Source organism: Marinomonas rhodophyticola (assembly GCF_026113935.1).
GTDB lineage: Bacteria > Pseudomonadota > Gammaproteobacteria > Pseudomonadales > Marinomonadaceae > Marinomonas > Marinomonas rhodophyticola.
Window position 1 is genome coordinate 1 of record NZ_JAPEUL010000004.1, and the last position, 115,343, is coordinate 115,343.

At 43.0% G+C, this 115,343-nt stretch carries 115 protein-coding genes, 16 pseudogenes and 2 riboswitches (1 of these 133 running past the window's edge); of the genes and pseudogenes, 86 read left to right on the forward strand and 45 right to left on the reverse strand.

Annotated features, from left to right (window positions below; translation table 11 throughout):
- Window positions 1-170: 170 nt before the first annotated feature.
- The 4 genes and pseudogenes from ONZ52_RS00545 to ONZ52_RS00560 form a co-directional block, all read right to left on the reverse strand.
- Window positions 171-1,340 (reverse strand): IS4 family transposase, encoded by a 1,170-nt coding sequence (locus tag ONZ52_RS00545; protein ID WP_265216702.1) that lies wholly within the window; start codon window positions 1,338-1,340, stop codon window positions 171-173.
- 166 nt (window positions 1,341-1,506) lie between these two features.
- Window positions 1,507-2,676, reverse strand: a complete 1,170-nt coding sequence (locus ONZ52_RS00550) for an IS4 family transposase (RefSeq protein WP_261599300.1) — start codon at window positions 2,674-2,676, stop codon at window positions 1,507-1,509.
- 349 nt (window positions 2,677-3,025) lie between these two features.
- Window positions 3,026-3,460, reverse strand: a pseudogene (locus ONZ52_RS00555) (LysR substrate-binding domain-containing protein); the annotation flags it as partial.
- On the reverse strand, window positions 3,436-3,960 hold the full coding sequence (locus tag ONZ52_RS00560; RefSeq protein WP_265216703.1) for a LysR family transcriptional regulator: 525 nt from the start codon (window positions 3,958-3,960) through the stop codon (window positions 3,436-3,438). The gene ONZ52_RS00560 and the pseudogene ONZ52_RS00555, both read right to left, overlap by 25 nt.
- 104 nt (window positions 3,961-4,064) lie before the next feature.
- On the opposite strand from ONZ52_RS00560, the gene ONZ52_RS00565 reads away from it, so the two are divergent.
- A complete protein-coding gene (locus ONZ52_RS00565) occupies window positions 4,065-4,973 on the forward strand; it encodes a DMT family transporter (RefSeq protein WP_265216704.1) in 909 nt (302 codons plus the stop codon).
- Here the strand turns inward: ONZ52_RS00565 and ONZ52_RS00570 are convergent.
- On the reverse strand, window positions 4,953-5,570 hold the full coding sequence (locus tag ONZ52_RS00570; RefSeq protein WP_265216705.1) for a TetR/AcrR family transcriptional regulator: 618 nt from the start codon (window positions 5,568-5,570) through the stop codon (window positions 4,953-4,955). The two genes, ONZ52_RS00565 and ONZ52_RS00570, sit on opposite strands and share 21 nt — an antisense overlap.
- A 117-nt stretch (window positions 5,571-5,687) precedes the next feature.
- Here ONZ52_RS00570 and ONZ52_RS00575 point away from each other — a divergent pair.
- A pseudogene (locus tag ONZ52_RS00575) lies at window positions 5,688-7,708 on the forward strand (oxidoreductase).
- Between the two features lie 77 nt (window positions 7,709-7,785).
- Here ONZ52_RS00575 and ONZ52_RS25150 read toward each other — a convergent pair.
- Window positions 7,786-7,938, reverse strand: a complete 153-nt coding sequence (locus ONZ52_RS25150; RefSeq protein ID WP_265216707.1) for a hypothetical protein — start codon at window positions 7,936-7,938, stop codon at window positions 7,786-7,788.
- A 388-nt stretch (window positions 7,939-8,326) separates the two neighbouring features.
- On the opposite strand from ONZ52_RS25150, the gene ONZ52_RS00585 reads away from it, so the two are divergent.
- From ONZ52_RS00585 to ONZ52_RS00595, 3 genes are read left to right on the forward strand one after another with little or no spacing between them, the layout of a single operon-like run.
- A complete protein-coding gene (locus ONZ52_RS00585; protein WP_265216708.1) occupies window positions 8,327-8,734 on the forward strand; it encodes a PLDc N-terminal domain-containing protein in 408 nt (135 codons plus the stop codon).
- Window positions 8,731-9,780: a phospholipase D-like domain-containing protein gene (locus ONZ52_RS00590; protein WP_265216709.1), complete on the forward strand. Its 1,050-nt coding sequence runs from the start codon at window positions 8,731-8,733 to the stop codon at window positions 9,778-9,780. The genes ONZ52_RS00585 and ONZ52_RS00590 overlap by 4 nt, the downstream gene beginning before the upstream one ends.
- 47 nt (window positions 9,781-9,827) lie before the next feature.
- The gene (locus ONZ52_RS00595) at window positions 9,828-10,604 is read left to right on the forward strand and encodes an endonuclease/exonuclease/phosphatase family protein (protein ID WP_265216710.1); all 777 of its coding nucleotides are present in this window, start codon (window positions 9,828-9,830) and stop codon (window positions 10,602-10,604) included.
- A gap of 32 nt (window positions 10,605-10,636) precedes the next feature.
- On the opposite strand, the gene ONZ52_RS00600 is transcribed toward ONZ52_RS00595, so the two are convergent.
- The 3 genes from ONZ52_RS00600 to ONZ52_RS00610 are packed head-to-tail and all read right to left on the reverse strand — an operon-like array spanning window position 10,637 to window position 12,543.
- Window positions 10,637-11,029 (reverse strand): DUF2254 domain-containing protein, encoded by a 393-nt coding sequence (locus ONZ52_RS00600; protein WP_265217753.1) that lies wholly within the window; start codon window positions 11,027-11,029, stop codon window positions 10,637-10,639.
- Window positions 11,030-11,058: 29 nt separating this feature from the next.
- Window positions 11,059-11,988, reverse strand: coding sequence for a DUF2254 domain-containing protein (locus tag ONZ52_RS00605; protein ID WP_265216711.1), 930 nt, complete (start codon window positions 11,986-11,988; stop codon window positions 11,059-11,061).
- Between the two features lie 36 nt (window positions 11,989-12,024).
- The gene (locus tag ONZ52_RS00610; RefSeq protein ID WP_265216712.1) at window positions 12,025-12,543 is read right to left on the reverse strand and encodes a hypothetical protein; all 519 of its coding nucleotides are present in this window, start codon (window positions 12,541-12,543) and stop codon (window positions 12,025-12,027) included.
- Window positions 12,544-12,871: 328 nt separating this feature from the next.
- Between ONZ52_RS00610 and iscR the strand changes: the two genes are divergently transcribed.
- The 23 genes and pseudogenes from iscR to ONZ52_RS00720 all read left to right on the forward strand — a co-directional run bounded on the left by iscR (window position 12,872) and on the right by ONZ52_RS00720 (window position 33,045).
- Window positions 12,872-13,360, forward strand: coding sequence for a Fe-S cluster assembly transcriptional regulator IscR (gene iscR, locus ONZ52_RS00615; RefSeq protein WP_265216713.1), 489 nt, complete (start codon window positions 12,872-12,874; stop codon window positions 13,358-13,360).
- Window positions 13,361-13,434: 74 nt separating this feature from the next.
- Window positions 13,435-14,872, forward strand: a pseudogene (gene sufB / locus ONZ52_RS00620) (Fe-S cluster assembly protein SufB).
- A gap of 94 nt (window positions 14,873-14,966) precedes the next feature.
- A pseudogene (locus ONZ52_RS25155) lies at window positions 14,967-15,077 on the forward strand (ATP-binding cassette domain-containing protein); the annotation flags it as partial.
- Window positions 15,078-15,145: 68 nt separating this feature from the next.
- Entirely contained in the window at window positions 15,146-15,670 is a 525-nt protein-coding gene (sufC, locus tag ONZ52_RS00625; protein WP_428981143.1) for a Fe-S cluster assembly ATPase SufC, read from the forward strand.
- 82 nt (window positions 15,671-15,752) lie between these two features.
- Window positions 15,753-16,934 carry a Fe-S cluster assembly protein SufD gene (gene sufD / locus ONZ52_RS00630; protein ID WP_265216714.1) on the forward strand — a complete coding sequence of 394 codons (1,182 nt, stop codon included), beginning with the start codon at window positions 15,753-15,755 and terminating at the stop codon, window positions 16,932-16,934.
- A gap of 11 nt (window positions 16,935-16,945) precedes the next feature.
- Window positions 16,946-18,163, forward strand: a complete 1,218-nt coding sequence (locus ONZ52_RS00635; protein WP_265216716.1) for an aminotransferase class V-fold PLP-dependent enzyme — start codon at window positions 16,946-16,948, stop codon at window positions 18,161-18,163.
- 9 nt (window positions 18,164-18,172) lie between these two features.
- Entirely contained in the window at window positions 18,173-18,523 is a 351-nt protein-coding gene (locus ONZ52_RS00640) for a HesB/IscA family protein (protein ID WP_265216717.1), read from the forward strand.
- 4 nt (window positions 18,524-18,527) lie between these two features.
- Window positions 18,528-19,058 (forward strand): putative Fe-S cluster assembly protein SufT, encoded by a 531-nt coding sequence (gene sufT, locus ONZ52_RS00645; RefSeq protein WP_265216718.1) that lies wholly within the window; start codon window positions 18,528-18,530, stop codon window positions 19,056-19,058.
- 117 nt (window positions 19,059-19,175) lie between these two features.
- Window positions 19,176-19,601 (forward strand): SufE family protein, encoded by a 426-nt coding sequence (locus ONZ52_RS00650; RefSeq protein ID WP_265216719.1) that lies wholly within the window; start codon window positions 19,176-19,178, stop codon window positions 19,599-19,601.
- A 60-nt stretch (window positions 19,602-19,661) separates the two neighbouring features.
- Window positions 19,662-20,816 carry an IscS subfamily cysteine desulfurase gene (locus ONZ52_RS00655; RefSeq protein ID WP_265216720.1) on the forward strand — a complete coding sequence of 385 codons (1,155 nt, stop codon included), beginning with the start codon at window positions 19,662-19,664 and terminating at the stop codon, window positions 20,814-20,816.
- Between the two features lie 156 nt (window positions 20,817-20,972).
- A complete protein-coding gene (ndk, locus tag ONZ52_RS00660) occupies window positions 20,973-21,380 on the forward strand; it encodes a nucleoside-diphosphate kinase (protein ID WP_111638332.1) in 408 nt (135 codons plus the stop codon).
- Between the two features lie 145 nt (window positions 21,381-21,525).
- Window positions 21,526-22,641 carry a dual-specificity RNA methyltransferase RlmN gene (gene rlmN, locus ONZ52_RS00665; protein WP_265216722.1) on the forward strand — a complete coding sequence of 372 codons (1,116 nt, stop codon included), beginning with the start codon at window positions 21,526-21,528 and terminating at the stop codon, window positions 22,639-22,641.
- A 144-nt stretch (window positions 22,642-22,785) separates the two neighbouring features.
- The gene (locus ONZ52_RS00670) at window positions 22,786-23,223 is read left to right on the forward strand and encodes a tetratricopeptide repeat protein (protein WP_265216723.1); all 438 of its coding nucleotides are present in this window, start codon (window positions 22,786-22,788) and stop codon (window positions 23,221-23,223) included.
- A 179-nt stretch (window positions 23,224-23,402) separates the two neighbouring features.
- The gene (locus ONZ52_RS00675; protein WP_265216724.1) at window positions 23,403-23,978 is read left to right on the forward strand and encodes a helix-turn-helix domain-containing protein; all 576 of its coding nucleotides are present in this window, start codon (window positions 23,403-23,405) and stop codon (window positions 23,976-23,978) included.
- A gap of 7 nt (window positions 23,979-23,985) precedes the next feature.
- Window positions 23,986-24,429: a RodZ domain-containing protein gene (locus ONZ52_RS00680; RefSeq protein ID WP_265216725.1), complete on the forward strand. Its 444-nt coding sequence runs from the start codon at window positions 23,986-23,988 to the stop codon at window positions 24,427-24,429.
- An 8-nt stretch (window positions 24,430-24,437) separates the two neighbouring features.
- Window positions 24,438-25,551, forward strand: a pseudogene (ispG, locus tag ONZ52_RS00685) (flavodoxin-dependent (E)-4-hydroxy-3-methylbut-2-enyl-diphosphate synthase).
- Window positions 25,552-25,560: 9 nt separating this feature from the next.
- Window positions 25,561-26,839: pseudogene (gene hisS, locus ONZ52_RS00690) on the forward strand (histidine--tRNA ligase).
- A gap of 66 nt (window positions 26,840-26,905) precedes the next feature.
- Window positions 26,906-27,547 carry a YfgM family protein gene (locus tag ONZ52_RS00695; protein ID WP_265216726.1) on the forward strand — a complete coding sequence of 214 codons (642 nt, stop codon included), beginning with the start codon at window positions 26,906-26,908 and terminating at the stop codon, window positions 27,545-27,547.
- Window positions 27,548-27,550: 3 nt separating this feature from the next.
- Window positions 27,551-28,684 (forward strand): outer membrane protein assembly factor BamB, encoded by a 1,134-nt coding sequence (gene bamB, locus ONZ52_RS00700; protein ID WP_265216727.1) that lies wholly within the window; start codon window positions 27,551-27,553, stop codon window positions 28,682-28,684.
- An 89-nt stretch (window positions 28,685-28,773) separates the two neighbouring features.
- The gene (der, locus tag ONZ52_RS00705) at window positions 28,774-30,111 is read left to right on the forward strand and encodes a ribosome biogenesis GTPase Der (RefSeq protein WP_265216728.1); all 1,338 of its coding nucleotides are present in this window, start codon (window positions 28,774-28,776) and stop codon (window positions 30,109-30,111) included.
- 208 nt (window positions 30,112-30,319) lie between these two features.
- Entirely contained in the window at window positions 30,320-31,225 is a 906-nt protein-coding gene (gene rimK, locus ONZ52_RS00710) for a 30S ribosomal protein S6--L-glutamate ligase (RefSeq protein WP_111606423.1), read from the forward strand.
- Entirely contained in the window at window positions 31,225-32,274 is a 1,050-nt protein-coding gene (locus ONZ52_RS00715) for a succinylglutamate desuccinylase/aspartoacylase family protein (RefSeq protein ID WP_265216729.1), read from the forward strand. The genes rimK and ONZ52_RS00715 overlap by 1 nt, the downstream gene beginning before the upstream one ends.
- Before the next feature lie 168 nt (window positions 32,275-32,442).
- A complete protein-coding gene (locus ONZ52_RS00720) occupies window positions 32,443-33,045 on the forward strand; it encodes a hypothetical protein (protein WP_265216730.1) in 603 nt (200 codons plus the stop codon).
- Between the two features lie 104 nt (window positions 33,046-33,149).
- Here the strand turns inward: ONZ52_RS00720 and ONZ52_RS00725 are convergent, their stop codons facing one another.
- Together ONZ52_RS00725 and ONZ52_RS00730 are read right to left on the reverse strand one after the other, a co-directional pair.
- Window positions 33,150-35,387: a YgiQ family radical SAM protein gene (locus ONZ52_RS00725; protein ID WP_265216731.1), complete on the reverse strand. Its 2,238-nt coding sequence runs from the start codon at window positions 35,385-35,387 to the stop codon at window positions 33,150-33,152.
- A gap of 149 nt (window positions 35,388-35,536) precedes the next feature.
- Entirely contained in the window at window positions 35,537-36,175 is a 639-nt protein-coding gene (locus tag ONZ52_RS00730) for a class I SAM-dependent methyltransferase (RefSeq protein WP_265216732.1), read from the reverse strand.
- 170 nt (window positions 36,176-36,345) lie between these two features.
- On the opposite strand from ONZ52_RS00730, the pseudogene ONZ52_RS00735 reads away from it, so the two are divergent.
- The 4 genes and pseudogenes from ONZ52_RS00735 to ONZ52_RS00750 form a co-directional block, all read left to right on the forward strand.
- Window positions 36,346-36,390, forward strand: a pseudogene (locus ONZ52_RS00735) (hypothetical protein); the annotation flags it as partial.
- A 28-nt stretch (window positions 36,391-36,418) separates the two neighbouring features.
- Window positions 36,419-36,541, forward strand: coding sequence for a hypothetical protein (locus ONZ52_RS00740; protein ID WP_265217781.1), 123 nt, complete (start codon window positions 36,419-36,421; stop codon window positions 36,539-36,541).
- Window positions 36,542-36,623: 82 nt separating this feature from the next.
- The gene (locus ONZ52_RS00745) at window positions 36,624-36,983 is read left to right on the forward strand and encodes a DUF1304 domain-containing protein (protein WP_265216733.1); all 360 of its coding nucleotides are present in this window, start codon (window positions 36,624-36,626) and stop codon (window positions 36,981-36,983) included.
- Window positions 36,984-37,049: 66 nt separating this feature from the next.
- Window positions 37,050-38,291 carry a leucine-rich repeat-containing protein kinase family protein gene (locus tag ONZ52_RS00750; RefSeq protein WP_265216734.1) on the forward strand — a complete coding sequence of 414 codons (1,242 nt, stop codon included), beginning with the start codon at window positions 37,050-37,052 and terminating at the stop codon, window positions 38,289-38,291.
- Between the two features lie 87 nt (window positions 38,292-38,378).
- Here ONZ52_RS00750 and ONZ52_RS00755 read toward each other — a convergent pair whose 3' ends face one another.
- Window positions 38,379-38,864, reverse strand: coding sequence for a 6,7-dimethyl-8-ribityllumazine synthase (locus ONZ52_RS00755; RefSeq protein ID WP_265217754.1), 486 nt, complete (start codon window positions 38,862-38,864; stop codon window positions 38,379-38,381).
- A gap of 124 nt (window positions 38,865-38,988) precedes the next feature.
- Window positions 38,989-39,164: riboswitch (FMN riboswitch) on the reverse strand.
- Window positions 39,165-39,430: 266 nt separating this feature from the next.
- Here ONZ52_RS00755 and ONZ52_RS00760 point away from each other — a divergent pair.
- The 8 genes and pseudogenes from ONZ52_RS00760 (at window position 39,431) to ONZ52_RS00785 (ending at window position 48,035) form a co-directional block, all read left to right on the forward strand.
- Entirely contained in the window at window positions 39,431-39,796 is a 366-nt protein-coding gene (locus tag ONZ52_RS00760) for an MliC family protein (protein WP_265216735.1), read from the forward strand.
- A 117-nt stretch (window positions 39,797-39,913) separates the two neighbouring features.
- Window positions 39,914-40,688, forward strand: a pseudogene (gene cobJ, locus ONZ52_RS00765) (precorrin-3B C(17)-methyltransferase).
- Window positions 40,689-40,734: 46 nt separating this feature from the next.
- Window positions 40,735-41,507 (forward strand): annotated as a pseudogene (cobM, locus tag ONZ52_RS00770) (precorrin-4 C(11)-methyltransferase).
- A gap of 39 nt (window positions 41,508-41,546) precedes the next feature.
- Window positions 41,547-42,634: pseudogene (gene cobW / locus ONZ52_RS00775) on the forward strand (cobalamin biosynthesis protein CobW).
- A gap of 237 nt (window positions 42,635-42,871) precedes the next feature.
- Window positions 42,872-43,294 (forward strand): hypothetical protein, encoded by a 423-nt coding sequence (locus tag ONZ52_RS24990; RefSeq protein ID WP_346433219.1) that lies wholly within the window; start codon window positions 42,872-42,874, stop codon window positions 43,292-43,294.
- Window positions 43,261-44,316 carry a cobaltochelatase subunit CobN gene (locus ONZ52_RS24995; protein ID WP_346433220.1) on the forward strand — a complete coding sequence of 352 codons (1,056 nt, stop codon included), beginning with the start codon at window positions 43,261-43,263 and terminating at the stop codon, window positions 44,314-44,316. The genes ONZ52_RS24990 and ONZ52_RS24995 overlap by 34 nt, the downstream gene beginning before the upstream one ends.
- A 55-nt stretch (window positions 44,317-44,371) precedes the next feature.
- Window positions 44,372-46,709: pseudogene (gene cobN, locus ONZ52_RS25000) on the forward strand (cobaltochelatase subunit CobN).
- An 83-nt stretch (window positions 46,710-46,792) separates the two neighbouring features.
- Window positions 46,793-48,035: pseudogene (locus tag ONZ52_RS00785) on the forward strand (sirohydrochlorin chelatase).
- 104 nt (window positions 48,036-48,139) lie between these two features.
- On the opposite strand, the gene ONZ52_RS00790 reads toward ONZ52_RS00785, so the two are convergent.
- The 3 genes from ONZ52_RS00790 to nspC all read right to left on the reverse strand — a co-directional run bounded on the left by ONZ52_RS00790 (window position 48,140) and on the right by nspC (window position 51,825).
- Window positions 48,140-49,288: a hypothetical protein gene (locus ONZ52_RS00790; protein ID WP_265216736.1), complete on the reverse strand. Its 1,149-nt coding sequence runs from the start codon at window positions 49,286-49,288 to the stop codon at window positions 48,140-48,142.
- Window positions 49,289-49,452: 164 nt separating this feature from the next.
- Window positions 49,453-50,673 carry a saccharopine dehydrogenase family protein gene (locus ONZ52_RS00795; protein ID WP_265217755.1) on the reverse strand — a complete coding sequence of 407 codons (1,221 nt, stop codon included), beginning with the start codon at window positions 50,671-50,673 and terminating at the stop codon, window positions 49,453-49,455.
- Window positions 50,674-50,727: 54 nt separating this feature from the next.
- Complete coding sequence (gene nspC, locus ONZ52_RS00800; RefSeq protein WP_265216737.1) at window positions 50,728-51,825, reverse strand: carboxynorspermidine decarboxylase; 1,098 nt, start codon at window positions 51,823-51,825, stop codon at window positions 50,728-50,730.
- 351 nt (window positions 51,826-52,176) lie between these two features.
- On the opposite strand from nspC, the pseudogene ONZ52_RS00805 reads away from it, so the two are divergent.
- Both ONZ52_RS00805 and ONZ52_RS00810 read left to right on the forward strand, forming a co-directional pair.
- A pseudogene (locus tag ONZ52_RS00805) lies at window positions 52,177-52,320 on the forward strand (NnrU family protein); the annotation flags it as partial.
- The gene (locus ONZ52_RS00810; protein ID WP_265216738.1) at window positions 52,269-52,742 is read left to right on the forward strand and encodes an NnrU family protein; all 474 of its coding nucleotides are present in this window, start codon (window positions 52,269-52,271) and stop codon (window positions 52,740-52,742) included. The pseudogene ONZ52_RS00805 and the gene ONZ52_RS00810, both read left to right, overlap by 52 nt.
- Window positions 52,743-52,825: 83 nt before the next feature.
- Here the strand turns inward: ONZ52_RS00810 and ONZ52_RS00815 are convergent, their stop codons facing one another.
- Window positions 52,826-54,736 (reverse strand): methyl-accepting chemotaxis protein, encoded by a 1,911-nt coding sequence (locus ONZ52_RS00815; protein WP_265216739.1) that lies wholly within the window; start codon window positions 54,734-54,736, stop codon window positions 52,826-52,828.
- Between the two features lie 192 nt (window positions 54,737-54,928).
- Here ONZ52_RS00815 and yegD point away from each other — a divergent pair, with 192 nt between their 5' ends.
- A complete protein-coding gene (gene yegD / locus ONZ52_RS00820) occupies window positions 54,929-56,293 on the forward strand; it encodes a molecular chaperone (protein WP_265216740.1) in 1,365 nt (454 codons plus the stop codon).
- Between the two features lie 42 nt (window positions 56,294-56,335).
- On the opposite strand, the gene ONZ52_RS00825 is transcribed toward yegD, so the two are convergent.
- The 3 genes from ONZ52_RS00825 to ONZ52_RS00835 all read right to left on the reverse strand — a co-directional run bounded on the left by ONZ52_RS00825 (window position 56,336) and on the right by ONZ52_RS00835 (window position 60,190).
- Entirely contained in the window at window positions 56,336-57,091 is a 756-nt protein-coding gene (locus ONZ52_RS00825; RefSeq protein WP_265216741.1) for a methyl-accepting chemotaxis protein, read from the reverse strand.
- A 4-nt stretch (window positions 57,092-57,095) separates the two neighbouring features.
- Complete coding sequence (locus tag ONZ52_RS00830; RefSeq protein WP_265216742.1) at window positions 57,096-58,388, reverse strand: Cache 3/Cache 2 fusion domain-containing protein; 1,293 nt, start codon at window positions 58,386-58,388, stop codon at window positions 57,096-57,098.
- A 251-nt stretch (window positions 58,389-58,639) separates the two neighbouring features.
- On the reverse strand, window positions 58,640-60,190 hold the full coding sequence (locus tag ONZ52_RS00835; protein WP_265216743.1) for an OFA family MFS transporter: 1,551 nt from the start codon (window positions 60,188-60,190) through the stop codon (window positions 58,640-58,642).
- A 425-nt stretch (window positions 60,191-60,615) separates the two neighbouring features.
- Between ONZ52_RS00835 and ONZ52_RS00840 the strand changes: the two genes are divergently transcribed.
- Window positions 60,616-61,683, forward strand: a complete 1,068-nt coding sequence (locus ONZ52_RS00840; RefSeq protein ID WP_265216745.1) for an FUSC family protein — start codon at window positions 60,616-60,618, stop codon at window positions 61,681-61,683.
- Window positions 61,684-61,832: 149 nt separating this feature from the next.
- Window positions 61,833-62,050, forward strand: a riboswitch (cobalamin riboswitch).
- 66 nt (window positions 62,051-62,116) lie between these two features.
- The gene (locus ONZ52_RS00845; protein WP_111606399.1) at window positions 62,117-62,788 is read left to right on the forward strand and encodes an energy-coupling factor ABC transporter permease; all 672 of its coding nucleotides are present in this window, start codon (window positions 62,117-62,119) and stop codon (window positions 62,786-62,788) included.
- 66 nt (window positions 62,789-62,854) lie between these two features.
- On the opposite strand, the pseudogene ONZ52_RS00850 reads toward ONZ52_RS00845, so the two are convergent.
- Window positions 62,855-63,743 (reverse strand): annotated as a pseudogene (locus ONZ52_RS00850) (LysR family transcriptional regulator).
- 147 nt (window positions 63,744-63,890) lie between these two features.
- Between ONZ52_RS00850 and ONZ52_RS00855 the strand changes: the two are divergent.
- A pseudogene (locus ONZ52_RS00855) lies at window positions 63,891-65,095 on the forward strand (MFS transporter).
- 22 nt (window positions 65,096-65,117) lie between these two features.
- Here ONZ52_RS00855 and ONZ52_RS00860 read toward each other — a convergent pair.
- On the reverse strand, window positions 65,118-65,660 hold the full coding sequence (locus tag ONZ52_RS00860) for a DUF3237 domain-containing protein (RefSeq protein ID WP_111606396.1): 543 nt from the start codon (window positions 65,658-65,660) through the stop codon (window positions 65,118-65,120).
- Window positions 65,661-65,872: 212 nt separating this feature from the next.
- The gene (locus ONZ52_RS00865; RefSeq protein WP_265216747.1) at window positions 65,873-66,274 is read right to left on the reverse strand and encodes an NUDIX domain-containing protein; all 402 of its coding nucleotides are present in this window, start codon (window positions 66,272-66,274) and stop codon (window positions 65,873-65,875) included.
- Between the two features lie 111 nt (window positions 66,275-66,385).
- Here ONZ52_RS00865 and ONZ52_RS00870 point away from each other — a divergent pair, with 111 nt between their 5' ends.
- From ONZ52_RS00870 to ONZ52_RS00880, 3 genes are read left to right on the forward strand one after another with little or no spacing between them, the layout of a single operon-like run.
- On the forward strand, window positions 66,386-66,778 hold the full coding sequence (locus ONZ52_RS00870) for a tetratricopeptide repeat protein (RefSeq protein ID WP_321160226.1): 393 nt from the start codon (window positions 66,386-66,388) through the stop codon (window positions 66,776-66,778).
- A 43-nt stretch (window positions 66,779-66,821) separates the two neighbouring features.
- Window positions 66,822-67,100 (forward strand): 3'-5' exonuclease family protein, encoded by a 279-nt coding sequence (locus tag ONZ52_RS00875; protein ID WP_265216748.1) that lies wholly within the window; start codon window positions 66,822-66,824, stop codon window positions 67,098-67,100.
- Window positions 67,025-67,399 (forward strand): 3'-5' exonuclease, encoded by a 375-nt coding sequence (locus tag ONZ52_RS00880; protein WP_265217756.1) that lies wholly within the window; start codon window positions 67,025-67,027, stop codon window positions 67,397-67,399. Before ONZ52_RS00875 ends, ONZ52_RS00880 begins: the two co-directional genes overlap by 76 nt.
- A gap of 172 nt (window positions 67,400-67,571) precedes the next feature.
- Here the strand turns inward: ONZ52_RS00880 and ONZ52_RS00885 are convergent, their stop codons facing one another.
- The 4 genes from ONZ52_RS00885 to ONZ52_RS00900 all read right to left on the reverse strand — a co-directional run bounded on the left by ONZ52_RS00885 (window position 67,572) and on the right by ONZ52_RS00900 (window position 69,461).
- Window positions 67,572-68,069 carry a fasciclin domain-containing protein gene (locus ONZ52_RS00885; protein WP_265216749.1) on the reverse strand — a complete coding sequence of 166 codons (498 nt, stop codon included), beginning with the start codon at window positions 68,067-68,069 and terminating at the stop codon, window positions 67,572-67,574.
- A 174-nt stretch (window positions 68,070-68,243) separates the two neighbouring features.
- On the reverse strand, window positions 68,244-68,675 hold the full coding sequence (locus ONZ52_RS00890; protein ID WP_111606391.1) for an acetyltransferase: 432 nt from the start codon (window positions 68,673-68,675) through the stop codon (window positions 68,244-68,246).
- A 185-nt stretch (window positions 68,676-68,860) separates the two neighbouring features.
- Window positions 68,861-69,229, reverse strand: coding sequence for a type II toxin-antitoxin system RelE/ParE family toxin (locus tag ONZ52_RS00895; RefSeq protein WP_265216750.1), 369 nt, complete (start codon window positions 69,227-69,229; stop codon window positions 68,861-68,863).
- Complete coding sequence (locus tag ONZ52_RS00900) at window positions 69,186-69,461, reverse strand: type II toxin-antitoxin system Phd/YefM family antitoxin (RefSeq protein WP_111606389.1); 276 nt, start codon at window positions 69,459-69,461, stop codon at window positions 69,186-69,188. Before ONZ52_RS00900 ends, ONZ52_RS00895 begins: the two co-directional genes overlap by 44 nt.
- Before the next feature lie 203 nt (window positions 69,462-69,664).
- Here ONZ52_RS00900 and ONZ52_RS00905 point away from each other — a divergent pair, with 203 nt between their 5' ends.
- From ONZ52_RS00905 to ONZ52_RS00920, 4 genes are all read left to right on the forward strand, one after another.
- On the forward strand, window positions 69,665-69,886 hold the full coding sequence (locus ONZ52_RS00905) for a TA system antitoxin ParD family protein (RefSeq protein WP_111606388.1): 222 nt from the start codon (window positions 69,665-69,667) through the stop codon (window positions 69,884-69,886).
- A complete protein-coding gene (locus ONZ52_RS00910) occupies window positions 69,879-70,169 on the forward strand; it encodes a type II toxin-antitoxin system RelE/ParE family toxin (RefSeq protein WP_265216751.1) in 291 nt (96 codons plus the stop codon). Before ONZ52_RS00905 ends, ONZ52_RS00910 begins: the two co-directional genes overlap by 8 nt.
- 280 nt (window positions 70,170-70,449) lie before the next feature.
- A complete protein-coding gene (locus ONZ52_RS00915; protein ID WP_265216752.1) occupies window positions 70,450-70,680 on the forward strand; it encodes an addiction module protein in 231 nt (76 codons plus the stop codon).
- Between the two features lie 9 nt (window positions 70,681-70,689).
- Window positions 70,690-71,001, forward strand: a complete 312-nt coding sequence (locus ONZ52_RS00920) for a hypothetical protein (RefSeq protein ID WP_110573988.1) — start codon at window positions 70,690-70,692, stop codon at window positions 70,999-71,001.
- A 203-nt stretch (window positions 71,002-71,204) separates the two neighbouring features.
- On the opposite strand, the gene ONZ52_RS00925 is transcribed toward ONZ52_RS00920, so the two are convergent.
- From ONZ52_RS00925 to ppsA, 6 genes are all read right to left on the reverse strand, one after another.
- A complete protein-coding gene (locus ONZ52_RS00925; protein WP_265216754.1) occupies window positions 71,205-71,627 on the reverse strand; it encodes a DUF4145 domain-containing protein in 423 nt (140 codons plus the stop codon).
- A gap of 120 nt (window positions 71,628-71,747) precedes the next feature.
- Window positions 71,748-72,524 carry a hypothetical protein gene (locus ONZ52_RS00930; RefSeq protein WP_265216755.1) on the reverse strand — a complete coding sequence of 259 codons (777 nt, stop codon included), beginning with the start codon at window positions 72,522-72,524 and terminating at the stop codon, window positions 71,748-71,750.
- Window positions 72,525-72,608: 84 nt separating this feature from the next.
- Complete coding sequence (locus ONZ52_RS00935) at window positions 72,609-73,691, reverse strand: ATP-dependent nuclease (RefSeq protein WP_265216756.1); 1,083 nt, start codon at window positions 73,689-73,691, stop codon at window positions 72,609-72,611.
- Window positions 73,624-74,256: an ATP-binding protein gene (locus ONZ52_RS00940; RefSeq protein WP_265216757.1), complete on the reverse strand. Its 633-nt coding sequence runs from the start codon at window positions 74,254-74,256 to the stop codon at window positions 73,624-73,626. The genes ONZ52_RS00935 and ONZ52_RS00940 overlap by 68 nt, the downstream gene beginning before the upstream one ends.
- A 1,299-nt stretch (window positions 74,257-75,555) precedes the next feature.
- Window positions 75,556-76,725, reverse strand: a complete 1,170-nt coding sequence (locus ONZ52_RS00945) for an IS4 family transposase (RefSeq protein WP_261599300.1) — start codon at window positions 76,723-76,725, stop codon at window positions 75,556-75,558.
- A 650-nt stretch (window positions 76,726-77,375) separates the two neighbouring features.
- The gene (gene ppsA, locus ONZ52_RS00950; RefSeq protein ID WP_265216758.1) at window positions 77,376-79,772 is read right to left on the reverse strand and encodes a phosphoenolpyruvate synthase; all 2,397 of its coding nucleotides are present in this window, start codon (window positions 79,770-79,772) and stop codon (window positions 77,376-77,378) included.
- 241 nt (window positions 79,773-80,013) lie between these two features.
- Between ppsA and ppsR the strand changes: the two genes are divergently transcribed.
- From ppsR to ONZ52_RS01045, 19 genes and pseudogenes are all read left to right on the forward strand, one after another.
- Complete coding sequence (gene ppsR, locus ONZ52_RS00955) at window positions 80,014-80,817, forward strand: posphoenolpyruvate synthetase regulatory kinase/phosphorylase PpsR (protein ID WP_111606367.1); 804 nt, start codon at window positions 80,014-80,016, stop codon at window positions 80,815-80,817.
- Between the two features lie 410 nt (window positions 80,818-81,227).
- Window positions 81,228-83,802 (forward strand): annotated as a pseudogene (rnr, locus tag ONZ52_RS00960) (ribonuclease R).
- Window positions 83,803-83,848: 46 nt separating this feature from the next.
- The gene (rlmB, locus tag ONZ52_RS00970) at window positions 83,849-84,616 is read left to right on the forward strand and encodes a 23S rRNA (guanosine(2251)-2'-O)-methyltransferase RlmB (protein ID WP_111606365.1); all 768 of its coding nucleotides are present in this window, start codon (window positions 83,849-83,851) and stop codon (window positions 84,614-84,616) included.
- A gap of 12 nt (window positions 84,617-84,628) precedes the next feature.
- A complete protein-coding gene (gene cobT, locus ONZ52_RS00975) occupies window positions 84,629-85,693 on the forward strand; it encodes a nicotinate-nucleotide--dimethylbenzimidazole phosphoribosyltransferase (protein WP_265216761.1) in 1,065 nt (354 codons plus the stop codon).
- 50 nt (window positions 85,694-85,743) lie between these two features.
- Window positions 85,744-85,923, forward strand: coding sequence for a hypothetical protein (locus ONZ52_RS00980; RefSeq protein WP_265216762.1), 180 nt, complete (start codon window positions 85,744-85,746; stop codon window positions 85,921-85,923).
- Window positions 85,924-86,529: an adenosylcobinamide-GDP ribazoletransferase gene (locus ONZ52_RS00985; protein ID WP_265216763.1), complete on the forward strand. Its 606-nt coding sequence runs from the start codon at window positions 85,924-85,926 to the stop codon at window positions 86,527-86,529.
- Window positions 86,526-87,119 carry a histidine phosphatase family protein gene (locus ONZ52_RS00990; RefSeq protein WP_265216764.1) on the forward strand — a complete coding sequence of 198 codons (594 nt, stop codon included), beginning with the start codon at window positions 86,526-86,528 and terminating at the stop codon, window positions 87,117-87,119. Before ONZ52_RS00985 ends, ONZ52_RS00990 begins: the two co-directional genes overlap by 4 nt.
- Window positions 87,091-87,804, forward strand: coding sequence for a trimeric intracellular cation channel family protein (locus ONZ52_RS00995; RefSeq protein WP_265216765.1), 714 nt, complete (start codon window positions 87,091-87,093; stop codon window positions 87,802-87,804). Before ONZ52_RS00990 ends, ONZ52_RS00995 begins: the two co-directional genes overlap by 29 nt.
- Window positions 87,805-87,838: 34 nt before the next feature.
- Entirely contained in the window at window positions 87,839-88,468 is a 630-nt protein-coding gene (gene cobO / locus ONZ52_RS01000; protein ID WP_265216766.1) for a cob(I)yrinic acid a,c-diamide adenosyltransferase, read from the forward strand.
- A gap of 265 nt (window positions 88,469-88,733) precedes the next feature.
- The gene (locus ONZ52_RS01005) at window positions 88,734-89,177 is read left to right on the forward strand and encodes a DUF2753 family protein (protein WP_111606359.1); all 444 of its coding nucleotides are present in this window, start codon (window positions 88,734-88,736) and stop codon (window positions 89,175-89,177) included.
- Window positions 89,178-89,199: 22 nt separating this feature from the next.
- Window positions 89,200-89,418 carry a hypothetical protein gene (locus ONZ52_RS01010; RefSeq protein WP_265216767.1) on the forward strand — a complete coding sequence of 73 codons (219 nt, stop codon included), beginning with the start codon at window positions 89,200-89,202 and terminating at the stop codon, window positions 89,416-89,418.
- A 107-nt stretch (window positions 89,419-89,525) separates the two neighbouring features.
- Window positions 89,526-89,837, forward strand: a complete 312-nt coding sequence (locus tag ONZ52_RS01015) for a S24/S26 family peptidase (RefSeq protein ID WP_265216768.1) — start codon at window positions 89,526-89,528, stop codon at window positions 89,835-89,837.
- Window positions 89,838-89,942: 105 nt separating this feature from the next.
- Window positions 89,943-90,146: a hypothetical protein gene (locus tag ONZ52_RS25160; protein WP_428981144.1), complete on the forward strand. Its 204-nt coding sequence runs from the start codon at window positions 89,943-89,945 to the stop codon at window positions 90,144-90,146.
- Window positions 90,097-90,564 (forward strand): YitT family protein, encoded by a 468-nt coding sequence (locus ONZ52_RS01020; RefSeq protein ID WP_428981145.1) that lies wholly within the window; start codon window positions 90,097-90,099, stop codon window positions 90,562-90,564. The genes ONZ52_RS25160 and ONZ52_RS01020 overlap by 50 nt, the downstream gene beginning before the upstream one ends.
- A gap of 136 nt (window positions 90,565-90,700) precedes the next feature.
- Complete coding sequence (locus ONZ52_RS01025) at window positions 90,701-91,231, forward strand: GNAT family N-acetyltransferase (protein ID WP_265216769.1); 531 nt, start codon at window positions 90,701-90,703, stop codon at window positions 91,229-91,231.
- Between the two features lie 26 nt (window positions 91,232-91,257).
- A complete protein-coding gene (locus ONZ52_RS01030) occupies window positions 91,258-91,947 on the forward strand; it encodes a pseudouridine synthase (protein ID WP_265216770.1) in 690 nt (229 codons plus the stop codon).
- A 27-nt stretch (window positions 91,948-91,974) separates the two neighbouring features.
- Window positions 91,975-92,121, forward strand: coding sequence for a hypothetical protein (locus tag ONZ52_RS01035; protein ID WP_265216771.1), 147 nt, complete (start codon window positions 91,975-91,977; stop codon window positions 92,119-92,121).
- Window positions 92,105-92,341, forward strand: a complete 237-nt coding sequence (locus ONZ52_RS01040; RefSeq protein ID WP_265216773.1) for a DUF2750 domain-containing protein — start codon at window positions 92,105-92,107, stop codon at window positions 92,339-92,341. Before ONZ52_RS01035 ends, ONZ52_RS01040 begins: the two co-directional genes overlap by 17 nt.
- 147 nt (window positions 92,342-92,488) lie before the next feature.
- A complete protein-coding gene (locus tag ONZ52_RS01045; protein WP_265216774.1) occupies window positions 92,489-93,118 on the forward strand; it encodes a TetR/AcrR family transcriptional regulator in 630 nt (209 codons plus the stop codon).
- On the opposite strand, the gene ONZ52_RS01050 is transcribed toward ONZ52_RS01045, so the two are convergent.
- Genes ONZ52_RS01050 through ONZ52_RS01060 form a run of 3 tightly spaced genes read right to left on the reverse strand, consistent with a single transcriptional unit; the run spans window position 93,115 to window position 96,584 of the window.
- Window positions 93,115-95,136 carry a hybrid sensor histidine kinase/response regulator gene (locus tag ONZ52_RS01050; protein ID WP_265216775.1) on the reverse strand — a complete coding sequence of 674 codons (2,022 nt, stop codon included), beginning with the start codon at window positions 95,134-95,136 and terminating at the stop codon, window positions 93,115-93,117. The genes ONZ52_RS01045 and ONZ52_RS01050 overlap by 4 nt on opposite strands.
- The gene (locus ONZ52_RS01055) at window positions 95,102-96,355 is read right to left on the reverse strand and encodes an SLC5/6 family protein (RefSeq protein WP_265216776.1); all 1,254 of its coding nucleotides are present in this window, start codon (window positions 96,353-96,355) and stop codon (window positions 95,102-95,104) included. The genes ONZ52_RS01050 and ONZ52_RS01055 overlap by 35 nt, the downstream gene beginning before the upstream one ends.
- Window positions 96,309-96,584 (reverse strand): hypothetical protein, encoded by a 276-nt coding sequence (locus ONZ52_RS01060; RefSeq protein ID WP_265216777.1) that lies wholly within the window; start codon window positions 96,582-96,584, stop codon window positions 96,309-96,311. The genes ONZ52_RS01055 and ONZ52_RS01060 overlap by 47 nt, the downstream gene beginning before the upstream one ends.
- A 217-nt stretch (window positions 96,585-96,801) precedes the next feature.
- On the opposite strand from ONZ52_RS01060, the gene ONZ52_RS01065 reads away from it, so the two are divergent.
- From ONZ52_RS01065 to ONZ52_RS01085, 5 genes are all read left to right on the forward strand, one after another.
- Window positions 96,802-97,164 (forward strand): DOPA 4,5-dioxygenase family protein, encoded by a 363-nt coding sequence (locus ONZ52_RS01065; protein ID WP_265216778.1) that lies wholly within the window; start codon window positions 96,802-96,804, stop codon window positions 97,162-97,164.
- Window positions 97,165-97,205: 41 nt separating this feature from the next.
- Window positions 97,206-97,634 (forward strand): GNAT family N-acetyltransferase, encoded by a 429-nt coding sequence (locus ONZ52_RS01070; protein ID WP_265216779.1) that lies wholly within the window; start codon window positions 97,206-97,208, stop codon window positions 97,632-97,634.
- 260 nt (window positions 97,635-97,894) lie between these two features.
- Window positions 97,895-98,377 carry an FKBP-type peptidyl-prolyl cis-trans isomerase gene (locus ONZ52_RS01075; RefSeq protein WP_111606349.1) on the forward strand — a complete coding sequence of 161 codons (483 nt, stop codon included), beginning with the start codon at window positions 97,895-97,897 and terminating at the stop codon, window positions 98,375-98,377.
- A 177-nt stretch (window positions 98,378-98,554) separates the two neighbouring features.
- The gene (locus tag ONZ52_RS01080; protein WP_265216781.1) at window positions 98,555-99,397 is read left to right on the forward strand and encodes a DUF6279 family lipoprotein; all 843 of its coding nucleotides are present in this window, start codon (window positions 98,555-98,557) and stop codon (window positions 99,395-99,397) included.
- 21 nt (window positions 99,398-99,418) lie between these two features.
- On the forward strand, window positions 99,419-100,042 hold the full coding sequence (locus ONZ52_RS01085) for a uracil-DNA glycosylase family protein (protein ID WP_265216782.1): 624 nt from the start codon (window positions 99,419-99,421) through the stop codon (window positions 100,040-100,042).
- Here ONZ52_RS01085 and ONZ52_RS01090 read toward each other — a convergent pair.
- Entirely contained in the window at window positions 100,023-100,475 is a 453-nt protein-coding gene (locus tag ONZ52_RS01090; protein ID WP_265216783.1) for a GNAT family N-acetyltransferase, read from the reverse strand. The genes ONZ52_RS01085 and ONZ52_RS01090 overlap by 20 nt on opposite strands.
- A gap of 42 nt (window positions 100,476-100,517) precedes the next feature.
- On the reverse strand, window positions 100,518-100,889 hold the full coding sequence (locus ONZ52_RS01095; protein WP_265216784.1) for a glutathione S-transferase N-terminal domain-containing protein: 372 nt from the start codon (window positions 100,887-100,889) through the stop codon (window positions 100,518-100,520).
- A gap of 175 nt (window positions 100,890-101,064) precedes the next feature.
- Between ONZ52_RS01095 and ONZ52_RS01100 the strand changes: the two genes are divergently transcribed.
- Together ONZ52_RS01100 and ONZ52_RS01105 are read left to right on the forward strand one after the other, a co-directional pair.
- The gene (locus ONZ52_RS01100; RefSeq protein ID WP_265216785.1) at window positions 101,065-101,316 is read left to right on the forward strand and encodes a TIGR03643 family protein; all 252 of its coding nucleotides are present in this window, start codon (window positions 101,065-101,067) and stop codon (window positions 101,314-101,316) included.
- A gap of 121 nt (window positions 101,317-101,437) precedes the next feature.
- Window positions 101,438-101,956, forward strand: coding sequence for an Mpo1 family 2-hydroxy fatty acid dioxygenase (locus ONZ52_RS01105; protein WP_265216787.1), 519 nt, complete (start codon window positions 101,438-101,440; stop codon window positions 101,954-101,956).
- Window positions 101,957-102,110: 154 nt separating this feature from the next.
- Here ONZ52_RS01105 and ONZ52_RS01110 read toward each other — a convergent pair whose 3' ends face one another.
- A complete protein-coding gene (locus tag ONZ52_RS01110; protein ID WP_265216788.1) occupies window positions 102,111-102,314 on the reverse strand; it encodes an RSP_7527 family protein in 204 nt (67 codons plus the stop codon).
- A 257-nt stretch (window positions 102,315-102,571) separates the two neighbouring features.
- Window positions 102,572-102,982 (reverse strand): Lrp/AsnC family transcriptional regulator, encoded by a 411-nt coding sequence (locus tag ONZ52_RS01115; RefSeq protein WP_265216789.1) that lies wholly within the window; start codon window positions 102,980-102,982, stop codon window positions 102,572-102,574.
- Between the two features lie 119 nt (window positions 102,983-103,101).
- Here ONZ52_RS01115 and ONZ52_RS01120 point away from each other — a divergent pair, with 119 nt between their 5' ends.
- Entirely contained in the window at window positions 103,102-104,337 is a 1,236-nt protein-coding gene (locus tag ONZ52_RS01120) for an aminotransferase class V-fold PLP-dependent enzyme (RefSeq protein WP_265216790.1), read from the forward strand.
- Between the two features lie 91 nt (window positions 104,338-104,428).
- On the opposite strand, the gene bluB is transcribed toward ONZ52_RS01120, so the two are convergent.
- Both bluB and ONZ52_RS01130 read right to left on the reverse strand, forming a co-directional pair.
- Entirely contained in the window at window positions 104,429-105,085 is a 657-nt protein-coding gene (bluB, locus tag ONZ52_RS01125; protein WP_265216791.1) for a 5,6-dimethylbenzimidazole synthase, read from the reverse strand.
- Between the two features lie 176 nt (window positions 105,086-105,261).
- Window positions 105,262-106,716, reverse strand: coding sequence for a carotenoid oxygenase family protein (locus ONZ52_RS01130; RefSeq protein ID WP_265216792.1), 1,455 nt, complete (start codon window positions 106,714-106,716; stop codon window positions 105,262-105,264).
- A 265-nt stretch (window positions 106,717-106,981) separates the two neighbouring features.
- Between ONZ52_RS01130 and ONZ52_RS01135 the strand changes: the two genes are divergently transcribed.
- The 3 genes from ONZ52_RS01135 (at window position 106,982) to ONZ52_RS01145 (ending at window position 108,742) form a co-directional block, all read left to right on the forward strand.
- On the forward strand, window positions 106,982-107,623 hold the full coding sequence (locus ONZ52_RS01135) for a TetR/AcrR family transcriptional regulator (RefSeq protein ID WP_265216793.1): 642 nt from the start codon (window positions 106,982-106,984) through the stop codon (window positions 107,621-107,623).
- Window positions 107,624-107,835: 212 nt separating this feature from the next.
- Entirely contained in the window at window positions 107,836-108,342 is a 507-nt protein-coding gene (locus tag ONZ52_RS01140) for a hypothetical protein (protein ID WP_265216794.1), read from the forward strand.
- Between the two features lie 154 nt (window positions 108,343-108,496).
- Entirely contained in the window at window positions 108,497-108,742 is a 246-nt protein-coding gene (locus ONZ52_RS01145) for a cyclase family protein (protein ID WP_265216795.1), read from the forward strand.
- A 142-nt stretch (window positions 108,743-108,884) separates the two neighbouring features.
- Here the strand turns inward: ONZ52_RS01145 and ONZ52_RS01150 are convergent, their stop codons facing one another.
- From ONZ52_RS01150 to ONZ52_RS01165, 4 genes are read right to left on the reverse strand one after another with little or no spacing between them, the layout of a single operon-like run.
- The gene (locus ONZ52_RS01150) at window positions 108,885-109,523 is read right to left on the reverse strand and encodes a GntR family transcriptional regulator (protein WP_265216797.1); all 639 of its coding nucleotides are present in this window, start codon (window positions 109,521-109,523) and stop codon (window positions 108,885-108,887) included.
- A 35-nt stretch (window positions 109,524-109,558) separates the two neighbouring features.
- Window positions 109,559-111,067 (reverse strand): tripartite tricarboxylate transporter permease, encoded by a 1,509-nt coding sequence (locus ONZ52_RS01155; protein WP_265216798.1) that lies wholly within the window; start codon window positions 111,065-111,067, stop codon window positions 109,559-109,561.
- 5 nt (window positions 111,068-111,072) lie between these two features.
- On the reverse strand, window positions 111,073-111,567 hold the full coding sequence (locus ONZ52_RS01160) for a tripartite tricarboxylate transporter TctB family protein (RefSeq protein ID WP_265216799.1): 495 nt from the start codon (window positions 111,565-111,567) through the stop codon (window positions 111,073-111,075).
- A gap of 30 nt (window positions 111,568-111,597) precedes the next feature.
- A complete protein-coding gene (locus ONZ52_RS01165; protein ID WP_265216800.1) occupies window positions 111,598-112,581 on the reverse strand; it encodes a tripartite tricarboxylate transporter substrate binding protein in 984 nt (327 codons plus the stop codon).
- A gap of 410 nt (window positions 112,582-112,991) precedes the next feature.
- Between ONZ52_RS01165 and ONZ52_RS01170 the strand changes: the two genes are divergently transcribed.
- The 3 genes from ONZ52_RS01170 to ONZ52_RS01180 form a co-directional block, all read left to right on the forward strand.
- Window positions 112,992-113,672: an RraA family protein gene (locus ONZ52_RS01170; RefSeq protein ID WP_265216802.1), complete on the forward strand. Its 681-nt coding sequence runs from the start codon at window positions 112,992-112,994 to the stop codon at window positions 113,670-113,672.
- A gap of 27 nt (window positions 113,673-113,699) precedes the next feature.
- Entirely contained in the window at window positions 113,700-114,722 is a 1,023-nt protein-coding gene (locus ONZ52_RS01175; RefSeq protein ID WP_265216803.1) for a hydroxyacid dehydrogenase, read from the forward strand.
- Window positions 114,723-115,074: 352 nt separating this feature from the next.
- On the forward strand, window positions 115,075-115,343 hold the beginning of the coding sequence (locus ONZ52_RS01180) for an alpha-hydroxy acid oxidase (protein ID WP_265216804.1). The gene runs 874 nt beyond the window's last position; 269 of the gene's 1,143 nt are visible here — the first part of the coding sequence; its start codon is at window positions 115,075-115,077; its stop codon lies off the right edge, out of view.

Here is a 115,343-nt window from a genome sequence, read left to right on the forward strand (position 1 = left end):
GAAGGCCCTGATAGCTAACGCTGTCAGGGCTTTTTTTCGTCTCAAAGAAAGGGGCCGAGGTGCATCACCATCACCTTGGTATTCGCTTCGCTTTTGACGACCTAAAGGCCGACAGGTTATTCGATTTTTGTAGGTCGTGGCTTTAGCCTTAAGGATCCCCACATTTATTTCTAGCACTTGGTTTCCAATAGAAGAAGGTCTAACGCCTCAAATAACATTTTTTCTGTTATTTCATAACGGGAGGTTTTCAGGATCCTTTTGGCTAAATAGCAATAAGACAATACTCGCCTCGTTGTTATCGTATTTGATTGGAAATGACGATGATAACCTTGCATCTCTGCCGCTTTCCCAATGACGTAAAGGCACCATTGAGCAAGTAAGGCAATTAACAGGAGGGTTTGTAATCGCTCAATAGATTGGCTTCGGCTACGTTTTAGTCCTAGCCCATAATATTCGTTCTTCGTGTCTCGGAATGCTTCTCCGATAGTCATTCTGCGCTTATAAATATTGACTAGAGCAAGAGGAGGAAACTCGCCTTTTGGCAAGTTACTGACTAGAAACCAAGGCTCTCTGTTTGCTTTAGAGCACTTCTTATAATTGTTACAGTTTGGTCTTTTAACGGGTTTGCTTTTTTTCTTTGTAGGGCGTGGACTTTTATACAAAACACCACGACAAGGCCATTGTTGTTGTTTTGATAGACGCAAGCCGGACAACTCCATTGGTTTTGTGGTGGCTTGATGATGATAACCGTCAACGAGAGTCCATTGTGGTCGTTTATCCGTTTGGCATTTTACCGTTCCACGTGTACGTGCAAGCCAATACCAATCTAATTGCTCTATTGCTTTGAACCACGGAACCTTAAATCCTGCGTCCGTGCAGATAATAGGGGTACAGTCAGAGGGAAGTATTTGCTTTAAATTATTTAAGAAGTCGACATGTCTTTTATGATTATTCATAGCTCCTTCAGGGTGTACTTCTTCATATAAAGTGAAAGCTCTTCCCTGAAAGGCCACTGAGGCGCGCAGTAAAACAAAGCTAAAATCATAAACACTTGACCAATCAACAATGATGGGCAAGAACTCTTGTGCAGAAAAGTGAGAGGCAAGGGTCTTATAAAATTGATTTCGGCATTGGTGTAATTGGATGTTTCCTAACAGTCGATCAACTCGTTTAATGCAATATTTTTCAATGACGTTAGCGTCTTCTCCTAGTTTTCTACCAATTGCCGTTAGGCTTAATCTGGCGCCTTCTTTAACGGAGGATACTGCATCTGATAAAGCTGTATAGGTTCGCTTATCAATGGAGATTGAATTGTCAGGAAGTAAACTCGATAATAACAATGTGATGCCCCTTGTCTGGCTTATTTTTTGGCGAAAATAGTTTAACCAACAAGTGGGCATCACTCTATATTTGTGGGGATCCTTAAGGCTTTAGCCCGACAAGACATGATGTGTTGTCGCGAGCTTTTTTGACGGCCTGAAGACTTAAGGATCCCCACATTTATTTCTAGCACTTGGTTTCCAATAGAAGAAGGTCTAACGCCTCAAATAACATTTTTTCTGTTATTTCATAACGAGAGGTTTTCAGGATCCTTTTGGCTAAATAGCAATAAGACAATACTCGCCTCGTTGTTATCGTATTTGATTGGAAATGACGATGATAACCTTGCATCTCTGCCGCTTTCCCAATGACGTAAAGGCACCATTGAGCAAGTAAGGCAATTAACAGAAGGGTTTGTAATCGCTCAATAGATTGGCTTCGGCTACGTTTTAGTCCTAGCCCATAATATTCGTTCTTCGTGTCTCGGAATGCTTCTTCGATAGTCATTCTGCGCTTATAAATATTGACTAGAGCAAGAGGAGGAAACTCGCCTTTTGGCAAGTTACTGACTAGAAACCAAGGCTCTCTGTTTGCTTTAGAGCACTTCTTATAATTGTTACAGTTTGGTCTTTTAACGGGTTTGCTTTTTTTCTTTGTAGGGCGTGGACTTTTATACAAAACACCACGACAAGGCCATTGTTGTTGTTTTGATAGACGCAAGCCGGACAACTCCATTGGTTTTGTGGTGGCTTGATGATGATAACCGTCAACGAGAGTCCATTGTGGTCGTTTATCCGTTTGGCATTTTACCGTTCCACGTGTACGTGCAAGCCAATACCAATCTAATTGCTCTATTGCTTTGAACCACGGAACCTTAAATCCTGCGTCCGTGCAGATAATAGGGGTACAGTCAGAGGGAAGTATTTGCTTTAAATTATTTAAGAAGTCGACATGTCTTTTATGATTATTCATAGCTCCTTCAGGGTGTACTTCTTCATATAAAGTGAAAGCTCTTCCCTGAAAGGCCACTGAGGCGCGCAGTAAAACAAAGCTAAAATCATAAACACTTGACCAATCAACAATGATGGGCAAGAACTCTTGTGAAGAAAAGTGAGAGGCAAGGGTCTTATAAAATTGATTTCGGCATTGGTGTAATTGGATGTTTCCTAACAGTCGATCAACTCGTTTAATGCAATATTTTTCAATGACGTTAGCGTCTTCTCCTAGTTTTCTACCAATTGCCGTTAGGCTTAATCTGGCGCCTTCTTTAACGGAGGATACTGCATCTGATAAAGCTGTATAGGTTCGCTTATCAATGGAGATTGAATTGTCAGGAAGTAAACTTGATAATAACAATGTGATGCCCCTTGTCTGGCTTATTTTTTGGCGAAAATAGTTTAACCAACAAGTGGGCATCACTCTATATTTGTGGGGATCCTTAAGCCTGAAGACCGACCTACAGGGTTTTAACTATATATCACCCTAGTATTCGCTTCGCTTGCGCCTGTTTCGCAGGCTCTACGCGTCAGCGCGAATCCAACACCAAGGCGATTGTTGTGCATTTTTTCAAAAATTTGATTTATATAGTTTTTGTCGAATAAATGCCGACCTGCAGATACTGCGTGATGTGCCGCTATACGCTTTTATCAGCATATTCTATCTCCACTGATTAGCTAATCGCTGAATCTGATGTTTGTGAAAGAGGCTAAAATCGAGGTAAAGAGTTGGCCTCTTCTTTCAGCCATTGCTTTAGGTGTCTGATTGCGTCTTCATTTTTACGACTTTCTTTGTACGCTAAATGAAAGTTGTCACCTGTTTTGAACGCTTGGCAAGGTAATCGTGTGAGTGGTGTTTCTTCGTATTTCTCATTCATCATATAGTCATTAACGAGTGCAATGCCAAGTGAGTGTTTTGCGGCTTCATATGCGAGCATGAGGTGACTAAAGCGGTGAAATTGTATTGTACTTGGTAGAGGCTGCTTTAAATTTGCAAACCATCGTCTCCAATCCTCTGTATGACGATCATAGATGCTATATGAGGTGATAAGTGGAAATTGTGCCAGTAAGCTTGGCGTTGCTTTTAGTTTGTCACTTAATTCTTGAGTTGAGGTGATATTTAGTTTGTTTTTAATGGTTTCAAAATATTGGTGACTACATACTGGAAAAAGCTCCTCTTGATATAAAGATTCAAATAAGAACCCTCTTTTTCTTTTTCAACGGTGATAAAAAAGTCTGCCGTTCTGTCTGATAAATCTGGAGAGTGGTGGCTCATTTCTATACTCAGCTCTAAGCTTGGGTGTAGACGTTTAAGTTCTGGTAGTCTGGGGATTAGCCAGTAGACGGCAAACGAGCTGTACACGGCCAGTCTTATATGTGTTTTCTGTACACCCTTCAGACGATTTGTGGCTTCGTTTATTTGCAGTAATGAGCTGCTGATGGCATCTAAATACTGCTTACCTTCTTTGGTGAGTTCTAGGTTTCTACCTTGGCGATGAAAAAGGCTTTCTCCTAGATAGTTTTCAAGAATTCTTATCTGATGGGATACGGCGCTCTGGCTCACATTTAGCTCGTTGGCTGCTAATGAGAAGCTGTTAAGTCGAGCCACTGTCTCAAACACAGGTAGGGATTTTAAAGGCGTCATATTTATTATCCAAATAACTAATACTGGGTTTGAATATATCACTTTATCTAATGATGTAAACTTACTAAGCTACTGTGAATTTGAATACTTTGTAGGAGAGTTGTGTGTCGGGTCGTACCGTTAGTAGTGCTATTTTTGTATTAGTATTAGGCAGTTTTTTTGCTACCCTGTGTGACACTTTTATCAAAATGGCAGGCTCTGATGTGGCTATTTTTCAGTTCACTTTTCTGCGTGCTGTTTTTATGTGCCTCATTCTTTGTCCTATTGTGGCGTTTAGGTTTCGTCACTACGCAAAATCGACCGCTTTTTTAGGGCTAAAGCTTCATTTTATTCGCGGTAATATGTGGGTGTTGGCGGCTGTTTTATTGGTCCTTTCTTTGGCGGAACTATCATTGGCAACGGCTAATGCGGTGTTTTATACCGCCCCGATTTTTATTATGCTTTTGGGGGCTTTTTTCTATAAAGAGCGATTAACAGTGGATGTTGTGTTCGCCGCGGTTCTTGGCTTTATTGGTATTTTAGTGATACTGAGGCCGACAGAGGTTAGCTCTGGTATGGTGAGTGCCATTCTGTTTGCGATTGTGCTTGCTACAAATAGCTTGTTAATTAAGCGTCTACCGCAGCAACAAGATATGCTATATGGCTTATTCGTGACCCAGCTCTTTGCGTTGCCATTGGCTGGAGGATTGGCTTTTTGGGAGGGGGCTGCGTTTCAGTTGGATGTATTAATGTATTCGGCTTTGTCGTCGATATGCTCAATTTTATATAGCGTATCGTGTCTAGTCGGGTATCGATATGTTGCATCAAGTCAGGTAACCAGTGCTGAGTATTCCGGATTGATTTTTGCTTTCCTGATTGGTTGGTGGTTTTTTGGTGAAGCGCCAGATTTAGGTTTGTTTGTTGGTTCTTTTTTCGTTATAGCGCCTTTGCTTTATTTGAGTCATAAGGACATTAGACGCTTACGGAAGGAGCAGTTGTTGTCTAATACCCGATCAAATTTGGGAGCCGGTTGAAGCATTTGAGCAAAGATTTTTAATCATTTGCTCAATCATTTCCGAAAGATCTGCTTGGTCTAGGTAGATACCATCTATAAAAAGCCTAGCCAGCCCATGAAGACTTGCCCATGTGGTTTGTCCAATTCTTAATGCGGTATTGTTTTTTGGCAATACGTTTTCTGCTTGCAATGTTTCGACCCAGTCAATCCATGCTTTAAAGGTCTGTTTAGAGGCTTTTTTTAGTGAATCGCTTGGTGTGCCAGCTTTCCATAATGTCCTACCGTACATGAGATCGTAGGTTTCACTGTGTCGAAGGGCATACTCAACGTAAGCACATACGTAATTCCTAAAGCTTTCTTCAGCACTAATTTTTTGCGCTTTTAAGGTATTCAATATGCCTTCTTGTTCATGAAAACCTTTTTCAGCTAGAGCACAGAGTAAGGCGTTTTTATCTTTGAAATGATGATATGGCGCCGTTCTTGAGACTCCAACGGTGTCTGCTAATTTGCGCATACTGAGACTTTCTACGCCCTGTTCTTTGATAATGAAAGAGGCGGATTCAAGCAGTGATTTAGTGAGATCACCATGGTGATACTGAGTTTTTAGTGTTGGCATGAGCTGATTAAATACTTGTATCTTGACAATGTCAAAATGAATATCTATCTTGACAGTGTCAAAATTGTACGCGGGCAGCTGCAATATTTAAAAATAATAAACAAAGTGAGTCACATTATGAGCCAATCACCATACCCACACCTTTTTCAACCATTAGATCTTGGTTTTACTCAGTTAAAAAACCGCGTCATTATGGGATCTATGCATTTAGGGTTAGAAGAAGTCAAAGGCGGTTTTGCTCGTATGGCGGCATTTTATGCAGAACGTGCTAGAGGTGGCGTCGCTTTGATTGTGACAGGTGGAATTGGCCCGAATGTGGAAGGTGGTGTGTATGCTGGGGCCGCGTTGATGGTCAGCGATGAGGATGTTGCCAACCATAGCCAAGTAACCAAGGCGGTTCATGTTGAAGGCGGTAAGATATGCATGCAAATTTTACATACTGGGCGATATGCCTACAATCCTAAATTAGTAGCGCCTTCTGCATTACAGGCTCCAATTAATCCCTTTAGTCCTCATGAGTTAACCGATGAAGAGGTTTCTCAACAAATTGAAGATTTTGTGCGCGCCGCGGTGTTGGCGCAAAAGGCGGGTTATGATGGCGTTGAAGTCATGGGGTCGGAAGGGTATTTAATTAACCAGTTTGTTGTTTCTCGCACCAATCATCGTGATGATGATTGGGGTGGAGATTATGGAAATCGTATTCGCCTACCGTTAGAAATTGTGCGTCGAATTCGGGAGGCGGTAGGTGATCATTTTATTATTATTTATCGTCTGTCAATGTTGGATTTGGTTGAACAGGGAAGTACGTTGGAAGAAGTGGTTACACTGGGTTTAGGAATTGAAAAAGCAGGAGCCAGTATTATTAATACAGGTATTGGTTGGCATGAGGCAAGAGTACCGACTATTGCGACAAAAGTACCTAGAGCGGCCTTTACTTGGGTAACCGCAAAGCTTAGAGAGTCATTGAATGTCCCTTTAATTACGTCAAACCGTATCAATATGCCCGATGTTGCAGAGGCGGTCTTGGCTCGTGGTGATGCGGATCTTATCTCAATGGCAAGGCCATTTTTGGCCGATCCTGAGTTTGTGGTGAAAGCTGAGCAGGGTCGAGCAGATGAAATCAATACCTGTATTGGCTGCAACCAAGCCTGTTTGGATCATGTTTTCGATCATAAAATGACATCTTGTTTGGTAAATCCAAGGGCCTGTCATGAGACTGAATTACTCATTACTCCGTCAGAAACAACAAAACACATTGGTGTGATTGGTGCAGGACCTGCAGGTTTGGCGTTTGCGACGACCGCTGCGAGACGAGGTCATAAAGTTACTTTGTTTGATGCTGCTAGTGAAATTGGCGGGCAATTTAATATAGCTAAGCGTATTCCTGGTAAAGAAGAGTTTTATGAAACCTTACGTTACTTTACGCGTCAGTTGGAATTGACAGGAGTGACCTTGCAGCTTGATACCGAGGTTGACGAATTACTGTTGCAACAATACGACTTTGATGAATTGGTATTTGCCACAGGGATTGTACCAAGAGATTTGGATATTGAGGGGATCAATCATCCTAAAGTATTGAGCTATTTGGATGTTATGAACGGTCATACGGTCGGTAAGCGTGTGGCTGTAATTGGTGCAGGCGGTATCGGTTTTGATATCAGTGAATATTTGATTCATGACCCAAATCATTCCCCACAAAGTATTGACGGTTTTATGAAACAGTGGGGCGTTGATATGACGTTTCGTGCCAGGGGGGTGTCGAGGGCATGAAAGCCGATTTTGCACCAGCAGCAAGAGATATTTTTCTATTGCAGCGAAAAGCCTCAAAAGTGGGGGCGAACTTAGGTAAAACGACAGGTTGGATTCATCGAACGGAGTTGTTAAAAAAAGGTGTGACCATGATCGCTGATTGTGAGTATCAAAAGGTGGATGATCAAGGGCTGCACATACTAGTATCTGGTAAGCCGCAATGTTTAGACGTTGATCATGTGGTTATTTGTGCAGGTCAATTGCCAAATAAGGCGTTGGGTGAAAGCTTAGATCGGCCAGTGCATTTTATTGGTGGTGCTGCGGTCGCCTCAGAGTTAGATGCCAAACGCGCAATTAAACAAGGGACTTTGTTGGCTTGTTCATTATGATGCCGTAAACTCATTGCTTGAGTGGTTGGCTTAAAAAATCGGGCTATACCACTCTAGTCATTTTTTGCGTTCAGAAGTTAGACTAACACTTGCCGAGTAGTGGCAATGTGCTCATGAATTTGATCTTCAATACCTGAATCAATCATGGCTTTTGGACGGCAATCGTATGGGTAGGCCATTTTCGGTGTGGTACCAAATAATCGACAGATTAATGGGCGTTCATCATACACTTCTCAACCACTTGGTCCCAAGTGAACACAATTAAGCTCTTTTAAAACGGCGTTACGCTCAGCGTCTGATTTAACTGGTAGGCGCAACATTTCCTCTGAAGAGGCTGTGACAGCACCGCAACAATTGTGACAGCTTGGTTTGCATTCAAACGTCGGGATGCGTTCATGCAGTCTTCCAATGATGTCTCTGTCGTAAGTTATGTATTGTTGCCTTTCGTGTCGAGTTGTTTAGCATTATTGCTGATGTTTATAATCAAGTATTTTATAAAAATTATGTAAATCGCTTTATCCAGTTGAGTATTGTTGTAACTTATCACTATAAAATACGTGATTGAAGTAGAGGTTGTTGGTGAATGGATTTAGCAGCGTATTGTTTGAGTTGAGATTTATGCCGATATTTGAAGTATTGCTTGAATGGGTTAGCTTTCACTGGGTAACTATTATCGTCGTGTTGCATATTGGTTTGTCTGCTGTGACATCCTTGCATGTGCTGCTGTTCAAAGAAAACGAACGTACTTCTCTTGCTTGGATAGGTTTGGTGATATTTTCGCCTGTCTTAGGCAGTTTGTTCTACTGGTTGTTTGGCATAAACCGCATTAGGCGTATAGCAAAGAGAGAGCACCCTCAAACGCTCAAACAAGACTTCCGCTATAAAGAGGATTGTATTGATTTTCATTGCCTACCTGAAAACTGGCATTCCTCTGTTATCGCGGGGTACGCTATTCATCCAGTGAATTATGTTGATGATAATAGTATTGAGCCCTTGTTAACGGCGATAATGCTTATCCTGCGATGATAAAATCGATTCAAGCTGCAAAACATCACATAGTTTTATCAAGTTATATTTTTGATTACGACTCACTTGGACGTCAATTCGTTAACGCACTAGCGCAAGCGCAGCAGCGTGGTGTGTTAGTGCATGTTTTGTTAGATGGTATTGGAGTTGGTTACAGCTGGCGTAAATCAGATAGGGCATTAAAGAAACGAGGTGTGAGAACGGCACAATTTTTACCTGCGATTTCGTTTACAAGCATTCGTTTTATTAACCTAAGAAACCACAGGAAAATACTCTGTGTTGATGGTGAAGAAGCTTATATTGGTGGCATGAATATCAGTAAAAGTAATCTGGTTAAGTCTGCAAAACACCCGATTGATGATGTTCATTTTAAGGTGGTGGGCTCTGTTATTGATCAAATTAGCCAAGTTTTTATAGAGGACTGGTTCTTTGCTACAAGAGAGTTGATTCAATTTCCTTCCTATAGCCCAAGCACTCTGAAGGTAAAAAATGATAAATCTGTTGTCGCTAGAGTTATTCAAGATGGCCCGGATGAGCATCATAATAGGATACGTTGGACACTAATTAACGCACTCGTTTGTGCGCAGAAAAGCGTTAAAATCATCACTCCCTATTTTATTCCTGATCAAACATTAATGACATCGCTTCATGCCGCAGCTTTGCGTGGCGTGTCTGTTGAAATTATTGTGCCTGAGCACAGTAATATTCTATTTGTAGATTGGGTTATGGAAGCCAATTATCCAAGAATTATAGAGCATGGTATAAAAATATATAAAAATAAGCGGCCGTTTGATCACAGCAAAATAGTGCTTATTGATGATGTCTGGTCATTCATAGGTTCTACTAACTGGGATGCCAGAAGTTTAGAGTTCAACTTCGAAATCAATTTAGAATGTTTTGATACGGATCTGAATGCGCAGCTGACGGAATTATTTGAGTCCAAGAAATTCAACGCTGAAGGTGTGGTAGAAGAGGATGTTCGAGGTTTATCCATCTATAAGAAAATCCGTAATAACCTATTTCGTTTGTTTTCTCCGTATTTGTAATCCGAATTCTTGTTCGTTGTTGTTATCATTTTTAAAGGCTATTTTTTATGATGAAAAGTCGTTATAGCACTGTTGAGTCGTTAAAAATAATGGGAAGCGCTTCGAAACAGGTGATAGGGCCAGATATTAAGGTATTGTTGTGGAATGTGTTTAAATGCAAACGAAAGGGTTGGCAGAATGATTTTACTTCTCTCATTGACGATAAAGATTTAATCCTGTTGCAAGAAGCCATTCTAAACTCGCCCTTTGACGGAATGTTTAACCATTCTTCGCAACATCAGTGGATTATGGCGAGCAGCTTTAAAAACGTAAAGTCTAACATTGAAACGGGAGTTAAAACCGGATCAAGCGTTATGGCAAATAAGCATTTTTTTTCAGCATCTACTCATAGTGAGCCTATTACTAAAACTAAAAAAATGGTGTTAGCAACCGAGTATCCGTTAGCAAGTACAACAGAACCTACCCTTGAGCAGTCGCTGCTCGTTATCAATACTCACATGATTAACTTTGTTTCTTTCGAAAAATTCAGCGCGCATCTTGATCAAGCTTTTCAGGCTCTAGAGCATCATAGTGGCCCGATATTATTGGCCGGTGACTTTAATACTTGGAACAAAAAAAGAATGCAGTATTTTGATGAGCTAGCTATGTCATGCTCGTTAAAAGAAGTTGATATCACTCGTCAGCCAAGGCTAGGTCATTTATTTCGTCATCTTGATCACATTTATTGCCGCGGATTAGGCGTTGTTGACGTGCATGTTCACACAGATATCCATTCGTCTGATCATTACCCAATCAGTTTGTCACTTCGTCTCGCAGATGATTAGCTTTTTATATAGGCTAATCATTGTCGATTTTTTTACGCATTATCTAATAGTTTGCTCAAGGCTTGTAGGCGGATGGAGACTTCCTTTCTGTCCAAGTCTATTAGTTGCTGTTGCTCTAATCCATGTTCGATCATGAGCTTTTGATGACGGACAAAGGACCAATGAGTTGCATAATTTGCTTGTTCAGCAATACGAATCAAACCTTCTAATTGACGCAAACGCACTGCTAGGCAAGATTGTGAATATTGGCGAATTTGGTCAAAGGCGATATTGGCTAGGGTTTCAAATGATGTCGTTTTGTAGGTTACTCGTTCTACTCCTTCCTCATCATAGGTGATGCCTTCAGGGAAGTTTTTTTGAGTCAAATCACAAATCGTTGCGGTGAGTTTATCTATGCAGGCGATGGCTGAATAGGGGTCATTTATGCCGGGTGATAGGGTCTCTCAAGGCGATTTCAACCAGTTGGTGCACTGCAAACTCTGGGTCTTGTATTGGGGTGCGTTTTGGGTATCAACGTAAAGCACTCGTGCAGTGTTTGTTTATCCTCTTCTGAAAAGTTTTCGATGTCACTTTTCATCACAATCATGCGGTTGACGACAAAATCGCCTGGATTGACTGTGATATTCAGATGGCCATCTAGTTTGCACATTAAATCGGTTAAATCTGAGTAATTAATTGCTTGAATATAACCACATGAATGGCTTTTGAAATTGAACTGCTTGTTGTTTTCTGTTTGCGTTGACTCTTGAGTTTGGCTTTTGTTCCTTGAGGAGCAGGTGTCTTCTTCCTCTTTTTGCTGTTTAAAGATTTGGTTAATGCTGTCTTGCAGCTCTTTATAAACATTGTCTATGACACTGTCAGATTGCAGATTGAGAGAAACGTGGTGAATAAAATAGATAAGCAAAAGAATGCCGAACATCGTCATTAATATTGCGCCAGCAATAGTAAGCCCTGGAAGAAAAGCACCACCGGCAAAATCATCAGTTGTTCTAACCAGAATCAAGCAGTAAACAAATAAAGATATAAAAATACCAAGTACGACTTGGGTGCTAGAGTCTTCCATAAAATTGCGAATTAATCTCGGTCCAAACTGCGACGAGGCGTTGGTAAGGGCAACTATGGTAATGGAAAACGTGATACTTACTACCGTCATCACACTGCTCGCGACGGTAGTAAGAAGGTCTCGAGTGATGCTTGCATCGGCGTGGTATAAGAAATTTAGCCAATTTAACGAGTTTAGCCCAGCGTATAGATCAATCAGCAGCAGTGATATACAGCTTAAAATGGTGAGCGATAAAATCAGGCATGGTGTAAACCAGAAACTGGTTTTAGCGGTATCGTACACTTTTAATATTTTAGTGTTTTTAATCATTGGTAATGGCAAAAGGATACGTCCTTGTGTGTTGTTGGAAATTTGCGGCTACTGGCTTTTTTCGTTCGGTTCTCCCGTTTTGAGTAACTTCAATAAATCTTCTCTTTTTATACTGCCTTTTAGTGCGAGATCTAATTGATATTGGTATTCGTTATTCCAGTCCGTTGTTCTAGGACTGAGTGCAGATAGGTCGCTCATGGCGGATTTCATGACTTTTAGGTAAGCCTGAATATTTTGTTCTTGATTGATTAAGATATTTTTTAGAGCCGTCGCGCTACTGTGTCTTAGGTAAAGCTTTAGTGTTTCATTTTGTTCTTCAATGGTTTGTATCTTGATATCTTGTTGAGACTGTATTTTCTGTATGTTGAGTAATTGTTCTTCATGAGTGCTCAGTTTGTTGAGGGTTTCAACATCTTCTTGGGATTGAAGTAGAAAGTAGGTCACGCCAGAAGAAGCGCAAACACTCAATAGGAAACAGGATAAAAAAGCGACTATAGGTATTTTGCTTTTTTTGGGAGTCGGCTCTTCTACCTCCACTTTTTTATCGACAATAGGTTTTTGTGGCATAATTGGCCCTCCTTACTTCACTCATATGATGATTTAATAGTGTGCTTTTTTGCATAAAAAGAACACGTTTTTATCTTTGCTTTTATCGGTTTTATGTCAGTTTTGCCTTATTACCACCACGGCGTGCTCTATTATTGCTCTGGATTATGTTTAGGGTAGTCTTTAGAGACACATTCAGCGGTTTAGTTTTTGCCTCAGTACACGTAAAATATGCGCCCATGACAATGGGTGTGTAATAACCTACTAAAATAGTCAGGTAAATACTTGATCAAAACAGTAGGTTTTGTGTACTATTTACTTTTACAGAATAATCTAAAGTGGATAGTTTATGCGCCTGACAACAAAAGGTCGTTATGCGGTAACCGCCATGCTTGATTTAGCATTGCATTCGGATAAAGGACCTGTGTCGTTATCGGATATTTCGAATAGACAAGGAATATCATTGTCTTATCTTGAGCAATTGTTTTCTAAGCTCCGTAAGAAAGCTTTGGTAAACAGTGTCCGAGGACCTGGTGGCGGTTATCGTCTTAGCCGATCTAACCATGATATTTTTGTTGCTCAAATAGTCGATGCGGTTAATGAGTCGGTAGATGCAACGGGCTGCAAAGGCCGAAGTGATTGTCAAAGCGGTAATACTTGTCTCACCCATCATTTATGGTGTGATTTAAGTGATCAAATACACGATTTTTTAAATCAAATTAGCTTAGAGCAGCTTGTGCGTCGCAATGATGTACGTCAAGTTGCTGAGCGACAAGATCTTGAGAGCCGACAACGCTGTCTTCAAAATGACAAAATTAGCGCGGCCATTGTTGATTAAATAGAAAATAAATTAATAGAGCTTAATGCGCTGATTCACGGCGTATTAGTGGCTATAATTGAGTGAGTTTTTATATGACTGAGCAGATAGATAAGGCGCTGGCACGGGAGTACGAAGCAGGTTTTGTGTCTGATGTAGAATCAGAGACATTTGAGCCAGGTTTGGATGAAAGTGTCATCCGACGTATTTCTGAAATGAAAGGTGAGCCTGAATGGATGCTCGAATGGCGCCTGAGCGCATTTCGTGAATGGTTGGAAATGGAAGAGCCTGAATGGGCTTTAGTCGATTACCCAAAAATAGATTTTCAGTCTATTTCTTACTATTCGGCTCCAAAAAGTATGAAAGACAAGCCTAAGTCTTTGGACGAGGTGGATCCGGAACTACTGCGTACTTATGAAAAACTTGGTATTCCTTTGATAGAGCAGCAAATGTTGGCCGGTATCGCGGTTGATGCGGTATTTGACTCTGTCTCTGTTGTAACGACATTCCGTGAGAAACTAGAGGAAGCGGGTGTGATATTTTGCCCAATTTCTGAAGCGCTGCACAAATATCCAGATCTTGTTAAAAAGTACATCGGTAGTGTTGTTCCTAAGAAAGACAATTATTATGCGGCGTTGAACTGTGCTGTGTTTACGGATGGTTCTTTTGTTTATATTCCTAAAGGCACTCGCTGTCCTATGGAATTGTCTACTTACTTCCGTATCAATGAGCAAAATACGGGGCAATTCGAGCGCACACTGATTATCGCGGATGAAGGTAGCCACGTGAGTTATCTAGAAGGTTGTACTGCGCCGCAGCGTGATGAAAATCAGCTGCATGCAGCGGTAGTAGAGCCTCGTTGCCATGGATAACGCTGAGATTAAATACTCAACGGTGCAAAACTGGTATCCAGGTGACGAGAACGGCAAAGGCGGTATTTACAACTTTGTCACCAAGCGCGGTATTTGTCATACCAACGCTAAGATTTCTTGGACGCAAGTCGAGACAGGTTCTTCGGTCACTTGGAAGTACCCAAGCTGCATTTTGAAAGGCGATAATAGTGTAGGCGAGTTCTACTCAGTTGCTTTGACGCGTGGTCGTCAGCAAGCAGACACTGGGACCAAGATGATCCATATCGGTAAGAATACAAAATCCACCATTATCTCTAAAGGTATTTCGGCAGGCAGAAGTAACAACAGCTACCGTGGGCTTGTTCGTATGAACCCAGGTGCCGAAGGCGCACGTAACTTTACCCAGTGTGACTCTTTGTTGATTGGTGATCAGTGTGGCGCACACACTTTCCCTTACGTGGAAAGTCGTAACCCATCAGCCATTATTGAGCATGAAGCGACAACCTCTAAGGTCAGTGATGAACAGATGTTCTTGTGTCGTCAGCGTGGCCTCGATCCTGAAAAAGCCGTTTCCATGATTGTGAATGGCTTCTGTAAGGAAGTATTCAAAGAATTACCAATGGAATTTGCCGTTGAAGCGGGCAAGTTACTAGAAATAAGCCTTGAAGGCTCAGTAGGTTAAGGAATTATTAAAGATGTCGAACACGAAAAGTTTGTTGACGATAAAAGATTTGCACGCCAGCGTTGAAGAAAAACAAATCATCAAAGGGTTGGATTTAGACATCAAACCGGGTGAAGTGCACGCAATCATGGGACCAAACGGTGCTGGTAAAAGTACTCTTGGCTATGTTTTGTCTGGTCGTGATGGTTACAGTGTAGACAGTGGTAGCGTGACGCTTGATGGCGAAGATTTACTGGAAATGGAGACGGAAGACCGGGCCGCGCGGGTTTGTTCTTGGCGTTCCAATATCCAGTCGAAATTCCTGGTGTCAGCAACTTAGAATTTTTAAAAGCGTCGGTGGATGCGCAGCGTCAAGCCCGTGGTGAAGACGCCATTACTTCTGCGGATTTCTTGAAAGAAGCGAAAGCGGCGTGTAAGCAAGTTAACTTGCCAGTGGCTTTCTTGAAGCGTGGTGTTAACGAAGGTTTCTCCGGTGGCGAGAAAAAACGTAATGAGCTAATGCAGATGTTATTGCTGAAACCAAAGCTTTGCATTCTAGATGAAACAGATTCTGGTTTGGATATTGACGCTCTGCAGATAGTGGCAGAGGGTGTGAATAGCCAACGTTCCGCAGATCGCAGTTTTATCGTTGTAACCCATTATCAACGTCTTTTAGATTACATTAAGCCTGATTTTGTGCATGTATTGTCTGACGGCAAAATCGTTAAGAGTGGTGATGCTTCCCTTGCGCTTGAGTTAGAAGCTCAAGGTTATGCTTGGTTGCAGAAAGAGCCAGTTGAAGACGAACTTGAGGGGTAACGCATGAGTGAATGGTTAGAAAGCGCCATTGCTCGAGCGCAAGGTATCAATGACTGGCTTGCGCCAAAGCGAGCTTCACGCAGTGGAACTTTTAGCAAATACTAAGTGGCCAACGCGTAAAACGGAAGCGTGGCGTTATACGCCTTTGCGCCCTGTAGAGCGTACGCAAGCAAAAGTCATTACCGATAAAGTCGAGTTGTTGCCGGTTGCCATTGCGGATTTATCCGCAATTGAATTGGTCTTTGTTAATGGGCAGTTTGACCAAACGCAATTGACGAAAACCTTGCCTGAAGGTTTATCTATTTCATTGGGTGGTGACTTAGATGCGGCGCAACAAGCAGAAGCACTACATATATTTTCGACTATTAAACCAGAGCGCCACATTTTCGGTTTGGTTAACGACGCAATAGCACAAGATGTCGTGGTGGTCACGGTGGCGGAAGGGGTCGAGGTTACTCAGCCGATTCGTATTAGCTCTTTGTTGAGTCAAGGCGCCGAATCCCACACTCGTGTGCAAATCACTTTGGCAGCTGGCTCGCGATTAACCGTGATTGAAGATGTCCAAGCGCAAGGCGATAGTTTTAATACCGCGTTTGTTGAATATAAGGTCGCAGCGAATGCTAGCCTAGAGCATTATCGCTTTGCTCTACAGACAGGCAGTAATGTTTCCATTGGTGGTAGCCATTTTAACTTGTATGACCACGCTAAAATGCACAGTACTCTTGTGGGTTTTGGTAGTGAGTTGTCTCGTTTAGACACCGACATTATTCATGCGGGTGAGTTTGCCGATGCCAAGCTTAATGCCATGTATTTGTTAGATGGAAAAGAGCTGTTTGATCTGCATGCGACGGTTGAGCACGCTATGCCCAATGGCAAAACTGAAGAGAATGTGCGTTGTATCGTAGCCGATCGTTCTCGCGCTATTTTTAATGGTCGTATTCATATTCACCGTGATGCACAGAAAACCTTGGCAGAGCTAAATAACCGCAACTTGCTGTTATCCGATAAAGCCGAGATTAACACTAAGCCAGAGTTAGAAATATACGCTGACGACGTGAAATGTGCTCATGGGGCAACGGTAGCTCAGATTGATAAGCAAGCTTTGTATTATCTGCAGACTCGTGGTGTAAGCCGCTCGAAAGCGCAAGTGATGCTCAACTTTGGTTTTATTAATGAGTTGATTGATTTAATGCCAAATGCGGCGTTAGCGGAGTGGATTCGTCCTATTATCCGTGAACGATTTGCGCAAATGGAAGTGAAATAAGCGAGAAAACGATGAGTTTTGATGTAGCCGCTATCCGTAAGCAGTTTCCGATTTTAAAGCGAGAGATTGATGGGAAACCTTTGATATACCTCGATAATGCAGCGACGACGCAAAAGCCGCAATGTGTGATTGATGCTTTGGTGGATTACTATTCGACCTGTAATTCTAATGTGCATCGTGGTGCCCATCGTCTTGCTGATGAAGCGACACGTCGCTTTGAGGATGCGCGCGACATCGTAAAAAACTTCATTAACGCGCCAAAACGCGAAGAAGTGATTTGGACGACGGGTACTACCGAGGCGATTAATATTGTCGCCAATGGTTTAGGTTCTTTGTTGTCATCGGGTGATGAGGTTATTGCAACAGGAATGGATCACCATGCCAATCTAGTGACGTGGCAACAAGCCTGTAAAGCTTCTGGTGCGATTTTAAGAACCGTTCCGGTAACGGATTCTGGTGAATTAGATCAAGGGGCTTATGATGCCATGCTAAATGAGCATACTAAGTTTGTTGCTTTTCCGCATGTTTCCAATGCCTTGGGTACCGTGAACCCAATTAAAGAAATGACGGCGAAAGCAAAAAAAGTCGGAGCTTGGGTACTGGTAGATGGTGCTCAAGGTGCCGCTCATGGTCATGTTGATGTGCAAGACATAGGTTGTGATTTTTATGCCTTTTCTGGGCATAAGATTTATGGACCAATGGGTGTCGGTGTGCTCTGGGGTAAAGAGTCAGTTCTCGCTGAGTGGCCTGTTTGGCGCACTGGTGGCGAGATGATTTCTACCGTGACTTTGCAAGACGCAACTTGGAACGTTTTGCCTTATCGTTTTGAGGCAGGTACGCCTAATGTGGGTGATGCGATTGCGATGGCGGAAGCGATTCGTTGGTTTAGTGCATTAGATCAAGAGGCTGTTGCGGCTCATGAAAAAGCCTTGTTGGACCATGCAACTGAGCTTGCTGAGCAGTTTGAAGGTTTGACAATAATTGGGACCGCCAAAGAAAAAATTGGCGTGTTGAGCTTTGTGATGGATCAGGGACACCCTGCTGACATCGGGTTTTTGTTGGATCGGCAAGGCATTGCTGTGCGTACGGGTGATCATTGTGCGCAGCCACTGATGGCGCGCTTTAATGTGCCAGGTACAGCACGCGCATCGTTTGCGATTTATAATACATTAGAAGAAGTTGACGCTTTGTTTGTGGCACTGAAAAAAGTGCAAACAATGCTGGCTTAGGAGGTTTCAATGACAGTAACAACGTTTGATCCTGTCTCTAGCGTGTCTTTAACCGCTTCTGCACAGAAATATTTTGCCTCTAAATTGGTTAAGCAGCCTGGCAAGTTGATTCGATTGAGCACGAAAGAGAGTGGTTGTACGGGTTTTTCTTATGTGCTGGATATTGTTGATACCGCCTCAGGTGACGATACCGTATTAGAGTTTGGTAACGTGATACTTGCAGTGGATTCGCACTCTGTTGCCATGTTGAAGGGCACAGAGATCGACTTAGTGCGCGAGGGCGTTAACGAAGTTGTAAAGTTTAAAAACCCTAACGTTGTAGCAGAGTGTGGCTGTGGCGAAAGCTTTAGTGTGAGTTAACTTCATGCAAAAAATGGTAGTAACAAATCGTGCTTGTCCAGCACGACGAGTACCGAGTGGTGAGCCAGTTAGTATTCCAGAAGGTCAGTTTATTACGATCAACCAGAGTTTAGGTGGCAACTATACAGTCACTTGGCAAGGTAATATGCTGCGCATAGACGGTACCGACGCGGAGGCCATTGGTCAGCAACCTGAGGTCTTGGATTTTGAAGATCTTGGTACTGGGCAGATCAGTGAAGATCAAGTCTGGCAGGCGTTAGATACCATTTACGATCCTGAGATTCCGATCAGCCTAGTATCGTTAGGCTTGGTTTATAAGGTGACGCTAGATCAAGAAGCAAAATCTGTTTTGATTGATATGACATTAACGGCACCAGGTTGCGGAATGGGGCCTGTGTTGGTGGGGGATGTTAAGTATCGAGTGGCGAAAGTGCCAAATGTTGATTCAGTGAAAGTGGATTTGGTGTTTGATCCACCTTGGTCACGAGAAATGATGAGTGAAGAGGCGCAATTGGAAGCGGGTCTTTTCTTCTAATGTCTTTTTGGGGATAGTTTCGGTCATTTGCTAAAATCGAATACAATAAGAAACGGCCTTGGCATATAGCCAAAGCCGTTTTTGTTTTAATAGGCTTGATGAAAAAAGAGGGTAGTCATGGCTTTACCTAGTACGGAAGATATCGTTGACGATCTGTCGTTCTTTGACGATTGGGAAGATAAATATAAGTACATAATAGATTTGGGGAAGTCATTGCCTGAGTTTGATGAAGTGTGGCGTACGCCGGAACGTCTAGTGAAAGGGTGCCAGAGCAGTGTTTGGATTCAGCCGGGTAGTGAGCAGGATTCGATAAAAGGTGAAGTGCTTACTTTTGCGGTAGACAGTGATGCCATTATCGTTCGTGGTTTGTTGGGGTTAGTGCTTGCGGCATTGGATCACAAAACACCACAAGAAATTTTAGATTTCGACATTACAGCGTATTTTGAAGAGTTGGATCTTGAAAGACATTTGAGTCCGACTCGTGGTAACGGTTTGCGTTCCATTGTCGGTCGCATAAAAGGTATCGCTCAGGCCGCGGCTTAACTCTGGGCTGTTGAGCTATCGGCTTATGTGTACCTGTTTAATTTATATTGGAGAGCTTTAATGAATACCCTGGTTTACCTAGATAACTCTGCAACCACACCCGTGGATCCAAGAGTCGCTGAAAAAATGATGGCGTGTTTAACGCAGGATGGGAATTTTGGCAACCCTGCATCTCGCTCACATCTTTTTGGTTGGCGAGCAGAAGAGGCTGTTGAAGAGGCTCGGTTACAGGTGGCCAGTTTAATTAAAGCGGATTCCCGTGAGATTGTTTGGACGTCGGGTGCGACGGAGGCCAATAATTTAGCCTTGAAAGGGGTCGCTCATGCTTATCGTCAAAAAGGTCGCCATATCATTACTTCCATGATTGAGCATAAGGCGGTTTTGGATCCTTGTAAGCAACTTGAAAAAGATGGTTTTGAAGTGACGTATTTGCAGCCAGACGTGCATGGTGTGATTTCACCAAGCCAGGTGGAAGAAGCGTTGCGTGAAGATACTGTTTTGGTGTCTTTGATGCATGGTAATAATGAGCTTGGTGTGCTGACGGATATTGCATCTATTGGTCGTTTAACTCGATCTCGTGGCGTGTTTCTTCATGTTGATGCGGCACAGACGACAGGGAAAGTTGAGATAGATGTTAATGCAATGAATGTAGATTTAATGTCACTTACCGCTCATAAAACCTATGGTCCAAAAGGGATTGGTGCTTTGTTTGTAAGGCGCTCGCCTAAAGTAAAACTGGAGGCGCAAATTCACGGTGGTGGTCATGAGCGTGGTATGCGTTCTGGCACTTTAGCAACCCATCAAATTGTTGGTATGGGCGAAGCATTTCGTTTAGCGGGCGAAGAAATGGAGCAGGATTGTGCTCGTATTAAAGCCCTGCGCGAACGTTTGTGGTCTTCATTGACAGAGTTATCTGGTGTGTATCTTAACGGTGATTCAGATAACCGCGTTGCCGGTGTATTAAATGTTGGCTTTTCTGGAGTGGATGGGGAGGTTTTATTAATGTCCTTGAGCGATATTGCAGTCTCTTCAGGTTCCGCCTGTACTTCAGCCAGCCTAGAGCCTTCTTATGTATTGCGCACGATTGGCTTGGCTGATGATCTAGCGCACAGCTCCTTGCGTCTTTCTGTAGGGCGCTTTACGACCGAGGAAGAAGTGGATTTTGCCGCTGAAACCATTAAAAACGCAGTGACTCGTCTTCGTTCAGTCGCTTAGGTGTGAAAAATGGTACTTTTATTCTTATTTGAATAAATAATGTTCGTTTGATCATACAATTTTAATGAATTGATGCGTATAATACGCGCGCTGAACTTTTAAGTCTAGGGCCATGCAAAAGGCATCGTCCCTTTAAATTTAATTTGGAGTTATATCATGGCGTTAGAACGCACTCTATCTATCATCAAGCCTGATGCTGTTGCGAAAAACGTAATTGGCGAAATTTACACTCGTTTTGAGCGTGCTGGTTTCAAAATCGTTGAAGCTAAAATGATTCAACTAGACGATGAATTGGCTGGTGGTTTCTACGCTGAACACAAAGAGCGTCCTTTCTACAAAGATTTGGTTGCTTTCATGACTTCTGGTCCTGTTGTTGTGTCTGTTCTTGAGGGTGAAGGCGCTGTTCTTCGTCACCGTGAACTGATGGGTGCAACTAACCCTAAAGATGCAGCTGCAGGTACTTTGCGCGCAGATTACGCAACGTCTATCGATGCAAACGCTGTTCACGGTTCTGATTCTGTTGAGTCTGCAGCTCGTGAAATTGCTTACTTCTTCGGTAAGTAATTGACAGCTAGGACTTTTATGTCCGATCTGTTTTAAAAAAGCGGGCGCTAGCCCGCTTTTTTACAGAGGCTTCTGAAAAGATTTTTCTTTTCAGAGGCTTTTTTCGTTTACACTTAATGCTACTTATAGCAAGCGATATTGAATTATGACTGACATCAAAAAAGTAAACCTTTTAGGTTTATCCCCCGACAAGCTGATTGAGTTTTTTGAATCTATTGGTGAGAAGAAATTTCGTGCTACTCAAGTGATCAAATGGATTCATCAAAAGGGGGCTGAAAGCTTTGAAGAAATGACAGATGTCAGTAAGGCGTTACGAGCAAAACTAGAGCAGATCTGTGAAATTCGTGGACCCGAAGTGGTGTCGCAGACTATTTCTACTGACGGTACGCGTAAGTGGATTATTCGTACTGAAGGGGGCAAGAATGACTGTGTTGAAACGGTTTTGATTCCAGATGGTGACCGAGCCACGCTGTGCGTGTCTTCGCAGGTAGGTTGTTCTCTGGATTGCAGTTTTTGTTCAACGGGTAAGCAAGGTTTTAACCGAAATTTAACGCCTGCTGAAATCATTGGTCAGGTTTGGATTGCGATTAAATCCTTTGGACCTATGGATCCAAACGGCCCTCGTCGCGTTACCAATGTGGTCATGATGGGAATGGGCGAACCTTTAATGAACTTTGAGCCGGTTGTTGATGCGATGATTTTAATGATGCACGACCATGCTTATGGTTTGTCTAAGCGTCGCGTCACCTTGAGTACTTCTGGTGTCGTCCCTAAAATTTATGAGTTGGTGAAACGTACAGACGTATCTTTGGCGATTTCATTGCATGCGCCAAACGATGCTTTGCGCAACGAGCTTGTACCCATTAATAAAAAATACCCAATTGCTGAACTGTTAGAGGCGTGCCAGTTTTATTTGGCCAACCTGCCAGACAAGCGTCATATCACAATTGAATATACTTTAATGTCTGGTGTGAATGATAACGAAGAGCAGGCTTATGAGTTAGCTGAGCTTCTTAAAGATTTGGAGTGTAAGGTTAACTTAATTCCATTTAACCCATTCCCTCACTCTGGTTATGAAAAGCCATCGAATAATCGTACGCGCCGTTTCCAGAAAATTTTGGCGGATGCGGGTTACACTGTGACCGTTCGAACCACTCGGGGAGATGATATCGATGCGGCTTGTGGCCAGTTGGTTGGAGATTTCCACGATAAAACACGCCGTAGTCAGAAATACATTGAGTTGCGAGAAGTGAAAAGTTAATTATTTTCTTTAGTGAATGACAAGGATGTCAGTATGCGGTTGTGTTGGTTGCCACTTTTTTTGTGTTGTTTATTGAGCGCCTCTTGTGCTTACAAACCTGTTTCCACGCCATCATCCTCAACGTCTGATTCTGAGAGGTTGTTGATGGTTCAAGCGCATCTTTTGCTGGGGCAGTGGGTCTTGGCGAAAAAGCAACTTGACCAGGTTCGTATGTCCGAGCGTGGCAATGATTATTGGCGACTATTGAGTTTGTATTGGCTCAGCGTTGACCCTAATGATAAAGCGCTTTCAATACATCATCAGGCGCTGCAAAAATACCCAGACGATGATTTTATCTGGAATAACTACGGTGTGCTGCTGGGCTTAAAGAAGCGCTGGGGAGAGGCCTGTAATGCGTTTGAAAAAGCCGATACCAGTCGCTTGTTAAAACGTCAATCTGTGCAAATAAATCTATCTAGATGTGCAATACGTCAGAATCAAGTAAACTTGGCAGGAAACTATCTCAAACAGGCAAAAGAAATTGCAGATTTACCTCTGATTGGTTTGATGACCGAGCCTCAATCTTGTTTTAATACAGGGTAGTAATGACAAAGCTCGCTTAATTTTTAATAATATCCAGGCTGATAAAGAAATTGCCCGAGGATCGGTGCATTTTGATGAATACAACTGTCTGTCGCGGCATCTAACTGCACGCGAGACTGACCCTACACTGTATTCATCAGCGAGTAATTTTACATGCCTGCATGGCTCAAGGTATTGACATGACAACTGAATCTCAAACGAACGCTTCTGTAAGCAAAACGCACACTATTAACATTGGCAATAGATTAAAGTCAAAAAGACTAGAGCTAGAGTTTGATGAAAGATATGTTGCGACCGCGCTAAAAATTCCGATTGATCAAGTGCGAGCACTTGAGGCGAATGATTTTAAATATTTCCGTTCTGTGACCTTTGCTCGAGGATTTCTAAAGAGCTACTGTCGTTTGTTAGGCATAGAGCATACAGAGATGTTGCATGCATTTGACAGTAGCAGGGACGTTGCTGAGTCAACCATTAAGCCTGTCGACAAGGTGAATAAGCAAACGCATCTAGGTGACCCTATTGTTGTGTTTATTTCCGTCGTTATTGTTGCTGTTCTCGTATTTTTAGTTTTTTGGTGGCCGTCTCAATCGGCTACAGTAGCCTTAGAGGAACAGCAAATAGAAGCCAGTGAAAGTGCTTCTATGGTTGAGCCGAATATGGAGGCATTACAAACCCCCGATGAGCCGACTGTGTCTCCAGAGGCGTCAACAGATTTACCTACTTCGACAAGCGAGAACGAAGCAGAGGCTCGGTGATAGTGATGTGAGCAGTAGTACAAGTGATCTAGGTGTCAGTGACATTAAGGAGCAAGCTGTTGAATCGCCATCAGTACCTACTAGTTCCGTTGTGACTGGCTTGTCAGCTGAGACTATGGCCATTTTAGAAGAGGCGGGCGTACGACCAGAGGATGTTATAAGAGCAACAGCTGAAGTACCTTCAACGCCGGCCCCTACTGTGCCGTCTTATACCGATGAGGTTGAAGTCGCATTTAGTGCGGATTGTTGGACAGAAGTGCGTGATGCCACAGGTAAAATTCTATTTTCTGGCGTGAAGACAGCGGGCAGTAATTTGTCTTTAACAGGCAAAGCGCCTTATCGCATTGTATTTGGTTACGCGAGAGGCGTGTCATCTTTGAAATTTAAAGGCGAAGTGTTCGATTTTTCTTCTTCTATTCGTAACGATTTGGCTCGATTTGAGCTCAAGTAGAGACTCTTATGCATTTTGAATCCCCTATAAAACGTCGCCATTCACGTCAAATTATGGTTGGGAATGTGCCAGTTGGTGGTGGCGCACCCATCAGTGTTCAAAGTATGACGAACACTGAAACTTGCGATGTTGATGCAACAGTCGCTCAAATTCGTGCCATCGCTGAGGCGGGTGCGGATATTGTGCGTGTATCTATTCCATCAATGGATGCGGCTGAAGCGTTTAAAAAAATACGTGAAGCGGTGTCAATTCCATTGGTTGCTGATATCCATTTTGACTATAAAATCGCTTTGAAAGTGGCCGAATATGGTGTTGATTGCCTGCGGATCAATCCTGGTAACATTGGCAATAAAGACCGTGTTCGTGCGGTTGTGGATTGCGCTCGCGATAAAAATATTCCCATTCGTATTGGTGTTAATGCGGGGTCTTTGGAAAAAGACCTGCAAAAAAAATACGGAGAGCCGACACCCGATGCCTTGGTTGAGTCTGCGTTCCGTCAGATTCAATATTTTGATGAGTTAGATTTTCATGAATATAAGTTGAGCTTAAAGGCATCTGATATTTTTATGACGGTAGAAGCCTACCGGAAAATTGCCAGTCAAATAGATAACCCGTTGCATTTAGGGATAACAGAGGCTGGTGGTTTGCGTTCTGGCACAGTGAAATCCTCTATTGGGCTTGGTTTACTTTTGATGGACGGTATTGGTGATACTTTGCGTGTCTCTTTAGCTGCAGATCCCGTTCAAGAAATTAAAGTGGGTTGGGATATGTTGCGCAGTTTGAAACTGCGAAATCGTGGCATTAATTTCATTGCTTGTCCAAGCTGCTCTCGTCAGAATTTCGATGTCATTAAGACAATGAATGAGACTCGAAGAGCGACTTGAAGATATTGTTATTCCTATGGATGTGGCTGTTATTGGGTGTGTAGTTAATGGCCCAGGTGAAGCCAAAGAGGCTGATATTGGCCTCGCTGGTGGGTCGCCAAATAACTTGATTTACCAAGATGGCAAGCCTAATAGCAAAACTAAGAATGAAACGCTTGTTGATGACTTAGAAAAAATGATTCGTAAAAAGGCGCTTCTCAAAGAACGAGAATTAGCCAATATCATTGTAAAAAATTAAGGATCCATTGTGGCTCGTAAAATTCAAGCGATTAGGGGAATGAATGACATTTTGCCTGATCAATCCTCTGTTTGGCTATATTTAGAAAAAACAGTGGCCGATGTTGTTAAGTCGTATGGGTACCAGCAAATTCGTTTTCCTATCGTAGAAAACACGGATTTGTTTAAGCGCGGTGTCGGTGAAACAACTGACATTGTGGAAAAAGAAATGTACACATTCAATGATCGCAATGGCGAGTCATTGACCTTGCGCCCTGAAGGTACTGCAAGTTGTGTTCGCGCTGCGGATCAGGCTGGATTATTGTTTAATCAAACTCAACGCCTTTGGTATACGGGGCCTATGTTTCGTTATGAGCGTCCGCAAAAGGGGCGTTATCGTCAGTTTCACCAGATCGGTGTCGAATCTTTTGGTATGGGGTCGGCTGATATTGACGCTGAGTTGATTATTTTGTCTGCTCGCTTGTGGAAAAAATTGCGGTTGTTGGAGCATGTTGAGCTGCAATTGAATACCATAGGATTGGCGTCTGAGCGTGAAACGTATAAAGCCGCTTTGGTTGAATACTTGACGGCCTTTAAAGAGCAATTGGATGAAGACAGCCAGCGCCGCTTAGCGACGAACCCATTACGGATATTAGACTCTAAAGATGAATCGACCCAAGCGATACTAAAAGAAGCGCCAAGCTTAGAAGATTTTATTGGTGAAGAATCGCAGGCTCATTTTGATCTTTTACAGGCCATCTTGAAAGCTAATGGAATACCGTATGTTATTAACCGCCGCTTAGTGCGCGGTTTAGATTATTACGGTAAAACTGTTTTTGAGTGGGTAACGACGCATCTAGGTTCTCAGGCGACCGTTTGTGCAGGTGGTCGTTATGACGGTTTGGTCGAGCAACTAGGAGGTAAGTCGACACCTGCTGTAGGATTTGCAATGGGCATCGAGCGTTTAGTTTTATTGCTTGAAACGTTAGATTTGATTCCTCAATCAGCTAAATTTTCTGCTGATATTTTTATTGTTAGTATTGGTGACGATGCCGAAGTCGCTTCTTTTATTTTGGCTGAGACATTGCGCGAAATGGTCCCCCAATTTGGTTATATTGCGTCATTGTGGTGGTGGTAACTTTAAGAACCAAATGAAAAAGGCAGATAAATCAGAGGCACGCTTTACAATTATTTTAGGTCAAGACGAAATAGATCAAGGTATTTGCCAAGTAAAAGACATGTCAACGGGAGAGCAACAATCTTACCCACTCGATGATGTTATTAATTACCTAAATACTAAATTTAATTGAATTTTTGGATTTAATGGTGTGCTGCCATTTAAGTAATTTGGCAGTGCCTTATATGAGGAAAAGAAAGTGTCTGAATTAAAGACTGAAGAAGAACAAATCGAAGCGTTTAAATCTTGGTGGAAGAAGAATGGTGTTATTCTGCTTGTCGCAGTAGCGCTTGCTGTTGGTGGCTATTTCGGCTGGCAAGCTTGGAAAACGAGTCAAGCGAATTACACGAGTGAAGCGTCCGCTCTTTATCAAAATTTGATTCAAGCATCAGCGGATTTGAGTGACGAAGAGAACCAAAAAACAGTTACCTTTATCGCCAAGCAGTTAGTTGATGATTATGGCGACACAGGTTACGCGATGTTCGGTCAATTGTTTTTAGCGCGAGTCGATGCTGAGAATGGTCAATACGATGCCGCTATCAATGCATTAGACACGGCTATCGCAAAGACTAAGGATGTGTCTTTTATCGCTATTGCGAATTTACGAGTTGCGCGTTTATTGCTTCAAAAAGAAGATTATGCGGGTGCGATGGCTCGTGCTGAGCAAGTAACCGCTGAAGAGTTTGCTGCGCAACAGCAAGAATTAATTGGTGATATTTTAATATCGCAAGGCAAGCGTGATGATGCGCGTGTTGCTTACATGAAAGCAAACGAAGCATTAGGCGTGGGTGTGAATCATCCTCTGCTTGATATTAAACTAAAAGATTTGGTAAAAGGCTAAATTATGAACAAGTCTCTTTTTCTTGTTGTATTATTTTCTGCTCTAGTCATCCAAGGGTGCTCTAACTCTCGTCCTGCTTTACCAGACTTGCCTGCTTTAGATGCGAAAGTGAACTTAAAAACGTCATGGCGAACTGGAGTGGATGGAAACTTTGGTGAATCGAGCGAGCGTTTTAACCTTGTTGCGGAAGATGATGCTCTGTTTTTTGTGACAGAAAAAGGCACTGTTTACGAGCTAGGGCAAGAAAAAGGTAAAAAGAGAAACACCGTATCGACAGAGTTTCAACCCAGCTCTGGCGTCACGCGTCATGGTGATACACTGTTTTTTGGTACATATGATGCCAAGCTGATTGCTGTTTCTTTGACGAATAAATCTGTCTTATGGGAGAAAACGTTAAGTTCAGAAGTGTTGTCAGAAGCGGCTTATGCTGCTGGTAAATTAGCAATACAGACAGCGGATGGCTGGTTGAATGTGCTGGATGCAGAGTCTGGTGATATTTTATGGCGGGCCAAAGAAGATTTGCCATCGTTAACAGTACGTGGTACAAGCGCACCCATTATTGCGGATGGCAAAGTGGTTGCCGGTTTCGCAAGTGGTAAGTTAAAAGCGTTTTCTTTGCAAAGTGGTAATCTACTGTGGTCTTATGAAGTAGGGAAGCCTGAGGGCCGTTATGAAATAGAAAGGCTGAGTGACATTGATGGTCGTTTGGTGGTAAGCAATGGCGTTGTTTACGCTGTCGCTTATAATGGAACACTTGTTGCGCTTTCTCTTGATAGCGGACGACCATTATGGCAACGCAGTATTGCGAGTTCAGTTGGCGTGGCGGTGAGAGGAGAGCTACTTATTGCTGTTGATATGACGAGTAAAGTCATTGCTCTGAATGCAAAAAATGGTACAGAAGTATGGGAGAATACAGATCTTGTTGAGCGAGATTTGATTTCACCTGAGTTCTTCCGAGATTATGTTGCTGTTATGGACCGAGCTGGTTATGTTCATTTACTTGACTTAAACACAGGTGAAATAGCAGTGCACAAGGTTGCTGACAACAAGGTGCCACCAGGCAGTCGTATGGTCGCAAATGATAAGCAGCTGTTTATTCTTACGCCGAACTCTAATGTGACGGCATTGAGCTACTGAAATTAATTTTGATTTTGTTAGCGATTTTTTAAAGAGGCTGCCATCCTTTTTTAGGGTGGTGGCCGCTTTGTATTTTTATAGGTAAAAAAATGATTCCAGTTATTGCATTGGTAGGTAGACCCAATGTTGGCAAGTCAACGCTCTTCAATCAATTGACGAGATCCCGTGATGCTTTAGTTGCCGATTACCCTGGCCTGACCCGTGATCGTAAATACGGTGATGGTAAGCTTGGCGAACATGAGTTTATCGTTATTGATACTGGTGGTATCAGTGGTGATGAGCAAGGTATTGATGAAAGAATGGCACGACAGTCTTTGTTGGCAATCGAAGAGGCCGACACTGTTTTGTTTATTGTGGATGGCCGCCATGGTTTAAACCCTGCTGACGAGATGATCGCTAATCATTTGCGTCGCTCGAATAAGCCTGTTTCTCTTGTGGTTAATAAGACAGATGGCATTAACGAAGATATCGCATTAGCGGACTTCTATTCATTGGGGTTTGGTGAGTTGCACCCGATTGCGGCTTCCCATGGTAAAGGTGTTCATGTCTTAATTGATAAAGTCATGTTGCCTTATGCTGAGCGTGTTGAAGAAGCGAAAAACCAGATTAGTTTAGAGTCTCGTGGTATTCGTATTGGCGTAGTGGGGCGTCCAAATGTGGGCAAGTCTACGTTGGTTAACCGCATGTTAGGTGAAGACCGTGTGGTCGTCTATGATATGCCTGGTACGACTCGCGATAGTGTGTATATACCTTATGTTCGTCATGATAAAGAATACACTCTTATTGATACAGCAGGTATTCGTCGTCGTAAACACGTGAAAGAAGCGGTTGAAAAGTTCTCTATTGTGAAGACGTTGCAAGCCATTCAAGACGCTAACGTGGTTATTGTTGTGATCGACTCTCACGAAGACTTGGTTGAGCAAGATCTTCATATGATCGGTTATGTGTTGGATGCTGGTCGCGGTGTGATTATTGCTATTAATAAGTGGGATGGTCTTAAAAAAGAGGATCGCGAACACATTAAGAGTGAAGTAGAGCGTCGTTTAGGTTTTGTTCCTTATGCGAAGGTTCATTATATTTCAGCCTTGCATGGTACGGGCGTTGGTGATTTATACGATACCATCGAGAGTACGTATGAATCTTGCTATGCCAAATGGACAACCAACCGTTTGACACGGATTTTGGAAGATTCTGTTGCAGAGCATCAGCCTCCAATGGTGAACAGTCGTCGTATTAAGTTACGCTATGCCCACCAAGGCGGCTCTAATCCGCCACGCATTGTGGTGCACGGAAATCAGACAGACTCTTTACCTGGTAGTTATAAGCGCTACTTGGAAAATAAGTTTAGAACGGTGCTCAATATCACCGGTACACCGATTATTTTTGAGTTCAAGTCATCTGAAAACCCGTTTTCACCGAAAAAATAATCGCTATTTTCTGTTGAATGCTCAATGAATCTCTAAGTGTTTTTGTGATGCAAAGATGCTTGGAGATTTTTTGATGGAAAAAGCAGAAATCTCTTTCTAAATTTATTCTGATTCACTATTCTCGCGCCAATGGTCTTTCTCTATTTATAGACACTTTTTATAAGCATAGTTTGCTTGTGTGCTTTATTTTTCTGTTCAAAGGACATCTATGAAAATCGCAATACTTTCTCGTAATCCTCGGCTTTATTCTACTCGTCGATTGGTTGAAGCCGGTGAGCAGCTCGGTCATGAGGTAGATGTTATTGATACCATGCATTGCTATATGGACATCACCAGTAGCAATCCGTCTGTGCGTTACAATGGTCAACCTTTACCAAAATACGATGCCGTTATTCCAAGAATTGGCGCGTCAGTAACTTTTTATGGTACAGCAGTGGTTAGACAGTTTGAGATGATGGGGACTTACAGTATTAATGAGTCCGTGGCGATCAGTCGTTCACGTGATAAGTTAAGATCTTTGCAGCTTATGTCTCGTAAGGGCTTGGGCTTGCCTAAAACAGGTTTTGCTCACCATCCTGATAAAATAGGCGACTTGTTGAAAAACGTCGGTGGTGCGCCTGTTGTCATTAAGTTATTAGAAGGTACACAGGGGATCGGCGTGGTGTTGGCGGAATCTAATAAAACCGCAGAATCGATCATTGAGGCTTTTATGGGACTAAAAGCCAATATTTTGGTGCAAGAGTACATCAAAGAAGCGGGTGGTGCTGACATTCGCTGTCTAGTTGTTGGTGGTAAAGTTATTGCTGCTATGAAACGACAAGGCGCTGAAGGTGAATTTCGCTCTAACCTTCATCGTGGTGGAACGGCATCGTTAATTAGATTGTCTCCAGAAGAGAGGCGAACGGCAGTAGAAGCCGCAAAGGTGATGGGTTTGAATATGTGTGGTGTTGACATTTTACGCTCTAATCATGGTCCTTTGATTATGGAAGTTAATTCGTCGCCAGGTTTAGAAGGTATTGAGGCAGCAACAGGAAAAGACGTTGCTTCGATGATTATTCAGCACATTGAAAAGACAGCTTTTTTGAGTAATACCAAAACAAAAGGGAAGGGCTAATGGCGAAAACAGTTTTAACAATTGGTGGTGTGGATATTCCATTAGGCGGCACTGCAAGAATAAAGCTGCCAATGGTGAAATTGTATACAGATACAAATATGTCGATGCCCGTTTTTGTTAAACGTGGAAAGAGATCTGGTCCAACATTATTTATTAGTGCGGCCATTCACGGCGACGAACTTAATGGCATTGAGATTATTAGCCGTATTATTCAAAGTAAGTATTTAGAAAATTTGAAAGGGACTCTGATAGCTGTGCCCATTGTGAATGGGTATGGTGTTCTAAGTCAGAGTCGCTATTTACCCGACCGTCGTGATTTGAATCGTTCTTTTCCTGGCTCTCAGCGTGGCTCTTTGGCCGGTCGTGTCGCTGATCGCTTTTTAAATGAAATTGTTTCCAAAGCAGATTACGGTATTGATCTTCATACTGGGAGTTTACACCGTACGAATTTGCCGCAAATTCGAGCCAACCTTGATGACCCCGAAACACTAGAAATTGCGAAAGCATTTGGTGTGCCTGTGCTGATGAATTCCAACCTTCGTGATGGTTCATTAAGAGAATGCGCAAATGATGTGGGCGCGAAAGTCATTCTTTATGAAGCAGGAGAGGCTTTACGTTTTGATGAACTGTCTATAAGAGCCGGTGTGAAAGGCATTGTGGGTGTGATGAGGCATTTAGGTATGCTGCCTAAGTCGCGTAGTAAAAAATCGCTATCAGAACCTAGAATTGCTCGAAGCAGCAGCTGGATTCGCGCCACGGACAGCGGTTTTACCACGCACATCAAAGAATTGGGTGACCTTGTTGAAGAGGGGGATGTGCTGGCTGAAATTAAAGACCCCTATGGTGATATTCTGGACAAGGTGTTGTGCAAAAATGGCGGGATCATTATTGGTAAGCAGAATATTCCATTAGTTCAAGAAGGGGATGCCATGTATCACATAGCACACTTTTTGGCGCCTGATGAAGTGGCAGGTTATGTAGAAAGTATGCAAGATGAGTTAATGGATAGTGAGGCGTCATTAAGTCTTATTGATTATAAATCTTCTTAATTATCTCTTGCGATATTATTCATCATATTAGTGCGCATGTTATGACATATTAATTATAAAATGTCATAACATGCGCATGAAATAAGAAATGATAGTGTCATCTTCTTGTAATGCATCGTTTTTCACTTTTTTTCATTAAAATCTCGCTATTACAAGTCGAGGTTTTATATGTTTATCTTTCGTAGTCTTGCGTATCTTTTTGCCGTGGCTGGAGTGGCTCAATTAATCTCTTTAGAGGGTTATGAATTTCAAACAGCCGCTCAGTACAGTGAGAGTTCGTTGACTGAGCATATGCAAGACTTTATGTCATTTTTCAGCTGTATGTTGTTTTTGTATGCAGCACGTTTAGACGCGAAATTAAACATAGCAGCAACCTTACTTGGTGCTTTGCTGGCCATGATGTTTGTGCGTGAATCTGATTCTTTATTGGACATGTATGTGTTTGATGGCGCTTGGCAAAGTATTGTTGGTTTGATTTTTGTTTGCGTGCTTGTTTTTCTATGGGGACGCTTTTCTTCCATATATGCTTCATTAAAAGAATATTCTCAGCAACCCAGCTTTGGCACTTTTTTGGCGGGTTTTGTCACCATCGTAGTCTTTTCTCGTTTACTTGGGCGAGGGTCATATTGGCAAGCTATTATGGGAGATTCCTATATGCGCCTTGTGAAGAATATTGTTGAAGAGGGCGTTGAAACCTTGGGTTATACCTTAATTTTTATCGCTGCGATTGAGTTAGTCATTACTTGCCGTCGCAGAGCGTTGATTAAATAGAACATAGCCAATATGTCATTCAATAAAAAATGCGTCATGTTGAAGAAACATGACGCATTTTTTGTGTTTGACGTTTTATATTGAAAATGACGTCTGGTACAGGCTTACTGTTGACGAGATTTTACTTTTGTCTTGCGACGTTTTGCTGGCACTGTTGTCATCGTGTTGCTGTTTTTACGACGAGCCTTTTCTGCCGCAATATTTTTTTCCATCGTTGGTCTGTTTGACGTGTGAGAGGCGCCTGTCGCTTGACCTGGTTTTGCTTTCTGAGGACGACGATGAATCTGTTTGTCCTTCTCTTCCGCTGGTACTAATTTGTTGTCACCATGACCAATAAGGTCGGTGCGGCCCATTTTAATGAGCGTATCGCGAAGATTTTGCCAGTTGCTAGGATCGTGATAGCGCAAGAAGCCTTTTTGTACAGTGCGTTGCTTGGCGTCTTTAGGGGTATAAACGTCTTCACTCTTATATGTCACCGGCTTTAATGGGTTTTTGCCAGAATGGTACATCGCCGTTGCTAATGACATGGGCGATGGGTAAAACGTTTGTACTTGATCTGGTTTGAAATCATTGGTTTTTAACCAGACGGCAAGGTTGAGCATATCTTCGTCTGAACTGCCTGGATGGGCAGCGATAAAGTAAGGGATTAAATGCTGCTTCTTGCCTGCTTCTTTGGAATATTTATCAAACATGCGCTTGAAGCGGTCGTATGTTCCCATTCCCGGCTTCATCATTTTTGATAAGGTGCCTTGCTCTGAGTGCTCTGGGGCAATTTTTAGTAAGCCGCCCACATGGTGAGTGACAAGCTCACGAACGTACTCAGGATCTTCTACAGCAAGGTCATAACGTAAGCCTGAAGCGATAGACACAGTATGAATGCCTTCAACTGCACGAGTTTTACGATACAGTTGCGTCGTTGGACTATGGTCGGTATTCAAGTTGGAGCAAATGGTCGGGTAAACACAAGACAGTTTACGGCACGACGCTTGTACTTCATCGTCGTTACAGTTTAGTGTGTACATGTTGGAGGTTGGTCCACCAAGGTCAGAAATGTGGCCTGTGAAGCCTGGCACCTTATCCTTGATGTCTTCAATTTCCTTCAAGATGGACTCGTGTGAGCGAGATTGAATGACTCGTCCTTCATGTTCGGTAATCGAACAAAAAGTACAGCCACCAAAACAGCCACGCATGATATTGATCGATGTCTTAATCATATCATAAGCCGGAATGCGGGCTTTTTTGTATTTCGGATGCGGCACACGCGCATAAGGCAAATCAAACACGCCGTCCATTTCAGGTGTTTCTAATGGAATCGGTGGTGGATTAACCCAAATTTCTTTTTTGCCATGTTTTTGAATCAACGCCCGAGCATTATGTGGGTTTGACTCAAGATGCAAGATACGAGAGGTGTGCGCGTACAAAACGGGATCTTTGGATACTTTTTCAAAAGACGGTAAACGAATATACGTTTTTTCAGGATCGAGCTTTTCACCGCGACGCAGCGGTGCAGGAATCACACGGATTGGCATGACATCGGACTCGTCTTCATCCTTAGTCTGACATTTCCCTTCTGGAATGTATTCGTAAGGGCTGTAGATCTGATCGACTTTGCCTGGCCAATCAACACGCGTGGAGTCAATTTCAGTGTAGCCGCCAGGAGGCGCATTACGAACAATAGTTGTGCCGCGAATGTCTGTGAGTTCGTCAAGCGTTTTACCCATGGCCATTTGATGGGTAACTTCAATCATAGCCCGTTCAGCGTTGCCGTAAAGCAAAATATCCGCAGTAGAGTCGATTAATACTGAGCGGCGCACTTCATCGCTCCAGTAATCGTATTGAGCAATGCGTCGCAGGCTGGCCTCAATGCCACCAATCATCACAGGGACATCATGAAAGGCTTCTTTACAGCGCTGAGAGTAGACAATAACCGCGCGGTCAGGACGTTTTCCACTAACGCCGTACGGCGTATAAGCATCGTCGTTGCGTACTTTTAAGTCGGCGGTGTAGCGGTTGATCAAGGAGTCCATGTTGCCAGCGGTAACGCCAAAATACAGATTAGGGCGACCAAGGCGCATAAAGTCTTGCGTATTGCGCCAATCAGGCTGATCAATAATGCCGACACGATAACCTTGCGCTTCTAATAAGCGGCCCAATACCGCCATGCCAAAACTTGGGTGATCCACGTAAGCATCACCGGAGACAATAATCACATCGCAGCTGTCCCAACCAAGGGCATCCATTTCCTCTCTGGTGGTCGGAAGAAAGGGGGAAACACCGTAACACTCGGCCCAATACAATGGGTAAGAAAAGAGATGCTTGGCGGTTTTATGTCGTTTGATCATTATCTACTCTTGGTATCGGGCGTAATGGCGATGACTATCGTGCTGCAATTACAAGGATACATGGATTATCGGTGAAAAATTGTGCTGTATTATCCCAGAAAAAACCTAGGGTAGACAGCCTAATCTAGGTCTATTAGGGCTTATATTATTTAAGGTTGAATACGCCACACGCTTTCCTCAAATATATTGTGTCCTTCCTCTTTATACTGCGGATTTGTCAGAGCTAAGTTTTCAGAGGCGATTTTTTGAATTTGATTTCCCCAGAGGGACACAACACTATCATCATTGACAGAAAATGGTGGTCCTTGTTTGTCGCCATCATAGTGTAATGAGACTAACAATAAGCTGGCAGTGGAGGATAAGCGTTGAAGAGTATGTGAGACATACTCAGTGCGTTTGGAATCTGGCATAGCGATCATCGCGGCACGATCGTAGCAGGCATTAAATTCGGTTTCGTTGAATAAAAAGTAATCGCCTTCAACAATACGCAATGGCAAGCCGTTGACAGTATGAATTTTTAATTCGCCTTGTTGATAGGTTTCATAGGATAAGTCATTATCACCTAGAAATTGAATTACTGCTAAGGAAGACAGTTCAACGCCCGTAACCCAATAGCCTTGTTCCGCCAACCAGATCATATCATTGGACTTGCCACATAAAGGCACAAGAACGCTACTGCCTTTTGGTAATATGGGCCAAAACTCAATTAGTTTAGGATTAACACCTTCTTGGTGAAAGCCGATACGTCCCGTTTTCCATCGATCTAACCAAAATTCATTTGTAATCACGGTAACCTCGTTAAATTAGGCTTGTTTATGTTCGGTGTGTATTGTATTTGTCTTATTTTCGCTGAACAATTGATAATGCCAAAAGCCATTATAGACGGCAAAATGGTTTTTTACGGACTATTTAGTGTATTTTACCTATATATTATTGCCGTTTTTCGCATGGAGTTTTTATGTCTTTAGACCAGGCGCCAGATCATATCAAGTTGGCTGTTGATCTTATTGCATTATTGGAAAGTCACGATATTGAACTCCAGAGTCGCCGTAGGTGCGCTGACCATTGCGCTGCAAGATTTCCAGCAAAAACTTGCACAAACAGATGAAAAATCCAACGTGCTTGGTGAAGTAGACCAGGATAGAGCAAAATAGTTTCTCTGTTTCTTGACGGCAATGAGATAGGAGACTGGGGAAAGCCATGCTTAATGGGATAAAAATAAGAAGGAGAGAGGGTATGGAGTTAATCGCAACGTTAGCCACGGTTTTTGTCGCATTTTTGCATTTCTACATCATGTATATTGAGATGTTTCTTTGGGATACGCCTAAAGGCATGAAGATTTTTGGATTGAAGCCAGACTTTGCCAAAGCAAGTAAGGTGATGGCAGCGAATCAGGGACTTTACAATGGCTTTCTTGCTGTGGGCCTGCTGTGGAGCTTGTGGCTTGGTGACGGGGGATCGCACGTAACGATTTTCTTTTTACTCTGTGTGGTTGTCGCTGGCGTGTATGGTGCCATTACCTCAAGCAAGAAGATTTTGTTTGTACAAGGTTTACCAGGTTTGATGGCATTAATTGCTGTGTTATTAACGGGCTAAAAGCCACCATACAATGTACATAATTGGTTATAATGTGTGTAAATTTTCATTATAAAGAGTTTTATTTTGCACACACTCGATCAACTTAACCGTGGAGAGCTGAAAGGCGTTGTCCGCTTGCAGCTATCCGATAATTTAACGACTTTCCCTGAGGCTATTTTCGATCTTGCTGATAGTTTAGAAATTTTAGATTTGTCGAATAATAAGCTAAGTGAGTTACCCGCAGACCTGTCGCGTCTCAAAAAACTTCGTATACTTTTTTGCTCGAATAATCGTTTCACTCACTTGCCAAAGGTTCTAGGGCAATGTGAAAACTTGGAAATGATTGGCTTTAAAAGCAACCAAATTATGACCGTGTCTTCTGATTCATTGCCTATACTGACTCGTTGGTTAATTCTTACCGATAACAAAATCGATTCTCTTCCGGAGGATTTTGGAAAGTTAGTTCGTCTACAGAAGCTGGCTTTAGCAGGGAATCGTTTAACAGCATTGCCTGATTCCATTGCTCATTGTCGTAAATTAGAGTTGATTCGTTTGTCGGCAAATAAGCTGGCGGCTTTTCCTGATGTTTTATTAACGCTACCTCGTTTGGCTTGGTTAGCATTTTCTGGTAATCCATTTTGTGCTGCACGTGATCCCCATAATGAATTTAAGACAGTGCAATTTCGAGACTTAGAATTACATCAGGTTTTAGGGCAGGGCGCATCTGGGGTTATTTCCCTCGCGACATGGCGAGAAAACCCCTTTCATTTTTCAGACTCTGTGGCAGTAAAAGTATTTAAAGGCGAGGTGACCAGTGACGGTTTTCCGCAGGATGAACTGGATGCATGCTTAGCGGTAGGGAATCATCCTAATCTTGTTCAGCCTTTGGCAAAAGTAACAGAGGAAGACTGTGCTGCGCTGGTGATGGAATTGATTCCAGCTCATTACACGAATCTAGGCCAGCCACCCAGTCTTGCTTCTTGTACACGGGATACTTTTGCCTTAGATCAGCGGTTTTCGATTGATAAAATCGCTCGTATTGTGGAGCAAGTGGATCAATTGGTAGCACATTTTTGCGAGAAAAAAGTCAGCCATGGTGACCTTTATGCCCACAATGCTCTGATCAACGAAGAGGGCCACGTGTTGTTTGGTGACTTTGGTGCGGCATCAAAATATGCCAACTTGTCGTTACAACAGCAACAAGGAATAGAGCGAATAGAGCGACGGGCGTTAGGTTTTTTTATTGATGATTTGTTGGGGTTATGTATTGAGGCTGATAAGAATAGTGATCTTTATATATCGCTGAAATCTCATGCTTTTTCTTAGTAGGGTTTACAGTTAAAACAAAAAAACGCCTCGTATCTCATGAGATACGAGGCGTTTAACGATTCTGTTGATCGTAAGAGTAAACGCTTATCGCATTTGTTTGGCTTTCTCAGTCAAGCGAATAGTCTGATCGCAAGCGTTCGCCAGCTCAATCCCCTTCTTAATAAAGTGACGGCTGAAGTAGTTTTTGTGTTCGTCGTGCTCATGGAAGTTATGTGGCGTCAGTACTGCGGTAAGAACCGGTACTTCCGTTTCCAATTGAACTTGCATCAAGGCGTTGCAAATAGTTGAGGCAACAAAATCATGGCGATAAATGCCGCCATCCACAACCAATGCTGTGCCTGCAATCGCGGAATATTGTCCGCTTTTTGCGAGCAGTTTTGCTTGTAGTGGGATTTCGTAGCCACCAGGCACGGGAATAATGTCAATTAACGACGCATCGTAACCACGAGAAACAAGTTCTTTAGTGAAGCCTTCCACGCAATTGAGCACGATTTCAGTGTGCCAAGAAGCATGAAGAATAGCGATACGTTTTGTTGCTGGAGTGAATTCAATATTCGTTGAGTCTCTGATTCATTTTATAATCCTAAATATTTAAGGTGAATCAGGGCGAACGGGCAGGCAAATACACCATGTTTAAATGGCATACCTTTGTTGGGCACCGCAAAAAATACGGTACTCTAATAGGTTTTGTCTGACGCGCTCTCTATCATCCGGACTATGACCGTCGGCTCTGGAATTACACCAGATCTGCTGACCCTAAAAGAAAAACTTCTTAAAGGCGCTCGCGGGCTTAGATTGTTGTTTAAACTTTTTAGTTTAAACAAAGTCTTTACCGCCGGTGGGGAATTTCACCCCGCCCCGAGAACGAAGTCGGATACATCCGACCAAGGAAATATACTCGTTTTTGTCACTTGCTGTCAAAGTCTCAAGTCGGCTCAATTGTGGTGATTTTGTGACAACGCTTTTGTTCATCAATAAATAAAAGAGCGGATTGGTGGAAGTAACCACCTCCATCAATGTGGCGGGTCTTATTTTCTGGCTAGAGATCGAATGGAGTGTTAAAATTTAAGCTACTTAGCCATCACTCAGACAAATAAGTGGACTGGAACAAGTGGTTCTAGAATGGAGTCTCGACAATGCGTATAAAAAAAATAGCCTTACAAAATACCTTAGTGATTTTTTCTTTTTTGGGTTTGGTAGCCTGCAGTTCCGTTAAGACGACTAATGTCTCTGACGATGACATGTATGAAGCTGAAAATACCATACAAACTAATTCTGCTGTTTATAACTGCAATGGAAAACCATTAGCCATTCTTTTTCACGCTGATCAAGCTCAACTGTCTTGGCAGAAAAAAGAGTATCAGTTAACCCAAGCCGTGAGTGCCTCCGGCGCTTCTTACTTGGGTGAGGGGGTATCTTTTTGGATTCATAGTGATGAAGCGCAACTTGAACTTCGCAGCATGAAAAAGTTCCAGTGTCAGCTTGTGCGCATTGAGTCTTAATTTTTTCCTGAAAAGCGTTCATTTGAAATAGTGGTGTTTTCATCCCGTCAGATTTGCAATCCGTGTACAATAGTCTTATTCGCGCCTTGTGGCGCATGATTAGATTGTAGAGAGTGCATGAGCAAGTTATTTGTAATGGGCATGGTACCGTGATTTAGGTCTGGTGGCTCCCAATGCCACGAAAGCGTTAGCGGTCTGCAGTGATTGGGTTGCATATGGTTATTATCTGGACTTGTTGGGTGAGCTTAGCGCCGGAAAAACCTTCCATGACTTGCCTCTAGGCGAAGAAATTGGTCGTGCCCGTTTGGCTTTAGATTTGGCTGCGCAAGGCAAAAATACCGCGCTGATTTCCAGTGGTGATATTGGCATTTATGCCATGGCGACTTTGGTATTTGAGTTGCTGGATATGCAATTACAAGGCAAAGAAAATCACCCTGAGTGGCTAAATGTCGATATTGAAGTTATCCCTGGTATTTCCGCCATGCAAGCCGGCGCTAGCCGAGTTGGTGCCATGCTGGGTCACGATTTCTGTACTATTTCACTGTCCGATTTATTAACACCATGGGAAACCATTGATAAGCGTCTTCATGCCTGTGGTGCTGGTGACTTTGTGGTTTCCTTTTATAATCCCGTGTCAAAAAAACGCGATTGGCAATTAAACCACGCTCGTGATGTTTTATTGCAATACCGTCCAGCCAGCACCCCTGTTATGATTGGCCGTCAATTAACCCGTCCGGAAGAAGAAATCACCTTTACGACGCTTGGTGAATTAGATGCCAAAAACGTGGATATGTTTACCATGGTTAGCGTCGGTAATTCTGACACCAAACACATTGTGAATGGTGAAAAACATTGGATTTACACCCCGCGTGGCTATTCTAAAAAGCTTTAGTTTTTATGGTGTTTGCTCTGTATAAAAAAGTGATAAGGGAAAATAAATGAAGGTTTACTTTATTGGTGCAGGTCCTGGCGATCCAGAGTTGATGACAGTGAAAGCCGTCAAAACCATGGAACGCTGCCCGATAGTTCTTTATGCAGGCTCTTTGATTCCCCCACAAGTGATTGACAGTGTGCGTGGTTCTGCGGAAGCGATATACGATACCGCCGAGATGAATCTGGATGAAACCACCGCCGTTATCGAAAAGGCGGCACAAGAAGGCAAGGACGTTGCTCGTCTGCAATCTGGTGATCCGGCGTTATACGGTGCAATTGGTGAACAAATTCGCCGTTTAGAAGTCTTAGGTATTGATTACGAAGTGATTCCAGGTGTCAGTGCTGTTGCCGCCTCGGCCGCGTTATTACGCAAAGAGTTGACCTTATCAGGCGTGTCACAAACAGTGATCATGACACGCTATGAAGGCAAAACGCCTTTTCCAGAAAGAGAGCGTTTGCCAGCGTTGGCGCAAAGTGGCGCGACGTTAGCGATTCATCTTGGTATTACGCGTATTCATAAAATTGTTGAAGAGCTGATTCCACACTATGGTGAGGACTGTCCTGTTGCGGTGTGTTATCGCACCAGCTGGCCAGATCAAGATTATGTGGTGGGCATTTTAGCGGACATTGTCGCCAAAGTAAGAGAGAAAAATTCACTCGTACCAGTTTGATACTGGTCGGGAAGGTGTTAGACACAGAAGATTTTGCGGATTCCTATTTGTACGATAAAGGACAAGCGCACATTTTTCGTAAGATACATAAGCCTAAAAATACCTAACTTAAATATATTATCCCTAAAAGTAAGAAAGGATGAATCATGCAATTGAATAAAATTCCTACCACAATTGTGACTGGCTTTTTGGGCAGTGGTAAAACCACTTTATTATCCAATGTGCTAAAGCAAGCCGCAGGCAAACGTATAGCGGTGATCGTCAATGAATTTGGCGAATTAGATATTGATTCGGATCTATTGCGAGCATGTCCATTAGATTGTCCTGAAGGGGAAGAGGGCGAACAGACGTCACAGCGCAGTGACGACGGCTTTTATGAACTGGCTAACGGTTGTATTTGTTGCACGGTAGAAGAAGAGTTCTTGCCTGTTATGCAGCAGCTTGTGGCACGCCGTGGTGATATTGACCACATCTTGATTGAAACCAGTGGGCTGGCTCTACCAAAACCGTTAGTACAGGCATTTAATTGGCTGGGGATAAAGAGTATTGCACTGTGGATGCAGTGATTACTGTGGTGGATGGCGCTGCAGTTGCAGCAGGTCGTTTTGCCCATGATGAAGACAAGGTGCAAGCACAACGTTTAGCGGATGAAAGTTTGGATCATGATCCAAGCTTGCAAGAATTATTAGATGATCAGCTAAGTGCCGCCGATCTGGTTGTGGTCAGTAAAAACGACTTGCTCAATGACGAAGAGCGCGCCCGTGTTCAAGCCATTATTGCCCATGAAGTGCCAAGCACGGTCAAAACCGTTTATATCGAAAATGGTGAGGCGGCATTGGATGTTTTGTTAGGCATTGATGCAGCAACAGAAAGCCGAATCGATGAGGTACATAACCATCATGATCATCATCACGCTCATGGTGCGCATCATGACCATGCTCACGATCATTTCGATTCTTTTGTCGTGACATTAGGTGAAGTGCAGTCTGATCTTTTGCAAGACACCCTGACTCAACTGGTTGAAGAACATAATATCTTTCGTGTGAAAGGCTTTGCTGCAGTACACGGTAAGCCAATGCGTCAAGTATTTCAGGTCGTGGGAACACGTTTGGATCGTTATTTTGACCGCTTATGGCAACCAGAAGAAGTGCGTAAAACCCAGTTAGTGTTCATCGGTAAAGGTATTCATAAAGAGCAGATAGAAGGCGTTTTGCATGATGCCCTGAGTGCTTGATCACGGCTACTGCACTTGCCAATACTTTGTTAAAAATAGACTCGAATTGCTCATTTATAACTATAAACTCCGCTTTCTCGTCTATTTTTGCCTCGTCTTGGCTTCGCTCGTAACGCCGTGAATAAATATCGAATAACTGAATAACTAGATTGATTTAGTGAAAAACAATTGGAGAAAGAGTGCACTTATTAGCAGCCAAACCGGGTGGCTTTGTTGACGACGAAGGGATTGTCGATCTTGGGCAAACTCCTGCAGAGACTCGTCATTCTGGCCGCAGCGGATAGTGTGCTTGGTGCGCTGGGCAGTGCGCTTGATCAGATCATTGCTTTTTATGGCACCGATGATGGATGGGACATCACGCGATTACCGAGTGTTCGTCTCGCCAATTGGATGCAGCTGATTAAGCCTGCCGCTTTCGACTTGTATGAACATAAAGTGCTTGATCACGCTAAGGTTGTCGTCGTTTCTCTACTTGGCGGGGAGCACTATTGGACGTATGGTTTTCAGCGTTTGCAGGAGTGGGCACAAGCCAAAGCGGGGCGAACTTTAATTTTTGTTCCGGTGATGAGGCCCATGATCCTTCTCTCACCTATGCTTCTAATGCCAGTCCAGAAGACTGTCACCGAGTGTGGCGCTACTTGCGTGAAAGTGGGCAAATAAACGCTCAGCAGTTGTTCTATTTTCTCGCAGAGCGTTACTTTGGAAAGCCTTTTTCTTGGCAAGAGCCAGCCCCTTTGCCCAGTGCGCTAATCTATCATGCAGGTTATTCGACGGGGTTTGCTCAGTGGCAGAGCCACTATTCAGAGTCATTAGCAGAAGCTCGTCCTGTCGCTATTCTGGCGTTTTATCGTTCTCATTTACAGAGCGGTAACACTGCTATGTTTGATGGTCTGATTGAGATTTTAGAGCAAGAAGGGCTGGTACCATTGGTCGTGGCGGTGAGTTCACTAAAAGATGATGTGTCGGTGGGCCTGATCGAATCATTAGTGGAGCGCACCCAAGCCAAGGTGATTTTAAATACCACGGGCTTCGCGGCGAATCGAGTAGGGAGTCCTGATTTAGCCTCTGAGCCGACAGATTTTCAGTCGGCTTTTGCGTCGCCGATTCCCGTGTTGCAGTTAATCCTTTCTGGCAGCACTGAAGAGGATTGGCAAGCACAGACCCAAGGTTTACGCAGTCGTGATGTGGCCATGCAAATTGTCTTACCAGAAATGGATGGACGTATTATTACTCGCGCGTTGAGTTTTAAGGCTTCGAGTCATTATAACGACATTGCTCAAGTCGATTTAGTTCGCTACGAGTTGCATGAAGAACGTGCGCGTTTTGTGGCTCAGCTGGCTAAACGTTTTGCCATTTTAGCCAGTAAACCCAACCATCAAAAACGCATCGCTTTTGTGTTAGCCAATTACCCAACTAAAGATGGCCGTATCGGTAATGGCGTAGGCTTGGACACACCTGCGTCCTCGGTAAATTTATTAAAAGCTTTAGAAGCTGCTGGTTATCCTATCGACAATATTCCTGAGCATGGCAATGCCTTGATCGAAGAATTACTCGGTGCGGTTACCAACAACCCCAGCACCTTGCATGAACGTGGTTGCTGGCAAAGCCTCGCCTTGGAAGAGTATTTAGAATATTTTTATCAGCTGCCGCTGGAATGCCAAAACGCTGTTTGGGGGCGCTGAAATTACCTCAGAAGAGGATCACAAATGCCGCGAGCAAAACGGTCAACGTCGTATGATGTTGGCAGGGATTCGCTTAGGGGAAACCTTTGTGGGGATTCAGCCCGCTCGCGGTTTTAACTTAGATCTCGCCGCGAATTATCATGATCCAGACTTGATTCCGCCGCACAGCTATTTGGCGTTTTATTTTTGGTTGCGCCATGTGTATCAGGTGGATGCTTTTGTTCATGTGGGCAAACATGGCAATCTTGAATGGTTGCCTGGCAAAGGTACCGCTTTATCGGCGTCTTGCTGGCCAGATATTGCTCTTGGCCCGATGCCACATTTTTATCCTTTTATTGTCAACGATCCTGGGAAGGTGCGCAGGCTAAGCGCCGCACGCAAGCGGTGATTATTGATCATCTTATGCCACCCATGACTCGCGCTGAAACCTATGGCGACATGGCTGAGCTAGAAAATCTTGTGGATGAATACTACCAAGCCATGGGCATGGATGTGCGCCGCGAAACCTGGCTGCGTGGGCAAATTCTTGAAAAAGTTCAATCCACACATTTGCTTGAAGAGTTGACAGGAGTGCAGGCGGATAACGCAGAATCTGTGCTGGAAGGCCTAGACACCTATTTGTGTGAGATAAAAGAAGCACAAATTCGTCACGGTTTGCATCGACTAGGAGAGCTGCCAGAGGACGATAAACTCGCTGATACGCTGGTGGCTTTATTGCGTCTGCCACGTGGTAGCGAAATTACCAGTCAAGGTATTTTACATGCGTTAGTCAAAGATCTGTCGTTAGAGCAAGATGACTTTGATCCTATGAAAAGTGAGCGAATGCCTTGGTTAGGGGATAAACCCGAACGTTTGTTGTCGGTCAGCGAACTGGCTTGGCGTACCCATGCGGATACTAAAGAGCGTTTAGAGTTATTAGCCAAATCGTTGGTGTTGAGCCATGTTATTGGTGACGATTCTACAGACGAGTTAGCTGTAACATTGCCTCAAACAGCGACTTTATTGGCGCACAGTAAAAAATGTTTATTCGTTGCCTTACAACAAAGTGCTCACGATGAAATTCAAGCTTTGCTGATTGGTTTGGCGGGCGGTTTTATTCCTCCTGGCCCAAGTGGTGCACCGACTCGTGGACGACTGGATACTTTGCCAACAGGGCGCAACTTTTTTTCCGTCGATAATCGTGCTATTCCGTCTCCCGCTGCTTGGGCGATAGGTCAGCAATCGGCAGATGCTCTGATCCAGCGTCATTTACAAGAGCATGGTGATTATCCGGAAAACCTTGGTTTGTCTGTATGGGGAACGGCGACTATGCGAACGGGCGGTGATGATATTGCCCAAGCGTTTGCTTTGATGGGTGTGCGTCCGATTTGGGCGCCAGGGTCAAATCGTGTGACGGATTTTGAGATCCTTTCTTGCATGCAATTAGGTCGGCCACGGGTGGACGTGACCTTGCGTGTTTCTGGTTTTTCCGCGATGCGTTTGCCAATGTTATGCGGCTCTATGATGCAGCCGTGCAAGCCATTGCGGCCTATCAAGAACCCGGTACAGGCAATGTGATTCGCGCCAATGTGGAGGCGCGTAAAAGTAAATTACTTGCTCAAGGCATGAATGAAGCTGTGGCGAATCGCCAAGCGACTTATCGTGTATTCGGTAGTAAACCTGGGGCTTATGGCGCGGGGTTGCAAGGTCTTATTGATGAGCGTTGTTGGGACACCAAAGCGGACCTTGCCGAAGCCTATGTGAACTGGGGCGGTTATGCTTATGGCTCTTATAACGATAACGCTGATTATGATGGTGTTAAGAATAATGGAGAAGGCGTTGAAGCAAAAGCGGCGTTTATTGAGCGCTTGTCACAACTGGATGCAGTGGTGCAAAACCAAGACAATCGTGAGCATGATATTCTCGATTCAGATGATTATTATCAGTTCCAAGGCGGCATGACGAATGCGGTCACTGAGTTTAGTGGTCAAGCACCGAGCGTTTATCATAGTGACCATTCCAATCCGAGTTCGCCAAAAATTCGCACTTTAAAAGAAGAGCTGAATCGTGTGGTGCGTTCGCGAGTATTGAATCCTAAATGGATCGAAGCCATGCAGACCCATGGTTACAAAGGGGCGTTTGAAATGACCGCCACGGTGGATTATTTATTTGCTTACGATGCGACCACCGATCTGGTAGCGGATTATCAATACGAGCAGGTGACGGATAGATTGTTGCTTGACCCAGACAATCAGGCCTTTATGCGCGATAATAATCCTCATGCACTCGAAGAAATGGGTGAACGCTTATTAGAAGCCATACAGCGTGGCATGTGGCAAAATGCCGATGCGCATCGAGAAAAAATTCAATCCTTGTTGCTTGATTTAGATCAGCAACAAGAACAACGTCAGTGATCTTGGGCAGAAGATCGCTTGTAACCTGGCTGGTAGTGTCTACACTCACTATCAGCTAAGACGATTCAAAGTAGAGAGAAATAATGAGCAATAAAGAACAGGCCAAAAAGGGCATTATGATTTGTGGTCACGGCAGTCGCGATAAAGACGCAGAGCGCGAATTTGGTCTTGTGGCGAAAGGGCTTAAAGAGCGTTTCCCTGACTTGCCTGTCGAGTATGGATTTTTAGAATTTTCAGCACCGAATATTCACATGGGCTTAGACAGTCTCGTTAGCCAAGGTGTGGAAGAGATTTATGCCGTCCACTGGTATGTTATTCGCCGCAACGCATGCGAAAAATGATATACCCTCCGTCTTGACTACCTATGAAGAAAAACATCCGGGTCTTCATATCACTTATGGTCGTGAATTGGGGTTGCAAGATGACATGATCGAAGCGTTTCAAGCGCGTATCTATGAATCATTGGGCCTTGATCCCGATCATCCACCAAAAAACCTATACGACACTCTATTGGTGGTGGTTGGTCGCGGTACCTCTGATACCTCCGCCAATGCTGAAGCCGCAAAGTTAACGCGTATTGTTAATGAAAACATGGGATTTGGTTGGGCAGATACTGTCTATTCTGGTGTGACTTACCCGTCTGTTGGCGTGGGCCTTGAAAAGCTTATGAAGCTTGGCTTTAAACGCATTGTTGTCGCGCCCTATTTCTTATTTACTGGTCGCCTGATCAAGCGTATTCAAGGTTATGTTGACAAGGTGGCGCAAGAAAATCCAGAAGTAACTTTCGTTCAAACGCCTTATTTGAATGATCATCCTCGTGTTATTGATGCCTTTCAAAACCGCGTGGAAGAAATTATGCAGGGCGAATTGCAGACAGGGGAAGAAACGCTAATGAACTCCTTCAAGCGCCGTCTTGCTGCAGGCGAAGTGGATGTGCATCATCACCATGCCGAATTTGTCGATCCGCAGGACGACACGCAAGGCTTGTCTGAGTTTGATCTAAAGCACGCGGTTATTTCAATGGGGGAAGTGCCCAGTATTAGTGTGTTGAAAAATCACACTCACGACCATGGTCACGGTCATAGCCATTCTCATGGTCATAGCCATTCTCATGGGCATAGTCATTCCCATGGTCACTCCCACGATCATAGTCATGGACACTCGCACGGTGTGTACAAGCACATTGGCCACCCAATGGGACCGCGAACCATGATTGGCGAGGGGGTTTGTTGCTGCTTTATGAGCCAGTTTACCGATGAGATCTTGGAAGAAGAGAAAGACAGAATCGACGGTGATTGCACCAAAACGGCGTTTGCTCACCGTTGAGTTCTCTGAGTACTTCACTGAGTTTTCTGAGCGATAATGGCAATCTAAATACGAAAAAGCCAGCTGGCTAGCTGGCTTTTTTTTGTGCGCTAATTGAGCATGTTTTATTTTTTGGCTAGGGCATCAGCCAATGCTTTTTTCATGTCTTCTAGATTGTTAGTCAGTGTGCTGATTTTTTCTTCTAGTAAAACGGAATAGTTTTTCTGATCTTTTAGTTCCTTACGAAGCTGTTGTTGTGCTTGAATGGACGCTTCTTGACCTTTTAGGTTGGTCTCTATAAAGCTAACCAATTCTTTGCCTTGCGCTTCAAAAGCGAGGTCTCTACGGTCGTCAGCATTAAGCGCATTGCTGATGGAAAGTAACACTTTTTCATAGCCGACAATGTAGTCTTCATAATCTTTTGGTTGAATAGTCTTTAGCTTTTTAACGGCTTGGGTGATCTGTTTTGCTCGATTCACTGCGAACATAACGTTTTCACCTTGGCGTTTGATGTCGTCTATTGCTCTTGGCTGTGTTGCAGCAAAAGCCGTTGCTGCCGTCAGTGCTGTCATGGCTTGAGAAAGTGATTTAGGCGCATGCTGAGTCGCGTCTGTTTTCATCAGCTTATCTAGCGCATTTTTGGCATCAGTAAGGTAAATAGCCGTCACCGTTTTTACTTCAAGTGCACGCATCTTAGCGACAAGTGCTGGTTGGGCGCTTACAGCCGCTTGAGCTTTATTATTCGCGATCTGGTCAACAAGTTTTTTAAGGTTGTCTTCCAGTTCTTGCGCGGCGCCAGGGAAGTATTGTTTCGCATTTAGGGTTTTGAGCTGAGCACGATAATCAAAGGCTTCTGGTAAGGTTGATTGCGCCTTGGTTTTTAGGTTAACCGCGTTGGTCATGTGCTCGTTAAATGTTTTGATGGCGCTATTTGCGGTCTCAAGATAGGTGGTTGAACCAAAAAAGCTTGTGCTAGTGTTTGCTTTAGATGGATCAAATTCAAATTTAGAATAGTTCTCTTTTGCTTCAGCTAAAGCCTTTTTCGCTTGCTCTATATCTTGAGTGGCGAACCAAGGCAGTTCGTTTTCTGTGCCTTTTGCCAAGCTTTTGTCTGCATTATCGATGGCTTGCTTGAGTTCATTGATCTGAATGATGGTTTGCGAATATTTTGCGTCTGCGGCCAAATTGGCAGCGGAATCAGGATTTGATGCACAACCGGCAAGTGTTAATGAAATTACAGCCGTGATAGCTGCAATTTTGAGTTGCTGTTTCATTATGGAAGTTCCTTTGAGAGAGAATCTCAGATGGGTGGATTTTGGCGTATTGTATGGGCTTTATTGAGATTACGTAAGTAGAGGCGAGAGAAATAAAATGGGTATTTATAAGAATAAATATCAGCGCTCCTCTTGCTAGAAAAGCGCCGATATGAATGAGATTATTAGAGGGTAAAAGGGCGGTCGCCGTTTTCGTCTTTAATGCGAGTTGGCAAGCCCATCTCGTTTAACAAACCTAGGAAAGGTTTAGGATCCAGCTGCTCAACGTTACGCATTTCTTTTGCATCCCACGTGCCGTTTGCAACAAGAATGGCGGCGGCAACAGGAGGAACACCAGCCGTATAAGAGATGCCTTGGCTACCGACTTCGTTATAAGCGTCTTTATGGTCGGCAACATTGTAGATAAAGATCTCTTTGTCCTGACCGTCTTTTTTCCCTTTGATCACGTCACCAATGCACGTTTTGCCTGTGTAAGCTGGGGCAAGTGAAGATGGGTCAGGCAGTACGGCTTTGACCACTTTAAGAGGAACCACTTCTAGGCCTTCTGCCGTTGTAACAGGTTGTTCAGAGAGTAAACCTAAATTTTTAAGTATCGTGAAGACATTAATATAATGTTCACCAAATCCCATCCAAAAACGTACGTTTGGTACATTGAGATTTTGTGAAAGTGAATGCACTTCATCGTGGCCTGTCATGTAAGTCGTTTGAGTGCCGACGACAGGAAGGTCGTCAGTACGGCTGATTTCAAACATGCTATTTTCTTGCCATGCGCTGTTTTGCCATGAGTAGACCCGTCCGGTAAATTCACGGAAGTTAATTTCTGGGTCAAAGTTTGTGGCGAAGTATTTACCATGGCTACCAGCGTTCACGTCGATGATGTCAATGGAGTCAACGGAGTCTAAGTAGTCGTTATAAGCAAGCGCGGCGTAAGCATTGACTACGCCTGGATCAAAACCTACACCTAAGATCGCGGTAATGCCTTTTGCTTTACAGGCGTCACGACGTTTCCACTCGTAATTGGCATACCAAGGTGGTGTTTCGCAAATTTTGTTTGGGTCTTCATGGATGGCGGTGTCTAAATAAGCCGCACCCGTTTCCATGCAAGCTTCAAGTACAGACATATTAACGAAAGCAGACCCTACGTTAATGACGATTTGTGATTCGGTTTCTTGAATCAATTTAATCGTTGCTGGCACGTCAAGAGCGTCTAGGGCGAATGCTTGAATGCGGCCCTCTACCTTCAAGCTGCCTTTGTCGAGGACACTGGCTACAATATCGTCGCATTTCGTAACGCTGCGCGAAGCAATTGCGATATTGCCCAGTGTGTCATTGTGTTGGGCGCATTTATGTGCCACAACTCGTGCCACGCCTCCGCCGCCAATAATGAGGACATTTTTTTCATAGTAACACTATCTCCAAAGTATTTTGTTGAAACAGAATTAGGATAGATTCTGTTCAAAATCGTTGTAGCCGAATTCCCTGACAAGTTCGATGCTGCCATCCAATTGGCGTATGGCAATAGACGGCATCTTAACACCGTTAAACCAGTTCTTTTTCACCATGGTGTAACCTGCGGCGTCTTGGAAAGAAAGACGATCACCCACTTGTAATGCTTTGTTGAATTTAAATTCACCGAAAATATCGCCCGCTAAACAAGACTTGCCACAAATCATGTATTCATGTTCGCCATCACAAGGTGCCATTTTGGCGTTTTCACGATAGATCAGTAGATCCAGCATATGCGCTTCAATAGAGCTATCAACAACAGCCAAGTTTTTACCGTTAAATAAGGTATCTAATACCGTGACCTCTAAGGTTGTGCTCTTCGTAATGCTGGCTTCGCCAGGTTCTAGGTACACTTGAATGCCGTATTGTTCGGCAAAGCGTTTTAAGCGTTGGCAGAACTTATCAATAGGGTAACCTTCACCTGTAAAGTGAATGCCGCCACCTAGGCTCACCCATTGTACTTTTTGGATTAAATGGCCAAAGCGTTCTTCAATGAGAGTCAGCATCTCATCAAAGCGTTCGAAGCTGTTGTTCTCACAATTGTTGTGGAACATAAAACCAGAAATGTCGTTGATCACTGTGGCGATTTTTTCTGGATCCCATTCACCAAGACGGCTAAATGGGCGTGCAGGGTCGGCAATCAAAAACTCAGATGTACTGACTTGCGGGTTGACTCGCAAACCACGAGTTTTGTCTTTACTGGCTTCTTTAAAACGATTGAATTGGCCTATAGAGTTGAAAATGATCTTGTCTGAGTGCGCTAATACTTCTTCAATTTCATCGTCTGAATAGGCCACGCTATAGGCATGGGTTTCGCCTTGAAATTTTGTTTTTCCAAGTTTTACTTCGTATAACGACGATGATGTTGTGCCATCCATATACTCTTGCATTAAGTCGAATACCGACCAAGTAGCAAAGCATTTCAGCGCCAGTAACGATTTAGCTCCGGACTGTTGACGCACGTAAGCGATCTTCTCTAAATTCTTCAAAAGAGCCGCTTTATCGATAAGATAATAAGGTGTCTTGATCATGGCAACCTGCCCGTTAGTCAAAACCGTGTATTCTAGAGCAAAGAAGGGGGCTTTTTCTAGCACGAAAACGTTATATTACAGGGCTTTTTGTGACATTTTGACGACTTTTACTGGTCAGTCAGTGTTATGAGTCTTTTGACTCTCTTTTTCAAGCTTTCTAGCGGGTTAGGGAAAACCTGTTGTGTATGTATTTGAATTAAGATCAATGATCAGTAATGAATAATAGGTCTCTTGGTGATTTGGCACTATAATCCGCAACCATTGAAGCAGAGCAATATGACTATCTGCGTATAGATTGTGAGTGAATTTTTTTAAGTGTATGAGGAACATCTTGGTATGTTGATTTTAATAATGGGGTTGGTGATTTTCTTTTGTGTGCATTCTGTGCGTTTAGTCGCGCCAGAGTGGCGTGCGTCAAATATGCGACAAAACGGTGCTATGCGTTGGCGTATACGTTTTGGGATGATTACTTTATTAGCCACCGCTTTTATTATTATGGGCTATATGCAAATGCGAATGGCACCGGTTTGGTTATGGTTTCCCCCGTTTGGACTCGTCATCTAGCGGGTTTGCTGATGTTGGTTGCCTTGTTTTTTGTAGGATCGGCTTTGGTGCCGAATACAACCATGAAAAAGAAAGTTGGTTATCCAATGCTCATCGCCGTAAAAATTTGGGCGTTTTCGCATTTGATCAGCAATGGTAATTTGGCGGATATTATTGTATTCGGTAGCTTTTTGATTTGGTCTATTGTCAGTTTTGCTATTTATCGTCGTCGTGATCGAAAAGCAGGCGTGGTTCGTGATCAAGAATCCGGTGTGCAGTTTGACCTAGCGGCTTTTACGTTTGCCATGGTGTCTTGGTTTATCATGGTGTTTTATCTCCATGAGGCTATTATCGGGGTTTCCCCCTTGGTTTAATGTTAAACAAAAGAAAATGCCCTGTTAGCATTAGCTAGCAGGGCATTTTTTATGGTACGTAAAGCGTCTACGTTTTGAAGTACTTAGGTTCTAAAGTGATTAATGTTTTGTGTCAAATCTTCTGCCAAGCGTTTTAATTCTTCTGCTCGTGACGCACTTTCTGTTGCCAGAACGACTAATTCAGTCGAGCCTTGCTGAATATCAGAAGTGTTCTTATTGACCTCTGCAGTGACACTGGTTTGCTCTTCGGTTGCTGTGGCAATTTGTGCCGCTCGATCATTGATCGTGGTGACCGATTGTTGGATTTTATCCAAGCTGTCTTTCGCTTGATTAACGTCCTCTACACTATTATTTGCTCTGTTATGGCTTAACTGGATTTTGGCAACCGCATCTTTGGTGATGGATTGCAAAGATTCGATCATTTTTTGAATTTCTTCTATCGAGCTGTAAGTTCGTTGTGATAACACTCGAACTTCATCTGCGACCACAGCAAAACCACGTCCTTGTTCACCGGCCCGCGCGGCTTCAATAGCAGCGTTTAATGCCAATAGGTTGGTCTGCTCGGCGATGCCAGAGATGGTCGTTAAAATGGTGTTAATACCATCGGCATTTTTGCTCAGATCATTGATGACATAGGCCACTTCTTGGATGTCATCAGCAAGGGCTCTAATACTGTCTTGGCTTTTTAGAGCTTGTTTTTGACCAACATTACTAGCCGCAACGGCTTCGTCCGCATTCGCAGCCGTATTAGTTGCGTTGCCAGCAATTTCTTGAGTAGCCTGAGACATCTGATGAATGGCAGTCGCCACCATGGCAATGTTCTGCTGCTGTTCTTCTAGTTTTTGGGCGCTGTTTTGCGAGGAATCGTAGGCATCGCTCGCTTGTCCTGCTAATTCATGACCAATTTTTTTCAAATGGGACACTGTGTTGTGCAACAAGGCGACAAATTGGTTGAAATTGCCGACTAAAACAGCAATTTCGTCTTTGGAACTGGCGGCTAAACGTTGCGTTAAATCGCCGTCTCCCAATGCAATTTGCGCCATACTGTCCGATACTCGACGTAAATCTCGTAATAGAAAACGAGTCACTTGAATCACAATCACAGATGCAATCAGTAATAAAATGAACACACCAATGATTAAGCCAGTGCCTAAATTAACAAGTGGCGCATTTAATACATCCTGATCCATCATTAGACCTAATACCCAAGGGTTTCCTTGAATGTTGCTGGCGTACATATTGATGTTCTTGCCATCCAGTTTGAGCTGAGTAAAACTGGCTTGACGTTGTGTTGTAGAAAAGAAGTTTTTATTTAACGCTGGCGATAGTTCAGAGGCGTCTTTCAAAATCAGTTTTCTATCTGGGTGAGCAATGATTTTACCATCGCCGTCAAATAGGGTGCTGTAACCTTCGCCAGCCACGTTCATAGCCATGATGGTTTCCATAAGATTGTCTAGAAATACCAATCCACCAATGGCACCAATAAATTTGCCATTGACGATAATAGGTTCAACAAATGTCATGGAAAGCTGTTGTGTGGACGCTGAAACATAAGGGGCCGTCACATACGCGTTGTTTTTTGCTTTTGCATCAATGTACCAGCTACGAGTTCGTGGATCATAATCTGCGCTGTTCAAAGAAGGATCGTGCCGATACATGGCGCCATTTTCTAATCCTAAAAAAGTCATACCAAAATTTAAGCCAGTTTGGGCTTGTTGAAGAATATTGAGAATGTCTTTTTCATTCACATCGGGGTTTTCTTGTAAGGAGGCTTCGATTTTCTGCTTCACCGCTTGCATGGTGCTGATTCGATCTGTTGACCAACTATTAATGTAGGTTGAAATGGCCGCGGCTTGCGAACGGGCTTCGGATTGTATACGTGTATCACTGTCTGTTTTAAAGGCATAAAAAGACACACTGCCGACACTGATGGCAACAATAATCGCCACAATGATTGACTGAAGGGTTATTTTGGTTTGCAACGAGAAGTGCATCTTTTTTCTCCTGGGTATTTTATATAAGAGAGTCTTATTTATATTCTTGTCTAAGTATGTAGTTATTCTGCAATTTTCAGTTATTGAGCGTAAGATTTCTAGGACAATACTAAGGGGGAATAGTTTTGATACTTTTGAATCTTTCTGTTATCGTCCGCGCCCCTTTGATTATCGATATTAGGTATAGAATAAATGATTTGTGGATTTGATTACGGAACATCGAATTGTGCATTAGGTATAGTGCAAAACTCGCTTGTACGCTTGGTTAATTTAGAAGAAAACCATGCTTTTCTCCCTTCCACTTTGTATGCGCTAGATCGAGACTTAATTACTGAATCTGTTATAAGGGGAATGCGAGATATTCCTTCACGACAAGCGTTCTCTGAGCTACGTCAAAATGCCTTAACGCGAGCCAAACGTGCTCGTTATGAAGAAGACATTGCGGATGAAGATCAAACGTTATTTTTTGGACGCGCAGCGTTTAATGAATACTTCCAGTGGCCGGAAGAAGGCTATTTTGTTAAATCCCCAAAATCTTTTCTAGGTGGCGCTGGGTTACGTGCAGAACATATTCATTTTTTTGAAGATGTGGTCACCGTGATGATGCAGAATATCAAGCAGCGTGCTGAAAAAAGTTTGGGCGAAGAGATTACCCATACGGTAATTGGCCGTCCTGTGAATTTCCAAGGTTTAGATGCTGATGCAAGTAATCGACAAGCGTTAGATATATTGACAACAGCTGGCAAAAGGGCTGGTTTTAAAGAAATTGAATTTCTTTATGAGCCAATTGCTGCAGGTTTAGATTTTGAAAAATCCTTAGCAGATAATAAAACCGTGTTAGTTGTGGATATTGGTGGTGGTACGACTGACTGCGCGATGGTTCGTATGGGGCCTGAGTATTTAACAAAAGAAGACAGACGAAACGATTTCTTGGCACATACTGGAGAACGAGTCGGCGGTAATGATTTAGACATACAAATTGCGGGTAAGCATTTTATGCCACTATTTGGCATGGATTCTTTATTGAAAACAGGGTTACCGATGCCGACTCAGTTGTATTGGAATGCGATTACAACGAATGATGTGTCTGCTATTGCGACATTTAATAGTATGGAAACTAGGCATCAGATCAATCAGTTGCGTTTGGATGCAGCACAACCCAAATTGATCGAACGATTCTTACGTATGCGAGAAGAAAAGCATAATTATCACATAGTACGCAGTGCGGAAGAGGCTAAGATTGCCTTGTCCGATACGCAGCAGTATCTTGCCTCATTGGACTATATTGAAGCAGAGCTAAGTGCTTCCATTAGCCGTGAAGAACTGACTCAGTCAATTTTTTCACCCTTAGAAAAAATGTTGAATTTGATGACGTTGGCCATAGAGCAAGCAGGCGAGAAACCGGATTTGATCTACATCACCGGTGGATCAGCCAAGTCACCAGTGATTCGCGAGGCAATTCAACATCGGCTTGGTGATATCCCTGTGTTAGATGGGGATCACTTTGGTAGTGTGGCGGCAGGATTAACGGTCTGGTCAGAGCGTATTTTTAGATAAAAAAGAAAGCGAGCCAACAAGGTTGGCTCGCTGGATAGCGTATTACAGAGAGAAGCGATCAATGGACGACTTCAATTTGGTTAATACCTCTGACAGTGTTTTAGTGGTTGCCATCATGTCGTTGACACCATCGGCTGTTTGATTAGAAAGGTCGCGTATATTTTCGAGATTTTCATTCACGCTCGCAGCAACGGCAGACTGTTCTGTGATGGAACTGGCAATGTTAATCGACATGGAGTTAATCAGGCTGACTGACTGGGTTACCTTCATTAATCCTTTGCTTGCCGCGATGGCTTTCTCCGCATTGCCGGCAGCTTGATCTCGACCATTGATCACTTCCATAGACGCTGTTTTCGACAGTTTCTGCAGTTGGGCTATCATGCCTTCAATTTCTGCAGTAGCGTCTTGGGTTCGAGTTGCCAGTGTTCTGACTTCATCCGCCACCACCGCAAAGCCACGGCCTTGTTCTCCAGCTCGCGCCGCTTCAATCGCAGCATTAAGCGCAAGCAGGTTAGTTTGCTCAGCAATACTGCGAATTACGTCTAGCACGGAACCTATGCTAATACTTTCCTTCTCAACCTCTTGCATCACTGTAGAAGCATGCCCAATGACATTGGCCAGACCTTGCATATCCGAGGCGACGTTGTCGACGACTTGGGTGCCGGATTTCGTTTCTTTGTCCGCTTTCTGAGTTTCGTTGGTGGTGTCGTTGACATTCTGCGAGACGTTCTCTACAGCGATAACCATCTGACTCATCGCGGTCGCCACTAAGTCTGTTTCTCCCTGTTGTTTGCTCATGCTTTTAGACGCGAGATTGGCGGTTGACTGTACTTTTAAACTCGCGTCCGTAAGGAGGCTCCATGCAAGATCTGACCTCTAATTGCATGGATCTTAGTTGAGTAATGGTATTTCGACCATGTTTAAATAGCACATCGATTTCGTTTTGGCTTTCTGTTTGGTGATGTGAATGACGATGAAATAAATTGGTAGAGAGATCGCCATTACCCAAGGCTTGCAAATCTTGCCCTGCTTGTTTTAGTGGGGAAAGTACGCGTTGTGTAATGAAAGAAATCATGATGACTAAGAGGATAGCGCAAAGAATAGAAACAAGGATTAGGCTGTTTTGAACAGACTTAGCAACCACAGTGAATTCTTTTACAGGGCCACCAGTAAGGATCGCCCAGTTCCATTTTTCGGCGCGACTAAATGCCATGACGATGTCTTGTTCTTTTCCATTGATTGTTTGTTTGGTTTGAAATACGCCATTCTTTTGCTGTTTTATCAGTTCTAAATATTTTTCAGCCTCTTGCACATTAATCTCAGAGAAGAGTTTGTCTTTATTCTGCGAGTCAACGACAATTCTACCAAAGTCTTTGCCATCTTGAAGATTAATGACGGTGGCTTTTCCTGTTTCGCCAAATGATAGGCTATTTATTTCTTTTTCTAAGTTTTTTAGTCCTTCTGTGTAATCAAAGCCGATGTAAAGTATACCGATGACTTTTCCTGTTGAATCTTTAAAGGGAACGTATTTTGTCATGTAGTTACGACCAAATAAGGCCGCAGGGCCAGAATAGATCTCACCGTTAATCAGTGTTTGATAAGCGGGATGTCCTTTACCTAACAAGGTGCCGTAGGCTCGAGTGCCATCGGCTTTTTTGAGAGAAGTACTGATACGTAAAAAGTCATCACCATACCGAATAAACACCGTCGCGGTGCCGCCCGTCATCTTGGTGAATTGATCTGGTTTATCAAAATTTAGGTTGATTACTTCGCCCGAATTGGTGGCTAAAGGGCTGTCATATTCACCAATTTTAACGGTTTCTGAATCACTGACTGTGATGCCGTTAGGGAACAGTGTGAAAAATATGTCGGCTAATCTATCCGTACTACTTTCTAAGTTCTCGTTATAAAAATCGAGCAACATACTGCCTTGACCAGAACTGGTTTGTAATTCGTGCTCTATGCTTTCTATAAAACCATTGTAAGATTTACTTGATGTTAGCCAAGTGAGTATTCCAAAGCAGGTAATAGAGACTAAAAATACGACGATGGCTAATTGTCGAGTGATTGGCATGGTTCTAATAAGCTGTATCATGGCGTGTTCCTCTGTTTAAAGGTGTGCTTTGTAATCAAGTCAATACAGCTGCAAATAAAGCTATTATTATTGTAATTGTTTTTATGTTTATTGCTAAATAGTGACTGAAAATAAGTTTTAGAAGATTTTAGCAATCGAAGAAAAACGGGCTTATTCTAAGATTGATCTAATCGCCTTATATAAAGAACAACAAGATAATTTTTGTTTTGTTGTTCTTATTTTTGTAACAAATAGTGAATTTAGGTCAATAGTTATAAATTTGGATGTGTTTTTTCCACATGATGCTTTTCATTTACTGGACGTATCATGAGATTTGCAAAAAAGCCAATAACCAACAAACCCGCCATGGCATACATGGTGGTATTATAAAGGCCAGATGTGGGATCTATGGTACCTACAGGCGCAATGTCCATCAGGTTGCTTACCGTGACAGTTTTTGCTGCAATTAACTCGTTTAATTGTGAGATAGATGCGTTGAATTTAGCTTCAAAGGCTGCTGGGTCAATTTTACTGGCTAAATCGTGAATGGCACTTTCCACAGACATGTTTCTTAAGTAAGTAATAACAAATGGCCCTAAGACTCCGGCTGTTGCCCAAGCGGTAAGCAATCGACCATGTATGCCACCAACGTGTAGGGTGCCAAAAATATCCGCCAAATACGCAGGAATAGTGGCGAATCCACCGCCATACATGGTGAAAATTATCATGCTAGCCCCATAAAACATGATTAACCAAGTGATCGAGGGATCAGCGCTGACCGCTGAGGCAGCGAACGGAATGGAAAGGTATAAAAGTGTGCCAAGTACAAAAAAACAATGATAAGTGTTTTTCCGACCGATGAAGTCCGAGGTTGACGCCCAAAAGAACCGACCACACATATTAAAAACCGAAATCATCAAGACATAGGTGCCTGCAAAGCTGGCTGTGGCAATGGTTGGTAATGTGGTACCAAATATTTCTGTCATCATGGTTTTTGCGATACCGATCACACCAATACCAGCGGTCACATTGAAACAGAGCACAATCCACAACAGCCAAAATTGCGGCGTTTTTAAGGCTTGATCAATGTGCACGTGATTACGGCTAATCATGCTATTTGTTTTATCTTTGGCTGGCGGTGTCCAACCTTCAGGCTGCCAATCTTTAGGGGGGACCCGATAAGCAAATGCCGCGACCATCATAATAACGAAATACACGATCCCAAGGGTGAGGAAGACGCTAGCGGCACCTGTATTCCCCGTGCCTACAACATACACACCAGCTTCCCCTGGAATAGGGAGTTTTGAGGCTTCGGAAGCACTGGCCACGACGACTTCAAGCTTACCATTTGCCATTTCAGCGAAGCGTCTTCCACCTTCGGTAATAAGATTTACCGCCGATTCTGGCCCAAGATAGGTCGGTGCGATGGCAAATTTCTCTAGTAAAAACGTTTTTAATGGGGCGCCAATCATGGCGCCTCCGCCGAACCCCATGATCGCCATACCTGTTGCCATACCGCGTTTGTCTGGGAACCAACGAAGTAGAGTCGATACGGGAGAAACATAGCCAAGCCCTAAGCCACAGCCGCCTAATACACCATATCCCAAATAGACTAGCCATAACTGATGTGTTGATATCCCTACGCTGCCGATAATAAAGCCACCGCCCCAGAGAAAGGCTGCGGTTACGCCAACGCAGCGTGGGCCGACTTCTTCTAACCATTTGCCAGCAACAGCAGCAGATAAACCAAGAAAGACAATGGCTACAGAGAAAATCCATACTACACTGCTGAGACTCCAGTCTTCTGCTGCGCTGCTAACCACACCAAACTCTTTGGTTAAAGCTGGGTTAAAAATACTCCAAGCATAGACAGAACCAATACATAAATGAATGGCAATAGAAGCGGGGGAACTAACCAGCGGTTAAAGTTAGTTGAAGCAACAATTTTGTCCTTCATTAAAAAAGATAAGAGCGTGCGAATGAGGTTCATAATCTGTGTCCTTCAGAAAATTGGTAGTAACAACATCGAGCAACAAAATATTATGAAAGACACTATAATGTTTTTTTATGTGAAAATATAAAAAAATTTATAGTTTTGTTCGCAAGCGCACTTTTTTTAGTTTCGAAACAATATTTATCCTGTTAAGTGGTGAGTAACCTTGCTGTTTTGTGTGTTTTTTTCATTATTGATAGTCAGGAATGATGGTAAAATGTTTATCTATTAAACAGATTTTTACGGAGTATCTACTTGATAAAAGCCTTATTGATTCAGTTAAGAGACCTTTTCTCGTGGAGTGACATTAAACGCCCTTGGCATTTGGCTGTGCTTGCTGCCCTATGCGTTGGTATCCCAGCATTGATAGGCGCGGCCACAGATCAGTTTGCGATAGCAACGCTATCAAGCCTAGGGACAATGGTTATTTTGTACTTGCCTAAAACGCGAACAGCGCATCGTATGGTGACGCTGGCCATGTGTTCATTTGGCTTTATGGTCTGCTTTACCATTGGATCGCTTTCTAGCTTTAATCCATATTTAGCGGCTTTAGCTCTTGGGTTGTTGTCCTTCGGCGCAATTGTTATTACGCGTTATTACCGTTTGCCGCCTCCGGGTAGTTTTTTCTTTATTCTCGTTTCTGCTTTAGCAATTTACCTGCCTTTTGACTTAGGTAAATGGGCATCGAATATTGGCATGGTGGCTTTAGGTGGGATCTTATCCTGTGCTTTAGCCTTTGTTTATAGCTTAATGACTGGCGCGAATGATTTGCCAGCAACAACAGTCGAAACCGATCCTCAGGTTAATGCGATTATCTTAGAAGGGGCGTTAGTGGCTTTTTTTATCGCTTTTTCTTATTTGTTCGCTCTATGGTTAGCATTACCTAATGCTCTTTGGGTGCCGATTTCCTGCGCCGCCATTTTACAAGGCGCGACTTATCGTATGATTTGGCACCGAAATGTTCATCGTATTGTTGGAACCGCAATTGGTATGGGGGTCGCTTGGTGTTTGTTCTCTCTGCAGCCAAATTATTGGGTATTGGCCCTTAGTATGATTCTTTTCCAATTCTTAGTGGAATTGTTGATTGTGAAGAACTACGGTGCGGCTGTTATTTTTGTTACACCATTGACCGTGATTATGGCGGAGTTTACCAGTGCGAATATGAGCACAGATGTGTTGTTGCTGCATAGATTAGTGGATATTTCTATTGGCAGTGTTATTGGTATTGTCGGCGGGACTATTTTCCATCGCACTTCTCTCCTTAAACATATTGAATCAAGAATGAATGCGCGTAGCTCCTTATCGGGTCGACGACCTTCTTAATATTTTTTAATGTCGCTGTTTACTATGAATACCTTTCTTCTTTGGATGAAAGGTATTTTTTTATCTACTTTTATTTATCGCCTGTCTGTTGCGTAAAAGCTTGTTAAAACGTAGGCTTCGAGATTCTGATAGCACGCTGTAAAGCCGTGATAATCAGTTCTTGTGAAGGTGCCCTAAAGGGTGAAACGGGAAACAGGTGCGTTTAATTCTTGTAAGCAATCCCTGTACTGCCCCCGCAACGGTAAATAAGTGGTGTGTTTCTTCTTACTTCCACTGTCTTTATAGACGGGAAGGAATGAGAGTCTTCGAAATACAGCTCTTCCAAACACTTATCAGTCCGGAGACCGGCCTTCATTAATCCGGTTTTTCTAAGCAGAAAAACCATCAATTTGAATCATACGGGTGAGTATGAAGCATATTTTGGAGGCACATAGTGCATATTGAACCTGGCGTCGTTGATGGCGCAAAAATTGTTTTGAGTTATGCTACCGCTTTGGCGGCGTTTGGCTTTTCTGCGAAAGCATCTATTGAGATGATCAAAAAAGAGGGTCTCATGTCTTTGATCGGTCGCAGCGCATTAACCACACTGCTTGTCTTTGCCTTCTTTGAACTCTTTCCTCATCACGCGGTTGGTGTATCGGAAGTGCATCTTATCTTAGGCTCAACGCTGTTTCTTATCTTTGGTCCTGCGGCTGCTTCTATTGGTTTGATGTTAGGCTTATTAACGCAAGGTGTTTTCTTTGCCCAATTTGATCTACCTCAATACGGCATGAATGTCACAACCTTGTTATTACCTCTGTTTGCTATGTCGGCCGTTGCGCGCCGAACCATTGCTGAGAATACGGCTTATGTCGATATTAGCTATAAACAAGCATTGAAACTGTCCCTAACTTACCAAGGCGGTATTGTCGCTTGGGTGGCTTTTTGGGCGTTTTATGGACAAGGTTTCGGTGCCGAGAACACCGCGGCCGTGGCGACCTTTGGTATTGCGTATTTAAGCGTTGTGCTGATTGAACCTGTTTTAGATCTTGCTGTATTAGCGGGTGCGAAAAGCCTGCATCGCTTTAAGAACTCGTCTTTGTTTGAAGCGCGTTTATTTAACTAGTTAGAAAGCGTAGTTCTAAATGCCTACTCTGTTCACTGATAATACCGTAAGCAGAGTGGGCATTTTTTATGTTTTGCGTTTATATCGACCATGTTCACTAACAAACTCTAGGAAAGCACGATTGGCTTTTGATAGATAACTGTCTTTGCGCCAAGCAATACCTAGATCTAGCCAGATTGGTGGATCAAAAGAACGAGTGATCAGTTCATCGTCTTCTTCGATAACCATGGCGAGTAGGGTAGAAATACCAAAACCTTGTTGAGTGATGGATTTGATAAGCGGAATTAAGTTGGTTTCGAAACCAATCTTAGGTGTCCTGTTACAGGCTTTGGCCAGCTTATCGACAATGCGCCGATGAAAATACCCTTCTTTGAACATGACTAATTCTTCTTCGAAAAATGCTTCAGGGGAAATTTTCGTTAGCTGGCTAAAAGGGTGATCGGTCGCCACAGTCACCAGCATTTCTTCTCGAATGAGGGCTTGAGTTTGTAGACTATCGGGAAGTGTTTCAGCAACGATAACGCTCAGGTCCAATTCGCCACTTTCGAGCATTTTTTGCAATTGCCAAGTTCCCCCTTCGATGACTCTTAAGGTAATAGTGGGGTATTTATGGCGAAATGCCATCAGAATCGGTGGAAAGTAATAAGAGTCCCAGCATGCTGGGAATGCCCACACGAACCTCACCTTGGCTCAACCCTTTTAGCTCACTCATTTCTAACAAGGCATCGTCTGTGGCTTGAATGATTTTTTCAGCATGAATCAGCAGTTTTTTGCCTTCGTCGGTGAGTCCGATATTTCGATCTGCTCGATGAATTAAGGTTAAGTCCAAATCCGCTTCTAGCTTTTTGATGGCCATGCTGACCGCCGGCTGTGCTACGCCTAGCTGTTGGGCGGCTTTGGTAAAGCTCTCTGTCTTGGCTATCGCAATAAAATAACGCAGAGGTTTAATGTCCATCAATAACCTTTATGGATTGGATAAGATGGATATATTTTATTGATTATTTGGCTGGGCGTATAGTGTAACTATAAAAAAGCATTTTTTGTTGGGTTCATCATCGGGCTGCGTCCCGTGGTGTGTTACTGTGATTCGTGGAGAGTGGTTGTGATTGAAGTGGGCAGTTCCGTATTTTGGCGAGGCACCGTGGCGCTTATCATTGGTTCTTTTATGATTTTTGCCAATGTGTATGTGACACAACCCTTGTTGCCTATGATTGCCAATGAGTTTGCCATTACCCCACTGCAAGCCAGTGGTAGCTTTACCATTACGACACTGACCTTGGGTATATCTTTGCTTTTCTACGGCCCAATTTCAGATGCCTTAGGTCGCAAAGGCATTATGGTGATGACCATGATAGGCATTACGTTAACGACGTTTTGCCTTTCTCTTGTACAAAGCTACGAATCGTTATTAGCTTTACGTGCTTTACAAGGATTTTTTCTAGCGGGTTTGCCAGCTATTGCCGTGGCGTATTTGGGTGATGAATACACACCGGAAGCCTTAATGGTGGCCGTTGGTTTATACATTAGCGGCAACACACTGGGCGGCATTGGTGGTCGTCTGATTGGCGGTTTTGTTGGCGAATGGCTAGGACGCTCGGCAACGTTTGGCGTCATGAGTGTGATTAGCTTAATTTGTTTATTGGCCTTTTTTGTCCTATTACCAAAATCCCAACACTTCGAGTCCAAGCCTCTGCGTGTTGGTCATATCCTGATGAACATGAAAAGCCATCTGCAGAATCGTCGCTTACTAACTAGTTATTTCATTGGCGGTTTTAGCTTCTTCATTTTTATCAACCAATACAGCTACGTGACCTTCGTTTTGGAAGCCGCGCCTTATAACTTAACCGCTAAATACGTTGGCCTGCTTTTCCTTACCTATTTGTCTGGTACATTGGGTTCAGCTATTTCGGGTAAACTTGCCAAACGCTGGAGCCAGCCAAACATCATGGTACTAGGCACTTGTATTTTCATGTTTGGTTCACTCGTCACATTAGGGGGTCTTTATTGGCGATCATCGCGGGCTTATTGATAAACAGCTTTGGTTTCTTTTTATGCCACTCAACGGCGAGCAGCTTTGTGAGTCGTAATGCCAAACACGCTAAAGCCAGTGCTTCTTCCTTATACTTGGTGTTTTATTATTTAGGTGCCAGTCTTGGTGGGTTTTATCTTGATCCTTTCTGGCAAGCGGATGGTTGGACGGGCGTCATCATGGCATCTTGGTTAGTGTTGGGGATTGTTGTTTTGGCTGAAGTCAGCTTGGTTCGACAAAAAAGAGTTGTAAACGAGCTAAGCTCCGATAACGTTTAAGCATCGGAGCTTAAGAAAAAATTTAGAGAAGTTGCCACACTCGAATGATTACCGCTGGATTTTCGTTGTAGTTATCTGCTCTGTCTAACGTGCCTAGAAAAACAGATTTATTCATCCATTCATAGGGGCTGCCGATCGGTGCTTCGAAACTTAATACGCTTCGGGCATAACGATTATTTGGGTCTTCTTTAGTGGGTTCTGGGCTAATGGTTACCTTGTTTTGAACTAAGATTACAAAGCCATCGTCGGTTTTTAGTGCGTATTTTGCATCTAGCTCTCTGCTTCCGTCAGGTCGGCCAAGCTGCCAGTCACCGCCGCCTGGTATGATTTTGCCTTTCATCGATGGCCCTGCAAATTCGCCACCTGTTATCCAAACAATACCTCGTTCACCATATTTGCTTTGTCCAACGGTGACGCGTTCTTTATCTATCGTCACGCGAGACTCGTAGACAAATTTTGTTGTAAAACGGTCGTCTCTATTCGGGTTTTCATCGGCGGCTGATGCAGCAACACTGCTTAGTAAAAAGATTGAACACATCGCTATGTTGTTCATGATTTTAAACATACTTGTTCTCCATTTTTATTGTTATTGCCTTTGTAATCTAAGCACTGCTTTTATAAAAAAAGCATTTTGAGAATAGAGGTATGATGTTTGTCTTTGTAATTGTTTAATCGATAAATGATATTGATTTTTGCGATAAGCGAAATATCCCCGTAATTAATCCCTTAGGTTCAGCATTCACTCGAAAGGGTCTTATTTTACGTCGTCGTATGAATTTACAGGATTATTAATGACAAGCTGAGTCTTCGATACTCTGCCAGTGCCACTTTATCCGCCTCGATATCAAGTGGGTTTGCTTCAAGCGAATGCCAAGCGACTTCGTCCGCTTCTAGCGAAACGATCGTGCCTGTCCATTGTGTAATGACATAATAATGGATGAGTTGAAGCTCTCCTGTTGGGTGATACAGAGAACATAAATACACATAAGACGTTGGAACGATATCCAGCTCTTCTTTTAGCTCTCGAAATAGGGCTTGTTCTCTTGTTTCACCGTGTTCCATATGACCACCAGGAATCGCGATCAAATTGGGATCGTACTCTTTGTCTTGGGCGCGTTTTTCTAACAACACCTGATTGTCTTTTAGTAATATAAAAGACACACATTCATGAACTTGCATCGAGATAACTCCCATTATTTTTCAAGATCCCAGTGAAAAGCTGTCATAAATTCTCTATTAAAATTACCATACTCGCCATGACATAATCGAATGCAGCAAACAGAGTGAAATATGAACACCAAAATATACAAAGAAGTGCTTTCTCTTGCGAAAGTGCTTATGACTTGCGCCAACAAAAAAGACCAAGTTGGCTTTGATGCATCTTATCAAACGTTGCTGAGACTCTGCGAAGAGAACGACGGTACTGACAAAGACCATCCGGTTCAATGGGAAACCCTTGCCGATTTTACCGATGACTTGGAGCAGGCCATTGCTCTCTATGACAAAGCCCTAGCAAAAGCCACCGCAATCAACGCCAAAGATTATCTCTCTTCCATCGGCTTTTCTGTCGCTCAACTAAAAGTAGAGCTAGGCGATAACGCTGGTGCTATTGCATACCTAGAACAAGCTAAAATTCACAGCAATAAAATCATCGACAAAGAGCCTCAAAGCGGACATCCATGATTTATTAAAAGCACTCAAAGGCGTCTAAAAAAAGAGATAAGAAATGGAACGTCCCAGCAAGGAACAAATCAGCGAATTACCCTTGTACATTGGTCTTGGTCTTTCCGATATTTACATCGTTGAGAACGAACTTGACGCAGCACAAGCCATAGAAGTCCTAAAAAACGAAACCAGCCTAGGATTCGATACCGAAAGCAAACCGATCTTTCAAAAAGGAGAGGTCAGCCCGGCCCATCGCTTATTCAACTGGCGACAGAGTCCAAGGCGTTTCTCTTTCCGGTTCGATTTGCTGTCGCCGTTGCAGCGGCCAAGGAAATTTTAACCAACCCAAACATCAAGAAGATCGGTTTTGGTATCAAAGACGATAACAAAGAACTGCGAAACAAGCTCAACATCGACATAGTCAATACGCAAGACTTATCGATGACTTTGAAACGTCTTGCTGGAGAAAAAAACAGCATTGGTGCCCGTGCTGCTGTCGCCATGGTACTGGGGAAACGTCTTGGCAAAGGCGCCCAGAAATCCAACTGGGGCGCTTATCCACTGAAAGAAAATCAGATTCTGTATGCGGCGAATGATGCTCATGCTGCCATATGTGTGGAGAGGGCATTGAGTAAATGAAAAAATAAAAATGTTTTCTTTTTACTATTTTATTTAAAGAAAGTTCTATTATCTTTAATGGTTTTATAAGGGATGGGTGCTTGGTATTAAAATACCAAAAACACAGAAGGAATAAAGAATATCCCTCTGCGTTTTTAAATGGTATTAAATATTTACTATTACTTAGGACCTATTATTTAGGCAGTAATACGGTATCGATTACATGAATTACACCATTGCTTGCTTCAACATCAGCAATAACGACTTTGGCATCATTAATCATCACATTATCACCGCTCGCTTTAACCGTCACAGTCTGACCTTGAACGGTAGTTGCACTGTCAAGTTTTACCACATCTGCTGCAGTGACTTTGCCAGCGACTACGTGATAAGTTAAAACAGCAACGAGTTTGTCTTTGTTTTCAGGCTTTAACAGCATTTCTACTGTACCAGAAGGCAATTTTGCAAAGGCTTCATCGGTTGGTGCAAAAACAGTAAATGGGCCTTCACTTTTTAGAGTGTCAACAAGGCCACCCGCTTGCACCGCAGCTACAAGCGTATTAAAGGAACCATTTTCAACTGCTACGTCAACAATATCTTTTTTCATACCATGGTGATCCGCATGGGCAGCTGGCATAAACATAACGCTAGCAGCGATAATAGGTAATGTTGCAACTAATTTTTTTAACATAATAATGTCCTTTAAGGTTAAATAATAGTTTGGTGTTTCAGTTTGTGTTCAACATGAATATTTACGGCGCTAATAAAAAAGCGGATCAAAGTAATGTGAAAAAAATTAAAAATAATAAATCTGAGGAGGGAAGTGCTTTGAAAAACTGAGGGGATGCGCTGTTTCGCAGAATGTTTATAGCGCCATATGCAACAGCGGATATGGCTTACCCTGACCATCTACTGGTGACCGGCCTATCACTTTAAAGCCAATATGCAGATAAAAACCCAGTGCTTGCTCATTTTGTTCGTTTACATCGACCTTTGAAGCGCCCAGCTCATGGATAGCATTGGCCGTCAACATGGTACCAATGCCTTTTCCGCGAGCAGCAGGCGAGATAAACAGCATCTCAATATTACCGTCATGAACACCACAAAACCCTTGAATTTCACCTTGCGCATTTTTAGCACACCTCAACTCAACGGCATCAAAATACTGCTCTAAAATTAACGGCTTTAACGCTTGGAGATCCTCTTCGACCAAAAAATCATGAGTGGCCCTGACCGAAGACTCCCAGATTTCTATTAGCTTGAGATAGTCTGCTTTTTCTACGGTTTCGATATTCATGATCAAACTCGATTAAACATTGAATAGTTAAGGGTCACATAGTGGTGTCGCCACAGCTATGACGCTCTGTTTAGTGGTGGTGTTTCTACAGGAGCGGATTTGTCATCACACGTCAGAGAAATCACAACTAGATGGCTGATTTTTTTAATTTTTCATCTGACCCTTTATTCCGACCCTTTATTCCCTTAGGCTTTGAACAAGCGGCGTTCGATAAGAGACTGCATATCACGATGACCATCAGTGATCACCATGACATAAACAGACTGCGAAATGATTCGATAAATAATACGGTAGGGTTTGAAATAGATTTCTCGATACTCCCGTAGGCCGATTGCTAGCAACTCATTTGGATAAGTCCCGCGCTCGGGATTATCGGCAAGGCTTAAAAATGCCTCTTCAATTTTGTCTAGAACGTAATCTGCTTTCTCTGGTGCATCATGAGTTTCGATATACTCGTATAGAGCCTCAAGATCGTAAGCAGCATCATCAGTGAGAAAAACCGATAGCTCATTAGCGGCTTTTACTCCGGTTACGAAGCTTGGCGACAACGTCACCAGCAGGCTGAACTTTACCTTCTTCTATCTGACGTTGACCCAGAGCCAATATCTTAAGTAGCGCCATAGTCTCTTGAGTTTGCTCATAGCTTTTGATGTCTTGTATAACAGCCTTAGCCTCACCGTTTTGAGTGATCACCATCGGCTGCATGTTAGTAGACAGGTTACGCACGACCTCAGCAGCATGAGCTTTCAAATAGCTAATAGGTTTGATTTGATCTGATAACTTCATAAATACCTCTTCGTTATGACCAAATATAGTCTTTAAATAGGTCGTCGGTCAATGAGGGTAGTCGTGATAACGCGGGGGGTAGTTTCTTCCTCTTTTTAATGGAAGGGCAGATATGTGAAGTATTGGGGGTGTTGTTGTGATGCGCATTGCTACAAATGTGGTATTTTGCTACATTTCTTATACAACACTAAGGAGATTTTATTATGTCTACAGCAAGTATCCGACTTGACCAAGAACTGGTTGATAAAGCGGCCATCATGGCGAAAGCCTTAAACCGTACAACACCTAAGCAAATTGAACACTGGGCGAAAATCGGCGAAATGATGGAAGATAACCCCGATTTACCCTATGAGTTCGTAAAACAAGCTATCATTGCCCAAGCGGAAAAAGAAGCCGGAAAACTTGAGGCCTACAGCTTTGGCTAACATTACTCAAGTTCTTCAAACAACCACATTTAAAAAAGCGGTCAAAAAACTGCATAAAAATCAAAAAGCGGATTTAGATAACGCGATCAGAGAATTGATTGAAGATCTGCTTCTAGGGCAACAGAAGAAAGGCGATCTATCTTTTCTTCGTGTGTATAAATTTAACATGGTGAAGCAACTTACATTACTTGGTTACAGCTATGAAGATGGCACCCTTACACTCGAACTCATGGCATTAGGTAGTCATGAAAATTTTTACCGTGATGTGAAAAATATCGTCTGAGCGGATATTGATCATAATGGTTAAGCCAGCTCCAATTTCTTAGATTTGGAAAAAAGCCTAATCCTAATTGTTACAAAACTCGAAACTCGCAATTGTTCTTCGCATGAAGTCCCGAAAAGTAATTCAATTTTGAGCAACCAAACCACAAAACATTTCGCTTACTATTTTCATGTATAACGCTAAGCTTACCAGACTATGTAATCCGGTAGAGTGCCTTGTGATGGAGTACATTTTGGTGCATCATTTGTTCATTATCATTTGAAAAGTTTTAGGTGATGCAATGGAAACAGCACAACTTGAAAGTATTACTAGTGCCGCTATGAATTTGCCTGAGAAAGAGCGTGCTAAACTTGCACATGATCTGGTTGCCAGTTTAGATGGTCCAGCCGATATTAGTGTTGCAGAGGCTTGGGACATTGAAATCTGCCGCAGAATCAATGACATTGAATCAGGCAAAACTGAACTTCTTGATGTTGATGAAGCCATTTCACGCGCCAGAGACTCGGATTAGGGGCTGATCTTGAAGGTAAAGATTAGCACGGAAGCTAGCGTAGAATTGACCGAGGCCGCTGCTTGGTACGAACTTGAGATACCCGGTCTAGGAGAGCAGCTCATTACTAGTTTTGAGCAGGCTACGGCAAAGCTCAGCAAACCAAACCCACCGCTCGTACCGGTCATTGGTAAAGCTGCCAAGCTTGGAGCCAAAAAATTGATTCTTCAAAGGTTCCCTTTCTCCTTGGTGACTATAGCAAGTAGTCAAACAATTACGGTCGTTGCTTTCGCCCATCATTCTAGAAAACCCGGTTACTGGCACGATAGACTCACCCCATAACCAAGGCGAGAGCGTGAACGTTTTTTAAACAGTCAAACTCGATATTATTGCTTAATTTTGAGAATAAATGTATTAGCTTCTATAAAGACAGCGCCAGTAAATTGAGTAATGTGTTTAATTTTCATCTGACCCTAATATCCAATGATGGAGAACAAAAACGTAGGGCGTCATCAGCGAAGCGTGATGCGCCGTTGACCGTCTTGTTAGCAATGCTTACCAAGATATGCCGCTCCAAGAACTTCTAAATTTTTATTCCAAAGCTCGGAGATGAGCTTTATAGAAAAACTATGAAAGTTATTAACGCCCAATTGTTCTTTTTTGACTAGACCTTGCAGTTTTTCAAAGTCTGACTCTTTCAGGCGAAATATTGGATTATGCACAGCATCATTTCTTAATTCACGAAACCAGTCATATAGCTTAAACTGAAAATCATCTATAACCGATTCCTTTTTAAGTTTCTCTAGCCGTTGATTATGATTTTTTAGCTGCATACTCGGAACATGATGATCTAGCAGGTTTTTTACCATCATTTCTACGAACGAATGAGAAACTATTACAAGCAAGCGAGGATTGTCTTTGACAATTCCAATTTCCTCACCGACTTTCAGCATATAATCAAATTCCAAAATTAACTCCTAATGTGTTAACGCTTGCCTATGGAGCCGGAACGACGTTGATTGTTTGATGCGAGCGAGGTGGAAAAGCACAAAACGAGCAACGCAGTGAAGGTCGGATTGAGCTGTTTGTTATGAGCCATTGTTATAAACACCATAATAGGTTACGCCAGCTTGTATAAGACCCACAATAATTAATGCAAAGGTTAGCCATTTAGTCGCATTGGATTGTGCTAAGTTATCCCTATGTCTTTTTTGATCTTCTTCATAAGCAGAGATTGTGACTAACGCTTTTGGTGATAGCTTGTAGCCATATTGTATAGCTTGTAATTCTCCACTTTCTTCGAGTGATTTCAGAAGTAAGTCGTTGTAGGCCAACTGTCTGGTTTTATCTGGATGAAATACCCACCTTTGCGTATACAACATGCCAGATAAAGAAACCGAACTTACAGTAAAATTTCTATTCTCGATTGTTTCCTCGAGAATGATTTTAAGCGTCTCGATTCTTTCCGAACGAACTAATTCTTTGCGATTGAAAAGAAACTGTTGAATTTTACCAAGCACAATTTTTAACTTATTCCATGGTAATATTCCTTCAAAGAAATATTGTGGGATCGAAGAGTAACATAAGTCGTATACACCGTAAAAGTGGGTAATATCTAACTCATAATCACTTAACCAAGGCCAAGGTATAGAAAGCTCTTCAAACTCTTCTTGATTAAGCCAAACCTTACCAGTGACACCTTTAGAATCGATTTTGTTACAAAGAATCGTCCAAGATTCATCCTTTGCTCGGATATAAACGACATTACAATTTACATCTTTGGCTTTCTCTCCGGATCTTGGAATACGATCAGGAGCTAGTTTCTTTAGAAGTGATTTTAATATCCATCTTTTGAAGAAATTCACGAGGTTATCCCTAATGGCTCATAACGCCGCGCTCACCGGTAAATTATGAGCGCAGCGATTAATTTATCCGTGTGCAGCGCCTTGTTAAGCCATGGCATCTAACTCAGCCTGCGTGTTATATAAGCCTTTATGAGTTCCATCAATAATTGAACTTAGAGATTCCCTTAACTCTTTATATCTGGCATTTGTTTCAAAATCATTTGACGTTAAGTGAGTAAATAAATTGTATGGCTTATCTTTAGTCGGAGATTCGTTGAGATAGAAGCCTTCAAAATCAGGGTTGTGAACAACAGTTTTGACTCGTCCATTTGTAGAGTCAGCTAACGCTCGAATATTTATGTTAATTGTCCACATGGCATTTGCTACACCATCTTTTCTGAGTTTGGTATCTAAGTCATGGACGGCAATGGCATTAGCATTGAACTGATTAAAAATCTTGATGAATGTCGGTATATTTGCCTTACCTCTACAGTTGATTACGCAATAACTTCCCTCCATTCCACTCTTTTCAATGATGTACTGATACGCCAAATATTCAGTATCGCCCTCGACTAATATTGCATTTGGATAAAAAAAGAACTCATTCACAGTTGGGCAACAACGATTAAGCATCTTGAGATTATCTCGTTCGTCAGGACTAAAATGAGCTTTATCCGTCTGAAAGTAGAAAACTCCCTGCTGGTTATTTGATACTTTTATTAGCGTTGTGTGATCTTGAGTCAGGTCGATGAATACTGGTGAATGTGTGGTGCAGATGACTTGCCATCCTTCTAGATCTGCGAGTGCATAAATGGCTTTCCTAGCAGCTCTTATTATTGATGGGTGAAGATTAATTTCTGGCTCATCAATCAGTAGCACTTTAGGAGTTTCATCTTGTATTACTTTTGTTCCTTTTTTGTACATTCCTTCGCTACATAAAGCGTTCACAGCAGACCACAAAAAAGCTCTTTTTAATCCAGTACCTTGGTGTTCTAGCGATGATGGGTGGTTACTTGTTTTAACAAAAAACTTACTGCCATCTTTAATGGCATCTTCTGCCTTAAACTTACCAACACCAGTCTCAAAGCTTACGGTAGCACCTTGAAAAAGCTTATTTAGCTCAACCTCTATTTTGTTGCTTAGCTGTCCAATACTCCCCGAGAGGCTCTTTATCAACTTCTTGAGCAAGTTTTTCGATTTCAGCTACAATTCCAGCAACTTTACTCTTGTCATCTTTTAATTTTTTTGCGGCATTCTTTGATGCCAAGTCCTTTACAACTTTCTCCAGCGCATCGTAACCATCATTTGGGTTTAATCTTATAGGGGTTGGCAACCTGCTTTGTAGTAAAGTATTCCAGCCGCCAGCTCCGCCTTTCTTCCAGTCATTTGTTTTGTTGCTGAAACTATATTTAACACCGCTTTCATCGGGAGTTTCCCAACGAATTTGAAATTTTGCGCACTCCCCAAACTCAGGATCATTTTGCAAATGCCATTCCTGCCCTAAAGTTTCGATGTCGTCCTGCGTAACATCATTAAATACTCCTGTAATTATCACGGGTGTATTGGCATTTCGACCGTGAAAATGATCCAAGCTTAACGCGCTTCCCATTGATACATAGGCTTCGTATGCATCTAAAATTGTAGACTTGCAGCTGTTATTCGGGCCGACCAAAACAACAATATTGTCGATGAGTATTTTTATCTCGTCCTTAATGCCCTTAAAGTTTGAGATAAGTAATGCAGATAGTTTCATGGGAACATCCTTATTGATAGGGCTTAACATTTTGTTAATGCGCATGCGCGTTTAGACAATTTAAAAATCTTTCAATATCTTTGTAGGAGCCTGAATAAATTGGATTTTATAAAAATATTAACAGAAGTTAAAACTGGAAAACTGAGCGTGCGCGTTATTTTTTTTATCCACAGCGCGTTATTTCTGTGCTGTAGATCCTTATTCATTGATATTAGGGGACTTTCTTGCTTCCTGCCAGTACAAATACGCAAAAAACGACTATTTAAAACTGGCAAACCGAGCCAAAATTTGGCAACTATAAAAATAAACTGTATATGCACCCATAAATTGCGTTTTAAATTTCGGCTCAAAAAGGTAGTTTCTTATCCTAGCCCATAAGAGATCGATTCCCGCTTTCGCGGAAATGACTTATTTTTAGTGGGAATAATGAAAGCTTCGCTTTCAGCGGCATATTACGCTGCGCTCATGATGCCCTACGGGTAGGTGGGATTATAGTCGAAAAGAGATTAACCCCATCCTCCGCCTTCCCCTTGAAGATAAAAGGGGAAGGGACTTGGTGATCAGTAGACATTACCTTCTGCGCTTGAAATCCCGATGAAGTCAGTTCGACGCAATCCCGATTGCGCGACTCTATGGAGTTTCAGAGTCAGTTAAAAATATCTTCTCTCCAGCCTGCAAAAACAATCTATGCCTTACGATATAAAGAGCATAAGGGAACAGTTATGTGCCTATGACGAAAATCAGGCATTAAAGATCTTAAAGAGACCTTTTGGTTACTTTTGCGGATCTGGGCAAAAGTTACACGCTCAGCAGAGCGGAACCCAGTTTGCAAACTAGGAAGCGTTGATAAGCAACAAATATACTTGAAGATCCAAAGAACACCCCATCCTCCGCCTTCCCCTTGAAGACAAAAGGGGAAGGGACTTGTTGATTTGTAACCATTACCTTTTATCTTTGAAATACCGATAAAGTCAGTTCGACGCGACGAAGTTGCGCGACTTTATGGCGTTTCAGAGTCATTGTTTGATGAGCTATCTCCCACCGAATAAACAATCTATGCCTTACGATATAACGAGCGTAGGGGAACAATCATGCGCCTATGACGAAAGTCAGGCATTAAAGATCTTAAAGAGACCTTTTGGTTACTTTTGTACTTTTCTGAATTAAACAGGGGGCAAAAGTTACACGTCCAGCTTTTTCCTGAATTAAGGAGCGTAATAAAGGTTGGGAATGCAAAGCGTTTGAATGGAACATGAATTCCGCGTCGGGCTAAAGCCTTAAGGATCCCCACATTTATTTCTAGCACTTGGTTTCCAATAGAAGAAGGTCTAACGCCTCAAATAACATTTTTTCTGTTATTTCATAACGAGAGGTTTTCAGGATCCTTTTGGCTAAATAGCAATAAGACAATACTCGCCTCGTTGTTATCGTATTTGATTGGAAATGACGATGATAACCTTGCATCTCTGCCGCTTTCCCAATGACGTAAAGGCACCATTGAGCAAGTAAGGCAATTAACAGAAGGGTTTGTAATCGCTCAATAGATTGGCTTCGGCTACGTTTTAGTCCTAGCCCATAATATTCGTTCTTCGTGTCTCGGAATGCTTCTTCGATAGTCATTCTGCGCTTATAAATATTGACTAGAGCAAGAGGAGGAAACTCGCCTTTTGGCAAGTTACTGACTAGAAACCAAGGCTCTCTGTTTGCTTTAGAGCACTTCTTATAATTGTTACAGTTTGGTCTTTTAACGGGTTTGCTTTTTTTCTTTGTAGGGCGTGGACTTTTATACAAAACACCACGACAAGGCCATTGTTGTTGTTTTGATAGACGCAAGCCGGACAACTCCATTGGTTTTGTGGTGGCTTGATGATGATAACCGTCAACGAGAGTCCATTGTGGTCGTTTATCCGTTTGGCATTTTACCGTTCCACGTGTACGTGCAAGCCAATACCAATCTAATTGCTCTATTGCTTTGAACCACGGAACCTTAAATCCTGCGTCCGTGCAGATAATAGGGGTACAGTCAGAGGGAAGTATTTGCTTTAAATTATTTAAGAAGTCGACATGTCTTTTATGATTATTCATAGCTCCTTCAGGGTGTACTTCTTCATATAAAGTGAAAGCTCTTCCCTGAAAGGCCACTGAGGCGCGCAGTAAAACAAAGCTAAAATCATAAACACTTGACCAATCAACAATGATGGGCAAGAACTCTTGTGAAGAAAAGTGAGAGGCAAGGGTCTTATAAAATTGATTTCGGCATTGGTGTAATTGGATGTTTCCTAACAGTCGATCAACTCGTTTAATGCAATATTTTTCAATGACGTTAGCGTCTTCTCCTAGTTTTCTACCAATTGCCGTTAGGCTTAATCTGGCGCCTTCTTTAACGGAGGATACTGCATCTGATAAAGCTGTATAGGTTCGCTTATCAATGGAGATTGAATTGTCAGGAAGTAAACTTGATAATAACAATGTGATGCCCCTTGTCTGGCTTATTTTTTGGCGAAAATAGTTTAACCAACAAGTGGGCATCACTCTATATTTGTGGGGATCCTTAAGGCTAAAGCCGCGACCTACAGTGAAAGCTTCGCTTTCAGCGGCACATGACGCTGCGCTTATGATGCCCTGAAAAAAACCAGCATCACAGATGAAGTCAGTTCGACGCGACGAAGTTGTGCGACTTTATGGCGTTTCAGAGTCAGTTAAAAATATCTTCTCTCCAGCCTGCAAAACAATCTATGCCTTACGATATAACGAGCGTAGGGGAACAGTCATGTGCCTATGACGAAAATCAGGCATTAAAGATCTTAAAGAGACCTTTTGGTTACTTTTGTACTTTTCTGAATTAAACAGGGGGCAAAAGTTACCCGCTCAGCAGAGCGGAACCCAGTTTGCAAACTAGGAAGCGTTGAGAAGTAACAAATATATTTGAAGAGGGAAAGGACTCAAAAAAAGCCCCGCAGAGCGGGGCTATCAAACTAGGGAGTGACTACGATAAGGTCACACGCTGCTTTTACACAGCATTCTGATCTGGTGCTGTATTAAAAAACACAACACCAAACGCAGACTGGTTCCCCGTTACGCCATGTCTGGTATTACGGCGACGTAACGGGAAGATTTCTTTAAATAGCTTTGTGGTTCAGTTCGTTGTTTTTCAGTACTTCATCAAGGTGTAGCCAAGTTTCGATGACGGTGTCTGGGTTAAGAGACATGCTTTCGATGCCTTGGGCGACGAGCCAGTCGGCGAAGTCGGCGTGGTCGGATGGGCCTTGGCCACAGATGCCAACGTATTTACCTTGTTCACGACAGGCTGTGATCGCCATTTTGAGCAATTTTTTAACCGCTGGGTTACGTTCGTCGAATTTGTCGGCGATCAATCCTGAGTCGCGGTCAAGTCCGAGTGTTAGCTGGGTTAAGTCGTTAGAGCCAATGGAGAAGCCGTCGAAGAATTCAAGGAACTCGTCAGCCAGTAGGGCGTTAGACGGCAGTTCGCACATCATGATGACTTTCAGACCGTTTTGACCTCGAGCTAAGCCTTGTTCGGCAAGCAGTTCGGTGACTTGTTGCGCTTCTTCTAAGGTGCGTACAAACGGTATCATGATTTGTACGTTGGTTAAGCCCATGTCGTTACGAACGCGGCGGATGGCTTCACATTCTAGGGCGAAGCAATCACGGAACGAGTCGTCGATGTAACGCGCCGCACCACGGAAGCCAAGCATGGGGTTTTCTTCGTCTGGTTCAAACAACGGACCACCAACAAGATTGTGGTATTCGTTTGATTTGAAGTCGGACAAGCGAACAATCACGGGCTTTTTAGAGAAAGAACACGCCAGTGTTGCAACGCCTTCGACCAGTTTGTCGACGTAGAATTCCACAGGGCTGTTGTAGCCGGCGATGCGGTGGTTGATTTCTTCTTGCAAGGCTGGCGTCATGTCAGCGTAATTCAATAAGGCCTTCGGGTGAATGCCGATCATACGGTTGATAATGAACTCTAAGCGCGCCAAGCCGATGCCGGCGTTTGGTAGCATGGCGAAGTCGAAGGCGCGGTTTGGGTTTCCTACGTTCATCATGATTTTTACGGGTAATTCAGGCATGTTGCCCACTTCAGACGTGATCACGTCGAATGGCAGTTCACCCTTGTAGACGAAGCCCATGTCGCCTTGAGAGCAAGATACGGTGACGATTTGACCATCTTTCAATACCTCTGTGGCATCGCCACAGCCAACGACGGCTGGAATGCCCAGTTCACGCGCAATAATCGCTGCGTGACAGGTGCGACCACCGCGGTTGGTGACAATCGCCGAAGCGCGCTTCATGATGGGTTCCCAATCTGGATCGGTAATGTCGGTTACCAGAACGTCGCCTGGTTGAATGCGATCCATTTCAGTAATGGACGATAATACTTTCACCGCGCCGGTGCCAATTTTGTGACCAATGGCGCGGCCGGTAATCATCACTTGAGAGGTTTTCTTTAGGTTGTAACGTTCCATGCTTTGCGCGTTGGCTTGGCTACGAACGGTTTCTGGACGCGCTTGGACAATGTATATCTTGCCGTCGATGCCGTCTTTTGCCCACTCGATGTCCATAGGGCGTTTGTAGTGTTTTTCAATAATGCACGCTTGGCGAGCAAGGTCTTCAATTTCGTCGTTGGTTAGGGCGAAACGGTTTTGGTCATCCAAAGCAACGGGAACGATTTTAACGAATTCTTCGCTGCCCGCTTCGGCGTATTCCATTTTTTGCGCTTTGCTGCCTAGGCTTTTGCGAACCACCGCTGGGCGGTTGGCTGCCAGTGTTGGCTTGTGAACGTAGTATTCGTCTGGGTTGACGGTGCCTTGCACCACCATTTCACCAAGGCCGTAAGCGGCGGTGATGAAGACGACTTCGTCAAAGCCTGATTCTGTGTCGAGGGTGAATAGCACACCAGATGCACCGATATCACTGCGTACCATTTTTTGAATGCCAGCGGATAGAGACACGCCTTGGTGTTCAAAGCCTTGGTGTACGCGGTAGGAAATCGCGCGGTCGTTAAATAGAGAAGCAAACACGCGTTTGATAGAGGCTTTGATGTCTGCCAAGCCTTTCACGTTTAGGAAAGTTTCTTGTTGGCCAGCAAAAGACGCATCCGGCAAATCTTCCGCTGTGGCAGAAGAGCGTACAGCAAATGAGGTATCGTCTGCGTTGTCATCACAAAGCATGGCGAAAGCCGTTTCGATCTCTTGGTCAAACTCAGCTGAGAACGTGGCGTCTTCAATCCATTGGCGAATTTGTACGCCTGTTTCTGCAAGGGCATGAACATCGTCCACGTCCAATGCGTCTAGTGCTCGATGGATTTTATCGTTTAGGCCACTTTCTGTAATGAAGCTTTGATAAGCATAGGAAGTAGTTGCGAAACCGTTTGGTACTTGAATACCTAGGTCTGTCAGGTTGGAAATCATTTCACCTAAAGAGGCGTTTTTGCCGCCTACTTCACCGACATCTTCCATATGAAGATCTTTAAACCACTTAATAAATTTGCTCACAAGGGACTCCAGTTATTTTTTCTTATTAAAAGAATATGGCTGGTTGGCCAAAATATGGCAGGGTTGCCAAGCGGACATCAGGCATTAATCAAATCGCTATGGGGACATCTTGTCAAAGCGCTGAGTCTGAGTTCATTGTATGTAGGCTGGTTGCTTTGAATAAAATCGATTATTCGATGTTGTTTTATTTCAATCGAAAAAATTAATGTTGTTAGATAACAACAAAAATGGGAAAAAACGCATGAAAGTGTACTTTGTATCAGATGGGACCGCGATCACCGCAGAGGTGTTTGGATCGGCCATGTTGTCATTTTTTGATGTGGCGGTAGAAACCAAAAGTGTGCCTTTTTTGGCTACCAAAGATCAGGCGGAAGGCTTGAAGCAACAAATTAATATGGAAATGCAACAAGGCATTGCCTTGCTGGTGTTTTATACCATTTCCGATGCGGCTATCCGCGATATTATCGATTCGTGTGATTGTCATTGTTATAACTTATTTGGGGATTTGTTGTCACCGATTGAGCAAGCTTTGGGCGTGAAAGCGCAGCCAACAGCGCAAAAAGCCCATGGTATGAAAGAGGGCGTTTATGATGCTCGGATAGACGCGATCAACTATGCGCTGGCCAATGACGATGGCGCGTCGGTGAAGAATTTTGCTGAAGCCGATATTATTTTGTTGGGTGTATCGCGTTCAGGAAAAACGCCAACCAGTTTGTACTTGGCGATGCAGTACGGTATCAAGGCGGCAAATTATCCCATTACTGAAGATGATTTTTCCACGCCAGGTTTGCCTAAGGTGTTAAAGGATCATAAGAAAAAGCTGTTTGGTTTGACCATAGACGCCCAGCGTTTGCATGAAATTCGTACAGGTCGGATGGCCGCGAGTAAATACGCTTCCGCTCGCCAATGTCGCTACGAAGTGGATGAAGTGGAGTCCTTGTATCGACAAGAGCGCATTCCTTTTTTGAATTCGACCAAACTCTCTGTGGAAGAAATTTCCACCAAAGTCATGGCGGAGATGAATTTGGTGCGTCATAGGCAGTAAGAAAAGCGCCATGAAGTGATCGAATAATTCGATGGGTCCATGGTTTTTGCTTGAAATTTAGACAAATAATTCATCAAAATATTTCGTTTAGTCGAAAATGACTTAAGGAACAGTGGAAAAAAATACTCCAATAACGAGTTATAAGACAGGTTTGTTGTGTTATTACCAAATTTATCCCGATAGAGTGTGCAGATAATGCTAAGAGCAGCGCGAACTTGAAGAGTATTTGGTGAATATGCTCTATAATGACCATTAATTGAGCGCGTCAGTGGCAGGCTAGAGTTGATAGCTAAGTACGACAAATGCTCTGAATAGTGAGATGTTCATATTTCTATTTTATAAAAGGGCGTCTTATTGATAAAACCAAGGATAAAAATACATTGAGTAATAATAAAATTAACGATCCACATATGCAGCGAGAAGCGTCTAAGTACGATAACCCCGTACCAAGCCGCGAATTCATTTTAGAATTTCTTGCCACCCAGAATAAAAGCATGGGGCATTTAGAGTTATGCAAAGAGTTTTCGCTGACTGGCGAAGACGAAATTGAAGCCCTCCGTCGTCGTCTCATCGCCATGTGCCGAGACAATCAAATGACCAGCAATCAAAATGACGAATACTCGCCGATTTTAGAAAGTGATCTAATTGAGGGTTACGTTCAAGGTAATAAAGAAGGCCATGGCTTCTTGTTGCGTCAGAGTGATGACGATATTTTTCTATCGGCCCGTCAAATGCAAAATGTGATGGACGGCGATAAAGTAAAAGTGCGACTGTCTGGTCGCAGCGTTAAAGGTCGCTTAGATGGTGTCGTGGTTGAAGTTATAGAACGCAAGCACAGCCAGTTAGTAGGGCGTTTTTATCAAGAAACCCATCGCGACGGCAGCAGTGCGGCTTTCGTTACGCCAGAAAATCCTCGTATCGCCCAAGATATCTTGATTACTACCGATTCCGGTTTGTCGCCGAAACACGGGCAATATGTGTTGGCTGAAATCGTCTCCTATGCGGAACGTGGTAAGCCAGCTCAAGGTCTAGTAAAAAAAGTGCTTGGCGACTTTATGGCGCCAGGTGTTGAAATCGAAGTGGCTATGCACCGTTATGAGATCCCTCATGAATGGCCCGCTGCGGTTGAAAAACAAATCAAGAATTTAAGCACCGAAGTGGCAGAAGAAGATAAAGCGCATCGTATTGATTTGCGCGATACGCCTTTTGTGACGATCGATGGTGAAGACGCTCGTGACTTTGATGATGCTGTGTATTGTGAAAAAACACCGGGTGGTTGGAAGCTGTTCGTGGCGATTGCCGATGTGTCTCATTATGTGAAGAAAGACACTGCTTTAGATGAAGAAGCGATTGTGCGCGGTAACTCTGTGTATTTCCCTGGTCGCGTTATTCCTATGCTGCCAGAGGTATTGTCGAATGGTTTGTGCTCTTTAAACCCTGATGTAGATCGTTTGGTCATGGTGGCAGAGATTTCGTTAACCACCAAAGGCAAGATGCGCGGCTACAAATTTTATGAAGGTGTGATTCGTTCCCATGCCCGTTTGACCTATTCAAAAGTGGCGAAAATGATCGCTGCTGAGCCAGAAGAACAAGGCATTGAATTGCGTGAGCGTTACGCGTCTATTGTGTCGCATATTGATGATTTAAATGGTTTGTACCAAACACTGAGAAGTGCTCGTGATGAACGCGGTGCGATGGAGTTTGATACCGTTGAAACGCGCATGGTGTTCGATGAAAACTCGAAGATTGAGCACATTATTCCGGTCGAACGTAATGATGCACACAAACTGATTGAAGAGTGTATGTTGTGTGCCAACGTGGCGACCGCTGAGCTTCTTATGAAAGCCAATCTGCCTGCCTTGTATCGTGTTCATGAAGGGCCAAAAGACGATCGTTTGTTGACCCTTCGTACTTATTTGGGTTTGCTGGGATTGGAGTTAACCGGTGGCACCAAGCCGACTCCGGCCGATTACGCAGCGTTATCGGAAGCGATAAAAGACCGTGCAGACGCCCGCAGTATTCAAACTATGATGCTGCGTTCTATGTCACAGGCCGTGTATCAGCCGGATAATTTGGGTCACTTTGGTCTGAATTATGAAGCTTATACGCATTTTACATCGCCTATTCGTCGTTATCCTGATTTGTTGGTGCACCGTGCGATTCGGTATTTGATTCGTGGCGAAGGTCGACCCGCGGTGCGTCAGGCGCATCGTGTGGCGGGCAGTTTAGAAATTAAAGCGCGTAAAATTTATGGCTATACCGATGCCGATATGGACAGCTTAGGTGAATCTTGTTCTCTGACCGAGCGTCGTGCCGATGAGGCTACTCGTGACGTAGAGGCTTGGCTGAAATGCCAATACGTTGAACAGCATTTGGGTGAGTCCCTTTGAGGGGGTTGTCACGGCGGTAACGTCGTTTGGTTTGTTTGTTGAACTGCAAGGTTTGTTCGTTGATGGTTTGGTGCATATATCAGGGCTTGGACAAGATTATTTTGTTCATGACATAGAGCATCAGGCGATTATCGGTGAACGCACTGGTCGAGTTTTCCGTCTTGGCGACACCTTGAAAGTACGTGTGGCGAGTGTCAATTTAGAACAGCGTAAAATTGATTTGAGTTTGGATGAGAATACCACTCGTCAACCACGTAAAAAAGTAGAACGTAATGAAATGTCCGAGCTGGAAATGCAACTAGCTCAGTTACCGCCTATTGAGCTGGGTGGCCGCCCTAAGCCTAAGTCTGTCGATAAAGCTCAAAGCACTAAGTCCAAAGAGGGCAAAGCGGCACAAGAAGGCAAAGAATCAGACGGAAAAGCGAAGAAAAAGCGTCGTTCACCAGTTTCTAAAGGCAAACGTGTTAGACAGAAAAAATCGTCTACTGCTGCAGCTGCGAGTGGTAAGCCAGCGTCAGCGGTGAAAAAGCCGAAAAAACCAAAGAAACCAAAGAAGCCGAAAAAGAATAACGCCAAGCCACGCGCGAAAGATTGATTGGAATAATAGGGGGATTCAGTCCCCCTAATTGATAGAGAAAACAATGTCAGATTTAGAATGGATATACGGCATACATGCCGTGGAAAATGCGTTGAATCAGCAGCCAGAACGTATCAAAGAGGTGCGTTTTCAAGAAGGCCGTGATGATAAGAAAACTCAGCGTTTAATGCAGTTGTGTAAAACCGCAAAAGTGCGCCACAGTGTGGTGCCTCGTCGCGACCTAGATCAATTATTTACGGCCACCAAAGATCGAGTGGTTCACCAGGGTGTCGTCGCTTATACCACGATGAACAAAGCCGGTAACGAGGCGGATTTGCACACGTTAGTGGCAGGTTTAGATGAGAACCCATTGATCATTATTCTTGACGGCGTAACAGACCCGCATAACTTGGGGGCCTGTTTGCGTAGTGCTGATGCCGCTGGTGCCCATGCGGTTGTGATGCCAAAGGACAATTCTGCGCCATTGAATGCAACGGTAAGCAAGGTAGCTTGCGGCGCCGCTGAAAGTATACCGGTTTATGCGGTGACCAACTTAGCTCGCACTATGAAAAAGTTACAAGACCAAGGTGTATGGATTTTCGGCACCGCGGGGGAAGCGACACAAACCATTTACGAGCAAGACTTAACCATACCGACGGCCATTGTTATGGGCGCAGAAGGGGATGGCATGCGTCGTTTGACTCGTGAACAATGTGACTATTTGGTGAAGCTGCCGATGGCGGGTGTGGTTTCTAGTTTGAATGTGTCTGTTGCGACTGGCGTTTGTCTCTACGAAGTCGTGCGTCAACGTGCTGTTAAAGCCAAAGTCTAGAGGACACAAAGCGTGTTTAAACAGTTTAGTATCCAAGCGCCTTCTGCGGTGATTGAAACCGAGTTACAGCACAAGATCGACAATAAAACGAAGCCATTAGGGGCATTAGGGGATTTAGAAAGCATTGCTTTTCAGCTTGGTAAAATCCAGCAAACATTGATTCCCAATGTCTCTAAGCCAAAAATGATCGTCTTTGCCGCGGATCATGGTGTGGTGGCGCAGGGCATTAGTCTGTTTCCTCAAGAAGTTACCCCGCAAATGGTGATGAACTTCTTAATGGGCGGTGCGGCGGTGAGCGTGTTTTGTGCTCAACACAATGTGCCGTTACGTGTTGTCGATGTGGGTGTGAATGCACAACTGAATGAACACCCGCTGTTGGGCATACGTAAAGTGGCATTTTCTTCGAAAGATTTCAGTCAACAAGCCGCGATGACAAGTCATGAGTTGGAAAAAGCCATTCAGGCAGGTGTTGATGAAGCCAATCTTGCTATTGATGATGGTGTGAATTTGTTGATGTTCGGCGAAATGGGCATCGGTAATACTTGTGTGTCTTCTTGTATGATGACGGCGTTGATAGGCGTGAGTGCGATAGACTGCGCGGGTCGTGGAACGGGGTTGGATTCTGCGGGTGTTTCCCATAAAGCACAGGTTATTGAGCAATCTTTGACTCGAGCGGAACAGGTCACTGGTCAAAAACGATCCGCATGGAGTGCGCAAACTCTTGCGGAGCAAGTCGGCGGCTTTGAAATTCTTGCTATGGCGGGCGCTATGTTGCAATCGGCTCAGCGTCAAACCGCCTTTGTGGTAGATGGGTTTATTTGCTCTGTGGCGTTATTGTTTGCTCAGAAGATCGCGCCGCATGTGCGTGACTATGCGATTTTTGCCCATCAATCCAATGAAAAAGCCCACAAGCTGCTGCTTGATCATTTACAAGCAGAGCCAATTTTATCGTTGGATCTGCGTTTGGGAGAGGGCTCTGGTGCCATTTTGGCGTATCCTTTAATCCAGAGCGCCTGCTTGTTTTTAAAAAACATGGCAAGTTTTGAAAGCGCAGGCGTTAGCGGTTCTGAGCAATAAATCATCGGCATAGGGCTGAATCAGCAATAACTAGGTTAAAATAAACAGACATGAAAGGCATGATTATTGGTCCTTATTGGCAGGGCTTTAAACGTAGTGTTGTTACCTATACTCGCATTCCATTAAAAGTTGATTGGGATGACAATATAAAGCACATCCCAGCGGTGTGCTTTTTGCCGTGGATTGGATTATTGGTTGGGCTTCTTGAGTGCTTGGCCATTATGGTTTGATTGGTCAGCTTCATTACAGGCGTTATTGATGTTGCTGACGGCGGTGTTGCTGACGGGGGCTTTCATGAAGATGGCTTGATGGACAGCTGTGATGGTTTAGTCGGTGGTTGGGACAAAGAGCAGCGCTTAGCGATCATGAAGGATTCTCGTATCGGGAGTTATGCCGCTTTGTCTATTTGGTTTTCTTTGTCTTTGAAGTGGGCGCTACTCAGTGAGTTGTTGAATGTTATTCCCAGTTCCTTTTTGGGGTTTATTTATACCCTAAGTGGTTGGTGCGCTGTGCATGTCATCGCTCGATTTATCCCTATCGTGCTCATGAATACGTTAGCGTATGTGAGCATGGGGCAAAGTAAGGCATCGAGTATGATTGCTAAGTTAGAGTCAGGTCAGTGGCTGCTTGCTTTAGCGCCTTGTGTGCTAGTTGGTGTATTGGCCTTTAGCTTACTTGATATGATCGTGATGTTCATTTTTACTGCCGTGTTAATTTTTTTGATGCGACTTTATTTGCGTAAAAAAATCGCTGGTTTTAATGGCGACACGTTGGGGGCCAGTGAGCAAATTGGCGAGATTTTCGTTATTCTGTGTTTGCTGGTGTCCTACTCATGAAACTGTATTTGATTCGTCATCCAAAGCCTGATGTTAAGAAGGGCTTGTGTTATGGCGATATGGATGTGCCATTGGCTGCGGGTTGGGAAGTGGGAGCGCAAGCTTTAAAACAAGCCTTGCCCATTGAGTTTGATGGTGAGTCGAATCGGTGTTTTCACAGCCCATTAAGCCGAGCATCACGATTAGCCGAGTATATTGGCGAGGGTAGATCACAGGTTGTTGAGGCATTAAGGGAGCTGGATTTTGGTCATTGGGAGGGCTTGTGTTGGCAAGACATTCCAAAACAGGACATTGATATTTGGGCTGAGGACATTGTGCATGCTGCGCCGTATCATGGCGAGTCACTGCAAGTTGTGGCGGATCGTGTGTGGAGCTGGTGGTTATCGGTGAAAGATTTGCCGATGGAGAACTGTGTGTTGGTGGCTCATTCTGGTGTCATTAAGGTTTTCGTTAGTATGCTCTGCCATTGGCCTTTAGAGCAATGCCATCGAATTGATGTAGGGTTTAGCAGTGTAACGGAGTTGTCTATTCAAGGTGATTTTGTGGTGTTAAAGCGCTTAGGTGCGGGAGATTGGGTATCTAATCAGTGATGGGTGCTGTTTAGATGTTGGGTTTGGTGTTCGCCAAATCGTCTTAAGTTCGATTGAGAAAAAATTCAAGATGTTACTGTATCTGTTGGGTATGTTTGGGATTGCTGCGTTTGCAATAACAGGGGTTATTTCGTCTGGTAAAAAAGACATGGACCTTTTTAGTGTTGTGTTTCTTGGTATGGTAACGTCCCTAGGGGGCGGTACGATTCGAGACACGGTCTTATCGGTTGAAACGGTTTATTGGGTGAAGGACACGTCCTATTTATGGGTGGCGTTTTTGTCTTCAACGCTGGCGTTTTTTACCGTGCGCTTTATTGAGGACAGGCAAACGGTTTTCCATTACGCTGATTCCTTTGGCTTGGCGTTGTTTACTGTGGTGGCAACAGAGAAAGTTTTGCTGCTTGGTTTTCCACCCACTATTGCCATTACCATGGGGATTATCACCGGTGTGGCGGGGGGCATTATTCGTGATGTGTTAAGTCATCGTCCACCATTGGTTTTAGGGCGAGAGTTTTATGCTACGCCAGCGTTTTTGGGCGCTCTGCTGTTAGTGTTACTTGAAAAAAACATACCGACACATGAGTTTAACTCGATTTACGCCGTGGCTTTGGTCTTTATACTAAGGGTCTTTGCGATACATAAAGATTTGTATTATCCAAGTTGGTTGTTGTACAAGAAAAAATAGTACAAGAAGAAATAGCATAAAAAAGAGATACAGTATGACGGATGAGAAAAAAAGCTCAGAGCAAGAAGCAGAACAAAGTGCAAAAAATGAAGCGCGTTTATTGAAGAAAAAAGCGGTTGTCGATCAACGTATAGCGGCTGCAACGCAAGAGCGCGGTGTTACTATTTTGCTTACAGGGAATGGTAAGGGCAAAAGCTCGAGTGCGTTTGGCACCATGGCTCGCGCCTTGGGACATGGTCAAAGATGTGCCGTTATTCAATTTATTAAAGGTCGCAAAGCCACGGGGGAGCAGTTGTTTTTTGGTTCGCATCCATTGGTTGATTTTCATGTTATGGGTCACGGCTTTACGTGGGAGACACGTAATCCTGAATTAGAGCAAGAAGCGGCAGAGCAAGCTTGGTCGTTAGCCAAGGACGTTTTATCGGATCCAAGTGTGCATTTTGTCTTGTTGGATGAAATCACTTATATGTACAAATATGGCTATTTAAATGAAGCGGATTTGATTGCTGCTTTGGCTGCGCGCCCCATTCATCAGAACGTGATGATGACAGGACGTACCGCTCCGCGGGTTTTATTAGACAGTGTCGATACTCACAGTAAAATTGCCAATGAGCGTCATGCGTTTGCCAATGGTGTTAAAGCACAAGTTGGCATTGAGTGGTAGTACTGGTGTTTTTGTCAGTGAGTCTTGATAGCTATTCTTCATGAAATAGCGCTTATTATGAAATAGCCATCCTTCCGGATGGCGGTTTCTTGTCTAAATTCCCCATTCGATTACGCCCTGTCGTCACAGCCATGAGTTCGTTTCTCTTAAGATAACAATTTTAAATGAGATTCATTCTCAAATTTTCTGGACTTATTTTGTTTCTTTTACGATAATGATTCTCATTAATTAATTTGCAGTGTCATCATCAATCGTGGAGAGAACTATGCAAGACTGGGAACGTTTAACAAGACAAGCGAATAAAGCTTATTCAAACCATGCTTTTTCAGAGGCTGTGGATTTAAATCGACAAGCATTGATGCAAGCCGAGCGCTCATTTGATGAAGATTTTTATCGAGATGCGGAATCGGCGGTTGCCGCTGCGGCGGTGAGTTTTTTGAACATTGCTGAGTCCTATACCGCATTAGGCGATTTTATGTCGGCCAATACTCAATATGAAAACGCCGTGAGCTTTTTACAAACTATCATTGTTCGACCTGATATGAGCGATGAGCAGCGTAATTTAATCATGAGAACCGCGACGCATATTCGATTCGAATGGGAGTTGTTCACTCAAAGTCATAGCAAGCATGTTTCGGCACAAAGTAAAGCGTTGATGCAAGCCTTGTCCAATGTTGTGTCTGTACCTAAGAATGCTGTGCGTCACTAATGACTTGCCTAAGAGAGATAAAATGCGGCCTATTTTTTTAGTTGTATGGGGCGGTTTGGGTCTGTTTATGAGTCATTTTACGCTAGCACATCAGAACTCAGCAGGTGATTGGTCGAGTGAGCCTATGAACCTTTTGGCTATGGTGATGGTTGCTGGCGTCATTATTGGGGGTTTTATTTATAAGCAGTGTGCGCGCTGGCGCAAACAGATGAAGAAGGAGAATAGCGATCATGATACATAGCGTGATTACCTGTCTTGATAAATGGATTGGGTTTGACGTGGCGTATGCCTAGTGTGAATGCCGTTAAAGTATATTGCGACAAGGTTAAAATTTAAAAAGGAGGGTATATGTTTCGTCTCATTAAAGTACAAGGCGAAAGCATGTCGCCAAGCTTGCATAATGGGGATTTTGTTTTTACGAGTCGTTGGTACCGTAAGTTAAAAATGGGTCATCTTGTCGTCGTTGATCATGCTTTATATGGTCTTATGGTAAAAAAAGTGCTGCATATTGCGCCAGATGGTCAGCTTTGGTTAGGGGGCGAAAGTAATAAAAGCCTACAATCAGAGCGTATTGGCTGGGTATCACCACGGCGTGTGGTTGGGAAAGTGATCGGTCGAATTCGTGCCAATCCAGTGTACAAAAAACAAGACACTTTATAAAAAACGGGCGAAAAATGCTTTGGTTGCTGATGTTGGTCTGATTAAGGTTTTTCTCTAAAATCCATGCTCGTTATTTTTACTTTATTATCGGGTTAGAGAGAATTCATGTCAGCAGTCGAACTTCCTAAGGTACAAAAACACACACGTCTTGAAGATGCCCAAGCAGTGCTTCTTGGTACCTTGATTATCGCCTTGGGCGTTAACCTTTACACCCATACAGGTTTGTTAACGGGGGTACTCGGCAGGATTGGCTTTTTTGATGAAGTATTCAACACCTTTAACTTTTGGCCAAGCATTTTTCTTAATTAATCTTCCTTTCTATATTTTGGCGATTATGCATTTTGGTTGGGAATTCACCATCAAAACCTTTTTATCGGTATTTTCTCTGTCTGTTTTTGCGGATATTACACCTATGCTGGTGAGCTTTGATCAGGTGAACCCTTTTTATGCCAGCGTAGCTGGTGGGTTTTTGATGGGCGTCGGTTTTTTAATGCTGTTTCGTCATAATGCCAGTTTGGGTGGGCTGAATATCTTGGCGCGTTATCTGGCTGAAAAATATGGTATTTCCATGGGGAAATTCCAAATGGCCGTTGATTGTACTATTGTGCTGTTGTCTGTGTTCGTGGTGGACTTCACTTTGATTATTATTTCGGTTATTGGCGCGGTGGCATTAAATATGATTATTGCGGTCAATCATAAGCCAGGGCGCTATATGGGAAATGTTTAAAAAGCACGTTATGAATCTAGGAAGGCGGCGTAAGTCGCCTTTTTTATGGCTTTAGTTTGCCTAATTCGTGTTGACGTTTCCTAACGGAGCCTCGCTAAGGTATTATTGTATCTATCTAAAAGACGAGGAAAAGAGTTTGGAATTACTCAAAGTAGACAACCTTAACCCTTACCTAGATGATCTTATCGAATTACTTTGTGATGCGGTTGATTCCGGTGCGCCAATTGGTTTTTTGCCACCTATGAGCGAGTCTGAAGCCAAAGCCTATTGGTTAAGCGTTAACGATGATTTGCAAGCTAATGCTCGTCAAGTCTTATTGATTCGTGAAGACAATAAAGTAGTTGGTAGTGTGCAAATTGCCATGTCGCCTAAAGCCAATGCATTGCATCGCTGTGATGTGGAAAAACTCATGGTGCATACGCAAGCGCGAGAGCATGGACTCGGTAGTATGTTGATGCAGGGGGTTGAACGTGTTGCCGCCTCTTTGCAGCGTCAGCTACTGATATTGGAAGTGAGAAGCGACGATATAGCTCACGACATGTACGTTAATATGGGCTATATTCCGTTTGGTGAAGTGCCTGGGTACACGCGCAGTGCGAATGGTATGCTGCATAACGCGACCTTCTTCTATAAAGAAATTGAAACCACTCACGAAGTATTTTCTTAATTTAAACAAAGCCATAGGCGATTCCCTTGAGACTTGATTTTTATTTATCCCACGTGACCGATTTGGCACGTAAAGCAGCCAAAATTGCGGCATCAAAAGGCCGTGTTACGGTGAATGGTATTGTGGTTAAAAAAGCTAATTATACTGTGCAAGAAGGGGATCAAATTTGCCTTGATGATGAGCTGTTAGCATGGCCGTCTGAGGGGTACTATTTATTGCATAAACCTGCGGGTTATGTTTGTGCTACCCAAGATTCAGACCATCCAACCGTGTTGGATCTTTTGCCTTCTCATCTAGGACAAGAGTTAAAAATTGTTGGCCGTCTTGATAAAGACACCACGGGGCTTTTGCTACTGACAACAGACGGTCAATGGCTACATCGAATTACCTCTCCACGTAATGCTTGTAACAAGCGCTATCGTATGATGTTAGCGGACCCGATCAGTGATGCCGATCTTAAACGACTGGAAGACGGTGTGATGCTTAATGGTGAATCGCAGCCAACATTGCCAGCAGTCGCTGAACGTATTAGCGATTGCGATATTTACTTGACGATTCAAGAAGGTAAATATCATCAAGTAAAACGTATGTTGGCAGCCGTCGGTAATAAAGTTGAAGAGCTTCACCGCGATCAAATAGGACCGTTATCACTGGATGCTGATATGCAAGCAGGTGAGTTCCGTGCCTTAACAGAAGATGAAGTGCTTTACTTTTAAACAACGTTTTAATTAAGAGATTGAATAATGAAAGAATTATCGATGGATGAACGTGTTCAATTATTGGTCGCGCCTGATAGCGAACGATTAGCGTATTTTGTTGAGCAAGCGAAAGCCACGGGGGGTATGGAGTTTAAGTATCGAAGAAGATTTCGTCATGGGGGAAACCGATGAGGGAAACTTTGTTATGGTATGGCCAGATGAAGCATTTGCAGCACAATGGGCGACCGAAGATTGGGAAGAGTGTGATCCTGTATCAATAACACTAGATGAGTTTAAAGATATTTGGTTGCCAAAGTTGATGGCAGCTAAGGTCACTATTGCGGTTTTTCCAAATATTGAAGATGAAGGCAAGCTATCAACAGCACAAGAGTTAACGGATTTACTGGCTTAATATAGAAATAACCCCTTCCTAACCCTCCCTTCAAAGACATAAGGATAAGGGAATGAGACAAAACTATCCCTGCTAAAGGGGAGGTTGGGAGGGGGCGTCTTGCTTTAGTACTGTTCACAAAAATACAAATAAGGACTTAACTCCCCCATGAGCAAACGTCAAAATCATCGTGAAGAAGTCTTTGTTAAAATACTCGATGCCGCGGAAGTCGAGTTTGGTTTGAAGGGCTACAATGGTGCAAGTCTTCAGCATATCGCTGAACGTGCTGGGTTGCCTAAACCTAACATCATTTATTACTTTCAGTCCAAAGCCAATCTGTACAAACAGGTACTTGATCAGACATTAATGGGCTGGAATGATTTGTTTGATAAGGCGACGCTAGAGGACGATCCAGCTGTGGTGTTAGACAGCTTTATTCGTGTAAAACTTAAGCAAAGCTTTGAGAAAGGTGGCGCCTCAAGGTTATTTGCCATGGAGGTGATTAGTGGCGCATTACATATTGGTGATTATTTAAAAGAAGAGCTTAGGCCTTGGTTTTCGTCTCGAGTTGAATTGCTTCAAGCTTGGATGGATGCGGGTAAAATGCGTCAATGTGATCCAGCTAGTGTGATTTATATGATATGGGCAACAACTCAACATTACGCTGACTTTGAAGCCCAAGTGCTGGCCTTAAGCGGTATTGAGTCGCTTGGAGACGAAGATCTACAGCGTATTGGTGATACGGTGAGTAGTATTATTCTCGCTGGTTGTGGTTTAACTCTGCCTGCTAAAGATTAACGTTTGTTATTTGTACTCTCTCTTAGTTGATGAATATGTTGAACCAAAGCCCGTAATTTTGCGGGTTTTGCAGGTTTGGCCATATAAGTGATTTGTTGCTGCTTACATAGCTCGACCAGTTCTGGGTCGCGCAAGGCTGTAATCAAGACGGCAGGGATGGTTTTTCCAGCTCGTGTGCGCAGCTCTTTGATCAAAGATAAACCGTCCTTGTTATCATCAAGGTGGTAGTCAACCAAGAGTAATTCTGCTTCGCCCTCGGCTTCTAGCGCATCGTGATAGCGGTTAAAGGTACGACAATCGCATTGCCAATGGGTGAGTAGTGTATGCATGGCGATAAGGTTGTTTTTCTCATCATCGATGCACCAGACATAACAATGCGCTAGCTTTTCATGGGACGTTTTTGTGACTTGCGGGGCTTGTATATGTGTAACATGGTTACTTTGAGCTAAGGGTATACCAATACTGAAGCAGCTTCCTTTGCCGGGAACAGAGTGTATTTCCGTGGCTAATCCGAGTTGTTTTTGCATACGGCGAACCAAGCCTAACCCTAACCCCATGCCCGGCTCTTGGGTGTTTTCCCAACGGTAAAAGTCGTCAAAGATTTTCTTTTGCTCGCTTGCAGGAATGCCAACACCTGTGTCCCATACCTGTAAATAAACGACACCTGAACGTGGTCTAACACTTAATAATACTCGTCCTTTTTGTGTATATTTTACGGCGTTTGAGACAAAATTTTGTATGATTCTACGCAGGTAAATAGGGTCTGTGTGCACTCTAAAAGGTCGTAAATGGGTCGTTAATCTGATGTTTTTACTCTCAGCGATGACACCAAATTCCGCTACGATCGGGGCTAGAATATCGAGTAAGTTACAGTCGACTAATTTAGGTTGAATCGCCCCTTGATCTAGACGTGCAATTTCAAGCAATGTTGAGATAAGAGCTTCGGTGGATTCTAATGAATCGGACAGTTTCCCGATGACTTGATTGGTATCATGGGGGAGTTCGGTTGATTGCAAAATGCCCATATAAAGTTTGGCAGCGTTAAGTGGCTGTAAAATATCATGGCTGGCTAAGGCAAGAAATTCAGTCTTAGAAGCATTGGCTTGTTCTGCTTCTGCTTTGGCACTAATAAGTGCTTTTTCTGCTTGATTACGACGTTCGATCTCCTGCATCAGTTCATTGTTTACACCTTGCACTTCTACGGTACGAGCTTCAACCCGCTTTTCTAGATCTATGTTGGCTTCTTTTAGCGCTTGTTGACTTTCAATGTGCTCCGTCACATCAGTGAAACTGGTAACGAAACCGCCATCAGGTAGCGGGTTGCCGACCATTTCGATGACGCGACCACTTGCTCTGCGGCGCAGAAAACGGTGAGTTGTGCCTTTCCTTAGGTGTTCTAAACGCTTATTAACCAGTTCTTCGATATCACCGACACCGCATTCACCGCGTTCTGCATTGAAGCGAATTAGGTCTTCAACGGGTAAACCGACTTTTAGCATGCCTTCTGGATAAGGGTAGAGAGAAAGATACGTTTTGTTCCACGCAACGATTCTTAGTTCTTTATCAACCACGCTAATGCCTTGATCTAGATTGTCCATGGAAACGAACAATAGATTCTGGCTAAATTGGATAGCCTGGGTGGTCTCATCCAAGTAGGTGACCATTTCTTCTACCTTGATTTGTTTATCGATCAAGATGGAATTGATAATGGTGCGGGCCGATGAGCCTCCCAAGACGCCACCTAATATACGTTCACAATAATCAACAAATAAACGATTTGGTGCCGCGTTAGAGGGTATACCCTGACTATAATCTTGCTCAAAACTTGATAGGACTTGCTGGCTTTTTTGTTTGCCCAAAAAGGTTTCCAGTAGCACGAAGAAATCGCCATTGGTGGCTTTGCTTTTGGGCTTGAAAAAGCCTTTTTCCAGTTCGGTAGTTGGGCTGACAAAAGCCGTTGCTTGAATTCGATCAATTAAACGTTCAGTAGCCAGTAACGAGTTCCACGACGTAACCAAAAATATTTGCCAATAGACTAATAAAAGCCCCATAACTGATTAATTCAGAACGAGATTGAGCGCTATACAACGCCCAGTCCATGTTGCCTGCCAATGGCAACATCATTAAAAGCATCCATGCCAAGAAGCCCAGTGTTAAACCTGCATACACACCATGTGCGTGAGCGCGCTTCCAATATAAGCCACCTAATACTGCAGGCATTAGTTGTAAGACCAATGAGAAGGCCAAGATACCCGTGCCTGCCAAAGATTCATTGTTGGCCATTTTTTGGTAATACAGAAAGGAGAGAACAAGAATTCCTACCATGGCAAAGCGGCGAATCATTAATATGCGTCGTCGATAAAGGGGCAAAGCTTGTTGCTGGGCACTGGCGCGAGCCAGCATCAGTGGCAAGATAACATCGTTACTGATCATGATGCTAAGGGCAAACGTGGCAATGATGATCATTGCTGTGGTAGCTGACATACCGCCAAGAAAGATCAACATTTGCAGAGGGAGGTTGTCTGAGACTAAAGCGAACTGAATAACGTAAGTATCTGGATTAATGTCAGCAGAAAACAAGCTCTGCCCTGCAATAGCTATGGGCGGGATGATGACGGCAAAAATTAACAAATACAGAGGGAATAACCAGCGTGCTGTGTTGGACTGTTGGTTATTTTGATGGTCGACAACTGTAACGTGAAATTGTCGTGGTAGACAAATGACCGCAGCTGCTGACATGAAGGTTTGCATCAAGAAGGGGAAGGACAAAAATTGTTCGGATCCCCAGACTGAAAAATCGACATTTTTGCCTAATTCATCGATATTCAATTCTTGCGTCATCATGATGGCCACCAAACCGACAGCAACAATGGCGATGATTTTAAACAAAGACTCCGCGCCGATTGCCAACATCATGCCCGAACGATATTCCGTAACTTCTACCTTTCGAGTGCCAAATAACATGGCAAATATGCCCATTAAAATAGTGGCAATCAGTACCACGACACTAGTCGATGATTCGTCTTGATTAACAAAAAGTGCAAAGTTGGAGCCAATGGCCTTTAATTGCAAGGCAATATAAGGGATGACTGCCAGCATACTAATGAGTATCACCAATGGCGCAGTCATTGGACGTTTGCCATAGCGAGAAGAAATAAAGTCGGCAATGGAGGTGATGTTCTGTTTGCGGCTAACGGTAATCATTTTGCGTAATAAGGGGAAAGCAAACAAGTACAAAAGAATAGGAGTCCAACAGAATGGGCAAATAGCTCCAACCAGAGCGCGACGCTTCGCCAATGGCACCGTAAAATGTCCAAGCGGTACAATAGATCGCCAAAGACAAGCTGTAGACTAGAGGATGCCGCGTCAGTTTTTTCGCTGTCGGGCTTTCTTTATCGCCCCAGATGGCAATCCAGAACAGGCCCAGAACATAAAGGATGGCTAACAGAATCCAGAAAACCGTCATTGCATACATTACCTGAATTTAGACTGGTGCGTCAGTGTTGTTTGCGTTAAATGTAACACAGTCGATTCAATAATCCTCTACGACTTAGGTCGTGTAGCTTAGGTTGCGATTGTTTCTTACTTGGTAATACTGCCTTTTGAATAAGAGGCTAAGGTCACGTGATAAGTAATGTTACACTGCTTGATACTGATTTTGGAAAAACAAGGTAGGAGGCATTATGGGCCATTTTCCGTTGCACAATGACATCAAAGCCTTTCATGCGCATCTTTATTATATTGATGAGGAGGGGATGAAAATGGCTAAGAATTTGGCGGAGCAAGCCGCTGAATTATTCGATATTCGCGTAGGACGTTTCCATCAACAGCCCGTAGGACCTCATCCGGTTTGGAGCTGTCAGTTATCTTTTGCTGCAGAAACGTTTGGTCAAATAATTCCCTGGTTGATGTTAAACCGGCAATCGTTAGATGTGTTTGTGCATCCGTTAACAGGCAACGAATACGTGGATCACACACAAGGGGTTAGCTGGTTAGGTAAATCTTATGAACTTGATGTCTCTCAGTTCATGCCGCCGAGTGAATAAGTTTTGTGCAAACTGATGAATAAATGGCGTAGTAAGAAGTAATGGATATTCGATTAGCTATATTGAAAGACGCCAAGACCATTGCTGAAGTTGCTTCAGCATTAGGTTATCAAAACACGGTATCAGAAGAGCTTGCCATAAAACGCCTTGAGCGATTGCTTGCCTCTAGTAATGACAAAGTTTGGGTTGCTGAACTTAATGGTCAACTTATCGGCTGGCTGCATGCTCAGCATGCTTTTCGAGCGGCTTCAGCAGACTTTATTGAAATCCTTGGTTTGTCTGTATCGGATCAAGCCAGATTAAAAGGTGCGGGGCGAGCTTTGGTCGAACAAGCGAAAGCGTGGGCTTTAAGTGAAAAGATAACATTACGAGTGCGTACTAATGATATTCGTGATGGTGCAAAAAAGTTTTATACTGCACTAGGGTTTTCCATCACAAAAACGCAATCTGTCTTTCAAATTGACAATTAAACCTTACCTAAGGTCAGAACAACTTGGTTTTTTTGATTTTTTTAAAATATTTGTGCAAGATCCCTTTAAAAATCGTCGAACGTACCAAACTTTTAGGTTTGTACGGTAGTTATTGAGCTTATGGGACGTTATCATAATGCCACAAACTATTGTTTGGGTTCGTGTTGTGGCGGTGTAACGCTTATTGTTGAAAGTTAAGATTTGCTTGTATCAAGCGCTCGTTCCCTTGTTATTCATTATTTATTCATTAGGAGAATACAATGCAAATTACAGAAAACACCGTTGTTAGCATGCACTACACCTTGACTGACGAACAAGGGCAACAACTTGACTCTTCTGTTGGACAAGAGCCTTTAGTATTTTTAAGTGGCGCGCAAAACATCATTGATGGATTGGACAAAGCCCTACAAGGCAAAGCCGCTGGTGACAAGCTTTCTGTATCTGTTGCCCCTGAAGATGGGTACGGCGCGGTTCATCAAGAGTTGATCCAAAAAGTGCCCACTGAAAACTTCCAAGGCGTTGACGAAATCCAAGTTGGCATGCAGTTCATGGCGCAAACACCTGGTGGTCAACAGCCCGTGACTGTTATTGCTGTAGAAGACGACGGTATCATGCTCGATGGTAACCACCCATTAGCTGGCAAAACATTGAACTTTGATGTTGAAATCATTGAGGTGCGCGCAGCATTGGCAGAAGAACTAGAGCACGGTCATGTTCACGGTGCTGGTGGTCATCACCACTAATCCTATTTCTTAGTAAATAGCCGAATGTAAAGTAAGCGGCTTCTGACTTGTTTTAATGACAAGCAGAAGCCGTTTTTTTATGCCTCAGAAACCAAAGTAATCCACTTGATCGATCCGCTCGTACAGAATAAATATATAATCCATTTATAATGCATAGCTTAAGGGATAGGATCACACATGAAGAAGGCTAGGTTACCTCTAGTGATAGTGCTTAGTTTTCTTTTGAGCGCCTGTTCGTCATCATTTGTCTATAACAACATTGATTGGTTACTCTATTGGTATCTAGGCGACTATGTCGATTTATCGCTAGATCAGAAGGCGGTGTTGGATGAACGTGTTGTCGCATGGCAAAGCTGGCATCGCTCTACGGAGCTTGAAAAGTATCAAGCTCAACTCAAACGGTTGAGAGTGAAATTCGCATCTGGCGCTCTCTCTGAGGAGCAATGGTTGAGCGAGTTCGAGGAAGCGCAGCAACATCTTCATCGTTTTCGTAGTAAAATTGCGCCAGAGCTGGCTGGTATTGCTCAACAATTGTCTGTCGCTCAGGTGGAAGGGGCGTTATCTGCATGGAGTAAAAAAAGACACGAGCGTCAGTCTGAGTTCGAAAAACGAACAGAAGCAGAGCGGTTAATTCGCCAAGAAGAGCGTTTGACGGAATTTGTTGAAGATAATGTGGGTGAGTTAACCAAACTACAGAGCAGTATTATTAACACCTACGCACCGAGATTTCTATCAACGAACAATGAGCGAACGGCATATCACACCTCTTTACAAAATGTGATAAGAGATATTTTTGCCAATCGAGATACATTTGAATTTGAACAGCAACTTGCTGATCTTATCCGTCATCCAGACCAATACAAAACACCACAATATCAGGCTATTTTAGATCGCAACGCACGCTTGTATGCTCAAATGCTGGCAGAGCTGAGCAGCACGTTTACTCAAAAACAAAAATTAACGCTCGATGATAAACTAGAAGAGAAGATTAATCTCATTGGGGATTTGATTTCAGATTAGGGGTATCAGGGACAACGCACAATGGCAGAGACTTTTAATGATATTAAACAGGCGATTCTCACTTGTCATTCTTGTGCGGATACTCTGCCTTATCCCCCCAAACCCATTATTCAAATCCATCCTGACGCGAAATTATTGATTGCTGGTCAAGCGCCTGGAAAAAAGACGCATGATATTGGTCGGCCATTTGATGATCTAAGCGGAGATCGTTTACGAGACTGGCTTGGCATAACAAAGGACGAATTCTACGATGAGCATCAAGTCGCTATAGTGCCAATGGGTTTTTGCTTTCCCGGCAATACTTTTCATAAAAATGGTCCGTCAGCTGGTAAGCCGTCAGGCGATCTACCGCCTCGTCCAGAGTGCGCGATAAAATGGCGAGAAGCGGTATTGAGCCAGTTGCCTAATATTGAATTAACGATTGTGTTAGGGGCTTATGCGCAAGCCTACCATTTGGATCAATCTGGTAATGTAACGGAGCTGGTCATGCAATGGGCTTATTGGTTGGAGCAGGGCAAGTTGGTCTTGCCTCACCCCAGTCCAAGGAATAATCGTTGGCTGAAGCAAAATCCATGGTTTGAAGCCGAGGTGTTGCCTGAATTAAAAGCCCGTGTAAAAGCTCTTATCAGTAAGCCAGTCTCATAAGGCAATGCTCAATGCCATCTTCCATATATGGCTCGGATACTACTTCAAAACCATGGGACTGGTAGACCTTTTTAAGATGGAACTGAGCGCCAATTTTGATATTTGTGCTCGGCCAGAGATCAAATGTTTGCTTAATGGCTTGGTCTATGAGTGCATGTCCTATCTTTTCTTTTCGATATTGAGCAGCCACGACCACGCGACCAATACTGGTATGGTCTTCATAGCTATCGTCTTTTGCTAAGAGACGAGCATAGGCGACGATAGTGTTATCATGAATGGCATACAGATGTCGTGTTTCAGGCAATATATCTAAACCGTCAAGCTCTGGATAGGGGCAATTTTGCTCTACCACAAACACATCACAGCGCAGTTTTAGCAGCTGATAGAGCGTGTGAGTAGACAATTCACTAAAAGGTTTACAATGCCAGATCATGTTATTTTCCATGTGTGTTTGTTTTCTCGATCAACAAAGATATTAAGCAAAGCGATTTTCGAGATAACGAATGATCTGTGAAGACTCATACATCCATTCCACTTTACCGTCTTGCTCAATACGCAAGCATGGCACTTTGATTTTACCGCCACCTTGCAACAATGTTTCACGATGAGGAGAGCCTTCGGAAGCACTGCGTTTTTCGATTGGCAGATTGAGTTTGTACATGGCTCTGCGAGTTTTAATGCAAAACGGGCATGCGAAGAATTGATAAAGTGTTAGGTCTTGTACTTCTGTATTGATTTGTTGTTGTATTTCAGGTGTTCTTTTAAGCTTGGTTCCGCGCGTTAGAACGTCTGCGGTTGCAATGATGAGACCTAAAAGGTTTCGAATCAGTTTAATAAACAATTTCATATTGAGGGCTCGCTTTTACTATTGAGTCTTGCTATTTGATGGTCGCCATTCTAACGATAAAGTCCCCATTGTTTAAGTGTTACTCATAAATTATCGATAAACACAATTTGAGTCATCTGTTTGGTGAGTTGTTGCGTATTAGTTGCGACCTATTTTAGTAAGGATCATGAATGTTATGACACTATCTTCAAGCGAAGCATCAAGACTAATTGAAATGGCATGGGAAGACAGAACGCCATTTGAAGCGATCGAAACACAATTTGGAATGAGCGAGCCGCAAGTTATTCGTTTTATGAGAAGCAATCTCAAGCCAAGTAGCTTTAGACTGTGGCGAGAGCGTGTTAATGGTCGCCAGACTAAGCATTTACAACTTCGCGATCCAGCGGTAAGTCGAGGTTATTGTCGGGCGCAATATAAGCCAAGATGACGGCAGTGGTTTTAGAAGCCACTAGATAAAAAGCTGTCTTTGATATATCAATAAGTATCTTTTAATTCTTAATGAAATGCGTTTTACTGATACCAAATACAATAATAATAGGATCAGTAATATGAAAACGATAGTCGAACACTTATCTCAATATGCGTTTTATCATCAAGATAGGCGTAACGTTGCCACACACTTTGTTGGTATCCCGCTGATTGTTGTCGGGATTGCTGTTTTGTTGTCTCGTCCCCATTTTACCTTGCTAGAGATTGTTTTTACACCTGCTCTTATTGTTGCTCTTGCTAGCAGTGTTTTCTATATTCGTTTAGACAAATTGATTGGTGTTGTGATGACAATGTTGTTGGCGTTGGCCATTTGGTTTGCCGAGTTAGTGGCGGCACAAAGTACATCCATATGGTTCATCACAGGAGTAGGTTTGTTTGTAGTGGGTTGGGTGTTTCAATTTGTCGGGCATTATTTTGAAGGGAAAAAACCCGCCTTCTTGGACGATGTTATAGGGCTAATTATAGGTCCTTTGTTTGTCTTTGTTGAGCTTTTATTCTTACTTGGATTAAAACGAGATTGGAAAACAACAATAGAACAATACTGTCTCGGCAAAAATAATGCGATGAATAAAAAGTGATTTAAAATGGCATGGATTATATAGCAGAGAGTAGGGAAGCGCTTAATGTTTTTATTTTAGCGCCATTTCCTTATAAGCCTGTTGGAGTAAGCCAAAAAATCTGCTTATGAAAAAGTAGACGCTTACCCAATAACTTTTTTAAATAACGTATCGATTAAGCGTGTTGAGCTGGAGAAGAAACCAATGCTGATTTAACTTTCATCGCTAGGTTTTTAACCGCTTTGATGGCAGAAGCAATACTAGCAACAATGTATTCAGCGCGTTCAGCACGAGCAATCGCTTCGTATTTTTCTGCGTCTGTTAGGTATGAAGTGTTAACATTTTTCAATAATTCTGCGATAGATTGGTTGTTTTTCATGATCTATTTCCTCGTTTATGGTTGTTTCAAAATGTCATCAAAACTCGTTCCGTTTTGATGACTTTATATTAGAAACTTTGGCTAAATAAGACAAACGATAAAAAATACACCGATACCTGAAAAAACTAATCAATCGTTTAACTAATGGTTTTTGAATAATTAAAAGGCAGACACAGTAAGGCGTCACGTGTTTTTATGTGTTAGCTAACGGGCTGCCGTTTTGCTTTGCTGTGTCTAGGCGTATGTAGGATTTTGTGCTAACAACATCTGCATGGGCATAAGAGTTGCTTGACCACCAGATCTGTGAATTGCGCCATGTCTTTGGCGCAAATTTCTACCATTAAGTCTACATCTCCAGTAACACCATGCACGCTCAGCGCGGCACTTTGTTGTTGCAAAAAATGCATTACATTTTCACGCGCGTTATTTTTATCTTTGCTTACAGTGACTAAGGTCCATGCCACGACGCTGTAGCCCAGTTTCTGGTAGTTTACTTGCGCTCGATAGCCACTAATGATGTCCATTTCTTCTAAATGGCGTAGGCGTCTTAGGCATTGCGATTGAGATAGGTTGATGATGTCTGCTAGCTGTGTATTGCTAAGGCGACCGTCTTTCTCTAATGCTTGAATGATTTTGTAGTCGGTGCGATCTAGGGTGATTTCTTTCATAAAAGGCTCAATTTAAACAAAAATCTTGTATTAGGTTATGAATTCTTCTTTTAAATAGCAAACAACTTGTGTGCCTTATTCTTTATACTTTGGATTACTGTCGCTTAGGAGATAAGGTTATGGCTGTGTCATTAGATTTGGCGTTTGTTCGTTCTCAATTTCCCGCTTTTAAAGAGCCATCTTTGGCGGGGCAGGCGTTTTTTGATAATGCGGGTGGTTCTTATGCTTGTCAGGCGGTGATTGATCACTTAAATCAGTATTATCGAGAAACCAAATTGCAGCCTTATCACCTGCATCCAGCAGCGCAAAAAGCGGGCGCTCAGATGGACTTGGCGCATGAGCGTTTGGCTTCTTATTTGAATGTGAATACCTGCGAAGTGCATCTTGGGCCTTCTACGTCTCAAAATACTTATGTGTTAGCACAAGCTTTTGGCAAGATTCTAAAAGCGGGTGACGAGATTATTGTGACCAATCAAGATCATGAAGCTAATATCGGTGTTTGGCGGGCATTAGAAGCACGCGGGATTGTGATTAAAGAATGGCAAGTTGATGCACAGACAGGGTCGTTAAATATAAATGATTTAGAGACACTTTTTACTGAACGAACCAAGCTTTTAGCTTTTACACATTGTTCAAATATCGTCGCTGAAATCAATCCTGTAGCGGATATTTGCACACGAGCAAAAACGGCGGGTGTGGCAACGATTGTGGATGGTGTGTCTTTTGCTGGTCATGGCTTGCCAGATGTGGATGCATTGGGAGCAGATATTTATTTGTTTTCGCTTTATAAAGCCTACGGAACGCACCTAGGGGTCATGGTCATTCGTGATGCCATGGCGGATAAATTAGGTAATCAGGCGCATTATTTTAATAAAGCGTATCGTCAAAAATGGTTTGTACCAGCTGGTCCCGATCATGCTCAGGTCGCGGCGAGCCGTGGTGTGCTGGATTACTTTGATGCCTTGTACGATCATCATTTTGAGGCGACAGATTCCGTAGCGGATAAGGTTAAACGAGTACGCTGCTTAATGCATGATGCTGAACAGGTTTTATTGTCTAAATTACTTAGGTTTGTGGATCAACATCCTAAATTGATTCTATTGGGACCTGCTGATCCTGCTAGGAGAGCCGCGACAGTGTCGGTTATTCCGAAAGGACAAACGCCTCAACAGCTAGCGCAGAAGCTAGTTGATCAGGGTATTATTTGTGGTGCGGGACATTTCTATGCAGTGCGACTGTTGGAAGCCATGGGAGTGGACACTCATACCGGCGTGGTGCGATTGTCTTTTGTCCATTATACCAATGAAGCAGAAATGGATCAGCTTATCGCAGCATTAGAAAAAGCGCTTGCATAGTCACTGAGAAAGGCAGATAGAATGTCTGCCTCTTCTGTTGTCTTATTTCAGAGAGTTGTCTTGGTTCAGATTATTCTGCTGTTGGTTCAGATTATTCTGCTGTTGGCTCAGACCAAAACTCGTAATGAATCGCCGAGCTGGCGTCTCGTCTTGGTAACCAACCGGCTCTTTCTAGGTCTGGGGTGTCATGGAACGCTTCTACATAGCCCACGCACAAATAGGCAATGATATCGATGGATTCTGGAATATTGAGCGTATCGCGTATCACCTTGTCATGAACAATGCTGACCCAGCCAACGCCGAGGTTTTCGGCTCTTGCGGCCAGCCATAAGTTTTGTACCGCGCAGACAGAACTGAATAAATCCATTTCTGGCTTCGCGGTGCGTCCTAGCACAACAGGCCCTGTTCGATTACGATCGCAGGTTACACAAATCCCCAAAGGCGCTTCTTCGATTCCTTCTAATTTCAGGCGTTTGTATTGCTCTTTGCGTTCACCTTCGAACCGTTCGGCGGCTTCGGCGTGTGCTTGTAGAAAGCCTTGTTTAATTTGTCTTTTAGAGTCTGGTTTAGTAACAAGAACGAAATCCCAAGGCTGCATAAAGCCTACGCTTGGCGCATGATGCGCCGCTAATAAGACTCGTTCTAAAACATCCTTTGGAATAGGAGCGGGTTTGAATTCTCGTCGTACATCACGACGGGAAAATATGGTTTTGTAAACCGCGTTGCGCTCTTCTGGTGTGATCTTCATAATGATCGACTTTTGTTTTGTGAGAAGCCGATATTATGAGGAATAGTGGTGTTTTATGCCAATGAACAAAATTCTGGTTACTATGTACTTTAATTGGTTTGGTTATTAGGACTAGTGTATTGAGATAAATAGAGATGGGTAGCCAATGAAGCTCATAGGCTACTCATCATTAAATGCTATTTGGCTCCAGACCAGTTGCCATGTAGTGACATTCTTAGTCTGAAAGGCACTTTTACTCTGGCGATTGGGCCATTACTCCAGCAAGCCGTATCGAGAACAACTAATTCTGAACTTTCTTTCCGTAAGTCATTCAGTACGCTAACAACCCAGCCATCACCTTCATCTGCAGTCGCTGATCGTGGGATGAAGATAGGCTCTTGAAAACAATGTGCATCGCCAGGGTACCAAGTTTCACTTTTGCCGGTATTGACGTTGATGCGTGCTAATTGATTGAAGAACTGGAATGGCGGTTCGCCTAGAGATTCGACGTCAAATGCTAAACTTGGGTCAAAAGCGAGCATGAAACACCAAGAATATTTTTTACCACTATAGCGAGCATCACAACGTGGAAATTCACACGGAAATGGTGTTTCTGTGATCATCATAGGCTCTATTTGAGATTCTTCTGATTCTAAGTCAAATACCCAGCGCATTAAAGCTGAGCGTAATGATTGTGGAGAAGGAACATAACCATCGGCTTGAGGGAAAAAGTAGAAGACGTTTCCAGAAGTGACTGGCATATCAACAATTAATTTGCCATCTTCTTCATAAGAGTTAACGGTATGCCCCTGAAAACCATTGATTGGACCATAAAACCAACGTACATCTTCTGCTGAACCATTGCGTGGCAAAACACCAAAGAGCTGTGGAAGGTCGGGTTGCCATTGAAAGTGTTTGCCGCCTGCTTTCATACGCTCTACATCAACGGTGAGGGGGATCACAGGGAAGATGACATAGTTATCAGTGACGGCGAAGTCGTGGATCATAGCGGCATAAGGTGCTTGAAACCAAATTTCCTTGGTTAGTTTTCCGTCCTTTGAAATTTCGAAATAGGCTATATCTGGTGTTCCGTCTCCTTTGGCCTCATAAGCAAAACAAAGCAATGAACCATTATCTGCATCTATTTTAGGATGTGCAGTGAAGGTTACAGACTTTATTTGGTTATCGAAATTCCATTCGCCAAGCGTTTCAAGCGTCTTTAAATCCATTGCCCAAGGTAATGCGTCTTCTTTAAGCGCTAGAAGTACACCGTTGTGCTCAATGACTGTGGTATTTGCTGTGGTGTTATTGTCCGCAGCAAGAGGATCATTTGTGTATGGATTTCGATAAATACCATTTAATGAGCGTTGTTCACGACGTTGTGCCATCAGACGATCTGTTTTTACGTAGCGGCGAGTAAGGCTCACTGTTCCCGAATTGAATCGAAAGGCGCTCACCATACCATCGCCATTGAAAAACATATCAGTACCTAACATAGGAGGATATTGAGGATCAGGAGCGACTTGGTAAAAAGTCCCATTAATTTCTTTTGGTAACTCGCCTTCAATTTCGAGGTCTTTCACCTCTGCTTCTATTCGACTGGGTTTATAAAGACCAGTAAATTCTGGTGTATTAGGGAATGTAAAGCTCATATAAGCCTCCTTAATGAGGTTTCATAATAGAAAGTTTACGTGATGTTCTAAGCAATTCGCTTGTAATAGGAAATCTGAAAAGAATTCATCTCCTATAGCAGCGACTGAGGCTGTCGTTTTTTCACCCTAGAAGAGGATGAGCCTAGGCAAAGTTTGTAACTTCCTATTAAAGCGCCACGTAATAATTTTTATAAATGAACGACTAAGTACAGTTTAGGCTTGATCTAGATCAAAGGTCAACTTTTTTGTACTATGAAGTACAGTTATGGGCGAGGTTGGTATGAGACGAAAAACAGCAGCAAAACGATTGGTGTTTATAAAGGCTGCAGGTAGCCTATTTCTTAATTATGGATTTTCAGCGGTTACGATGGAGTCTATTGCTGCCGCAGCAAGAGGCTCTAAAGTAACGCTTTATAACTACTTTTCTTCTAAAGAAGAGTTATTTGAGGCTTGGGCTTTTGAAGCTGGGGAAGGAGCATTTGAGCAACTTGTTGCTGCTGTTGATGAAAATATGAGTCCTCGTGATGTACTGTTACGGGTTGGCATTGCTTATCTAAAGCTAATTACAAAGCAAGAGGTTATCTCAATAAATCGACTCATCATTGGCGAGGTGGAGCGGTTTCCACAGCTCGCTCAGCGTTTTTATGCTGTTGGCCCAAAAAGGACACTTGCCAATTTGATCTTGGCTGTTGATTCTCTTGTAGTGAGAGGCGCGTTAGTTGATCAAGATGCGAATAAAATGGCTATTCACTTTAAAGCCTTGTGTGAAGGAGCAATGTTTGAAAAGTTAATTTGGGGAATTGAGCCTTTACCAAGCGAAGACCGCATCAAAGAGTTGGTCACAGATGCGGTTGACCGTTTTATTCTTTTTTATGCTCGAAAAATACCCGATCAAAATGAAGGATAGAGGAGGTAAATTATTTTATCACAAGCTTTGCTCGTAATGGCGGTGAAAAATCAAGTTGATAATATCAAGGGGTGGATTAACTATTATCAACTTAATGGAAGGTGTGTTTTCGCTTATTCTCAAATCCGTCGCCATTCTGTTTTAAGAGTGTGTAAAGGAAAAATTAAGACCCATTCTTAGTATCAGTATTAACTTTATATGGGAATAAGTGAATGAAAAAACTCAAAATGTCTGCGGTTGTGCTGGCTTTGACCATGATGTCAGGGTATGTCACAGCGAATGCCGTTGATGAAGCATCAGCAGAAAGTATGGAGAAGAAGATGGAAAAACCCAGTATGTTAACTCAGGCCCCTAATATTCCAGCTGGGGTGATTCCTGATGAAGTTGACTTGTCTAATGCCGTTAATTTAGAAGAGCTTGAGGTGCAATACACTTACAGTTCAGGTCGTGCCTATAAATTAAAGTTTTATGATGATCGTGTCTCTTTTACACAACTTGATGCAGGGCACATCCCGACGCTAACGGTGCCTTATCGAGCGAAGAAAATTGGTAAGGATATGTTTTTAGTGCATTGGTTGGTGCCAGGAAGAATTGGCCATGTCAGTTTGATTTTGGATTTAGAGAACAAGCTAATTCATGCGTCGGCTCTTATGCCAGGGCAAATGGAGTTGTTTGATGGCGGTCCAATTGTCGACGTGTCGCGCGGTAAATACATGTAATAGCTTAAACCCCATCAAGAAAGGGACTAAGGTACTATAAAAAATAATAAGAGGAATAATAAATGAGGCCCTCCAAGACAAGACGTATCATCGATTTGCCCCGTCAAATTGGACAACAATCCTTATACCGATCCACTGCCATTATTACCCAAAATTGATTATACCTATCACCAGCAGGGATGCACCATTCAAATACACGCGTGAAAAGTTCGCTGAATCAGGTGATGCCTCTATTATATGGGAAGGTCATAAAGCGGGCAGAGATATCGGCTATGGTCAAATGGAAAAACTGTCTAATCTTGAAAGTTTGCCTGCCAGTGGCTTCCTAGTGTCTTACTTTCCCTACAAAATAAAAAATGGCACCGCAGGTTTTGTCCGTGCGGTAGCGATATTTTCGTAAAGAAGGAAATCAAAAAAATCTGTAAAGAGAGTGTCTTTATTAGACATTCTCTTTTGTGTTGCTTAAAAAATGAGCTTTTGCTAGTAGATTTGAATGAGAGCTGTCTGCATATGCTTTGTGCCAATATTGTTGTTGCTTAATATTACGTTGGTTTTCTTTTAAAACTATTTAACGCACCCATAAGGTGGCTTTCTATACTTGATTTTGCCCAATTAGCATCACCCGTTTCGATGGCTTTAATAATTTGACGGTGCTCCCTGATACTGTTGCGGACTTGTTCGTCCGTATAAATATAATATCTACCAATGACCAGCGGAAACTCAAGCAAACGAGATCCAAAACTCCGGATCATTGGATTTAAAGAGGATTCATAAATCAAATAATGAAAATCACGGTTGGCTTCTTTAAGTGCCTCTTGGTATCCGCTTTTTTTGTTATCAATAGCATCTTCCATACGATTTACAGTTTCTTTCATGGCATTCAATGAGCTTTCATTAATTCTCTCTGAGGCCAAGCAAACCGCATGCCCTTCCAAAACGACTCGAAGGTTGTAGATATCTACAATTTCAGATTTTCCTACCATCGAAACAACGGCGCCCCTTTTAGGCGCCTGCTCAAGGAAACCATCCGCAATCAATTTTTGAATAGCGGCACGAACTGGCGTTCTACTAGCATCTAATTCAGAAGCTAGCGCTTCCTCAACAAGTCGCGTTCCAGGTTCATAAAAACCAGACATTAATCGATCACGAAGGGCAATGTATATAGATTCACTTACTTTCATAGATATCCAAAAAAAACAGTAAAGTAAGTCTTATATTACTTTATTGTTGCTTCATCGCGCGAGCCTCTAAACCGAACCAGCATCTTTTTAATGACAGGCGTTAGTGACGTCATTGCGATTAGTCCGATCAAAATCCAGGAGATTCCACCTTCAAACAATACATTATACTGGCCATCTGACATTAATATGCTTCGTCTTAACGACTCTTCGGCCATAGGGCCTAAAATAACGGCTAAGACGGTAGGAGCTGTTGGTATTTCAAGACGTTCCATTACTAATCCAAGCACCCCGAAACATAACATCAACCAAACTTCAAAGAAGCTATTATGTAAGGCGTAGATACCAAGAACAGACAACGAAATTATCATTGGGGCTAATAGGCTAGCGGGTAGTTTTAGTATATGAATAAATGCTCTTGAACCAAAACGTCCCAGTACATACATCAGTCCCGATGTAACAAGCATAGTAATCATGAACCCATAGGTTATTTCAGCATTCTCTCTAAAGAGTTGAGGGCCAGGCAATAAACCATGTACTAATAATGCTCCTAAAATAACTGCGGCAACCGCACTGCCAGGTATCCCCAAAGTAAGGGCTGGAATTAAAGTCGCTGCTGTATCGGCATTATTAGCGCATTCTGCTGCGGCAACTCCTTCAGGTGCTCCTTTGCCATATTTGTCTTTTTCAGGGTCAGATCTCCGTTGTTCGTTCCAAGCAAGTAACGCTGCAATATTTCCCCCAACCGCAGGTATAATCCCCGCGATAACACCAATAATGGACGATTTAAACCACACTGGAATGAGTTTGCTCCAACGAAAGTTGTCGCTTTGTTCATTTTGTTGAATGATAGGTTTGATATTTTTCATTGAGCTGAAAGCCAACTCGATTGCTGGTGGAATAGCATATAAACCAGTTAACAAAACGATGATATTAATGCCGCTAAGCAAGTCCAATGAATCAAAGGCAAATCGCTCTGCACCTGTCATGGTGTCAATGCCTACCATACCTATTAATAGACCTAAGCATGCCGCAATTAAACCTTTAATTGGATTCTTAGATAAGAGCACGGCTATTGAAGTCAGCCCGAATGCAGATAGCCAGAAATAATTTGCAGGACTAAATTGAAGCGCGATTTTTGCTAGTGGTGGCGCCAATAATAGTAATGCGAGAGCGCTAACAGCGCTACCAATAGAGGAAGACGTCAATGAGATCCGCAATGCCAGCTTTGCCTTTCCTTGTTGTGCCATGGGATATCCATCAAAAACTGTTGCAATACCTGCAGGCGTCCCAGGAATTCTTAATAGAATAGCCGGAATCGAACCGCCGTACATTGCTCCATTATAAATGCCTGCAATCATACCTAACGCGACAAGCGGCTCCATCGTAAATGTCAAAGGTATAAGAACAGCAATCCCCATCGTTGCACTTAGTCCTGGTAGGGCGCCAATTGCGATCCCCACAGCCGTCCCAATTATCATTGAAATCATTACTGGAATAGTAAATACAATAAAGAATGCGTCATATATGTGAGTGAAAGATTCCATAACCATTATCCCATTAATAGAGCTGAAATAGCTTCAGGTGGCAGAGGTATTCTCAACACAACCCTAAAGACCACATAAATTAAGGTGCAAAAAACGAGTGCCGCAATGATTACGTTTTTTACATTTCGATAGCCAAGCCCAAGAGCCAGTAATGGAGTAAATATGACAGAACTCGTAATGACTCCAAGATAACTAATGCCTAATACAAATAAGGAACTAGAGGAAATGATTAGGAAAAACTTCCCCCATTCGAAGTCTGCTGTTTTTTCTTGATTCTTGAGTTGAAAGATCGACTTTAAGGACTGAGCAATCCAAATTAAAGATAATGCCAACATGATGAACAGTACTATTCTGGGTAAGAATCCTGATGTTGCACTATAGCCCCATGCTTCTATGAATCCGAAAATTGAAAAGATCGTTACTAATGTGCTAGACAGAAGTTCAATTTTTGCTTTATTCATATATTTCCCCACAAAAAATAAAGAGATATCGTTGCCCACGATATCTCTTTTTATTGAATGCTTTAGCTTTTAACCCTTAATCCAAGGTTCTGCCGTCCAAATAGCATTGTAGGTATCATGTAAACGCTGCAATGTGGCGCCAAAGTCTTTGCTGTTCATATAAGATAGGGGAAGGTTTTGCTCTTTTGCTTTACTAACAAATTCTGGGTCACTGACAGCCTGTTCCAATGCTTTTTCTAGTTTCTTTTGAATGTCACTTGGTAACCCTGCTGGGGCTGCTAAACCGCGCATTGATCCTGAAACGACGTCATATCCCTGTTCCATAAAAGTAGGTACATTTGGTGCCTCGCTCCAACGGGATTCTCCCATTTGTCCTAAAATTAGTAAGTTTCCTTCTTGGCCATCTGCAATGGCTTCACTCATATTCATATTTGCCAAGTCAATATGTTCACCGAGTGCCGCTGTTCTTACATCAGCTGATCCTTTGAATGGAATATGCTTCATTTTAATATTTGTTTGTTTTTCAAAAGCCAATGCCGCTAAATGATCATCCCCACCAATACCTGTTGTTCCATAGGTAAGTTTGCCTGGATGTTCATTTGCATAACTAACTAAATCACCTAATGATTTTATTTGGCTGTTGATAGATACGCTGAAAGCACCTGGATCGTCAACGACATTACCTATTGGCGTAAAGTCTGCGAGGCTGTATCTGGCTTTACGTTGAATAGGGATTGTAATGAGGTTAGGTGTATTAACAAAGCCTATCGTATACCCATCGGGAGAGGCTTTTGCTAGTTCAGTAAAGCCAATCTCTCCGCCAGCACCAGGTTTATTCTCGATCACTATAGAGACGTTTTCACCCATGTATTTTTCGATATAGGGTGCCAGTGTTCTAGCCGCAATATCCGTTCCGCCACCTGCACCGTAGGCAACGATCATTTTAATTGAGCGTTCAGGATAATCAGCCATTGCTGAGATAGAGGCGCTACACAGCATAGTCAGGCTAAGTGTTTTCAAAAACATACCAACTCTAGGTTTTATTATTTTCATCTTTGTTTCCTATCGTTTTTTTAGTTTAGGCAATACAAAAAAACAATTTATTAAAGATGCTTAGGTTCTCTAATAAATGTGTTTCTGTATACAGTTTTAGTATAGTTCCGTGCGGTGAACGAAGTAAATAGAAATGACAAAAATAAAGGATTATTTATTTTTTTCTTATAATTCAATAACTTGTTTATTATTTTTGTATTTTTTATATCTCTTTATTATAAATAGATTGCGATAAATGTATTTTGTTTGTATTTTTTTAGTACTTTTTTTGATGTTGTATGCATTCATTCTTACCAACAAGGCTTTCCGGTAATTATTGTTGGTGAGTAGTCGAGTAATGAAAACATGACGTAGCTCGCTGAGATATGTTGACGAGTCTTAAAATAAAAACACCACATAGGAATTGAAAAATGAACAACATTGGTTTCCAAATCAAAAATCGCAAAAGAAGAATTGATAGCTGCATCGTAGCCAGCTTTAAAAGTCTTCCTGTTGCTAACGTTAGTGATTGCATGAACCGCTTATTCGCTGGTGGATCCAATATTCGCCCTATTCATGATTCAACAGAGGTTATCGCAGGCGCTGCTTTAACCGTTCGTACTCGTCCTGGCGACAATTTGGTATTACACCATGCGATTGATATCGCTGAACCAGGAGACATCATTGTTGTTGATGCTGGCGGCGATCAGACAAATGCATTGATGGGAGAAATTATGGCTGCTCTTGCTATTAAAAAGGGGGTTGCTGGAATCATTATCAATGGCGCGATTCGTGATGCGGCTGAAATTCGAAGAATGGGGCTACCTGTTTTTGCAACAGGTATTTCTCATCGAGGTCCTTACAAAGATGGTCCGGGAGAGATAAATACACCTATATGCATTGACGGGATGGTTATCGAAGCTGGCGATCTAATTTTAGCCGATGGAGATGGCGTACTGTCTGTAAGTATTGATCATGCTGAAGCTATTTTGGCTGCTGCTCAAGCGAAATATGCTGCAGAACAAGTTGAAATCGCAGCGATAGAAAACGGAAGCGTTGATCGCAGTTGGGTCGTCAATGCCTTGAAAGCTCGTGGCTGCGTTTTCGAATAAAAACAATAAGTTATGAGGGTATTAAAAATGCGCCAAGAAAGAGTAGTTGCCAGATTTGAGGCATGGATTAATCCAATATTCGACAAAATCATAAACGAACGTTCTGATACAAGACTTGAAGTTATTGACTTTAACGACAGCGAAGAAAGTGTGTGGGCTAAACTAAAAACAGTGGATGTATTGCATTTACGCCCGACGTTGGATGAGGTTCCTCCCAAGTGGCGAGTCAGTAAGGAATTATTGGCTAAATGTCCAAACCTAGTGTGCGTCTCTTCTACTGGAGCGGGTTATGACACTATCGATGTTGAAGCTTGCACCAAAGCTGGCGTGGCTGTCGTTGGGCAAATGGGGATCAATGCTACTTCAGTAGCTGAAATGGCTGTTGGCTTGATGCTTTCTGTGTCACGACGAATAACCGAATCTGATAGAGTTCTAAAAAATCGACGAGGGTTTAGTCGCGAAGAGCTGATGGGACATGACCTTTGTGGACGTGTTTTAGGGATTGTTGGTTTAGGGTATGCGGGATCGGCTACCGCGAAACTGGCTAACGCATTTGGTATGAAAGTCATTGCTTTTGATCCGTACCTTACCTCCGAGGAAATGGCATCACGAGGGGCTATTTCAGTAGGTTGGGAGGAACTACTAAAAGAGTCAGACATCATTTCACTGCATTGTCCAAGAGACAGCTCAACACGAAATATGTTCAATGCAGAGGCATTCTCAAAGATGAAAAAAGGCGCTCAGTTTGTCACTACTGCCCGTGGAGGAATTCATGATGAATCTGCCTTATACCAAGCATTAAGTACTGAGCATTTAAGTGGCGCAGGATTAGATGTATGGGAAGAGGAGCCTCCAGCGTTGGATCATCCTTTATTATCTCTACCTAATGTAGTTGCGACCTATCATACGGCAGGTGTCTCTCATGAAGGTCGCTATAATGTTGCATCACAAGGAGCGTTACAAATTAGAGAAATACTGGACGGAAACAAGCCATCCCGATTAATTAATCCTGAAGTATGGGAAGTATTTCTTAAGCGCAATTCACTTTAAGGAAGTGTGATTTTTCTTGGTATTTTAAATGGATAGTTTTTTAAAGAATAACTATCTAAGGCTTAATGATTGAAAGGGCAGATCAGCCAAAGTCTGCTCTTTCGATTAGCATTCCTCAGCATCGAACCATCGATGTACTCAATGCGATGCTTAAAAAACATCCTTGGCACGATGAAGCAGTGAATCGACTAAAGCCTAAATACTTTCATCAGTTCTGATCAAGCCCATCAATGAAGTTCGGAGATTAAGATGTCCAGCAATGAGTCTATAAAAACAAATAAAACCACGATTAATACAGTTTATTCTGAAGTCCTCCAAAAGAACAACTCGGTTACTTTCTCGTGTATTAAGCTTGGACGATTTTGAAATTGAAGCAAAAAAACTGCTACCACGCCCTATATTTGGTTATATTTCTGGTGCGGCAGAGAACAATGTTTCTCGAAAACGCAACCGAGAGTCCTTTGATGATTACGAGTTTTTACCTCGTGTACTAAATGATGTTTCTAAAAGAACAACGACAACCGAGTTATTTGGAAAGACCTATGCGGCACCTTTCGGTATAGCGCCGATTGGCTTAAGTGCTCTCTATGCTTATCGAGGTGATATTGTGTTAGCGAAAGG

Coding starts and splice junctions, on each gene's coding strand:
- ONZ52_RS00655 (WP_265216720.1), top strand. CDS start 19,662: ATGAATACCCTGGTTTACCTAGATAACTCTGCAACCACACCCGTGGAT.
- ONZ52_RS01140 (WP_265216794.1), top strand. CDS start 107,836: ATGAAAAAACTCAAAATGTCTGCGGTTGTGCTGGCTTTGACCATGATG.
- ONZ52_RS00725 (WP_265216731.1), bottom strand. CDS start 35,387: ATGATCAAACGACATAAAACCGCCAAGCATCTCTTTTCTTACCCATTG.
- ONZ52_RS01085 (WP_265216782.1), top strand. CDS start 99,419: ATGGCAGAGACTTTTAATGATATTAAACAGGCGATTCTCACTTGTCAT.
- ONZ52_RS00830 (WP_265216742.1), bottom strand. CDS start 58,388: ATGATACAGCTTATTAGAACCATGCCAATCACTCGACAATTAGCCATC.
- ONZ52_RS00715 (WP_265216729.1), top strand. CDS start 31,225: ATGGCGAAAACAGTTTTAACAATTGGTGGTGTGGATATTCCATTAGGC.
- ONZ52_RS01175 (WP_265216803.1), top strand. CDS start 113,700: ATGCGCCAAGAAAGAGTAGTTGCCAGATTTGAGGCATGGATTAATCCA.
- ONZ52_RS00595 (WP_265216710.1), top strand. CDS start 9,828: ATGATGAAAAGTCGTTATAGCACTGTTGAGTCGTTAAAAATAATGGGA.
- ONZ52_RS01120 (WP_265216790.1), top strand. CDS start 103,102: ATGGCTGTGTCATTAGATTTGGCGTTTGTTCGTTCTCAATTTCCCGCT.
- ONZ52_RS01020 (WP_428981145.1), top strand. CDS start 90,097: ATGAAGTATTCAACACCTTTAACTTTTGGCCAAGCATTTTTCTTAATT.
- ONZ52_RS00990 (WP_265216764.1), top strand. CDS start 86,526: ATGAAACTGTATTTGATTCGTCATCCAAAGCCTGATGTTAAGAAGGGC.
- ONZ52_RS01135 (WP_265216793.1), top strand. CDS start 106,982: ATGGGCGAGGTTGGTATGAGACGAAAAACAGCAGCAAAACGATTGGTG.
- ndk (WP_111638332.1), top strand. CDS start 20,973: ATGGCGTTAGAACGCACTCTATCTATCATCAAGCCTGATGCTGTTGCG.
- ONZ52_RS00760 (WP_265216735.1), top strand. CDS start 39,431: ATGCGTATAAAAAAAATAGCCTTACAAAATACCTTAGTGATTTTTTCT.
- ONZ52_RS01060 (WP_265216777.1), bottom strand. CDS start 96,584: ATGACGGTTTTCTGGATTCTGTTAGCCATCCTTTATGTTCTGGGCCTG.
- ONZ52_RS01105 (WP_265216787.1), top strand. CDS start 101,438: ATGAAAACGATAGTCGAACACTTATCTCAATATGCGTTTTATCATCAA.
- cobO (WP_265216766.1), top strand. CDS start 87,839: ATGACGGATGAGAAAAAAAGCTCAGAGCAAGAAGCAGAACAAAGTGCA.
- ONZ52_RS00670 (WP_265216723.1), top strand. CDS start 22,786: ATGGTTCAAGCGCATCTTTTGCTGGGGCAGTGGGTCTTGGCGAAAAAG.
- bamB (WP_265216727.1), top strand. CDS start 27,551: ATGAACAAGTCTCTTTTTCTTGTTGTATTATTTTCTGCTCTAGTCATC.
- sufT (WP_265216718.1), top strand. CDS start 18,528: ATGCAAAAAATGGTAGTAACAAATCGTGCTTGTCCAGCACGACGAGTA.
- ONZ52_RS00900 (WP_111606389.1), bottom strand. CDS start 69,461: ATGAAGTTATCAGATCAAATCAAACCTATTAGCTATTTGAAAGCTCAT.
- ONZ52_RS00745 (WP_265216733.1), top strand. CDS start 36,624: ATGGAGTTAATCGCAACGTTAGCCACGGTTTTTGTCGCATTTTTGCAT.
- rlmB (WP_111606365.1), top strand. CDS start 83,849: ATGTCAGATTTAGAATGGATATACGGCATACATGCCGTGGAAAATGCG.
- ONZ52_RS01170 (WP_265216802.1), top strand. CDS start 112,992: ATGAACAACATTGGTTTCCAAATCAAAAATCGCAAAAGAAGAATTGAT.
- bluB (WP_265216791.1), bottom strand. CDS start 105,085: ATGAAGATCACACCAGAAGAGCGCAACGCGGTTTACAAAACCATATTT.
- yegD (WP_265216740.1), top strand. CDS start 54,929: ATGATTTGTGGATTTGATTACGGAACATCGAATTGTGCATTAGGTATA.
- ONZ52_RS00635 (WP_265216716.1), top strand. CDS start 16,946: ATGAGTTTTGATGTAGCCGCTATCCGTAAGCAGTTTCCGATTTTAAAG.
- ONZ52_RS00815 (WP_265216739.1), bottom strand. CDS start 54,736: ATGCACTTCTCGTTGCAAACCAAAATAACCCTTCAGTCAATCATTGTG.
- ONZ52_RS00915 (WP_265216752.1), top strand. CDS start 70,450: ATGGAAACAGCACAACTTGAAAGTATTACTAGTGCCGCTATGAATTTG.
- ONZ52_RS00650 (WP_265216719.1), top strand. CDS start 19,176: ATGGCTTTACCTAGTACGGAAGATATCGTTGACGATCTGTCGTTCTTT.
- ONZ52_RS00790 (WP_265216736.1), bottom strand. CDS start 49,288: ATGAAACAGCAACTCAAAATTGCAGCTATCACGGCTGTAATTTCATTA.
- ONZ52_RS00570 (WP_265216705.1), bottom strand. CDS start 5,570: ATGCCAACACTAAAAACTCAGTATCACCATGGTGATCTCACTAAATCA.
- ONZ52_RS25160 (WP_428981144.1), top strand. CDS start 89,943: ATGTCAGCAGTCGAACTTCCTAAGGTACAAAAACACACACGTCTTGAA.
- ONZ52_RS00640 (WP_265216717.1), top strand. CDS start 18,173: ATGACAGTAACAACGTTTGATCCTGTCTCTAGCGTGTCTTTAACCGCT.
- iscR (WP_265216713.1), top strand. CDS start 12,872: ATGCGCCTGACAACAAAAGGTCGTTATGCGGTAACCGCCATGCTTGAT.
- rimK (WP_111606423.1), top strand. CDS start 30,320: ATGAAAATCGCAATACTTTCTCGTAATCCTCGGCTTTATTCTACTCGT.
- ONZ52_RS01115 (WP_265216789.1), bottom strand. CDS start 102,982: ATGAAAGAAATCACCCTAGATCGCACCGACTACAAAATCATTCAAGCA.
- ONZ52_RS01130 (WP_265216792.1), bottom strand. CDS start 106,716: ATGAGCTTTACATTCCCTAATACACCAGAATTTACTGGTCTTTATAAA.
- ONZ52_RS01070 (WP_265216779.1), top strand. CDS start 97,206: ATGGATATTCGATTAGCTATATTGAAAGACGCCAAGACCATTGCTGAA.
- ONZ52_RS00585 (WP_265216708.1), top strand. CDS start 8,327: ATGCCGATATTTGAAGTATTGCTTGAATGGGTTAGCTTTCACTGGGTA.
- ONZ52_RS00675 (WP_265216724.1), top strand. CDS start 23,403: ATGACAACTGAATCTCAAACGAACGCTTCTGTAAGCAAAACGCACACT.
- ONZ52_RS01150 (WP_265216797.1), bottom strand. CDS start 109,523: ATGAAAGTAAGTGAATCTATATACATTGCCCTTCGTGATCGATTAATG.
- ONZ52_RS00875 (WP_265216748.1), top strand. CDS start 66,822: ATGGAACGTCCCAGCAAGGAACAAATCAGCGAATTACCCTTGTACATT.
- ONZ52_RS01015 (WP_265216768.1), top strand. CDS start 89,526: ATGTTTCGTCTCATTAAAGTACAAGGCGAAAGCATGTCGCCAAGCTTG.
- ONZ52_RS01090 (WP_265216783.1), bottom strand. CDS start 100,475: ATGATCTGGCATTGTAAACCTTTTAGTGAATTGTCTACTCACACGCTC.
- ONZ52_RS01100 (WP_265216785.1), top strand. CDS start 101,065: ATGACACTATCTTCAAGCGAAGCATCAAGACTAATTGAAATGGCATGG.
- nspC (WP_265216737.1), bottom strand. CDS start 51,825: ATGATCAAGACACCTTATTATCTTATCGATAAAGCGGCTCTTTTGAAG.
- ONZ52_RS00905 (WP_111606388.1), top strand. CDS start 69,665: ATGTCTACAGCAAGTATCCGACTTGACCAAGAACTGGTTGATAAAGCG.
- rlmN (WP_265216722.1), top strand. CDS start 21,526: ATGACTGACATCAAAAAAGTAAACCTTTTAGGTTTATCCCCCGACAAG.
- ONZ52_RS00590 (WP_265216709.1), top strand. CDS start 8,731: ATGATAAAATCGATTCAAGCTGCAAAACATCACATAGTTTTATCAAGT.
- ONZ52_RS00980 (WP_265216762.1), top strand. CDS start 85,744: ATGAAAGGCATGATTATTGGTCCTTATTGGCAGGGCTTTAAACGTAGT.
- ONZ52_RS01165 (WP_265216800.1), bottom strand. CDS start 112,581: ATGAAAATAATAAAACCTAGAGTTGGTATGTTTTTGAAAACACTTAGC.
- ONZ52_RS00825 (WP_265216741.1), bottom strand. CDS start 57,091: ATGAGCAAACAACAGGGAGAAACAGACTTAGTGGCGACCGCGATGAGT.
- ONZ52_RS00720 (WP_265216730.1), top strand. CDS start 32,443: ATGTTTATCTTTCGTAGTCTTGCGTATCTTTTTGCCGTGGCTGGAGTG.
- ONZ52_RS01065 (WP_265216778.1), top strand. CDS start 96,802: ATGGGCCATTTTCCGTTGCACAATGACATCAAAGCCTTTCATGCGCAT.
- ONZ52_RS01040 (WP_265216773.1), top strand. CDS start 92,105: ATGGGGGAAACCGATGAGGGAAACTTTGTTATGGTATGGCCAGATGAA.
- der (WP_265216728.1), top strand. CDS start 28,774: ATGATTCCAGTTATTGCATTGGTAGGTAGACCCAATGTTGGCAAGTCA.
- ONZ52_RS00610 (WP_265216712.1), bottom strand. CDS start 12,543: ATGCCACAAAAACCTATTGTCGATAAAAAAGTGGAGGTAGAAGAGCCG.
- ONZ52_RS00890 (WP_111606391.1), bottom strand. CDS start 68,675: ATGAATATCGAAACCGTAGAAAAAGCAGACTATCTCAAGCTAATAGAA.
- ONZ52_RS00940 (WP_265216757.1), bottom strand. CDS start 74,256: ATGAAACTATCTGCATTACTTATCTCAAACTTTAAGGGCATTAAGGAC.
- ONZ52_RS00865 (WP_265216747.1), bottom strand. CDS start 66,274: ATGCAAGTTCATGAATGTGTGTCTTTTATATTACTAAAAGACAATCAG.
- ONZ52_RS01080 (WP_265216781.1), top strand. CDS start 98,555: ATGAAGAAGGCTAGGTTACCTCTAGTGATAGTGCTTAGTTTTCTTTTG.
- ONZ52_RS00870 (WP_321160226.1), top strand. CDS start 66,386: ATGAACACCAAAATATACAAAGAAGTGCTTTCTCTTGCGAAAGTGCTT.
- ONZ52_RS00860 (WP_111606396.1), bottom strand. CDS start 65,660: ATGTTTAAAATCATGAACAACATAGCGATGTGTTCAATCTTTTTACTA.
- ONZ52_RS01010 (WP_265216767.1), top strand. CDS start 89,200: ATGCGGCCTATTTTTTTAGTTGTATGGGGCGGTTTGGGTCTGTTTATG.
- ONZ52_RS01035 (WP_265216771.1), top strand. CDS start 91,975: ATGAAAGAATTATCGATGGATGAACGTGTTCAATTATTGGTCGCGCCT.
- ONZ52_RS00885 (WP_265216749.1), bottom strand. CDS start 68,069: ATGTTAAAAAAATTAGTTGCAACATTACCTATTATCGCTGCTAGCGTT.
- ONZ52_RS01075 (WP_111606349.1), top strand. CDS start 97,895: ATGCAAATTACAGAAAACACCGTTGTTAGCATGCACTACACCTTGACT.
- ONZ52_RS01045 (WP_265216774.1), top strand. CDS start 92,489: ATGAGCAAACGTCAAAATCATCGTGAAGAAGTCTTTGTTAAAATACTC.
- ONZ52_RS01110 (WP_265216788.1), bottom strand. CDS start 102,314: ATGAAAAACAACCAATCTATCGCAGAATTATTGAAAAATGTTAACACT.
- ppsR (WP_111606367.1), top strand. CDS start 80,014: ATGAAAGTGTACTTTGTATCAGATGGGACCGCGATCACCGCAGAGGTG.
- ONZ52_RS01095 (WP_265216784.1), bottom strand. CDS start 100,889: ATGAAATTGTTTATTAAACTGATTCGAAACCTTTTAGGTCTCATCATT.
- ONZ52_RS00560 (WP_265216703.1), bottom strand. CDS start 3,960: ATGACGCCTTTAAAATCCCTACCTGTGTTTGAGACAGTGGCTCGACTT.
- ONZ52_RS01005 (WP_111606359.1), top strand. CDS start 88,734: ATGCAAGACTGGGAACGTTTAACAAGACAAGCGAATAAAGCTTATTCA.
- ONZ52_RS01155 (WP_265216798.1), bottom strand. CDS start 111,067: ATGGAATCTTTCACTCACATATATGACGCATTCTTTATTGTATTTACT.